Origin of the sequence: Brevundimonas sp. 357 (assembly GCF_003938605.1) — a bacterium.
Lineage (GTDB): Bacteria > Pseudomonadota > Alphaproteobacteria > Caulobacterales > Caulobacteraceae > Brevundimonas.
Window position 1 is genome coordinate 54868 of record NZ_RHWX01000002.1, and the last position, 111941, is coordinate 166808.

Below are 111941 nucleotides of genomic sequence, written 5' to 3' on the forward strand. Positions count from 1 at the left end.
TTCGATCTGGCCACTCACCGGGGCTATGACAGCGACCACCCGCGGGTGAAGGGCGACGTCGGCATGGCCGGCGTGGCCATCGACAGCATTCTGGACATGCGGACCCTGTTCGACGGCATTCCGCTGGACCAGATGTCGGTGTCCATGACGATGAACGGGGCGGTGCTGCCGATCCTGGCCCTCTATGTCGTGGCGGGCGAGGAGCAGGGCGTCGACCACGCCAAGCTGACCGGGACCATTCAGAACGACATTTTGAAGGAGTTCATGGTCCGCAACACCTACATCTATCCGCCCGCGCCCTCGATGCGGATCATCGCCGACATCTTCGAGTGGACGGCGAAGGAAACGCCTAAGTTCAACTCCATCTCCATCTCCGGCTATCACATGCAGGAGGCGGGGGCGTCGGCGGACATCGAGCTGGCCTACACCCTGTCGGACGGGATCGAATACCTGCGCGCGGGCAAGGCGGCGGGCATGGAGATCGACCGCTTCGCGCCGCGTCTGAGCTTCTTCTGGGCCATCGGCATGAACTACTTCATGGAGGTGGCCAAGATGCGCGCCGGCCGCCTGCTGTGGGCCGAAGCGGTCAAGCGTGAAGGCGGCGTCAATCCGAAGTCGCTGTCCTTGCGGACCCACTGCCAGACCTCGGGTTGGTCGCTGGCGGCGCAGGACGTGTTCAACAATGTGCCGCGCACCATGGTCGAGTGCATGGCGGCGGCGGGCGGCCAGACGCAGAGCCTGCACACCAATGCGCTGGACGAGGCGCTGGCCCTGCCGACCGACTTCTCGGCCCGGATCGCGCGCAACACCCAGATCCTGGCGCAGGCCGAGACGGGCCTGACGCGCGTCATCGACCCGTGGGGCGGCAGCTTCTACGTCGAGCGCCTGACGCAGGAACTGGCCACCAAGGCCCGCGCCCTGATGGAGGAGGTCGAGGCCTACGGCGGCATGGCCAAGGCCATCGAGGCGGGCATTCCCAAGCTGCGCATCGAAGAGTCCGCCGCCAAGACCCAGGCCCGCATCGACACCGGCCAGCAGACGGTCGTGGGCGTGAACAAATATCTGAACCCCGTGGTCGACGACATTCCGATGCTGAAGGTCGACAACGCCGAGGTGCGCGCCCGCCAGATCGAGAAGCTGCAACGCCTGAAGGCCGAGCGCGACGAGGCGGCGACGCAAGCCGCGCTCGACGCCCTGACCGAAGGCGCGCGCGGCAATGAGAACCTGATGGAGCTGGCGGTGCGGGCCGCCCGCGCCAAGGCCACCGTCGGCGAAATCTCCGACGCGCTGGAGGTCGCCTTCGGCCGCCACATCGCTACGGTGAAGACGGTCTCGGGCGTCTATGCGAAAGAGGCCGGGAACGATCCCAAGGTCGCCCGTGCTCGCGAAATGGTCGCCGCCTTCGTCGAGAACGACGGCGGCCCGCCGCGCATCCTGATCGCCAAGCTGGGGCAGGACGGCCACGACCGGGGTCAGAAGGTCGTCGCCACCGGATACGGCGACATCGGCTTCGACGTGACGGCCGGTTCCCTGTTCCAGACGCCTGCCGAGGCGGCCAAGGACGCGGTGGAGAAGAACGTCCATGCGGTCGGCGCCTCGTCGCTGGCGGCGGGGCACCTGACGCTGGTGCCCGAGCTGAAGGCCGAACTGGCCAAGCTGGGGCGCGAGGACATCATGATCGTGGTCGGCGGGGTCATTCCGCCGTCGGACGTGCAGCCCCTGCTGGATATGGGCGCGGCGGCCGTCTATCCGCCCGGCTCGGTGATCGCCGAGACGGCGGCGGACCTGATCGAGAAGCTGAACCAGCGCCTGGGCTATGCCCAGCCGACGCCTGTGGAGACGAAGAAGTGATCGGCAATCTGAACCACGTCGGCGTCGCCACGCCCTCCATCGCCGAGTCGATCAAGCTGTATCGCGACGTGCTGGGCGCGACGAAGATCGGCGAGCCGTTCGACCTGCCCGCGCAGGGGGTGAAGGTCTGCTTCATCGACACGCCGACGGCCCAGATCGAACTGATCGAGCCGTTCGACGAGACCAGCCCGATCACCGGCTTCCTGGCCAAGAACCCCAAGGGCGGACAGCACCACGTCTGTTTTGAAGTGGCGGATATTCACGCGGCCATCGCTGAAATGCGCGCCAAGGGCGTGACCATCCTGGGCACGGGCGAGCCTCGCATCGGGGCGCACGGGACGCCGGTGGTGTTCCTGCATCCCAAGGAGATGGGCGGGGTGCTGATCGAGCTGATGGAGACGCCGAAAGGCGATCACTAAAAGACAAAGGCCCGGTCTCGCGACCGGGCTTTTTTCATGATCATGGCTCTTCGTCATCCTCGGACTTGATCCGAGGATCGGGCCATCCGTCTGCGTGACGGCGGACAGGACGAGCGCGCCGGTCCCCTCGATCCTCGGATCAAGTCCGAGGATGACGGCGGAGGGGGCCGACTAGGCCGCCCTTCCTTCGTTAGCGGCGGTGGTGCGGCCGATCAGTACAGGATCTTCCGCAGGCTGATCCTGAACGTCCGGCCCAGCGGGTCGAGGTAGTCGGGCTGATAGGACAGCGGCGTCTCGCCCAGGCCGTCGCGGACCTTCAGGCGCTGGTCGAAGATGTTCTCGACGCCGACGCTGACGCGGGCGCCCTTCAGCCACGGGTAGCGCGACACCAGGCTCTCACGCGATGACAGGTCGGCGAACAGGTTCAGGTTCACCGTCGTCAGGTCCGAGAAGCTCAGGTCGTCGTCCGGCGACGAGCCGCCGTTGATCCGCGTGGACTCTTTCCAGTTGGCGTTCAGGAAGCCGCCCATGCCGCTCTTGAAGGCGCCCATCTGCAGCTGGACTTCATTGCGGGACTGGCCGCCGCGCGCGCCGATGGCGGCGCCGTCCAGCAGGTCGAGCACCGGCAGGCCGTCGCGGATCGTGATCTCATCCTGGATGCGATAGGTGTGATACAGCGAGACGTTGAACCGCCCCTGGCCCGGCATCATGCCGCCGCCACGGTTACGCCCGCCGCCGCCCTGCATTCGCATCCCGCCGCCAGGGGGCGGGCCGCCCGCGCTGTGACCTCCCGGAGGCGGGCCGCCCTCGACGCGCATGACAGTGGGCGCGCCGCCGCCCGGTCCGCGTTGGCCGCCGCCGCTGCGCGCGTTCATGCGCGCCATGGCCGCCGGATCCGGCTTGCCGAAGGCGGTCGAGAAGTTCAGACCCCAGCGGATTTCCTGCTGCTCGGCCTTCTGGAAGTTCAAGGGCCGGGCGTCGATCGACAGCAGATTGCCGTCCAGGTCGCGTGTGAAGCGCTCGGGCAGGGCGGCTTCCAGTTCGGGCGTGATGGTCGGGAAGGAGGCGATGGAGCCTTCCGTCTCGGTCCGGGTGTAGTTGGCCGTGAAGCGCAGATCCCTGTCCTTCAGCGGGGTCAGGTTGACGCCGAACTTCAGGACGCGCTTGGTCTCCTCGGACAGGTTGGGGTTGCCGCCCTCGATGCGGACGATGTTGACCGACTGGCCGGTGGCGAAGTCATAGACCGGCACGTTTGGGGTCGAGATCGTCGGGTCGTTCAACTGCGACATCGACGGGGCCTTCTGCTCGTCGGCCCAGCTGGCGGTGAAGTTGACCGGCTCCCACGGCGACCAGTTCAGCCCGACGGTATAGGCCGACAGGCCGCCGAAGTCGGACAGGTCTTCGTAGGCCAGGTTCAGGTTGGCCGACAGGTCGCCGAGCGCGCCCAGCACCTCGCGGTCGCGGCTGGCGATCGGCAGGTTGAAGTTGCCCGAGGCGCTGGTGCGGTCGCGCGACAGGGAGCGTTCGGAGAAGACGCTGGCCTGCTGTTCCTCGGAGAAGCGCAGGTTCTCCGAATCCAGCGACTGGCTGTCGAAGCCGACCTTGAAGGTCGAGGTCAGCGATCCGGCCGGGCCTTCCCAGGCCGTGCCGTTGATGACGCCCTCGACGCTGGTCTTGCTGGAGATGGAGCGCGCCGTGTCGAACGGATTGGTCGGCAGCTGGCCCAGGTCGCCGAACGGGTCGATGGTTCCCGCCGTCACGCCTGCCTGAAGGGCGTCGTCGTTGAGGCCGCGGCCGGTGCGGGTCTTGGTCTCGGTGCGGTCGTAGCCGCCGTTCACCGTCCAGCGCCAGTCGCCCAGATAGCCGTCGACCAGGAAACCCAGCTGGCCTGACATGGTGTCGGTCTGCCGCCCCAGCGCGCCGGGCGCATCGACATAGCGGTGCAGCAGCACGTCACTGGCGAAGGGCGAATAGGGGCTGGCCGAGGGCAGGGCCAGGCTGAGGCCCGGCAGGCCCAGGTAGGAGAAGCTGGAGGTGTCCTCCAGCTCGCCGCTGAGCGTCAGCGACATGGTCTGGTTCAGGTCGCGCACCAGGGAGCCGGAGATGGAGCTGTTCTCACGCTTGGGCGACAAGGTGCGATAGGCGGTCAGGTCGTCGGTGCGCGGTCCGACGCCGAAGTCGGACAGGGCGGCGCCGCCCGCCGCGCCCGCGCCGACCGAGGCGGTCGTCACGCCTTGGCCCAGCAGGGCCGACAGGGCGGGATCGATCTCGCCGCCGCCGGGCGCGGTGACATTGCCCATCAGGTCATAGGGAACGCCGTCGCGGGTGATGTTGCGCTCGGTCTCGAACAGGGGGGTGTCGCGTTCGTACTCCAGGTCCAGTGTCCAGCGCTGCTTGCCCGAGATGCGCAGGATGTTGCTTTCCAGGTCGGTCATGGTGCGGCCGCCCTGGTCGGGACGGCGGGCGCTGGCCTGCATGGTCACGGAGCGGAAGTCGGCCTTCAGTACGAAGTTCACGACCCGCTGGTCGGCGCTGTAGCCGTAGGACAGGGCGGTTTCCTCGGGCAGGATTTCGGTGCGCTCGATGGCCTCGGGCGGGATGCCGCGAATCTCGCGAAAACCGGAGATGCGCCGTCCGTTGACCAGGAAGACCGGCGAGCCGCCGCGCGAACTGCGCGTCACCGGCTCCAGCAGGGTCATCAGCTCTTCGATGCTGCTGGCGCCGTAAGCCTTGATCTGCTCCTCGTCGAGAGTCAGCTCGGGCTCATAGTCGCCCAGGGCCGCGCCGCGTCGGGCGGTGGTCACGGCCGCGAGCGTGCCCAGGTCATAGGCGCCGTCGTCCAGCTCCTCCTGCGGGACCGGGGTCGCGGTCTGGGCGGGGGTGGATTGAGGCGATGCAGCGGGCGCCGCCGTGTCGGCAGGGGACAGGGAGGCGAGGGCGAACAGCAAGGCGACTGGCGACATGTCGAGTCCTAAAGGCAACCACGAAAACAGGCATGCTCGCGACCGACGCCCTGTCTCGTCGATCGCATCGACTCGATTAAAGAACGATGTGCGCCGAAAGGGGGCGCGATCGCTCTCCTGGATTAAACTCCTGTAATGCGGGGCTTAGTCCTGTCCGAACCGACAAGACTCCAACGGACGAAGGGGCGGAATCCGTCGGACCCGCCCCTCCTTTTTTGCAGCGACGAAGAAGCCCTAGAAGCGGGCGCGCACGCCCACCGTCAGGTTGCGCCCGCGCAGGGGCGCCGTCTCGGCCAGGAAGGAGGCATGGTTGAACGCCGTCTCGTCCAGCAGATTGGTCCCGCGCAGGAAGATCTGCGAGCGCACCGGCCCCAGATCGACGTCATAGGCGACGGTGGCGTTGACCATGTCGTAGCCCGGCGTCTCATGCTCGAAGGCGGCGATGTCGGTCTGCTTGAAGGTGCGGCTGTATTCGACGTCGCCGGACCACGGCCCCTGGAAGGCGGCCAGGCGCACGCCCGCCCGCGCCGCCGGAATGCGCGGCAGGTTCCCGCCGTCGCCCTTCAGCTCGCCCTGGACGTAATCGCCGAACACCGTGCCCGACAGCCACGGGGTGAACTGTTGCGTCAGCTCGCCTTCGATGCCGGTGAAGGTCGCGTCGGCCTGGCTGTAGCGGATCAGGCGGAAGTCTTCGTACTGATCCAGCGTCCGGGCGAAGATGTAGTCGTCATAGATGTAGTGATAGGCGCTGACCGAGCCGGTCAGGGCGCCTTCGGTCTTGCGAAGGGTCAGCTCAATCGAATTGGCCGTCTCGACGTCCAGGTTGGCGTCGCCGATCTCATAGGTGTTGGTCGCCAGGTGAACGCCGTCGGCGTACAGTTCCTGGGCCGAAGGGGCGCGTTGCGAACGCGACAACGACACGGCGCCGGACCAGCCGGGGGTGAAGTGCCACACCGCCGCACCCGAGATGGAGAAGGGCTTGTGCTCGACATCGGGCAGGCCGATGGCTGAGGCCTCCTGCCATTCCTGACGCAGGGCGCCTTCCAGGTGCCACAGGCCGATCTCGTATTCCTCCATCACGAACAGGCCGGTGTTCTTGGTCGTGCTGGGGGCCAGGAAGCTTTCCTCGCCGACGGCGGCGAAGTCGCTCTTGCTCAGTTGCAGGCCGACCACGCCCTTGAAGCCGGCGATCTCGCGGTGCTGGGCCTCGATGCGACCGTCGTAGCCCTTGTTGGTGAAGGTGGTCGAGACGACGCCTTCCTCAAGCTCGCTGTGCTCGTAGTCGGTGTAGCCGGCGCGCAGGCGCACGTTCTCGATGCCCGGCAGCGGGTCGCGCAGTTCGCCGCGCAGATCGACACGGCGGCTCTTCAGGCGGACCTCGGGGGCGGCGTGGTCGTGATCGCCTTCATGCTCATGCCCGTGATCGTCGTCGCCGTGGCCATGATCGTCGTCGTGACCGTGGTCGTGGCCGCCGCCGCAGTGCAGGTGGTCGCCGTGCGGGTGGCAGCCCTCATATTCATGGCTGTGACCGGCCAGGCCATAGCGGCTGGTCTGTTCCGTATAGGCCGCGCCCAGATAGCCGCGCGACCCGATCCATGAGGCGCCCAGCGTCGCGGTCGAGGTCTCGTTGTAGGAACCGTCCAGGCGCGGCTCGTCCCAGCCGGGAACCTTGTAGTCGTCCGACTTTCGCGCGGCCGCCTCGACGCGGAAGGCGAAGTTGCCGGCGCCGACCGTCAGGCCGACCACGCCCGCTTCCTCGTCATCGACCGAGCCGCGACGGTATTCGGCCACGCCCTCGCCGCCGTTCGCCGGGATGCGGGTCGGGATCTTCTTGTCCAGCAGGTTGACCGCGCCGCCGATGGCGCCGCCGCCGTAGAGCAGGGCCGCCGGGCCGCGCAGTATCTCGACGCCTTCCAGCAGCAGGGGCTCGCCGCTGACCGCGTGGTCGGGCGAGACCTCGGAGGCGTCCATCAGGCCCGCGCCCTCGCTCAGCACCTTGACGCGGGGCGAGGTCTGGCCGCGCACCACCGGGCGGCTGGCGCCGCCGCCGAAGGTGTCGGAGTTGACGCCGGGAATGCTGTTCAGGGTGTCGCCCAGGGTCGACTGGCGCCGGTGGACCAGGTCGTCGCCGCTGAGAAGGGCGACGTGCGAGCCGACGTCGTCGCCTGCGCGGCCCAGGGGCAGGGCGCGCACCACGACCTCGTCCACCTCATAGGCCTCGGCGGCGCGGGGCGTGTGATCGTGCGGGTCGCCCTGGGACTGACGCTGCACGACGTCTTCGGCGAAAGCAGGCGCAGCGACGCCCAGGCTGGTCAGCGCCGCCGCCCCCGCGGCGGTCAGCAGGAAGGTCCGAAATCGCATGTCACGCATCCCCGTTACAATGATGGAAGGCTTGATATGTTATAGTATATCATTACGCAACCGTTCCCTGACGATTTCGTCCAAGCGGAGCCTTCACAAGCCTTCGACGTTGCAGCAGGGTCGCAGCAGCAAGGGGGCCGCCATGACCAGATCCGCCACGTTCCAGACCATCGCCGTGACCGCTGCGTTCGGGGTGCTGGCCGCCGGGTGTTCTAGGGAAAAGCCGGCTGAACCGACCTCGCCGATCGAGGCGCCGGCGGCTCAGAGCGCCGCCGCCGTCGGCTATGCCTGCGAAAGCGGCAAGACGATCGCCGTCGCCTATCCCGACGCTCAGACCGCCCGCGTGTCCTATGAAGGCAAGGATTACGTCCTGACCAACGTCGTCTCGGCCAGCGGCGCTCGATACGCGGGGCAGGGGCTGGAATGGCATACGGCCAGCCGGGGCGAGCTGGAGAGCGGCATGCTCAGCCGCGCTGGTCAGGGCGATCAGGCCGGCGGCGTCGTCATCGAGCGTTGCAGTCGTCCGGTCGCCGCCGTGGCCCCGCCGCCGTCGGGCGCGCCGTGCGCCGTTGAAAACCTCCGCCTGACGGTCGAGGGCGGCGACGCGGGCATGGGGCATCGCCTCACCACCCTGGCGTTGCGGAACGCCGGACCCAACGCCTGCACCGTGACCGGCTATCCCTCCGTCAGCCTGCTGGACGGCGAGGGCAAGCTGATGACCGGCGTTCGCGCGGTTCAGGCGCCGAGAAGCTATCTCGCCGAGGGCCGCGCGCCGGCGCCGGTGGAAATCCGCCCGCAACAGGCCGCCTGGTTCGACCTGGCCTGGACCGTCATTCCGCATGAAGACAAGGGCGAGACGACCTGCCCCTCGGCCAAGACGGTGCGCGTGACGGCGCCGGGCGCGGCGACGGCGATCGCCCTGCCGCTGGCCTTTACGCCTTGCGGCGGGCAGGTTGAGGTCAGTCCCCTGCGGCCTGTCGCCGAGGCCTCGTCTCAGCCGGCTTCGGCGTCCGCAAACTAGGGGTTCAAACCCGCCCGAATTCAGCGTAGCGGAGCACGCATGACCCAAGATACGAACCTGGCCTTCTACGACCGCGTCTCCGCCGAACTGGCTGACATCCACGCCCAGGGGCTGACCAAGCCTGAGCGCGTCATCGCCTCGCGTCAGGGGCCGGTGATCTCGGTCAACGGCCGCGACGTGCTGAACTTCTGCGCCAACAACTATCTGGGGCTGGCGGGCGACGAGCGCGTCACCCAGGCCGGGATCAAGGCGCAGCAAAAATGGGGGGCGGGGACGGCCTCGGTCCGCTTCATCTGCGGCACGCTGGAGATCCACAAGGAACTGGAGCGCGCGATCGCCGACTATCTCGGCTTTGAGGACGCTATCCTGTTCGCCGCCGCCTTCGACGCCAACGGCGGCATCTTCGAGCCGCTGTTCGGGGCCGAGGACGCCATCGTCTCGGACAGCCTGAACCACGCCTCCATCATCGACGGGGTGCGCCTGTCGAAGGCCCAGCGTTACCGTTTCGTCAACTCCGACATGGCCGATCTGGAGGCTAAGCTGAAGGAGGCGCGCGCCGCCGGCGCCCGCAACATCATCATCGCCACCGACGGCGCCTTCTCGATGGACGGCTACATCGGCAAGATCGACCAGATTCGCGCCCTGGCCGACCAGTATCAGGCCCTGATCATGGTCGACGACTGCCACGCGACCGGCTTCCTGGGCGACAAGGGCAAGGGCTCGTTTGCACACTGCGGGGTCGAGGTCGATTTCGTCACCGGCACCTTCGGCAAGGCGTTGGGCGGGGCCATGGGCGGCTTCATCTGCGCCCGGTCGAGCGTGGTGGAGCTGCTGAAGCAGCGGGCGCGCCCCTATCTGTTCTCCAACGCCCTGGCGCCCGCCGTCTGCGGCTCGTCGCTGGAGGCCATCCGCATCGCCGCCGGGGATGAGGGCGACAAGCTGCGCGCCCAGCTGTTCGCCAACGCGGCGCGGTTCCGTTCGGCCATGGCCGAGGCGGGCTTCGACCTGCTGCCGGGCGAGCATCCGATCATTCCGGTCATGCTGGGCGACGCCAAGCTGGCGCAGGACATGGCGGCGCGCCTGCTGGAGCTGGGCGTCTACGTCATCGGGTTCAGCTTCCCCGTGGTGCCGCGCGGCCAGGCCCGCATCCGCACCCAGATGTCGGCGGCCCACACCTTCGAGCAGATCGACGCCGCCGTCGCCGCCTTCACCCAGGCGGGCAAGGAACTGGGCGTCATCAAATAGGCGTTCGCCTGTATCGTCATGGCCGGGCGACCGGCCGTGCCGGAATTAAATAAGCGTTTGAGGAAACGACATGGCTGACATGATGAAGGCCCTGGCCAAGACCAAACCGGCCGAAGGGCTGGAGCTGATCGACGCCCCCATCCCCGTCGCGGGCGACGAGGACGTGCTGATCAAGGTGCACCGCACCGCCGTCTGCGGCACCGACATCCACATCTGGAACTGGGACGAGTGGTCCCAGAAGAACGTGCCCGTGCCGATGATCACCGGCCACGAGTTCGCCGGCGAGATCGTCGCCATCGGCAAGGACGTGGACCGTCGTCTGAAGGTCGGCCAGCGCGTCTCGGCCGAAGGGCACGTCATCGACCTGAACTCCGAAGCGGCCCGCGCCGGTCACTTCCACCTGGACCCCGACACCCGCGGCATCGGCGTGAACCGCCAGGGCGCCTTCGCCGAATACGTCGTGGCCCCGGCCTTCAACGTCATCGAGCTGCCGGACGACGTGCCCTATGAGATCGGCTCGATCCTGGACCCGTTCGGCAACGCCGTGCACACGGCCCAGCAGTTCGATCTGCTGGGCGAAGACGTGCTGGTCACGGGCGCCGGTCCCATCGGCATGATGGCCGCAGCCGTGGCGCGCCACGCGGGCGCTCGCACCGTGGTTCTGACCGATATCAATGACTTCCGCCTGGAACTTGCGCAGAAGGTTGCGCCGGGCGTGCGCACGGTGAACACCACCAAGGAAGACCTGCGCGATGTCATGCATGAGCTGGGCCTGAAGGTCGGCTTCGACGTGGCGCTGGAGATGTCGGGGTCGCCCGTCGCCTTCAAGCAGTGCGTCGACACCCTGATCATGGGCGGCGGCATGGCCCTGCTGGGCATTCCCAGCAAGCCGATGGAGACGGACTGGGGCGCGATCATCCTGAAGGCCCTGACCATCAAGGGCGTCTATGGCCGCGAGATGTTCACCACCTGGCGCAAGATGCTGGGCCTGCTGAAGGCCGGTCTGGACCTGACGCCGCTGATCACCCACCAGATGTCCTATCAGGACTTCGAGGCGGGCTTCGAGGCCATGAAGTCCGGCAAGTCGGGCAAGGTCGTCCTGAACTGGGCCGACTGAGCGGGCTTTAAATTCCGACTTCGCGAAGGCGGGCGCGCAGGCTGTTGATCCAGTCGTGCGCCTCGTCCCCGCCCCACAGGCGCCAGGCGATATAGCCCGCTGAGGGTTTAACCGGATCGGCCCAATAGCGGCCGTGCTTGTCCACCGCGTGACGGGCGAAATAGCTGTACATCGACTTGATGTCCCGATCGCTGAGCGGCGCGCGCGCCATCAGCTGTTCGGCGCGGCGCACCCCGACCTCGGTGCCGCCGCGTCCGTGCTGCTCGCGCAGGGCCAGGCCGTCCTCAGCCGTCTCGGCGATGGCGGCGGACGGAGTTCTGTCCTCGTCGGAGAGGATGGGGTGGTCGATCAGCATGGCGTATCCTGAAGCCGGGGCGTCGACCCCTCTTATACGACTTGACCTGATGACGTAGGCGGGAGACGAGCGGCCATGAATTATCGCCACAGCTTTCACGCCGGAAACTTCGCCGACCTGGTCAAGCACGCCCTGGTGCTGTGGCTGCTGAAGGAGCGTCAGGCCAGAGGGCCGGTGACGGTGCTGGACACCCACGCGGGTGCGGGGCTTTACGATCTGTCAGGCGACGGCGCGCGTTCTAAGGAAGCAGAAGCCGGGGTGGCGCGGCTGATGTCGTCCGCTGACCGTCCGCCGCTGATCGAAGCCCTGGCGGCCGAGGTCGCGGCCCTCAACCCGGACGGCGGCACGCGATTCTATCCCGGTTCGCCGATTCTGATCGCCCGCGCATTGAGATCTGGCGACGTCTATCGTGGTTTCGAGCTGAACCCGCCGGTCGAACTCATGCTGGCCGAAGCCCTGACCGGCTGGCCCAATGCGACAGGGCAGGGGGGCGACGGCTATGACGGCGCAGTCGCGGCGGCCAGAACTGAAACGGCTCCGTTGATCCTGATTGATCCGCCGTTCGAACGGCCCGATGACTACGTTCGTTCGGCCGAGACGGCCGCCGCCGTGGTCCGTCACGATCCGTCGGCCGTGGTGGCGATCTGGACGCCGCTGAAGGATATGGAGACGTTCGACGGCTTTATCCGGCGTCTGGAGCAGGCGAAGGCGGGGCGGATTCTGGTGGCGGAAGCGCGGTTGAGGCCTCTGAGCAACCCCATGAAGATGAACGGCTGCACCATGACGCTGGTCAATGCGCCTTCGGGCGCCGAGGCTGCCGCCGCCGAGATATGCGGGTGGGTCGCTGCGACATTGGGCGACGCGGGCGCTCGCGCGGAAGTCTGGCGCGCGGGCTAGGCGCGCGTCACCTCGCCGGGCTCATACAGGTGAGGTTCGAATGTGGCGATGGCCAGGATGGATCCCATGACCGCCACGACCTGAGGGTGTCGCGTCATGGCCTTCCAGTCCGTGGCGCTGGCCCAGACCGCATGATTGGCGGCCACCCGACCGTTCAAGCCGCGATGCAAGGTGGCCGAGATGAAGCCGGGCAGGGCGGCCTGCACGCGCGCCAGGGCGGTCAGGCGTTCGATCAACTGATCAAGGTGGCGCGGGTCGCACTTGAAGATGTTGATCAGCACGACCGGATCGTCGGTTGGGGCCATGACGGTTCGTCCCATTGCGTTCCTTTGGCTTCTACCCCAATCCAAGGGGCGACGCCTCCTCCCCATGTGTCTTCAGAAGTGAAAATCGAGCATGACCGTCATAGCCATTCTTGAGACCGGACGTCCGCCTGCGGATCTCGTCGCGGAACACGGCGACTATGTCGACCAGTTTCGCGCCCTGCTGGGCGAAGGCGTCGTCACGCGTCGCTTCGACGTCCAGGCGGGCGAGTTGCCGGATGATCCGACGGCCTTCGCCGGGGCCATCGTCACGGGCTCTGCGGCGGGCGTCTATGAAGACCTGCCTTGGATCGAGCCTTTGGCCGAGTGGTTGCGCGACGCGCGCGGCAAGACGCGATTGGTCGGCATCTGCTTCGGCCATCAGATACTGGCTCAGGCCTTCGGCGGGCGCGTCGAACAATCGGATCGCGGCTGGGGCGTAGGCCTGCACGCTTATGAAGTGACCGGCGACGAGGTCTGGATGCAACCGCCCGCCGTCGCCCTGTCCATTCCCGCCTCGCATCAGGATCAGGTAGTCGCTCTGGCCGATGACGCGCGCGTGATCGCGGCAAGCCCTTTTACGCCTCATGCGGGTCTGGCCTGGGGTGACGACGCCATCAGCTTCCAGTGCCATCCGGAGTTCGAGCCCGACTTCGCGGCGGCTTTGACTGAGGGGCGGCGCGGTCGCATCGCTGAACATGTCGTCGATGAGGCGCAGGCCAGCCTGCAACAGCCCAATGATCGGGCGATCCTCAGCGCCTGGATCCGAAACTATCTGGGCGTGTCGGGTACGGAAGAAAAAAATAAGGCGTGACTGCGGCGCGGCGATAAGCCTTGCTCAATCTCTCGTCCTCACTGTCGCGCTGATGTCGGGCGGGAGTAGGGATTTGGTGCGCCGTGGTCTGTTGAGCGGCTTCGCGCTGGTGATCGCCGCGGCGGCGTCGGTCGCCATCGCCCAAGCGCCGGCGTCTCAGGAAACGGCGCCTCCTGCGGCTGCGGTCGAACTGGCCCAGGCCGTCGAGATCCGCGCGATGCGCACGGATTTCAACACGCTGGAAGACTTTGGCCGCCAGGCCTTGTCCCGCCACGATCGCGAGGGGCTGAACCGCCTCTACCACGTCGCCTGGACCTTCCTGAATCAGGGCGATTTCGACCGGGCGGCCCTGTGGAACAGCCGTCTCGAAGCACGGGCGCGTGAGGAGCAAGATCCGCGCTACCTGGCGATCGCCCGCCTGAACGCCCTCACCATCCGGTACGACCGGGGGGATCTGTCGGTTACTGACGATATGGGGCGCACTGCGGAAACGGCGAAGGATTGGTTCGTCAGAGCGCACGCCGCCCGTCTGTACGCGCTGGCCTTGATGGATCAGGACCGCGTGGGAGAGGGGCTTCGACTGCTCACCGCCGTCGAGGCCGACATTCCCGTAGATGATCCCTTCGCCGACACCGCCCGCGCAGGCGTGTGGGAGATGACCGGCATGGGGCTGATGAAGCTCAATGACGTGGCGGGGGCCGCCGCCGCTTTTCGCCGGTTCGAAATCGACTACTCAAATCCGGCCTATCCGCGGCCGGACTTCGACAGCCTCTACAATCTGACGCGCATGTCGGTACAGGTCGGCGACCTAGTCCGGGCCCAGTATTACTATGCCGCGCATCATCGTCTGGCTGAGCGGTCCGGAATCCCGACCATCCTCGCCTATGACGCCGCACTGTGCGCCTTCGTGGCTGACCTGCGCCAGTCGCCGCAGAGCGTGCTGCACTGTCTGGAGCCGCATGAGGCCGTCATTGACCAAAAGGCTTTCCTGGCGCTGGACATCCTGCCGATCCGAGGCATGGCGCGTGCTCAACTGGGCGACCTGAGAGGCGCGCGGCAGGATCTGGAGCGTTTGCGCGAGTTGGCGCTAGACGGCGCTGCCGATCCACGCGAGCGTTTGGTCGAGGCTGAATTGCTGCAGGCCTCCGGTCGGTCGGCTGAAGCCTACGCCGTCCTTCGTGAGTACGAGCGTCAGCGCGGCATGCAGGTGGCCCAGCGTTTCAGCGCGGGCATACATCAGCTGACCGGCGACATGCAGGAACAGCTGGCCGAGCGCCGTCGCCAGTTGCAGACCGCCAGCGCCAACACTCAGCTTCAACGCGCTGTGATCCGTGGTCAGAACTGGATCATGGGCATCGGCCTTCTGTTCGTTCTATCGGCCCTGTTCGTGGTGATCTGGCAGCGACGCCAGTCCCGACGCCTGCGGGCCGCTCAATTGCGGGCCGAAGAAGCCAATCAGGCCAAGAGCGAGTTCTTGGCCAATATGAGCCATGAAATTCGCACGCCGTTGAATGGAGTCGTGGCCATGGCCGACGTTCTTTCGCGCCGTGACCTGGCGCCGAAGGATCGGGAACTGGTGGACATCATCCGCTCATCCGGCGTCACGCTGGAACGGCTGCTGTCCGATATTCTGGACACGGTGCGGATCGAGACCGGAGAGGTTCGTCTGGATGCGGCGCCGTTCCAACTGGGTCGAATGCTGCGCGAGATCGTGGCCTTGTGGACGCCCATGGCGATGCAGAAGGATGTCGAGCTTTCGCTGGACCTGCACCCAGCTCTGGACGCCGTCTTCATCGGCGACGTGGTGCGTCTGCGCCAGGTGCTGACGAATCTGGTGAGCAACGCTGTTAAATTCACCGAGGCGGGACGCGTGCGGATTGAGGTGACGCGCACTGCGGACGGCCGGGCGTCATTCGCCGTATGCGACAGCGGCATTGGCTTTGACGAGGACTTCAAGCAGCGCATGTTCCACCGCTTTCAACAGGCGGACGGTTCCATCACGCGTCGTTTCGGCGGCAGCGGCCTGGGGCTGGCGATTTCGGCAGACCTGGTTCGGTTGATGGGCGGGCGGCTCGATTGCGAATCTCCTTCGGATGAAGGCGCGCGGTTCTGGTTTGAACTGTCTTTGCCCCCTGCGCCTGAAGAAGAGGCTGAACCCGCCGTCACCTCTTCGCAGTCTGCGGCGGCTCCCGAACGTCTGCGTATCCTTCTGGCCGATGATCATCCGGCCAACCGCCTGGTTGTTCAGGTCATGCTGGAAGCCATGCCGGTTGATCTTGTCAGTGTCGAGAACGGCGTTGAAGCGCTGGAAGCCTTCAAGCAGGGCGGGTTCGATCTGGTGCTGATGGACATGCAGATGCCGGTGATGGACGGCCTGACGGCCACCTCCGGCATTCGCGAGCATGAGCGCCTCACGGGCGCGGCGCGTACGCCGGTTCTGATGCTCACCGCCAACGCCATGAGCGAGCATGTCGAGGCGGGGCGGGCGGCGGGATCGGACGGGCACTTGACCAAGCCCCTGACAGTCGCCGCCCTGACCCAAGCGATCCAGGCGGCGGTGATTGTCGAGACGGATCAGGTTTCAGCCTGAGCGGCGTGCGTGGTCAGGGCCACTTCGCCACGGGCGGCATGGAGCTGAGGATCGACTCGACGTTGCCGCCGGTCTTCAGCCCGAACATGGTGCCGCGGTCGTAGAGCAGGTTGAACTCGACGTAGCGGCCGCGACGGATCAACTGCTCCTCGCGCTCGTCGTCGGTCCAGGGCTCGTGCATCCTGCGGGCGACGATGTCCGAGTAGATCTTCAGGAAGGCCTCGCCGACCGCCTGGGTGAAGGCGAAGTCCCGCTCCCAGTCGCCGCTGTCGTGGTGGTCGTAGAAGATGCCGCCGGTGCCGCGCGGTTCATTGCGGTGGGGCAGGAAGAAATACTCGTCGCACCATTGCTTGTATTTGGCGTGCCAGGTCGGGTCGAAGGCGTCGCAGGCGCCCTTCATGGCGGCGTGGAAGTCGACGGTGTCGGGGTGGTCGTCGCGGCGGTCCGCAACCAGCACGGGCGTCAGGTCGCCGCCGCCGCCGAACCAGGTCTTGGTCGTAGAGATCAGGCGGGTGTTCATGTGGACGGCAGGCACGCGCGGGCTGACCGGATGGCAGATCAGGCTGATGCCGGTGGCGTAGAAGCGCGGGTCTTCCTCGGCGCCCGGCACGTTCTTGGCGTAGTCGGCGGGGAAGGTTCCGTGGACGGTCGAGCAGTGGACGCCGACCTTTTCGAACAGGCGGCCGTGCATCATGCCCATGACGCCGCCGCCGCCTTCCTTGCGGTCCCAGGGCGTGCGGACGAAGCGGCCGGGTTCGCCGGCGAACAGTTCGGCGGGGGCGGCGTCTTCCAGCGCCTCGAAACCGGCGTGGATCTTGTCGCGCAGGGTCTCGAACCAGACGCGGGCGCGCTCGCGGCGCTCAATCATCAGGGCGGGGTCAGCTTGGATCATGAGGGCTTCAACCATGACGCGGCCTTTCTGAACAGTCCGGCGGGGTGCGCGGATGCGAGCCTGATGCCGCAGCACGGGCGAGGGGGCCTTGATCCAGATCACAAGGCGCGACGCAAACGATGCCTACGGACGGTTCCCTCGACGGCGCGCATGTGCCAGCGTGCGGCGCCCGTAAAGCGGCGCCGTGGGGCGACCGGGCGGGTCTGTAGCTCAGAGGGGAAATCATGATCCGCATCGCCTTGCGCGCCAGCCTGCTGGCCGCCGCCTCCGTCGCCGTTCTGGCCGGACCGGTTCTGGCTCAAACGTCTCAGCCTCAAGAGGCGCGCGTGATGCAGATTCTGAAGCGCACGCCCCTGATCGACGGGCACAACGATTTGCCGTGGGCGCTGCGTCAGGGCTTCGGGAATGATCCGCACGGCGTTGATCTGAATGCGAATCTGTCGACGTCGACGCGCCTGCATACGGATATTCCGCGTCTGCGCGCCGGGGGCGTGGGCGGTCAGTTCTGGTCGGTCTATGTCCCCGCCAGCATGGCGCCGGTCGACGCCGCCAAGGCCACCTTCGAGCAGATCGACACGGTCAAGCGCATCGTCGCCGCCCACCCCGAGACCTTCGAGATCGCCACGACGGCCGACGACCTGGTTCGCATCCATCGCGCGGGCAAGATCGCCAGCCTGATCGGCATGGAGGGCGGCTATTCGATCGACGACTCCCTGGGCCTGCTGCGCGAGTTCTACGATTCGGGCGCGCGCTACATGACGCTGACCCATTCCAAGAGCACGACCTGGGCCGACAGCGGCACCGACGCGCCCAAGTGGAACGGGCTGAACGCCTTCGGCGAAGACGTGGTCCGCGAGATGAACCGTCTGGGCATGATGGTCGACCTGAGCCACGTGTCCGAGGACACCATGGTCGACGCCATCCGCGTGTCCGAGGCGCCGGTGATCTTCTCCCACTCCTCGGCGCGGGCGGTGACGGCCCATCCGCGCAATGTGCCCGACGCGGTGCTGCGCCAGATGGCGGGCAACGGCGGCATCGTCATGGTGACTTTCGTGCCGGGCTTCGTCAGCGAGGCCGTGCGGGCCTCGGGCGCGGCGCGCGGCGCGGAGATGACGCGGCTGACGGCCCTCAACCCCGGCGATCCCGCTGCGGTCAAGGCGGGCATGGACGCCTGGAACGCCGCCAATCCGGCGCCCAAGGCGACGATGGACGACGTCATCGCCCACATCCAGCACGTCCGCGACGTGGCGGGCATCGACCACGTGGGCCTGGGCGGCGACTATGACGGCGTGGACAGCCTGCCGGTCGGCCTGGAGGGCGTGGACGGCTATCCGCGCCTGCTGGCCGAACTGATGCGCCGCGGTTGGAGCGAGGCCGACATCCGCAAGATCTCGGGCGAGAACCTGCTGCGCGTCATGCGCGCGGTCGAGCGTGTGGCGGCGTCCAAGAGCGCCGAGCGGCCGAGCCTGGCCAAACTGCCGAACGACGGCGCGCCGGAGTAAGGCTCAGGCTAAGACAAGACGATCAGGCCGGCTCGTCGGCAGGCGTTCTACGCCGGACGAGCCGGTCGATTTCGAAGGTCAGCTCTTCAGGGGCATGCCCAGAGCGAATTTCCAGGAACTCGATACCGGCACGTCGGAGAGCTTCTCGTTTCACGGCGTCGCGGGCGGCGGCGGTGCCTTGATAGTGGCCTGAGCCCTGGTATTCGACCGCGGCGATCGGCAGACCGTCCCTGGCGATGATCAGCATGTCGACCCGCTTGCTGTTCACCGCCTGGAAAGCGCCCGTATCAGCGGAGCCTAGAACTTCGCCGAGCGAGACCTGGGCCATGACGCGCCAACCGAGTGCGTGCTTGGCCAGGCCGCGCTCCAAGGCATAGAAAATGCGTGCTTCTTCGCGCGACATCAGCCGCTTGGCGTGAAACTCAGCCTTCATCACCGTCGCCAACTGATCCGTGGCGGGGTTTCGAGACGCGGAAACGATCTTGATCGCAGGTGTCGATGGTTTGGCGCGGCGACGCCCATGGCGTTTCATCGCCTGCGCGGCGCTCCACCCGATCAGAAAACCTGCGAGAAGGGCGAACGCCAACAATAAAGGCAGTTGGTCCGGCGTGGTAAGCTTAAGCCACAGGGATTGCATCATGGTCTCCGCTATTGCGGATCGACGTTATGCGTGTGTGGGTTGGCGTGAACTGAACGGCTTTAGTTAATCGCTTATCGCGTCGGCAGGTCGTTCATCTGCCGCAACGCCTCATGCAGGCCGATTCCGGCGCTGACGGAGAGGTTCAGCGACCGGGTTTCCGGTCGTATCGGAATGTAGATTCGCGCATCCGCCGCCGCATGGACGTAGTCGGGCGAGCCTGCGCTCTCCTTGCCGAACAACAGAACGTCATCGGGCCGGAAAACGAAATCCGTCAGGGGCTCGGCCGCGCGCGTGGTGAACAGCACCAACCGGCCCGGCGCGCGGTCGCGCTGGAAGGCCTCCCAGTCCGCATGGCGCGTCATATGGGACAAAGGCCCGTAATCCAGGGCCGCCCGCTTCATCGCGCGATCGTCGAATTTGAAGCTCGTAGGCTCGATGACGTGCAATTCCACGCCGAAACAGGCGCTCAGTCGGATGCAGGCGCCGACATTATGGGGGATGTCAGGTTGAAAAAGGGCGAGACGCATTCTAAGGCCCTCATACGCGCGGGGCGGGGCCTTGTCGCGGCTTTTGTTGCGACTGTTTCGCAAATCGCTTCCGCGACTTGTCTGGAACCGTTGAAACCAAGGCCGGGCGGTCAGGGATTTGCCATCGCATGATAGGGTTCCATTCGGTTGACGTCCCATCTCGGGGCGGGCGACCGGCGATGCAGAGGTGAAACGCGTGGCCGAATCGGTCGTGAATGCTGACGGGCCTGACGGCCAACACGGGGGTGGCGAGGCCACTCGCCGCGACTTCATCCACATTGCTGCGGGCGCGGCTGCTGCCGGCGCCGGCGTGATGGTGGCCTGGCCGCTCATCAATCAGATGAACCCGGCGGCCGACACCCTGGCTCTGGCGTCGATCGAATTCGATCTGACCAAGGTCCAGGAAGGCCAGCAGGTCGTCATCAAGTGGCAGGGCAAGCCGGTCTTCGTGCGTTATCGCACCCCGGCCGAGCTGACCAAGGTCATCGACGAGGGCGCCGTGGGCAGCCCGCCGCAGACCGACGCCGAGCGCACCAAGGAAGGCCACGAGAAGTATCTCGTCGTCATCGGCTCGTGCACCCACCTGGGCTGCGTGCCGACCTTCAACGCCGGCGAGTACGGTGGTTGGTTCTGCCCGTGCCACGGTTCGCACTACGACGCCTCGGGTCGTATTCGTAAGGGCCCGGCGCCGCTGAACCTGATCGTGCCGAACTACGAATACATGTCCGACACCCGCGTGAAGATCGGCTGAGGACGGACAGAGGAACCATGAGCGATCACGAATCCACTTACGTCCCGAAAACCGCCGTTGAGCGGTGGATGGACACGCGCCTGCCGATCATCCGTTTCGGCATGGACTATGCGAACCTGCCGACCCCGAAGAACCTGAACTACTGGTGGACCTTCGGCGGCATCCTGGCGATCTGCCTGATGACTCAGATCATCACCGGCATCGTCCTGGCCATGCACTACACCCCGCACGTCGACATGGCCTTCGCCTCGGTCGAGCGCATCATGCGCGACGTGAACGGCGGCTGGCTGATCCGCTATGTGCACGCCAACGGCGCGTCGATGTTCTTCATCGCCGTCTATCTGCACATGCTGCGGGGTCTCTACTACGGCTCCTACAAGGCGCCGCGCGAGATGATCTGGATCGTCGGCTGCGTCATCTTCTTCCTGATGATCGCCACGGCCTTCCTGGGCTACGTCCTGCCGTGGGGCCAGATGTCCTTCTGGGGCGCTGAGGTCATCACCAACCTGATCGGCGCCATTCCGGTCGTCGGCGAGCCGATCCTGGTCTGGCTGCGCGGCGGCCCGGCGATCGACAACGCGACGCTGAACCGCTTCTTCTCGCTGCACTACCTGCTGCCGTTCGTCATCGCCGGCTGCGTGGTGCTGCACCTGTGGGCCCTGCACGCCGCCGGTCAGAACAACCCGGTCGGCATCCTGATCCCGAAGGACCGCGCCAAGAAGGACATGCTGCCCTTCCACCCGTACTTCACGGTCAAGGACGGCTTCGCGATCATCCTGTTCCTGATCCTGTTCGCAGTGTTCGTCTTCTACAACCCGGGCGCCCTGGGCCACGCCGACAACTACATTCCGGCCAACCCGCTGCAGACCCCGGCGCACATCGTGCCTGAGTGGTACATGCTGCCCTTCTACGCGATCCTGCGCGCCATCCCCGACAAGTTCGGCGGCGTGGTGGCCATGTTCGCTGCGATCGGCGTGCTGTTCGTGCTGCCGTGGCTGGATACGTCCAAGGTGCGCTCCATGCGCTACCGCCCGACGATGAAGACCTTCTTCATCATCTTCCTGTTCGTCTGCTTCGGCCTCGGCTGGTGCGGCGCTCAGCTGCCGGACGCGCCGGTTGTTCCGGGCATGCCCAGCTTCAACCTGATCGACGGCCAGCTGAACTCCTACCTGTGGCTGACGCGACTGCTGACGGCGTACTACTTCGTCTTCTTCCTGGTGCTGATGCCGGTCATCGGCCTGCGTGAGAAGCCGCTGCCGATCCCGGCGACGATCTCGGAGCCCGTGCTCCCGTCGACCGCAGCCGAGAAGGCCTGAGCGCGATGATGAGCAACGAGAAAAAGACCGTGTCCTTCCGCAAGATCCTCGTCTCCGTGACGGCCGCTGTCGGCTTGGTCGCCATCGCCGCTCCGGCGATGGCCGCCGGGGGCGCCAAGCATCCGCGCGACGGCGGCTTCAGCTTCGCCGGGCCGTTCGGCACCTTCGATCAGGGCCAGCTGCAGCGCGGCTACAAGGTCTATCGTGAGGTCTGCGCCTCCTGCCACGGCATGGATCTGGTGCACTTCCGGAACCTGGGCGACAAGCACGGGCCGTTCTGGAATCCGAAGTACCCGAACCCGAACGACAACCCGGTCGTGAAGGCTCTGGCCAAGGAGATCCAGGTCGCCGACATCGACTCGGAAACGGGTGAAGACCTGCGCCGCGACGCCACCACGGCGGACCGCTTCCCCAACCCCTATCCGAACCCGACGGCGGCCGCTGCGGCCAACGGCGGCGCCATGCCGCCGGACCTGTCGGTCATGGCCAAGGCCCGTCACGACGGCGCCAACTACATCTATTCGCTGCTGTCGGGCTATTCGACCCCGCCGGCGGGCCTGAAGATGGCGCCGGGCCAGCACTACAACCCCTATATGGCGGGCGACATGACCCCGTTCTGGGAAGGCAAGGGCCATGTGCCCGAGGGCGGCTTCATCGCCATGCCCGCGCCGCTGACCGCCGGTCAGGTCACCTATGACGACGGCACCGAGGCGACCGTGGATCAGATGTCCAAGGACGTCGCCGCCTTCATCGCCTGGACGTCCGAGCCTAAGATGGTCGAGCGCAAGCAGATGGGCTTCGGCGTGCTGATCTTCCTGGTGTTGTTCGCGGGCGTGACCTACGCCAGCTACCGCCGCATCTGGAAGGGCGTCGCCCACTAAGGCGCCTTCCAGTCGGAAAGAGATGACCCGCCGGAGCGATCCGGCGGGTTTTTTCATGCCCGCTTCGACGACCGTGGCCGTCGACATGGGCGGTTTCGCTCACTACGGTCCCGCCATCGAATTCTCCGAGGGGTGAGACTGTATGCGTATTTCATCTTCTGTCGCCGTTCTGGCGTTCGCTGCGGCCCTGGCCGGCGGCGCGGCTGCTCAGGCCCAGACTCAGGCCCAGACTGCGCCCGCCTTCGACGCTGCGCGCATTTCCCAGGACATCCGCGTCCTGTCGGACGACAGCTTCGAGGGGCGCGGCATCGCCACCCCGGCCGAGCAGAAGGTGATCGACTACCTGAGCCGTCAGTACGCGGCCGCAGGCTTCGCCCCGGGTGGCGAGAACGGCGGCTGGACGCAGGCCGTGGGGCTGAACCGCTTCACCGTCTCCAACATCTCGGGCCGGCTCAAGCTGGGCGATTGGAGCCAGCCGCTGACGCAGGGCCAGGAAGTCACCATGACCACGCGCCTGCCCGGCGCGGCGGTGGACCTGAAGGACAAGCCTCTGGTCTTCGTCGGCTATGGCGTCAATGCGCCTGAGCGTCAGTGGAACGACTTCAAGACCGACGTGCGCGGCAAGGTGATCGTCGTCCTGGTCAATGACGCCGACTTTGAAGACCCCTCGCTGAACACCTTCGGCGGCGAGGCCATGACCTACTACGGCCGTTGGACCTACAAGTACGAAGAGGCTGCGCGTCAGGGCGCGGCGGGCGTGCTGATCGTCCATGAGACCAAGCCCGCCTCCTATGGCTGGACGACGGTCGCCAACTCCTGGGGCGTGCCCCAGTTCGACATCGTACGCGCCAACCCCACGGCCGAGCGTGTTCCGATGGAGGCCTGGATACAGCGCGATCTGGCCGTCGATCTGTTCCGCCGCGCGGGCCTCGACTTCGAGCAGGAGAAGATCAAGGCGCGCAGCCGTGATTTCCAGCCCGTGGAACTGACCGGCGCCACCATCGACGCCAGCTTCGACGTGAAGACCGACCGCATCGTCACCCACAACATCGTCGCCAAGCTGGAAGGCGCGAGCCATCCGGACGAGACCATTCTCTACACCGGCCACTGGGATCACATCGGCATGGGCGAGCCGGACGCCAACGGCGACCGTATCTTCAACGGCGCCATCGACAACGCCTCGGGCACGGCGGGCCTGCTGGAGCTGGCGCGCGCCTACGCCGCCGGTCCGCGCCCCGAGCGCACCATCGTCATGATCGGGTTCACGGCCGAGGAAAGCGGCCTGTTGGGGTCGGAGTTCTACGCCGCCAATCCGCTGTATCCGCTGGAGAAGACCGTCGGCGGCTTCAATCTGGACTCGGCCGCCGTCTTTGGTCGGATGAACAAGCTGGGCGTGACCGGTTACGGCCATTCGGAACTGGACGAGCCGGTGATCGCGGCGGCGGCGGCGCAAGGGCGCGGCTTCGTCGGCGACGCCGGCGCAGCGGCGGGGATCTACTTCCGCTCGGACCACTTCCCGCTGGCGAAGAAGGGCGTGCCGATGGCCTATTTGTCCTCGACGGGGGATTTCATCGACGCTCCGATCGAACCGCGCCAGGCCAAGGCCGCCGACTATCGCGCCAATCGCTACCATCAGGCGGCGGACGAGTGGGAGGCCGACTGGGATTACGGCGGCATGCTTCAGGACCTGGAAGTGATCTTCAAGGTCGGTCAGGATCTGGCCAACAGCCGCGACTGGCCGGAATGGAAGCCGGGTTCCGAGTTCGGCGGCGAGCGGGCCAAGAGCGCCGATCAGCGCCGCTGATCCCAACTTTCGGCAATCATGACGAAAATGTAAGGGGCGGCCTCGCAAGAGGCCGCCCTATGACTATGCGGAACGGCCTCGTGGGGGAGGCTGAAGGGAATCGCCATGCATCATCGTTTCATTCGCGGCGTCGCCGCTGCGGCCCTGCTGCTCGTCGCAGGCGCCGCCTCGGCCCAGGATTTTTCGGCCCAGCGCCTGTCGGATGAAATCCGCACCATCAGCGCGGACGACTTCCAGGGGCGCTATCCGGGAACGGACGGCGAGAAGAAGACGCTGGACTGGCTTCAGGCCCAGTATGAGGCCATGGGGCTGGAACCGGGCGGGCGGAACGGCGAGTGGCTGCAGGTCATCGATCTGAAGCGCCTGACGCCCCAGGGCGCGCCGACCGTCGTCTGGACCGGGCCCGACGGCGCCCGGCACGATCTGACGCCGGGAACGGACGTGACCTTGCGGGCCATGAACGTGCGGGCCAAGGGATCGGTGGCGGATGCGGCCGTGGTCTTCGCCGGATATGGCGTCTATGCGCCCGAGCGGGGCTGGGACGATTACGGCGACCTGGACGTCCGGGGCAAGGTGGTGCTGGTCGTGGCGGGCGAGCCGGACGGCGACCTGTTCAACGGACCTTATTCGACGACCTATCAGTCGGGCGCCTACAAGGCGGACGAGGCCAAGCGTCGCGGCGCCCTGGCGGTACTGACCGTCGTTGACGCCGATCGCGCCTGGCAGCGTGAGACCGCTGGCGCGAGCCGTATTCGCACCCTGACGCCCGGCGCGGCGGACCTGGAGTTGACGGGGGCGGTCAACGGCGCGACGGCGCAGGCCCTGGGTCTGGACATGGGAGCGCTGAAGCCGCGTCTGGGGACGGGCGATTTCCGCGCCTTCGAATTGCCGGGCGTGCGCCTCAGCGCGGCGGCCGAGGAAAAGGTCGAGATACTGCGCACCCATAACCTGCTGGCGCGGATCACGGGGACCGAGCGGCCCAATGAGGTGATCGTCTATTCCGCTCACTGGGACCATGTCGGCGTCAACGAGCACGCGGCGGGCGACGACAAGATTTTCAACGGCGCCTGGGACAACGCCTCGGGCACCGTAGGCGTGGTCGAGATGGCCCGTCAGCTGAAGGCCGCCCCGGCGCCGAAGCGCACCATTGTCTTCGCCCATATGGCGGCCGAGGAAATGGGCCTGCTGGGCGCATACGCCTATGTGGCTGATCCGATCTATCCGCTGGAGACGACGGTGGCCGACATCAACATCGACATGCTGCCCCTCAGCGGGCCGACCCGCGACGTGCCGATCTTCGGCAAGGGGCAGAACAGTCTCGAGGACGACCTGCATGCCTTGGCGCAGAAGGAAGGCCGCTACGTCTCCGACGACGGTCAGCCGGAACAGAATTTCTACTACCGCTCCGACCACTTCCCCTTCGCCCGCGCTGGCGTGCCTGCCCTGATGCCATGGCACGGGGTGGATTGGGTCGAGGGCGGCCGTGAGGCGGGCCTGGCGGCCTGGAAGGCCAAGTTCGGCGCCGATTACCATCGCCCCAGTGACGAGTGGTCGGCCGACTGGGATCTGAGTTCGGCGGTCGAGAACCTGACCTTGCTGTACCGGCTGGGTCTGGATCTGGCCAATGGCGACCAGTGGCCGAGCTGGAAGCCGACTTCCGAGTTCGGCCAGGTCCGCGAGCGTAGCGCGGCGGCGCGGCGCTAGGCGGCAACGGGGATGATGTCAGGGCGTTGAAGACTTCATGAAGCCGCTTCTCGCCCTGTCTGTCCTGTGCCTGGCGGCCTGCGACCGGCCGGGCGCGGTCAATCCGCCGACCGAGCCGGCCCAGCCGGTGCAGGGGCCGATAGCCGCAGCGCCGCCGGCCCAGCGGCCGCCGGGCGCCGCGAGCATGTTGCCCGGCGCCGGTCCGGTCAGCTTCGTCGGCCGCTGGGCGGCCAAGGCCGAATGGTGCGCCCAGACCACCGGCGAGGGGCGCGCCATCGAGATCACCACCACGGAATTCAGCGGCTACGAAAACCGTTGCGCCATTGTCGGCATTGATGAGCAGCCGGACGGCTATCAGGCGACGCTGAGCTGCGACAGCGAAGGCGTGCGGACGCGCGAACGGGTCCGCTTCGTCGCCACCGCCGAGACGCTGAACCTGACCTGGCTGGATCGGGGAACGGATCAGCCGGTTCTGCTGATCCGCTGCACGAGTCTGGCGGGCTGAAGGTTCAGACGGCGGCCAGGGCCTGATCCAGATCGGCGATGAGGTCGTCAATGTGTTCTATGCCGACCGACAGGCGCACGGTGTCCTCGGTGACGCCCGCCTTCTTCAGTTCGTCAGGCGACAACTGGCGGTGGGTGGTCGAGGCCGGGTGGCAGACCAGAGACTTGGCGTCGCCGATGTTGACCAGACGGGTGAAGATCTTCACCGCGTCCTGGAAGCGGGCGCCCGCCTCGCGGCCGCCCCCCTTTTCAACGGATCTGACGCCGAAGGTCAGCAGGCCGGACGCCTTGCCGCCGAAATACTTCCTGATCAGCGGGTTGGACGGATGGTCTTCCAGCCCGGCGTAGTTGACCCATTCCACCTTGGGGTGGGCCTTCAGCCACTGGGCGACGGCGGTCGCGTTCTCGACGTGACGGTCCATCCGCAGGGCCAGCGTCTCAAGCCCCTGCAGAATCAGGAAGCTGTTGAACGGCGAGATGGCCGCGCCGGTGTTGCGCAGCAGAACCGTGCGCACCCGGCCGATGAAGGCCGCGGGTCCAAGCGCCTCGGTGTAGACGACGCCGTGGTAGCTGACCTCCGGCTCGTTCAGACGGCGGAAGCGCGCCTTGTGCTCGGCCCAGGGGAAGTTGCCGCTGTCCACGATGGCGCCGCCGATGCTGGTGCCGTGGCCGCCGATGTATTTGGTCAGGGAGTGGATGACGATGTCCGCCCCATGCTCGATCGGGCGGGTCAGGTAGGGCGTCGGCACGGTGTTGTCGACGATCAGCGGTAGGCCTTGCGCGTGCGCCGCGTCGGCCAGGGCGCCGAAGTCGACGACATTGCCCAGCGGGTTGCCGATGGACTCGCAGAAGACCGCCTTGGTGCGCTCGTCCGTATGGGCGGCGATGGCGGCCGGGTCGGAGGCGTCGATGAAGCGCACCGTGACGCCGTACTGCGGCAGGGTATGGGCGAACAGATTGTAGGTGCCGCCATACAGGGTCGAGGTGGCGATGATGTTGTCGCCCGCCTCGGCAATGGTCAGGATCGCATAGGTGATTGCCGCCTGACCCGAGGCCACCGTCAGCGCCGCGATGCCGCCCTCCAGCGCCGCGATGCGCTGTTCCAGCACGTCCGACGTCGGGTTCATGATGCGGGTGTAGATGTTGCCCGCCACCTTCAGGTCGAACAGATCCGCCCCGTGCTGGGTGTCGTCAAAGGCGTAGCTGGTGGTCTGATAGATGGGCACGGCGACCGATTTGGTGGTCGGATCGGGCGAATAGCCCGCATGCACGGCGAGGGTATCGAACTTCATGGCGTCCCTGGAGAATTTTCAGCGTCAGTCGGGCTGACTCATCCAGGGCTTTGGCGACACCTGCAAGGGTATGGAATTTCAGTAATTCTATCAGATCGGTCAGATTTTCTAACCGCCCTGAAAAACGACCCTAGTTGTTGAATAGGAAATGCATCACATCCCCGTCCTTGACGACATAGGCCTTGCCTTCGGCGCGCATCTTGCCCGCTTCCTTGGCGCCCGCTTCGCCCTTCAGCGCGACATAGTCGTCGAAGGCGATGGTTTCGCCGCGGATGAAGCCCTTTTCAAAGTCGGTGTGGATCACGCCCGCCGCCTGCGGCGCGGTGGCGCCGACGGGGATGGTCCAGGCGCGGGCTTCCTTCGGCCCGACGGTGAAATAGGTCTGCAGGCCCAGCAGCTTGTAGGCCTCGCGGATCAGGCGGTTCAGGCCGGGCTCTTCCAGACCCAGGGTTTCGAGGAACTCCTTCTGCTCCTCGTCGTCCAGGACGGCGATTTCCGACTCGATCTGGGCCGAGATGACCACCGAGTTGGCGTTGTCCTCGGCGGCGCGCTTGGCGACCAGATCGGACAGCTCATTGCCCTTGTCGGCCGAGCCTTCCTCGACGTTGGCGACATAGAGGGCGGGCAGGGCGGTCAGCAGCTGCAGCATGTCCCAGGCCTTCTTGTCCTCCTTGGACACCTCGGCCAGACGCGCGGGCTTGCCGTCGCGCAGCTTTTCGAGCGCGGCGTCGATTAGCTTCAGGTTCAGCTGGGATTCCTTGTCGCCGCCCTTGGCGCGCTTCTCGATCTGGACGCGACGACGCTCCAGGCTCTCGAGGTCGGCCAGCATCAGCTCGGTCTCGATGATCTCGAGGTCCGAGATGGGGTCGATGCGGTTCTCGACGTGGGTGATGTCGTCGTCGACGAAGCAGCGGGCGACGAAGGCGATGGCGTCGCAGTCGCGGATGTTGGCCAGGAACTGGTTGCCCAGGCCTTCGCCCTTGGAGGCGCCGCGCACCAGACCGGCGATGTCCACGAAGGTGATCCGCGACGGGATGATCTCCTTGGACCCGGCGATGCCGGCCAGGACGTTCAGGCGCGGTTCCGGCACGGCCACGTCGCCGGTGTTCGGCTCGATGGTGCAGAACGGATAGTTGGCCGCTTGGGCCGCCGCCGTCTTGGTCAGGGCGTTGAACAGGGTGGACTTGCCGACGTTGGGCAGGCCGACGATCGCGACTTTCAGGGCCATGGTATTCCTCGTGAGCGCGAGCCTTTAGCCGGTTCGGGCCGGTTTGTCAGGCTCGCGCCGTCAAGAGAGCTTCCTACTCTTCGGAATCCACCACCGGCGGCTGCCTGATGGCCGCGTGGACGCCGATGGGGCCGGCCTTCTCGAACGTCAGGGTGAAGGAGGCGACGCCGCCGTCGATCAGCGGATCACGCAGGCCCATCAGCATGATGTGATTGCCGCCGGGCTTCAGCTCGACCGGTGTTCCGGCGGGCAGGGGCAGGCCGTCGTGAAGGTGAGCCATGCTCATGACCCCGTTCTCCATCTTCATCTCATGCACCTCGGCCGACTGGGCCAGGGCGGTCGAGACGCTGAGCAGACGGTCGTCGGAGCCTGCCGTCAGGGTCAGGTAGCAGCCCCCGGCCTTGGCGCCGTTGGGCGTGGGGCGGCACCAGGCGTCGGCGACCTGAACCACGCCGGGGGCGACGGCCGCGTCCTTGGCGGCCTCAGCCGACTTTTCGGCGGGCTGGCCGCAGGCGGCGAGCGCGAGGGCGGCGGCCGACAGGGCGGCCAGGGCGAACAGACGTTTCATGTTGAAGCTCCTTCTCAAGAGGCTGCGACGGGCTTGGGCCCGGTGAACGCCCGCACCGCCCGGTCGAGCAGCAGGGCGGCCACGAGGCTCAGTCCCGTCAAGGGATAGAGGATGGACAGGGGGATGACGATGCACAGCACGGCGATTCGCGCGCGCGGGCCGGGCGGCGCGGGCGGGGCGCCGGTACGGCGGCGCGACAGGCTGGGCGGGCGGCGCTTCCACCACATGATCAGACCGCTGATCGCCAGCAGCCAGACGGCGATGCAGCCGATCAGCATGACGATGCGGTTGATCCAGCCGTACTGGATTCCCTGGTGGACGGCGATGCCCCATTCAAAGCCCTTGGCCATGACGCCGAACTGGCTCCAGCGCAGATCGGCCTTCACCGCCCCGCTGGTGCCGTCGACATAGAGGCTGCGGGCGTCCTGGGCCTTGCGGGTCTGGCGAGAGACGGTCCAGGCCAGATCTGGGGATTGGGGAATGCTGACTGTGAAGGGGCGGGGCAGGGCCTGCGCCTGCGCGGTTTCAAGAACGCGCGTCAGACTGGCGACGCCGTGCCCATGCCCGTGGTGTTGGGCGGGCAGGACGGCGTTCTCCAGCGTCCAGCCCACGCCCGCGGGGGCGTCGTGGGGCTTGGCGTGGCTCCAGGGGCTGGCGGCGGCAGGCGCGGGCGGACGGCCCAGACCCGTGCCGCGCATGACGTCCATGAACCGATCGCCCCAGACGGCCGACCAAGGCATCCCGGTGACGGCGAGGAAGATGACCACTCCGCCGACGTAGAAGCCGGTCAGGGCGTGAACGTCGCGCCAGAAGGGGCGGCGGCGGGCGTCGCTCTCGCTGGGTTTCAGCACGGCGCCCGCGCGGCGGCGCGGCCACCACAGATAAAGGCCGGTGGCGCACAGGATGACGGCCCAGCCCGCGACGATCTCGACCAGAATGTTCAGCGCCGTGCCGATGGGGCCGCCGAACAGGCTGAGGGAGTGCAGCTTCTTGATCGTCTCGGTCGCGCCGCCATAGGCGGTGACGCCGGTGACTTTGGCTGTGTGAGGGTCGACGAAGACGGTGCGCTGAGCGCCGTCAGGCCTGTCGACGCGGACGCGCACAGCCTGATCGGCGCGGGCGGGTATCAGGATATTCGCCGCACGGCCTTCGCCTGCGCGGGCGGCGGCGGCCAGCCACTGATCGGGATCGGCCTGCTGGGCGCTGGCCGGAACCTGGATCATGGAGCGATAGACGGCGTGGTCGATCTCGTCCTTGAACAGATAGAGGCCGCCCGTCAGCGTCAGCAGCATCAGGAAGGGCATCACCAAAACCCCGGCATAGAAGTGCCAGCGCCAGACGGCCCGATAGGCGCCGGACATCACGTCCGGCGCCTTGGTATTGAGAGAGGCGGTCATCAGTAGGCCCGCCGCAGGCCGACGAAGACCGAACGGCCCTCGCCGGGGAAGAAGACGGCGGTCTGCGCCTTGCTGGCGTCGGTCACGGCCGAGAACTCGCCGACATAGCGTTTGCCGGTCAGGTTGCGCGCGTCGATGTAGACCGAGGTGCGGGCGTTGATGTTGAAGCCCCCGGTCAGGCCCAGCACGGCGTAGTCCGGCGCCTTCATGGTGTTGGCGTAGTCGACGTAGGGGCTGGATATCCGCCATTCGACCGACGGGGTGACGAAGACGCCCGTCGGGTGGCGCCAAGTCAACTCGGCGCGATACTGATGCTGCGGCACGACCGGCAGGCGGTTGTCGCCCCAGCGCGCGTCGCCGTCGAAGCGGAAGTCGCTCCAGTTATAGACCTGACGCAGCATGAAGGATCCGTCCGCCAGTTCGAGCGGCAGGGTCCAGTCCAGCCCGGCCTCGATGCCCTGGTGGATGGTCTTCTTGGCGTTGAAGGTGGCGACGGGAATGTCGGGACTGGTGATGAAGTTCAGCATCTCGCCCTCGATCCGGCTGCGATAGGCGACCAGATCCCAGGCCAGAGGGGCATGACGGCCGCGCGTGCCGATCTCGCCGGTCCAGGCGTCCTGAACCTCGACCGGTGTGAAGCCGGTTAGCGGCGCCTGCACCAGGGCGCCATAGGTCGGCGGCTCGACCGAGCGGGTCAGATTGGCGAAGACCTGGGCGCCGCTTTCCGCTTCCCACAACAGGCCCAGACGCGGCGAGAACCACTCATAGTCCCGGCTGGCGTCATTGGCCGAGGTCATGCGGTCCAGATAGTCGCGCGTGGCGCGTCCCCATGAGCCGCCCGCGACCAGGGCCAGTTGGTCGGTGACGAACAGCCGCCCCTCGGCGAAGACGTCGAGGCCGGAGGCGTCCTGCCGCGCATCGGCGGTTTTGGCGCCGCGTCGGCCCGCCAAGTTCACATAGCGCAGGGCCTCGACCTCGCCCTCGCGCCACGAGAAGCCGTAGAAGGCGTCGGCGCGCAGGCCGCCGATCTGGCCGATCCAGTCGATGCGGGCGAAGGCGCCGCGCGTGGCGCTGTCCTGATCCAGCACCTGGAAGATCGGGTGATAGAGCGACTTCTCCCAGCCCCAGACGGCGCCCTCGAACAGGGTGGATTCATTGAAGCGCCAGCGGGTCTGGAGCGTCAGCCGCTTGACCGTCAGATCGCGGGCCTGATCGCCGGACAGGGCGCTGGCGGCGGCCTTGCGCGGCGTGTTCAGCGCCTCGTTCAGCGTCAGGGAGCCGGGCATGTCCTGCTTGATGTCGGCGGCCTGGGCGATCAGGCGCACCTCGCGGTCCTCGCCGAAGGAACGGCCCGCGTTGACCGTCAGGCGGCCTTGCGACTGCCGGCTGTGGTCGCGCCAGCCGTCGCCCTGCATGGCGGTGGCGGCGGCGTAGATATCCCAGTCGCCATAGGTTTCGGCCACGGCACCGTGGGCGCGCACGAAGCCGTTGCTGCCGCCCTCGATCTGCATCAGGGCGCGTTGGCGGGCCGTGCGGCCGGTCGGGGTGACGAGGTTGATCGCCCCGCCCAACTGGGCCCCGCCGAAGCGCAGGGTGTTGGCGCCCTTCCACACCTCGACATAGCGGGCGCTGAGGGAATCGACGCTCTGGAAGTCGGAAAAGCCGTCGGCGTCGGCGAAGGGCACGCCGTCCTGGGCGAACAGGACGCCGCGCTGGTGGAAGCCCTGGGCGATACCCGAGCCGCGAATGGACAGGCGGCTTTCCTCGCCGAACCGCTTTTGCGCCAGCACGCCGGGGACGTTGCGCAGGGTGTCGGAAAAGCCTTGGACGAAGCGATCGGAATAGCTTTCGGCCGACACCACGGCGACGGCGCCGGGGGTGCGGCTGAGCCGGTCGCGGGCCTCGGCCACGACGGTCGGGTCTTCGGCGTTGCGGCGGCCGGTGACGATGATGCTGTCGACGACGGCGGGGCTGTCAGCCTCCGACAGGTCGTAGGCATGGGCGAGGGACGGCGCCAGGCAGGCGCCGATCAGCAGGGCGCACGGCGCCGCAGCGGTCTTGAGGGACATGGAATTCGTATCCTGAAAACAGATGTGCGGCCGCGCAGGCCTTCAGCAGGCGCGCGGCGTCGATGGGTCTGGTTTTCAGGCGTGAGGCGGGGCGCGCGACGGCGGTCGCGGCGGGGCGCGGGCCGGGGGCGGGGGGCTGGCGATGAAAGGGGCGTAGACGACGGCCTGCGTCAGACGCACGACCGGCGCCGGTTCCGGCGGGGCGGGCGCAGGCAGGGCCGCCAGCAGCGGCATGACGCAGGCGGCGCACTTGGCCCCCATATGCTCCTTGGCCGGGCCGTCGACGCCGCCGGACTGGATGGTCTGGGGCCCGTCGGCCGAGCAGATGACGATGGGCTGGCCGGGCGTGGAGGCCGCCAGCGCCGCGAAGGGCATCAGGCTGCCGATCACGATGGCGAACGTCGCCGCCAGGAAGGCCAGCGAGCGCCAGGTCGACCAGTTTTCTGCCTGAGAGCGGGTCACGAGGCAGGGCTTAAACCTTCCCAGACGGGGAAGCTAGACCGGCGAGGGACGACACGGCGTCGCGCGCGGCCTCGACAAGATCGCTTTCGCAGTGCAGCGTGACGCTTGGACAGTCATCGAGGACACGCATGATCCGCGCCATCGGACCCTTCGCTCTCGCCCTGCTTCTTGCCGCGCCTGCGGCCGCGCAACAGGTGGAGGAGGGGCCGGGCGGTCCCGATCGCGTCTCCCTGACGGTCTACAACCAGAACATCGCCCTGGTGGAGGACGTGCGGAACCTGAACGTGCCCGCCGGGCGCTCGCGTCAGGAGTTCCCGGGCGTGTCCGCCAGCATTCGGCCCGAGACGGTCGGCCTGTCGGGGCGCGGCCTGTCGGTGGTCGAGCAGAACTTCGACTATGACCTGCTGACGCCGGGCAAGCTGATGGAAAGCGCTGTCGGCAATGAGATCGGCATCGTCCGCACCAACCCCGGCTCGGGCGCGCAATCGACCGAGCGCGCGCGGGTGCTGGCGGCGAATCAGGGCGTGGTCCTTCAGATCGGAAACCGCATCGAGGTGCTGCGCGACGACGGCGTGCCGACGCGCGTCATCTTCGACCGGGTGCCGCAGAACTTGCGCCCGCGCCCGACGCTCAGCGTCACCCTAGACGCCGAGGGGGCTGGTCGCCGTGAGACGACCCTGTCCTATCTGACCAGCGGTCTGACGTGGAAGGCGGACTATGTCGCCCGTTTCGACGAGAAGGCGGGCAAGCTGGACCTGACCGGCTGGGTGACGCTGACCAACAACTCGGGCGCGACCTTCAGCAACGCCCAGACGCGCGTGGTGGCGGGCGACGTCAATCTGATCAATCAGGGCGGCTATAATCCGCGCCCGCCGGTCCGTGCCAATACGCGCGGCAATGGAACCCAGTCGGGCGGTGAGGGCGCGCTGGCCGACGTCTATGTCTATCCGCTGCCCGAGGCCGTGACGGTCGCCAACAACCAGACCAAGCAGGTCGGCCTGATCGACGCGGCGGGCGTTCCCGCGACCAAGCGCTATCTGCGGGTGGTCGACGGTTTCTACAGCGCCGAGGAGCCGGCGGCGGCCGAGGTCGGGGTCATCTTCGCCAACGGGTCGGGGACTGCGGCGCGCGCCCTGCCTGCGGGCGTGATCCGCGTCTATGTGAAGGATGAGGCGGGCGAGCCGCGCTTCATCGGCGAAAGCCAGGTCGACCACTCGCCTGCCGGGTCCGAGATCGTGGTGACGACGGGCGACGCCTTTGATGTGACGGTGCAGCCGCGTCTGGTCTCGTCCGAGCGGGTGTCGAAGCGCCTGGTCGACTATTTCCGCACCCGTTATGCGATGGAATACACCGTCCGCAACGCCCGACCCGAGCCGGTGACGGTCGAGGTGCGCCAGCGCGGTCTGGGCCGCGACACCGAACTGACGGATCAGAGCATCACGGGCGAGATGCGTGACGCCCGCACCGTCGTCTGGCGCGTGCCCGTGCCAGCCAACGGCGAGACCAAGCTGACCGCGACCATCACCACGGGCGGCTGATCCCATGCGCCGCCTTCTGGCGATCACCACTGCGCTGAGCCTGCTGGCACCTGCGGTCTGGGCGCAGACGGAGAGCGTTTCCGCGCGTCCTGACGGGGCGACGGTGGTGATCTATCGCGACCGGCCGGTCGATACGGTCGCCCTGATGGAACAGTCGCGCCAGCCGTGGAGCCGGCTGGACCGTCAGGGGCTGGCCCTGATCGTCGAGACGCGCACGGTCGATCTTCCGGCGGGCGAGGCGATCATCCGTTTTCGGGGGCTGGCTACGGGCGTCGTGCCGCAGAGCGCGGTGCTGGAGGGCCTGCCCGCCCATGTGGTCGAGCGCAACGTCGACTTCGACCTGCTGTCGCCCGCCAGCCTGATGGAGAAGTCCGTCGGCGAGGTGGTGCGCGTCGTCCGCACCAATCCCGCGACCGGCGAACAGGTCGAGAAGGCTGCGGTCATCCGTGCGGGCGCTCAAGGCACGGTGTTGGAGATCGACGGCCGGTTCGAGGCGCTGGACTGCTCGGGCCAGACCGAGCGGGTCGTGTTCGACCGCGTGCCAGAGGGGCTGGGCGACCAGCCGACCCTGTCGGTTCGGACGCGCGCGGAGCGGGCGGGGCGGCATACGGTGACGCTGGCCTATCTGACCACGGGGCTGCAGTGGTCAGCCGACTATGTGGCGCGTCTGGACCCGACGGACGGGACGCTGGACCTGACCGGCTGGGTGACGCTGGCCAACTTCGGCGGCACGGGGTTCCCTGACGCGCCGGTGCAGGTGGTGGCGGGCACGCTGAGGAAGGACGCAGGCACCGTGCCGGTCGAGCCGCTGGTCCGCTATCAGCAGAACCAGTGCTGGCCGCAGGGGACGACGACGTTCGGTTCAGGGCAGTTCGCGGGCTATGGCGGCGCGCCGCCTCCGCCGCCGCCGCCCGCACCGCCGAGGCCAATGGCGATGGAGGCGGCGGATGTCGTCGTCACCGGCAGCCGCATGGCGCGCGCTCCGAAGCTGGCTGAACAGGGCGAACTGGGCGACTACAAGATCTACACCTTGCCTGAGCCGACGACGGTCGCCGCGCGCCAGACCAAGCAGGTGCGCTTTCTGGAACGCGAGGGCGTGTCCTATGAGCGGGTCTATCGCGCCGGAGTGCTGAACCCGGACGAGGAGGCGCAGCCTACGGCCATCGTCATGAAGCTGCGCAACGAGGAGGGCGCCGGGCTGGGCGTGGCCCTGCCCGGCGGCTCGGTGGCGGTGATGCAGCCGGACGGCGCGGGCGGCGTATTGTTGGCCGGTCAGGACCGGTTCGAGGACAAGGGCGTGGGCCTGCCGGTGCGGCTGACCTTCGGCGAATCGCCGGATGTGCGGGTGCAGACGCGGCTGGTGAAGTCCGGCAGCTCGACGCGCGGCGCGGTCACGACCGAGCGCACCGAGGTCGAGACCACAGTCACCAACGCTCGCTCAGAGTCGGTAACGGTCGAACTGGTCGCCGATGCGGCCGGACAGCGCGGTTTCCGTATCCGCAGCCAGTCGGTGCGCAGCCGGGTGGACGACACCGGCTATCCGGTCTGGACGATGAGCGTGCCGGCGAACGGTGCGGCGACGCTGACGGCCGCTTGGACGACGACGGATTGATCGACCCTCTCCCAGCGGGAGAGGGTCACTCCCCCTTCGCCGCCTGTCTGGGGCTGAATTTCGGCGCGGGGGCCAGGCGCATGACTTCGCCCTGATAGCGTTCGTCGTCGCCGTTCACCGCGAAGGGCAGGGCGTCGGCGCAGGCCTGCAGCATGGCGTCCAGCCACGGTTTATCCGCCTTGTGGAAGTCGCCCAGGACGTGGTGCATGACCAGTTGCGGCTCGCCGGGGTGGCCGACGCCCATGCGGGCGCGGCGGAAATCGGCGCCCAGGTGGCTGATCAGGCTGCGGACGCCGTTCTGACCCGCTGCGCCGCCGCCCTTTTTCATGCGGAAGCGGCCGGGGGCCAGGTCGATCTCGTCGTGGAAGACGATGACGTGTTCGGGCTTCACCTTGTAGAAGCGCGCCGCCTCGCCCACGGCGCGGCCGCTCTCGTTCATATAGGTCTGGGGCTTCATCAGCAGGATCTTGCTCCCCTCGACCTCGCCGTCGGCGACGATCGACTGGAACTTGGCGCGCGATGGGCCGAAGCGCCAGCGGCTGGCGATCTCGTCCACGGCCATGAAGCCGATGTTGTGGCGGTTCTTTTCGTATTTGGGGCCGGGATTGCCCAGGCCGGCGATGATGATCATGCGGTCCTCATGCCCCGTGCTTCAGACAAAGAAAAGCCCCGCCAGGCGAACCCGGCGGGGCTGTATCTTTCAGAGGCAGAAAGCCGATCAGGCTTCGGCTTCAGCTTCCGCCGTGGTGTCGCCGGCGTCCGACTGAGCGGCGGCCGAATTCTTGATCGCGGCGATCATGAAGTCGCGGTCGGTGATGGTCGCCGAGGCGCCTTCCGGCAGTTGGATGTCCGAGATGCGGATGTTCTCGCCGATCTCGCGGCCCTTCAGGTCGACGACCAGTTCAGCCGGGATACGGTCGGCGCGGACCAGGATCTCGACGGTGTGGCGAACCACTTCCAGCATGCCGCCCTGGCGGGTGTAGGGGGCTTCGTCAGCGTTGACGAAGGCGACCGGGATTTCGATCTTGATCTCTTCCTTGGCGCCGACGCGCATCAGGTCGAAGTGCAGCGGACGGTCGGAAACCGGATCGAACTGGATGTCCTTGGCGATGACCGGCTGGGTTTCCTTGCCGTACTTCAGGGTCACCAGGTGACCGATCAGCTTGCCGGTGTACAGCGACTTGCGGAACTCGCGCTCGTTCACGGAGATGGCCACCGGTGCCTTGTCGCCGCCGTACAGCACGCCGGGGACGGCGCCTTCGCGGCGCGCGGCGCGGGCGCCGCCGGTGCCCACGTTCTCGCGGACATCAACGTTCAGAATGATCTCAGCCATCGGGCTCGCCTTCAATACAAGTAAACGCCTGCGCAGAACCGTGTCCCGCGCGGCGGGGTCATGAACCCTTCGAATTCAAGAGCGCGGGCTATTACACGGAACACGGGGCGGACGCAACCGCCCCGGCTTCGCCCGCAGTGATATTCAGCCCTAGCCGTTAGGAGTTGCGGCGACTGCGGACTGGTTCTGCGCCTGGGCCATCGGCGTGGGCCCGCCCGCAGGCGGCACGGCCACGGTGATGGTCGGCATCGGTCCCGTGTACTGCGAGGTGCACTGGGCCAGGTCGCGAACGACGTGACGACCGGCGCAGAAAATGTCCTCATAGTTCGGCTTGGCCGCCGCCAGGCACTGGAACAGCATCAACTTCGACATGTTGAGGCAGAACTCATTGTTCGATTCGCTCGTCAGGGCGTCGGTGTTGGCCTTGGCGTCCTCGCCCGCCGCGCCGAGCGCCGCCAGGGCGGCGATGGCCAGGGAGTTGACGATGGCGGGCGTGAACGGCGCGCCGCGCTGGGCGGCGGTCAGGTTCAGGCCCGAACCGCTGTTGGCGGCGGCGAACAGGCGGGCGCTGTCCTCGGCCGAGGGCAGGCGCGGCACGGCCGACAGGGACTTGGCGCCTTCCAGACGGCCCACGCGGTCGGCGACGGGCTGGGTGGCCCAGCGACGGCGGGGATCACGGCGTTCCTGGATGGTGTAGGCGTCCGTTTCCACCGCCTCGGCGATGGCGGTCATGGTCGCTGCGTCCTGACCCATGGTGCTGGCGATCAGGCCGGCGGCGGCTTCCGCGCCGGGCAGGGTGGCGGCGTAGGCCGGGTCGGCGACGATTCGCGACACCATCTGCTGACGCTGGGCCGGGTCGGAGGCGAACTGGCGCACGCCGGCGACGTATTCAGGGGATTGCAGGGCCAGGATGGCGCCATAGGCGATCATGCCGCGCGACAACTGGCCGGCCTCGACGGCGGCGCCCTTGCGGACGGCGGCCTGAATGGATTCGGCGTCGGGGAAGCCGGCCTGGATCGACCCGACTTCGCGTACGAAGGCGACATAGACCGAGGCGGCCTCGGCCACGCTCTGGTTCAGCGCCAGTGCGGGCGGGGGCGGCGGGGGCGGCGCAGGGGGCGGCGCTTCCGGTTCAGGCGTCGAACAGCTGGCCAGGACGGCGGCGGCGGCGACAGCGGCGACGGAGAGGCCGCGGCGCAAGAAGGCCTGGGGCATCGGCGGTCTTCCCTTGTTCTAAGCGATACGCACTTGGACGGGCGTCGGAGGCGCAGAGCGCCTACCGAACTACAAGCCCTTATATCGCGGAGGGAATGGTTAGCCGAACCTTAATCGAACAGCTTTGAGACCGACTCTTCGTTGGCGATGCGCCGAATCGCCTCGCCCATCAGCGGAGCCACGGGCACGCGGCGGATCTTCGAGCAGTTCAAAACTTCGTCAGGCTGTTCGATGGAGTCGGTGATCACCAGCTCCTTCAGCGGGCCGTTGGCGACGCGGTCGACCGCCGGACCCGACAGGACGCCGTGGCTGATGTAGGCTGAAACCTCGGTTGCGCCGCGCTCGATCAGCGCCTTGGCCGCGTTCACCAGGGTGCCGCCCGAATCGACGATGTCGTCGAACAGGATGCAGCGGCGGCCTTCGACGTCGCCGATGATGTTCATGACTTCGCTCTCGCCCGCCTTGGGGCGGCGCTTGTCGACGATGGCGAGGTCCGCATTCAGGCGGCTGGCCAGAGAGCGGGCGCGCACCACGCCGCCGACGTCCGGCGAGACGATCATCAGGTCGTCGCCCTTCGGATAGTTGTCCTTGATGTCCTGGGCCAGGACGGGCGTCGCCACCAGATTATCGGTCGGGATGTCGAAGAAGCCCTGAATCTGGCCGGCGTGCAGGTCCATGGTCAGGACGCGGTCGGCGCCGGCGCGGGTGATCAGATTGGCGACCAGCTTGGCCGAGATCGGCGTGCGGCCGCCGGTTTTCCGGTCCTGTCGGGCGTAGCCGAAGTAGGGCATGACGGCCGTGATCCGCTTGGCCGAGGCGCGCACCAGCGCGTCGGTCATGATCAGCAATTCCATCAGATTGTCGTTGGCGGGATACGAGGTCGACTGGATGATGAAGACATCCTCGCCGCGCACGTTCTCCTCGACGACGGCGAACCCCTCATTGTCCGCGAAGCGCTTCACCTGAGCCTTGGTCAGCGGCATGTCCAGGTGAGCAGCGATGGCCTGGGCCAAGCTCCGGTTCGAATTGCCAGCAAGCAGCTTCATTGACCGGTCATCCTTTCGCCGTCATCGCTCCGCCAATAGTTGCGGGTGCGTTTCTGGACGCGCTCTCTAGGCGGCGAACGGTGCGGCGTCCAGCCGTGTTCCGGACGTATCTTCGATTTCGGCGGATTGGCTTGGGCGCGAGCGCTGTTATAGAGGGCACAACCTGCTACCGAGGGCGCGTGTCGCGTGTCCGCGTCCCGAAGGCATCTTGATGAGGTCGTCCTTGCTCGCTTCGAAATCTCGTTCCGGCATGATCCTGCTGACGGTCGCCGTGGCGGCACTGTCCGTCGCCGCGTGCTCGGGGACCAAGCCCCGCCAGCGTCTGGCTTATGAGGAGCGTCCGGTCGAGGCCCTGTACAACACGGGCTATCAGCGACTGCAGTCCAAGCGCTGGATGGACGCGGTGGACTACTTCCAGGAAGTCGAGCGTCAGCACCCCTATTCGGAGTGGGCCCGCCGCGCGATCCTGATGCAGATCTACGCCTATTATCAGAACAACAACTATCAGGACGCGATCGCAGCAGCTGACCGCTTCATCGCCCTGTTCCCCGGCAATCCGTCGGCGGGCTACGCCTTCTACATGAAGGCCGTCTGCAATTTCGAGCAGATCGTGGATGTGGGTCGGGATCAGGGCTATGCCGAGGCCGCCCTGGCGGGTCTGCGCGATGTGGCGCGTCGCTATCCGGACACGGCGTACGCCACTGACGCACGGGTCAAAATCGACATGGTCAATGACCAACTGGCGGGCAAGGAAATGGCTGTCGGTCGCTTCTACCAGCGCGCCAACCAGCCCCTGGGCGCATTGAATCGCTACAAGGCGGTGATCAACAATGAGGCCTTCCAGCGCACCTCGCACACGCCTGAGGCTCTGTATCGTCTGGTCGAGGTCAATCTGAGCCTGGGCCTGACCGAGGAGGCGACGCGTAACGCCGCCGTCCTGGGCCACAACTATCCGGGCAGCCCCTGGTACGCCGAGGCCTTCGCCCTGCTGCGCGAGCGTGGCGAGAACCCGACAGTCCAGCCTGAGGGCAAGCGCGAATCCTGGCTGCAACGCCTGATCCCTGGCGGCGCCTGATCCGGTCGCAGGGCAGTGACGCGGCGTGATTAAGGCGCTGCGTTCCTGTTCTGTTTCCGGCTAGGATGCGGCGAAACATCGAATCAGATCGCCCATGCTGACCACCCTCTCGATCCGCGACGTCGTCCTCGTCGACGCCCTTGACCTGGAGGTCGAGGACGGTCTGACCGTGCTGACCGGCGAGACGGGGGCGGGCAAGTCCATCATCCTCGACGCGCTGGGCCTGGCGCTGGGTGCGCGCTCAGACGCGGGGCTGGTGCGCAACGGGGCCAAGCAGGCGTCGGCCACGGCCGTTTTCACGGCGCCGGATGATGAGGCTCTGATCGCCTTGCTGTCCGAACGCGGGTTCGAGGTCGCGCCGGGCGAGGAGCTGATCCTGCGCCGGGTGGTCTCGGCCGACGGCCGCAGCCGCGCCTATGTCAACGACCAGCCCGCCGGGGTGACGGCCCTGCGCGAGATCGGCGCCCTGCTGGTCGAGGTGCACGGCCAGCATGAAACCGTCGGCCTGCTGGACTGGAAGACGCACCGGGCGCTGCTGGACAACTACGGCGGACTGCAACCGCAACTGGCGGGCGTGGCCGGGGCGGCCGAGCGTCTGAAAGCGGCGCAGGCCCATCTGGATGATCTGGTGGCGTCGGCCGCCGAGGCGGCGGCCAAGGCTGAGGAAATCGCGCAGAATCTGGCCGACCTTGACGCCCTTGATCCCAAGCCGGACGAAGAGACGGAACTGGCGGGCGAACGCGCCATCCTCGGCGCGGCGGAGAAGGCGGTGGCCGATCTGGCCGATGCGCGCAATCTGCTGGGCGGGGACAAGCTGAGCCAGCGTCTGGCCTCGGCACTGCGCGCGGTCGAACACGCGCGCCAGCGGGCGGTGCAGGCGGGCGCTGAGGGCGACAACCCCATCATCGTCAAACTGGCCTCGGCCGCCGAGGCGGTGGACCGCGCGCTTGTCGAGGCGACCGAAGCCGTGGCCTGTGTCGACGCTGCGGCGGACGCCTTCGACTTCGAGCCGGGCCGTCTGGACAAGGCGGAGGAGCGGCTGTTCGCCCTGCGCGCCGCCGCCCGCAAGCTGAACACCACGGTTGAGGCCCTGCCGGCGCTGCGCGTGCGTCTGCGCGAGCAGCTTCGCCTGATCGAGGACGGCGAGGAAGCCCTGACCAAGGCCCGTCGCGACGTCGCCGTGGCGATGGAGGCCTATGACGTGGCCGCCCTGCTGCTGACCTCGGCGCGCGAGGCGGCGGGGGACCGGCTGGTCGCCGCCGTCATGGACGAGCTTGGCCCGTTGAAGCTGGAGCGCGCCCGCTTCCGCGTGACGCTGGAGCCGATCGAAGGGCGTCGCGGCCCGCTGGGCGTCGAGACGGTGCGTTTCGAGGTGGCGACCAACGTGGGGACCGCTTTCGGCCCGCTGGACACGGTGGCGTCGGGCGGCGAGCTGGCGCGTTTCGCGCTGGCGATGAAGGCGGCGCTGGCCAGCCGCGAGGACCAGCGCCAGCCGGTCATGATCTTCGACGAGGTGGATCAGGGCGTCGGCGGCGCCGTGGCCGAGGCCGTCGGCGGGCGCCTGCAACGCCTGTCGCGCGGGGCGCAGGTGCTGGTCGTGACCCACAGCCCGCAGGTCGCCGCGCGCGGGCACGCCCACTGGAAGGTTCGTAAGGCGGACGTGGAGGGTCATACCCGCACCTCCATCGACGTGCTGGAGCAAGGCCCGCGTCAAGAAGAGATCGCGCGGATGCTGTCGGGCGCCGAGATCACCGATGAAGCGCGCGCGGCGGCGCGGGTGCTGATCGGCTGACCTCTTCCTTCTCCCCTTGAGGGGAGAAGGAAGACTTAGACCCCCAGGATCCAGCCTTCTTCACCCTCGACCTGGGCGATCAGGGCCTCGTCTGCGCTGGCTGGCGGGGCGAAGGCTTTCTGCAGGTCGCCGGCGTCGTCCATGCGGGCGAAGGCTTCGGCGGCGGCGCGGACCTGGGCCTGGGTCTTGTATTCCTTGACGCCCTCGGCGTTCACGCCGCGCTTGGCCTCGAACATCAGGGGCCAGACTTCGACGACGACGGCCGACAGGGGCTCGATATCTGCCTCGGTCAGTTCGCGCCAGCCGGTGCCGAAGGGCCAGACGGCGGCCGAGGCGCCCAGCGTATCCAGCAGGCGGCGCAGCATGGGCACGCCGACCAGGGTCAGACCGCCGATCGCGCCCGCGCCGTGCATCTGCCAGACGCTCTTGGGCGGCAGCTTGTCCTTGCGCGCGGCCAGTTCGGTGGCGCGGAACTCGGGGATGTCGGCGCCGGCGCCTTCGGGCGGCTTGGTCGTGGTCAGCCAGCGTTGAGCCTGGCTGGCGGGCGCGCCCCAGAAGGGCCAGGGCTCGTCCGTCATCAGGCGGTTCATCTTGGCCGCGACCTGATAGCGGTTGTTCGAATTGTCGGCCTTGTCGACGATGTTGGCGGCCAGGAACTTGCCCATGGCGTCCCACGGGCGGCCGTCCAGCTTCAGCCGCGCCGCCGTTCCGGCCGGGAAGCCGAAATCGAAGTCGAAGCCCACCAGCACGCGATCGCCGCGCTTGCGGTGTTCGGCCAGCAGGTCGCCGATCAGCTTCTCGCCCTCGGCGCGCGTGGCGACGTTATGCGTCTCGGCATAGAGGCGGAAGCGCACGTCGCGTTTGGCGACGCCGATCCACAGGGTCTGCTCGCCTAGCTTCTTGCCTTCGGCGGCGGTCCAGTTGGCGATGATGTAGGCGTCGAAAAGGCGGGCCACGGGGGCTCCTGAAGAAAGAAGCGAAGAACAGGAACGGGGGCTTCTAGCCGCCCTGACTCAAGCCGTGAAGGGCGATCAGCGTTGCATCAGGGCTTCGACGTGCGACAACCAGCGGCGCCCCAGCCGCAGACCCTCGCCGGGAGAGCGGGTTCCGGTCGCCGTCTCGGCCTCGGAGGCGGGGGCGGTGCGCGATCCGCTCCATAGGGCCAGCTCGAACTCGGCGTTGTGCGGGTCGGTGAAGATCAACCGCATCACGACCAGTTCGGCGTCGGGCGCGTCGAGGTCAATTTCCTTGCGGTGCTGGCCGCGCAGGACACGGGCGACCACATGGCCGTCGACGATGATCTCGGCGCCCAGCACTTCCTCGAAGGCGTATACCAGCCCCATCGCGCCGCGATTCCACAGGACCGCCAGCTGACCGCCATCAAGGTCCAGTCCGGCGGCGCGGCCTTCATGGGCGGACAGGGCCAGGGTGTCGGCCGGAGCGCCCAGCGCCTTCTTCATCGCCCGCCGCAGTCGCCGCTCGGACTCCATCCACCAGGAAAACAGCAGGACGCCGGTGGTCAGGAAGGCGGCGATCAGGGCGATCAGCAGAATGGCCCTGAACGTCTCGCCCATGGATCAGGCCTCCAGGTCCAGATCGACCACGACGGGAACGTGATCGCTGGGCTTTTCCATGTCGCGGGCCTCGCGGTGCGTCTCGATGGCGCGGAAGCGATCGGCGGCCTGGGGCGACAGCAGGGCGAAGTCGATGCGGATGCCGTGGTTTCGCTGCCAGGCGCCTGCCTGATAGTCCCAGAAGGTGAAGGTTCCGGCGGGCTCGCGGCCCAGTTCGTGGGAATCGGCCAGACCCAGCCATTTCAGCGCACGGAAGGCCTCGCGGCTTTCCGGCTGGAACAGGGCGTCTTCGGTCCAGGCGGCGGGGTTCTTGGCGTCCTCGGCCTCGGGGATGACGTTGTAGTCGCCGCACAGGGCCAGCGGCTCTTCCAGCGCCAGCAGCTCGCGTGCGTGGTTCTGCAACCGCTGGAACCACGCCAGCTTATAGGCGAATTTCTCGGTCCCCAGCGGATTGCCGTTGGGCAGGTAGATGGAGGCCACGCGGATCGGGCGGGGCGCCTCGATCAGGGCCTCCAGATAGCGAGCCTGTTCGTCTGTGTCGTCGCCGGGCAGGCCGCGCCGCACGTCCGACAGCGGGTATTTCGACAGCAGGGCGACGCCGTTGTAGCTCTTCTGGCCGTGGGTCTCGACGTTGTAGCCCAGGTCTTCGAAGGCCTCGCGCGGGAACTTCTCGTCCACGCATTTGATCTCCTGGAAGCAGGCGACGTCGGGGTTGGCGGCCTGAATCCACTCCAGCACCGTAGGCAGGCGGGCGTTGACCGAGTTGACGTTCCAGGTGGCGATGCGCATGGGACGCAAGGCTAAGGTGAGCCGCTTCGTTCGGGAAGAGGGGCGGGCAAAACAAAGACGCCGCCGGATCGCTCCGACGGCGTCTGATTTTCAGCCTGAACTGAGGATCAGCTGTTCGGCGCGGCGGCCGGAGCCGTGGTCGTCAGCTTGCAGCCGCCGCCGATCTGCGAGGCCGTGGCGCAGGGATAGATCTGTTGCACCACGTTTTCGGCGTTCAGGCGCGCAATGACGCCCTCGGCGCCGCTGCAGGCGGCTTCATAGAAGGCGCCGTTGGCGTTGCGGCCCATGTAGCGGGCTTGCGACACGTCGCACGAGGCGGCGTCCGAACCAGCGAGCAGGGCCTTTACGGTGGCGGCCTGTTCCTGCGGAGTGGTGAAGCGGCAGGTTGAGCCGGCCGAGGCCAGTTCCAGGCAGTTCGCGACTTCCCAGCCGTTGGCGCCCTTGTTGATCTGGGCGCCGTCCACGCCGACGCAGCCGATTTCATAGACGACGGCGCCGCCCGGCTTGGCGCCGATGATGCCGCCCTGGTCAACGGTGCAGGGCAGGCCGGCTTCCTTGGCGAAGGCGGTGAAGACGGCCATGGCGTTGTCATTGGCCGGCAAGGAGCACTGGGTGCCGACATCGGCGTTGGGATCGCGCGCTCGCGTTTGTTCGGCTGATGACGCCAACACCAAGCAGTCCATTGCCTGAGGCGGCGTGGAAGCAAGAATGATATAGCCAGGTCCGCTAGCGCAGGCCGCCTCGTAAATCTTTGTCTTGTCAGCCGTTTGGCCAAGCAACTTGGCCTCTGTGATTTGGCATTGCGTGCCCGTGGCTGCAAACAGCGTTTCCGCTTCAGCCTTGATTGTAGCGGGATCTACCGCTGCGGCTTCAGCTTGCGCGCGTGCGCGGGCGTCGGCCTGGGCGCGACGGTTTCCACGGACGCGGCTTGCACTGGTATCGCGCGTGCCCGCCACAGGATTGGGATCGACCGAGCTGCCCGGGGCCGCGCGTCCGCCGTGCTCAAGATTGCTGGATTGACCGAGCGAGGACTGTGCAAGCGATGTTTCCGACGCTGCCATGACGAGAACCATCGCGCCCGCGGCGGCGAGAGCAAGGCGAGATTTGAACATTTTGAGACTCCGAGGCTGCCGGAATTTTGAAGCGATAAGCCTTGGGCGGAGAGCTGCGTGCGGTCAAGTCTGCGATCGTCGGCGAAAGTCGGTTGGCATGTCGTTCTTTTGGGCATACGCAGTACAGTATTCAAAGGAGACTGACTTGGCGGATGGCGTTCCAGCGGCTGAACCTGACATAAGGCGCGGACTGACCTACCCCTTTGCGGCGGTTCCCGTGACGGGTGAGGCGGTTTCGGTTGCGCCCGGCGTGCTGTGGCTGCGTCTGCCGCTGCCGATGGCCCTTGATCATATCAATCTCTACGCCATTGAGGATGACGGGGGCTGGACGGTTATCGACGCCGGGCTGGCGACGAAGGTTTCGCGGGCGGGGTGGGACCAGGCTCTGGCAGGGGCCTTCGGCGGCCGCCCGATCACGCGCGTCGTCTGCACCCATATGCACCCTGATCACATCGGTCTGGCGGGCTGGCTGTGCGAACGGTTCGACGCGCCGTTGCTGATGTCGCGCACCGAATATGTGACGGCGCGGATGTTGATCGGCGACGAAGCCCTGGGGCCGCCGGCGGGGGCCGAGGCCTTCTATCGCGCGGCGGGCTGGTCGGACGCGCAGATCACGCACTGGCGCGCCGGTTATGGCGGCTTCAGCCGCATGGTTCAGGATTTCCCGCGTGATTATCGTCGGCTGCAGGACGACGATGTTCTGAGCATCGGCGGAGACGACTGGCGCGTGGTCATCGGCGAGGGACACAGTCCAGAACACGTCTGTCTGTGGCGCGAGAAGGACGGCGTCTTCATCGCGGGTGATCAGATCCTGCCGCGCATTTCCTCCAACATCTCGATCTGGCCGACGGAGCCGCAGGCCGATCCGCTGGGCGACTGGCTGCGCTCGCTGGCGGCGCTGAAGGAGCGCCTGCCGGGCGATTTGCTGGTACTGCCGTCGCACGGGGAGCCGTTCCACGGCGTAACCCTGCGGCTGGAGGCGCTGATGCGCGGGCATGAGGTGGCGCTGAAACGGCTGGAGAAGACGCTGCGGACGCCGTGCCGCGCCGTGGACGTGTTCGGCGCCCTGTTCGCGCGCCCGGTCGGCGACGCCGTGCTGGGCATGGCGACCGGCGAGGCGCTGGCGCATCTAAACTATCTTGAACGCCAGGGACGGGTCCGCCGCGCGCGGGACGAGGACGGCGTCGACTGGTGGAGCCTTTTGGAGACAGGCCAATGAGCGAACATATCCGGACCCAACTGGAAGGCGGCGTCCTGACGGTCGTCTTCGACCGCGCGGACAAGAAGAACGCCATCACCCAGGCCATGTACACGGCCCTGGCCGACGCGACGGAGAAGGCGAAGGCGGACGACGCCGTGCGCGTCATCCTGTTTCGCAGCGAGGGGGATTCCTTCTCGGCGGGCAATGACATCGCCGACTTCATTTCCCTGGGTCAGACGCCGGGCGATCTGGTCGAGATGGGGGTGTTCCGTTTCCTGAAGGCCTTGGCCGACCTGGACAAGCCCGCCGTCGCGGCTGTGCGCGGCCGGGCGGTGGGCATCGGCCTGACTCTGCTGTTGCACTGCGATATGGTGGTGGTGGCCGAGGACGCCCTGCTGTCCGTGCCCTTCGTCAACCTGGCCCTGGCCCCGGAAGCCGCGTCTTCGCTGCTGCTGGGCGCCAATATCGGCCACCAGCGCGCCTTTGAACTGTTCGCCCTGGGCGAGGCGATCGACGGCAGGACGGCGCTGGCCTGGGGCCTGGCCAACCGCGCGGTTCCGGCCGATCAGGTCGAGGCGACGGCGGCGGACCTGGCGGCCAAGCTGGCGGCGCGTGCGCCCAACTCCGTCCGCAAGACCAAGGCGTTGATGCGCAACGCGGAGCTGTTGTGGACGGTGATGCAGCGCGAGGCCGAGGCCTTTGGTTCGCAGATGCGCAGCCCCGAGGCGATGGAGGCCTTCATGGCCTTCAGCCAGAAGCGGGCGCCGGACTTCTCCAAGCAGGGCTGACTTCCCGCCATTTCGCCGAAAATCGCGATTGATTCGAGGGGCGCGGGGTACTAGGGGCCGCGCATGAACGCCGCGCCTGCCTCCGCCCCTGAAAACGACCCGCAGATCGCGGGGGCGATCACGCGTGAGACGACGGCTGATGCGGCCGCTGTCGACGCCCTGGTCATCGCCGCCTTCGGTCCCGGCCGTTTCGCCAAGACGGCCGAGCGTCTGCGCGAGCGCGCGCCGCTGGCGGCGGGGTTCTGCCTGTATGAAGGCGGTCGACTGATCGGCTCGGTGCGGCTGTGGTCGATCCTGACGGGCGAGGCGCGTTCGGTCTTCCTGGGGCCCATCGCCGTGGACAAGGCCAGCCGCAGCTCCGGGCTGGGCGGCGAACTGGTGCGGGCCTGTATCGAGGAGGCGAAGGCGCTGGGGCTGGACGGCGTCCTGCTGGTCGGTGATCCGCCTTATTTCTCGCGTTTCGGATTCACGCCTGCGCCCGACGCCGTGCTGCCGGGGCCGGTGGATCAGCGGCGAGTGATGTGGCTGCCCTTCACCGCAGCGGCGCCGGTCGGAGCGGTTCGCCCCGACGCCTGAGCCGGGCGCAGCCTTCCTTTGCGAGGCGACGCATCCCATAGTTCGGATATGACGAACCCACCGACATCCTCGGGTCTGACAGGCGTGGCCGAGGCTGCGCGACAGGCGCCGGGGCGTGGCCTGCCGCCGGTGCATCTGTGGCATCCTGAGCATTGCGGCGAGATCGACATCCTGATCCGCGCCGACGGCGTGTGGATGCATGAGGGCTCGCCCATCGGTCGGGCTGAACTGGTGCGGTTGTTCTCGACGGTGCTGAGGAATGACCCGGACGGCTATCATCTGGTCACGCCGGTCGAGAAGCTGAAGATCGCGGTCGAAGACCTGCCGTTCCGCGCTGTGGCGGTGCGCGAAGAAGACGACGCCCTGGTCTTCACCACGGATCAGGGCGACGAGGCCGCCGTTGGTCCCGAACACGCCATCGTCGTCGAGACGGACGCGACGACCGGCGAGCCTGCGCCGCGTGTCCATGTGCGGGGCGACCTGTGGGCGCGGATCGCGCGGCCGGTCTTCTATGAACTGGTCGAACGGGCGCAGGAGGCGGACGGGCGCTTGGCCGTGCGGTCGGGCGGGATGACGTTTCCGCTGGGGCCGGAAGGGGCGGGCCTGTGACATGCAACAGCTTGAAGGCGCGTCTTCAGGCGCGGCTGGACCCGGTGTCCGACTGGTCGCCCGAGCGTGTGGCGGTGCGGTCCGACTATGACCTTAACCCCGATTTCAGCCGCCCGAAGGTCAAGCTGAGGCCCGCGGCGGTGCTGATCCCCATCATCGAGCGTGACGATGGTCCCAGCGTGCTGCTGACGCGCCGATCCGACAGTCTGGCCAGCCATACGGGGCAGATCGCCTTTGCGGGCGGACGGCTCGATGCAGGCGAGACGGCGCTGGACGCGGCCCTGCGCGAAGCGTGGGAGGAGATCGCGCTGGACCCCGCCGTGGTTGAACCTCTGGGGCTGGGCGATCCCTATGAGACGGGCACCGGCTTTCTGGTGACGCCGGTGGTTGGCTGGCTGACGGCGCCGCCGGTCGTCACCGCCTCGCCCGCCGAGGTGGCCGAGGTGTTCGAGGCGCCGTGGGACTTCCTGATGGACCCGGTGAACCATCGACGCGACTATTACGATCAGGAGAACGGGCCGCGCCGTTGGTTCTGGGCCATGCCCTATCGCGAGCGCTACATCTGGGGCGCGACGGCGGGTATTCTGAAGGGGCTGTTCAACCGGCTCTATGGCGAAGAGGCTGCGCCGCATCAGGCCGCCGAGGCCGATGCGACCGAGAGCGTCGAATGAGCCGTGTCCTTGAGGGCCAGGACTGGCTGACCGCGAGCGCTACCCGCGCGGTGATGGCGGCGCTGGCGGCGGCGGGCGGGGCGGACTGCGCCCGCTTCGTCGGCGGCTGCGTGCGCAACGCCGTGCTGGGCGCGCCGATCGACGACGTGGACATCGCCACCGTGCTGACGCCCGAGGCGGTGGTCAGGGCGCTGAAGGCGGCGGGCCTGAAGAGCGTGCCGACCGGCATGGAGCACGGCACGGTGACGGCCATATCGGAGCGCCAGCCGTTCGAGATCACCACCCTGCGCCGGGACATCTCGACCGACGGTCGCCGCGCCACGGTCGCCTTCACCGACGACTGGGCCGAGGATGCGGCGCGACGGGATTTCCGCCTGAACGCCCTTTATGCCGATGCGCAGGGCGTGATCCTGGACCCCACGGGCGCGGGGTATGAGGATGCTCTGGCCGGGCGGATCGTCTTCGTCGGCGAGCCGGAGCAGCGCATCCGTGAGGACTATCTGCGCATCCTGCGCTTCTATCGCTTCTTCGCCTGGTATGGACGCGGCGCGCCGGATGCGGCGGCCGTGGCGGCCTGCGCGGCCCTGGCTAAGGGCGTAGAGCAGCTGTCGGCCGAGCGGGTGTCGAAGGAGCTTCTAAAGCTGCTGGCCGCGCCCGACCCGCGCGCGGCGGTGCGGCTGATGGATCAGGCGGGCGTGCTGGGGCGGTTGGCGCCGCAGCCCGAGAGTCTGGCGCTGTTCGAGGCGATGGCCGGAATCAGCGCGAACCCGGTTCTGCGTCTGTCGGCCCTGTTGCCGGATGACGCGGAGGCCGTGCGCGCAGCGGCGCTGAAGCTGCGGCTGTCGAACGCCCAGCGGGACCGACTGGTCGAGGCGGTCGCCGAACGCATTGACCCGGAAATGAGCGAAGTCGAGGCGCGCGCCGTCCTCTGGCGCGCCGGGCGTCAGGCGGTGGAGGATCGGCTTTATCGCGCCTGGGCCAAGGGCGCGGACTCCGGAGCGGTGCGACGTCTGCTGGCGCTGGCGGCGGACTGGACGCCGCCGAAGCTGCCGGTGGGGGGCAAGGATCTGGCGCGACTGGGCCTGGCGCCGGGGCCGCAGACGGGGCGGCTGCTGAAGGCCTTTGAAGAGAGCTGGATCGCTGATGATTTCCCCGACCACGGACATGAGGCGCGGCTGAAGGCCCTTATGGCTCGGCCCGACTGAGGCGCACGATCACCGGGCGGTGGTCCGAGCCCGTCTTCTGGCCCAGCCGCCGTTCGACCAACGCCAGATCGGGCGAGCGCCAGACGTGGTCGATGGTGATGCCGAGGAAGGCGGGCAGGGCCGAAGGCCAGGTGCCCGGCCGGGCGGGAGCGGGGATCAGGCCGGTTTGGGCCTTGATCTGACGACCGATGCGGCCGCTGGAGACGGTATTGAAATCGCCCGCCACGACGACCGGGCCTTCCAGCCCGGCGCGCAGTCCGGCCAGCCGCTGCGCCTGACTGATCTGGCCATAGGGATGCTGGAAAGGCCAGGGGCGCGTCATGTGGACGGCGATCAGGCTGATCGGTCCCAGTGGCGTCTCGGCCTGGGCGACCAGGGCGGCCAGCCCCTGACCGTCGGCGTCGCGCACACGGCGTAGGGGCAGACGCGAGGCGATCACTGAGCGCGCGGCGCCGCTGGGCCGGTCCTTGCGCGGCGTGCTGACCCGGTGTGGATAGGCGGCCAGGATGGCGTCCAGTTGCGCGGCGGGGGCGTCGCCCAGTTCGATCAGCATGACGACATCGGCGTCGGCCTGTTCGATGGAGCGGGCGATGGCCGCCACGTCTTCGTTTCTCGCCCATAGATTGGCGGAATAGACGCTCAGGGTGTCCGGCTCGGCCGCGCGGCCCCGATCCGGCGTCCACTGCGGCCAGACGGCCAGAAGCAGCAGTCCCGCCACGCCTGCGCCCAGCGCCGCCATGTCCCACAGGCGAAGCAGCAGGAAGAGGCCGCACAGCACGACGGTCGCAACCAGGGCGGGCGCTGTGAACTGGGTCAGCAGGTCGGGCAGGCGGTGGCCGATGCGGCTGAGCGCCGAGACGGCGACGAGGCCGGGCGGCGCCAGCAGGACCAGGGCGGCCAGCCTCATCAGGGCCTGGGTCAGGGTCATGCAGCGACCTTTGAAGAGAGCGTGTGGGCGCTCCGGTTAGCGCGTCGGCGCCGGGCCTGTCGAGCGGGGCGTCATGCGTCCAAATGCGCGGGCGGGGCGCGTGTCGATAGCGCGTCCGACGCGGCCAATCCCAGAAAATTCCCGGCTTTGGCGCTGTTTGGAGCGGATCGGCGCGCCGGGGTTCGGCGCCTGAGCAGACTGCGATCTCAACCTTTGGAGACCGCCATGAGCGATGACGCCAGCGCGCGGCTCGGCCTGCCTTATTTGGCGGCCGGACAGCTGCAGAAACACGTGACCCTGAACGAGGCCCTGACCCGTCTGGACGCCCTGATCCAGACGGCGGTGGTCAGCCGCACGGTCAGCGATCAGCCCGCCGATCCGGTCGAGGGCGCGCTCTACATCCTGCCGGAAGCGGCGACAGGCGCGGACTGGGCGACGCATCCGGCGGGCCGTCTGCTGCGGCATGAGCGGGGCGGCTGGCTGCCGGTTCCGGCGCCGGACGGTCTGCTGGCCGTGGTGCTGGACAGCGAGGAGATATTGGTCCGGCGCGAAGGCGTCTGGACGCCCCTGTCCTTCGGCCTGCCGCAGGAGATCCAGCAGATCACCCGTCTGGGCGTGAACACCACGGCGGATGCGACGAACGTCGTCGCCGTGCGGGCCAACAAGGCGCTGTGGACCGCGCTGGAAAGCGAGAGCGGCGGCGACGGCGATCTGCGCTTCACCTTCAACAAGCAGACGGCGGGCGACGTCCTTTCCCTGCTGTTCCAGAGCGGCTGGGGCGGGCGGGCCGAGCTGGGTCTGGTCGGGGACGACGACCTGCGGCTGAAGGTCAGCCCCGACGGCGGCGCCTGGCGCGAGGTGCTGATGGCCGATCGTCACACGGGCCGGGCCTGGTTCGCCAAAGGCGCGACGCGGCGCGAGACGACGACCCTGACGACGGGCGGCGCCTGGTCCCCGCCTGAATGGGCGCGGTGGGTCGAGGCGGTCTGCGTCGGCGGAGGAGGCGGCGGCGGCGCCGGTCTGGCCGGTGCGGCGGGAACCGTCCGCCACGGCGGCGGAGGTGGCGGCGCGGGCGGCGTGATGAGCGCCCTTTGGCCCGCCGAGGCCCTCGGCGTCGGGCTGACGGTCGTCGTCGGCGCGGGCGGCGGCGGCGGTCCCGACTCGGGCGCAGCGGGCGCGTCGGGCGCGGACAGCCGCATCGCCCTGGGCGGCGTGACGTTGCTGACCGGCGAGGGCGGGCGGGGCGGGGCGGGGGGCTCTGCGGCGTCCGGGCTCGGCGGGGCGGGCGGCGGGGGCCTGCCTCCATCAAACGCGGGCGGCGCATCCGCCGCCACGCTTGCGGGCGGCGGCGGACAGTCGGGCGCCCGCCCTGACGGCGCGGGCGGCGGCGGGGCCGGGGGCGGGCTCAGCGCGGCTAACGTCGCCCAGTCCGGGGGAGCGGGCGGTGATGGCGGCAGTCTGTCCGTGAAGGCGCTTGGCGGCGCGGCCGGCTCAGGCGTCGGCGCGGCGGGACAGGGCGCGCCTGTCGGCGACCTGCACTGGGCGGGCGGCGGCGGCTCCGGCGGCGGCGCGCAGGCCTCTGGCGCGGGAAGCGCGGGCGGCGACGGCGGTCTCTATGGCGCAGGCGGCGGCGGCGGCGGGGCCGGCGTCACCGTGGCGGGCGTCGGCGGGGCGGGCGCGGCCGGCGTAGTCCTGCTGACGGTGATCGGGTGATCCGATGACACGACGCCTGCACCGCATCTTTGAGGCCGTGGAGCCTTGGGAAGACGCCGCGTCCGCTCTGTCGGCACTACCGGAACTGCCGGACCAGGAGATCTGGTCCGCGCCTGACCGCCTCAGCGCCGACGACTGTTTCGACCACCTGGGCGCCGACTGGCGAGGACCGGTCCGTCCGCATGATCCAGAGGATGAGCAATGATGTCAGAACATCTCGACAAGCCCGCCCCCGCTGAAATGGCCGAGGGCCGCTGGCTGTGGCGCCGCCTCTATGTCTATGGCGCCAGTCTGGCGCTGTGGCTGCTGTTGCGCCTGGCCGTGAATCGGGCCGAGGCTGCGGACATGCCGCGCATCGCCGAGGGGCTGATGGGGCTGATCGCCCTGATGCTGCTGCTTTATCTGGTGGCGCCCAGCGCCCAGCAGATCGTCAATCTGGCGCGGCTGCGCGCGGGCGGGAAGCCATGAGCTTCCGTCTGTCGCAACGCTCGCGCGAGCGGTTGAAGGGCGTTCATCCCGATCTGGTCGCCGTGGTCGAGGCGGCGATCCGCCTGACGCCGGTGGACTTCATGATCACGGAAGGACTGCGCACGCCCGCGCGCCAGGCGGAACTGGTCCGCGCGGGGGCCAGCCGGACGCTGAACTCGCGCCACCTGACCGGGCACGCGGTCGATGTCGTCGCCTGGGTCGACGGCGACGTGCGCTGGGACTGGCCGCTGTATCCTCGTATCGCCGAGGCGTTCAAGGCGGCGGCGAAGGATCGGGATGTGGCTCTGATCTGGGGCGGCGACTGGCCGCGCCTGCGCGACGGACCGCATTTCGAGCTGGATCGGGGGGCCTATCCATGAGCGCGCGATTTCTGCGCGTGCTGACGCCTCTGGGGCGGCTGGTCGTGGCGGCTCTGGCGCTGGGCCTGATGTTGCTGATCGGCAAGGGGGCGGGGCTGAGTTGGGATCCGCTCGGTCTGCAGGCCCGGCGTCATGCCGAGACGGAGCGCCGCGTCGACCGGGCCGAACAGGACGCGGCCGCCCGCACGATCGAAGCGGAAGGGCGGGGGCGTCAGACCGATCGCCTCCGCGATTTTCACCAACAGAGCCGGGCTGTCGATCGCGCGACGATCACGGCCGAACAGAAGGCGAGGAGCGCCGATGACGCCGACACACCCCTGGATGACGCTGTCGCTCGGCGTCTTGATGATCATGACCGCGAGCTGTGCCGTCTCTCGCCCCGTCTCGGCGGTTGCGCCGCCTCGGCTGATGCTGCCGCCGGAAGCCGAGGCGCGGTGCGGCCTGGCGCGGTTGCCGCCCCAGGCGACGGCGGCTGATCTGGAGGCCGCCTATGTCCGGCGCGGCGCTCAGATCGCGGCCTGCGACGCGGCGCGACAGCTGGCGGTGGAAACGCTGAGGGACGAACGCGCCCTTATCGACGCCTGGTTGAAGTGCGTGGGGCGGCAAAAAATGCCTGTTAACTCGGTAAAAAATGCCGCCCATCGGTGCTGAAGGGAAGGAAGTGCCGAGTGTCTCGCGGGTCGAGACTGTTTGTTTTCAATAAGATACATGAAGCTAGGCGTTGGTGCGGTCTGGCCCGCGCCTTGCTGCGTAGGCGTCCGAGCAGAATGCTCCCGGCAGCCAAAACGGCGTCGGACATCGTCTGAAGACAAAGGACAGCCAAAATGGCTAACAGCATCAACACCAATGCTGGCGCTCTCATCGCCCTGCAAAACCTGAACGCGACGAATCGTGACCTGAACGTCGCGCAAAACCGCGTGAACACGGGTCTGAAGGTCTCCACGGCCAAGGACAACGGCGCCATCTTCGCCATCGCCACCGCACAGCGCGCCGAAATGGGCGCTCTGGATTCGGTGAAGCAATCGATCCAGCGCGGTCAGTCGATCGTCGACGTGGCCCTGGCCGCCGGCGAGACCATCACCAAGGCCCTGGAAGAACAGAAGAGCCTGGCGGTCGCCATCGCTTCGTCGACCGGCGCGGCTCAAACGGCTTACTTGGCTGACTACAACGCCCTGGGCGGTGAAATCACCAAGGCCCTGGCCGGCGCGACCTTCGACGGCGTGAACCTGTTCTCCAACACCACGCAGCAGTCGGTTCTGACCAGCACCTCGGGCGCGACCCAGAACATCGGCACGGGCGCGGCGATCACGGTCGCCACCACGGCTACCCTGTCGGCTCCGGCGGACGCCACGGCCGCTCAGGCTGCGATCACGGCCGTCGACACCGCCATCAGCGGCTTCACCGCCGAACTCGGCAAGCTGGGCACCCAGTCGAAGTCGATGGAGCGTCAACTGACCTTCGTCAGCAAGATGCAGGACTCGCTGGAAGTCGGCATCGGCAACCTGGTCGACGCCGACCTGGCCAAGGAAAGCGCTCGCCTGACGGCTCTGCAGACCAAGCAGCAGCTGGGCGTGCAGGCGCTGTCGATCGCGAACCAGTCCAGCTCGATCCTGCTGGGCCTGTTCCGTTAACACTGAAGGCGGCGGTTGAGGCCGCCGCCTGACCACCTCTCGCTACCGAGCAGAATGCTCACCGACGCCAAAACGGCGTCGGCCATCGTCTGAAGACAAAGGACAGCCAAAATGGCTAACAGCATCAACACCAATGCGGGCGCCCTCATCGCCCTGCAAAACCTGAACGCGACGAACCGCGACCTCAACGTCACGCAGAACCGCGTCAACACCGGCCTGAAGGTCTCCACGGCCAAGGACAACGGCGCCATCTTCGCCATCGCCACGTCGCAGCGCGCCGAAATGGGCGCTCTGGACTCGGTGAAGCAGTCGATCCAGCGCGGTCAGTCGATCGTCGATGTCGCCCTGGCCGCCGGCGAGATCGTCACCAAGGCTCTGGAAGAACAGAAGGGCCTGGCGGTCGCCATCGCTTCGTCGACCGGCGCGGCACAGACGGCTTACCTGGCCGACTTCAACGCCCTGGGCAATGAAATCACCAAGGCCCTGGGCGGCGCGAGCTTCGACGGCGTGAACCTGTTCAAGGCCAACGCTGCGGCTGTCGACGTCCGCACCGGCACTGGCGCGGCCGACACCTTCACCGTGAAGGCGATCGCGGCGGCGGATACCGCCGTCGCCACCGCCGGCGGCGCGGCGACCGTGGCCACCGCCACGACCGCTGCGGTCGAAGGCGCCATCACGGCCTTCACCGCCGTGCTGGGCGACCTGGGCACCAAGTCGAAGTCCATGGATCGTCAGCTGACCTTCGTCAGCAAGATGCAGGACTCGCTTGAAGTCGGCATCGGCAACCTGGTGGACGCCGACCTGGCCAAGGAAAGCGCCCGCCTGACGGCTCTGCAGACCAAGCAGCAGCTGGGCGTGCAGGCGCTGTCGATCGCGAACCAGTCCAGCTCGATCCTGCTGGGCCTGTTCCGCTAATCCGACGCGGTTAAGGAAGGGGCGGGCCGCTGGTTCGCCCCTTTCTCGCATCGTTGAGACGGGAGGCGCGGCAGGTCCGCGCAGAGGGATATGGCTGACAATGTCGCAGGAGTTTCCAGCGTAACCTATCTGGACCGCGAGCCGCAGGGTGTCGTGGTCGAGCCGAAACCCGCTGTTCAGGCGTCTCAGGACGCAGCCGATGACGCGGGCCGTTACCGACTGACGATCGAGCGCGAGTCGACGGGCTATGTCTACAAGACCCTGGACCGCGTGACCGGGGAGGTGATCCGCCAGTTCCCGCGCGAGGAAGTGCTGAAACTGCGCCAGAGCCCGGCCTACGACGTCGGGAAGATCATCAAGACCGAGGCCTGACCAGCCGCTCGTCCGAACTATGAAGCGCCCCTCGGCATGGCCGGGCGGCGTTAACAGGCGTTGCGATGGCGTTAACCATACGCTCAGGAATCAGCGTCACTAATGCTCGCCAGAATCGGACTGAGGCGAGAACAGCCATGAGCAACAGCGTAATCACCAATGCGTCGGCGCTTGTCGCGCTTCAGAACCTGAACGCCACCAACTCCAAGCTGGCGGCGACCCAGAGCCGGGTGAACACGGGCCTGAAGGTGCAGGGCGCGCGCGACAACGCCGCCACCTGGGCCGTCGCCCAGAACCAGCGCGCCGACATGAATGCGCTGGAATCGGTCAAGACCAGCCTGAACCGCGCCACCTCCATCGCCGATGTCGCCCTGGCGGCCGGTCAGCAGATCTCCGACATTCTGGTGGAGCTGCGCCAGAAGGCCACGGCGGCGGCTGATCCGTCGGCTTCCGATGCGACCCGCAAGGCCTACAACGACGAGTTCCAGTCGCTGCTGAAGTCGTTGCAGTCGTTCGCGGACAACGCCGCTTTCGACGGCGAGAATATTCTGAACGGCAAGGTTCCGGGCGTGACGCCGACACCGAACCCGCTGACGCCGTTGAATTTCCTGGCCAATGCGGATGCGTCCGAGACGATCACCATGAACCGTCAGGACATGACGCTGGAGGGGCTTGGCCTGAATAACGTTTTCGGCGGCACCCCCGGCAACGCCGGTCCGGATGGAATTCCGGGCAATGCGGATGACGTGGCGGCGGTGCCCGGAACGGCTGCGCCCAGCCTGCTGACGGAAGCGAATGCGACAGAGGTGCTGGCCGCCGTCGAGACCGCGCTGGCGACGGCCAACTCCAGGCTGGCCGAACTGGGCGCCCAGTCCAAGCAGATCGAGAAGCACACTCAGTTCGTCACCAAGCTGATGGACTCGCTGGAGGTCGGCGTTGGCAACCTGGTCGATGCGGACATGGCCCGTGAAAGCGCGCGACTGCAGGCCCTGCAGGTTCAGCAGCAACTGGGCGCTCAGGCGCTGTCGATCGCCAACCAGGCGCCGCAGATCATCCTGTCGCTGTTCAAGGGCTGATCGCGGCCCTAGCCCAGCCGCCGGTGCGCGCCGTGTCCTAGCGACAGGGGAGGCGGCCGACGGCGGGTCGGTCGGGGGATCAGGCCATAGAGGCTCATCAGCCTCATCAATATCCAGCGCACGCGTGACATGGGTGGTCTCACCTCGGCTGTGGCGAGGCGAAAACGACGCCGTCGGGCGCCGGTTCCTGGCGACGGTTAAACAGTTCGTTACCGCAGTGAGCGATGCTGACGGTCGGAGGTTTGCGTGGCGGCGATCAACAACGGCTATCTGCTCGGTCTTTTCGGCGCGGGGACGGGTCTCGGCGGCCTACCTTCGGCTGCGCCTGCGCCAAAGCCCAAGACTCAGCCGACCGCGCCCTGGACCCTGACTCCCAAGGAAAAGCCGAGCCAGTCGGACCTGCTGCGTTCGGCGCTGAGCGGGCGCAAACTCGTCAACGAAGAGAATGCGGTCCTTGATGTCAAAGGGGCCTCGTCCGGCGACTATCGCAAGATATTCGCCATGTATCAGGGGCTGACCATGCTGGAAGCCCTGACGACGCGGGCGGGCGAGCGGGGCGTGGGCAGGCTGGAGGCCGACCAGTTGTCGCGCCGTTTCGCCTCGGGCGTGGCCGAGATGACGGACTTCCTGGCCTCGGCTCAGTTCGACGGCGTGCGTATCGTACAGGGCGTTTCGGCCTCGCAGAGCCAGTCCACGGCGGCCGTCGCGCGCGACAATTCCAAATATCTGACCGGCCCGATCCATGACGGCGCCCTGACCGATCCGGTCGCCGCCTTTCAGGGCGACGTGCGCTTCGGCGTCACGGTGAAGACCCTGACGGGAACCCAGACGGTCAACATCGACCTGGCCGAGATGGGGGCGACGCCGCGCACCATGGATGCGGTGCTGGAGCACATCAACGGCAAGCTGGAAGCGGCGGGCGTGCAGACCCGCATCCACCGCCAGATGATCGAGGCCGAGCCGCGAACCGTGAAGGCGGGCGACAAGACCATCACCCTGCCGGCCGGGCCGACGCGCTGGGGGCTGACGGTCAGCGGAACTTCGGCGGAGACGATCAGCTTCGTTCCCGTAGAGGCGCGCGATTCGATCCAGGTGGTGCAGGGCGTCGGGACCAAGGGCGGTCACGAAGTGCTGAAGTTCGACCCGGACGGCAATCCGGTCGCCGGCGCGGGCGGCGAGAGTTTCTGGGTCGAGGGCCGCAGCGGCGTCTCCAACCTGCCGGACGGCGTCGAGACGGTGCGCGCCAGCGCCGCGGGGCCCGACGGCTCCATGTGGATCGTGGCCGACGTCAACGCCGGCTCCTCGACGCAGCCGATCAAGGGCCAGGCCGACGTCGTTCTGATGAAGCTGGATTCGGCGGGCAATGTGGTGGTCAGCCGGGCTCTGGGCGCGGCCTCTAAGGCCAGCGGCTACGCCATCGCCGTGGATGCGGACGGACGGGTGGCGGTGGCCGGCTCAGTGGTCGGCGCCTTGGTTCCTGGCGAGGCCGGAGTCTCGGCCACGACGGCGGACAGCTTCGTCACCGTCTTCGACGCCGAGGGCCGCGAACAGTGGACCCAGAGGCGCGGCGCCAGGGCCGAAGACGAGGCGACGGCGGTTTCCTTCGGCGCGGACGGTCGGGTCTATGTGGCGGGGCGCGCCAAGTCGGCCATGCCGGGAACCTCGGCCGTCGGCGGCTGGGACGGCTATGTCCAGGCCTTCAGCGAAAGCCAGATACACAGCCTGGCGCCGATCAAGGCGACGGCGACCGGCGCGGCCCAGTTCGGCACGGCGGGGGACGACAACGTCCAGGCCATGACCATCGACGGCGACAATCTCTATACGGCGGGCGTCGAGAACGGCGCCTTCGTGCTGCGTCACTTCCGCGTCGGCCCGACGGGCGCGCCTGAACTCTTGAGCGTGCGCGACCTGGGCGCGTCCTCGGGCGGCGAGATCGCCGGTCTGGCGGTGGCGGACGGGCGGCTGATCGTGTCGGGCGCGACGGGCAACGGCGCCCTCAATGCGGGTCAGGCGGTCAACGCGCATGCGGGAGGGCAGGACGCCTTCGTCGCCACCCTGTCCACGGACCTGGCCGCCTCGGGCGCGGATCGGCTGACCTATTACGGCGGCGAGGGCGACGACACGGCCGCCGACGTCAAGGTGCATGACGGCAAGGTCTGGCTGACCGGCGTTTCGGACCGCCCTCTCGGCGCCAAGAAGGATGATCCCACGCGCGGTTATCTGGCGCGACTGGACGCTCAGACCGGCCAGGTGGAATGGAGCCAGACCTGGACGGCGGCCGAGGGGCAGGCCAAGCCGCTGGCCCTGACGGTTTCGTCCGGCGGCGCCAGCGTTCTGGATCGCCTGGGGCTGCCGCAGGGCGAGATCGACCAGAGCGATTCCAAGGCTCTGGTGGACGCCACCGCCGTGCGCGCCGGCGATCGCTTCTATGTGCAGAACCCCGCGACCGGACGACAGACGGCTGTGACCATCGAGGCCAAGGACACGCTGCAATCCCTGGCGCGCAAGATCGAACTGGCCTCGGGCCGTCATCTCAAGGTTACGATCAAGACGGACCGGGACTATCTGACGGGCATGGACGGCGACACGCGCGTGACCAGCGGCGGCGTCCAGCGTCTGTCGATCACCAGCGCCGACGGGCGGGCCGGAGCCGTGCTGATCCCCGGCGAAGGGGGGCGCGACGCCCTGGCGGGGCTGGGCCTGACGCCCGGCTTCATCGGCAAGTCGGCGGACGACAAGAAGAAGACCTTCGGCGTCGACCTGTCGCCGCTGCTCAATCTGTCCAGCGCCGAGGCCATCGCCAAGTCAAAGGATCAGGTGCAACTGGCGATCAAGGCCATGCGCGACGCCTATCGCGCCCTGTCGCCCGAAGCGTCCAAGCCGCCGGTCACGGGACAGGCGCCGGCCTATCTGCAGGCTCAACTGGCCAACTATCAGGCCGCACTGGCGCGACTCACAGGCTAAGCCGGGGTGAACGGCGCTTTCGGTTGACGGCCGTGGGGCGGACGGGGTTAGTGGAGCCTTCGTTAGCGTTGAGAGCTGCATGGCCCTTTCCAAAGACAATCGCACGGTCCTGATCGTCGGCGCCGGCCTGGCCGTCGTCGGCGCGGTGGCGGCCGCCCTGGTCTTTAGCGGCGGGCGCGACGGACCTGTCGAGGCGCCGCCGGCGTCCAAGGGCGGACTGACCATTGATGTCGCCGAAGCCCCGACCCTGGAGCCGACGCGCGAGCTGCGTTGCTTCGTCAACGGACAGTTCGTCGGCCTGGCCACCCTGGCCGATTGCGCCCAGAAGAACGGCGTGGCCACCAGCGCCCTGGATGTCGGCCTGGACGCCTCCGGTTCCCTTGTCGCCGCTCCAACCGCGTCCTTTGCTCCGCCGCCTGAACTGCCTGCGGCCCCGATGGTCGAGCTCGCTCCCGCCGGTCAGCCTGGAACGGTTGAAGACACGCGCCCTGCGCCGGCGTCGTCAGGCTCGGCCTGTCTGCGCCACACCGGCTCGGAATGGCGACAGATTTCGGGCGACATGAGCCTGGCCGCCTGCGTGCAGGCCCTCTATTCCGGTACCTGCGTTTCACCAGGTGAGGCGCGTTATGGCCGTTGGGGCGACTCCACCCTGCGCTTGGTGCCGCGTCGCGTCGAGCAGTCGACGGACAACAACCGCTTCCGCACGCTGGCCCAGCAGGATCGCCAATGTCAGTTCCCGGAGTTGTGAGCATGTCGCGGTTTTCGATCGCGGCCATGGCCGTCGTGCTCGGCGGCGCGGGTCTCTCCGCTTGCGCCCAGAAGGTCGAGGCGCCGGCCGACAAGGGCGTCTGCTACCATGTGGGCGACGCCGACGACGGCGGCGCGCTTTTCAATGTAGTCGCTCGCGAGCAGCCGCAGATTGAGTTCTGCGCGGCGAGGCTTGAGGAGATGCGTCTGCGCTTCCTGCGTATGGGCGGGAGCAAGACTGAATTGGTGGGCGCTTACCAGGGACAGTTCATCTTTATCGATCGCGCGGGCGTCAAGTTCGGCAAGAGCCTGGACGGCCCTCGCTTCTTCGCTCTGGCGCGCACTGGCGACGGCCGGCTGGCTATTCCGGGCGCTATTCAACGCCAGATGGACGGTCGCCCCATCGCCGTCGCACCGAACTAATTTCGCCGTCCTTCGCGGCGTGAACAAAACTGGAACATTTCGTCGATCTCCGCTAGAGATCGACGCAACGATATATAAAGGACATCGGTCATGGCGGGCAGCGTCAACAAGGTCATTCTGGTCGGCAACCTGGGTCGCGACCCGGAAATCCGCTCGCTGAACAACGGCGATCGCGTCGCCAACCTGCGTATCGCCACCTCGGAAACCTGGCGCGACAAGGCGACGGGCGAGCGCAAGGAAAAGACCGAGTGGCACTCGGTCGTCATCTTCAACGACAACATCGTCAAGGTGGCCGAGAACTATCTGAAGAAGGGCTCGACCGTTTACGTCGAAGGCGCGCTGCAGACCCGCAAATGGACCGATCAGCAGGGCGTCGAGAAGTACTCGACCGAGATCGTCATCCAGCGTTTCAACGGCCAGCTGACCATGCTGGGCGGCCGCAGCGACAGCCAGGGCGGCGGCGGTGATCGCGGCGGCTACGGCGGCGGTCGCGACGACGACTATTCCTCGGGCTTCTCGACCGGCGGCGCCAACAAGCCCTCGGGTCCGAAGGAAAGCTACGACCTGAACGACGACATTCCGTTTTAAGGTTCGTTCAGCGGAACATGAAGGCCGCGCCTCTGCTGGGGGCGCGGCCTTTTTCAATGAAGGATCAGCGCGCGAAACGGCCCTTCTCGGCGGCTTCGGTCAGGGCCTGGCGGACGGCGGCGGTCAGTTCGTCCATGGTCTGCACCTGACGCACGCCATAGGCGCGGGCGGTGATGTCGACGTTGCCCTTGCGCCAGAAGCCCTCGGGGGCCAGCACGATCAGCTTTCCGCCGCGCGCGTGCAGGCCCATTTCCAGCAGGCTGATCGGGCTTTGCGTGCCGGGTGCGAAATACATGACGATGACGTCGGCGCTTTCCAGCGCGGCCAGCTCCCACTCGACCTGGCGGCGGAACTCCGGCTCGTCCGCCTCGGGTCGCCAGGCGGGGTTCCAGTCGGGGCGGCGCGGATTCAGCACCGTGACGTCCATGTCGCCCAGGGCTTGCGTCAGCGCCGCCTGCCAGTCGGGCGCGCCGCCCATGTCGATGCTGCCGCCCAGGAAGACGCGCGGACGGCTATTGTCGATCGGCAGGGGCTGGGGCGAGACGACGAGCGTCGGCTCGGCGGTTGCGGGCGCTGCGGCGATGCAGGCGGACACGACGGCGAGGGCGGACAGCAGGGCAGGGGTCTTCATGGCGGCCTCTATAGCCGACAGGGCGGGCGGTTGTGCAGGGTAACCTGCGGTCATGCTTCGTGAGAGGCCAATCGTCGCGCCCTGTGGCAAGCATGGGGGCGTGTCCAGTTCCTCCTCCTCCCCGCACGCGCTGACGCCGCTCGAGATCGCCGCCATCGTGGCCGTTCTGGTCATCTGGGGCGTCAATAACGCGGCCGCCAAGGTCGCCACCGAGGTGCTGCCGCCGCTGATGACGGGGGCGCTGCGCTTCGCCATCGCCGCGGCCTGCCTGGTCTGGTTCGTGCGGCCGCCGTTCCCGAACTGGAAGAGTCTGCTGATCATCGCCGTGGTGGGCGGGCCGATCCACTACGGCCTGATCTACCTGGCCTTCTGGCTGGCCAATGACGTCAGCCCAGTGACGGTGGCGACCCAGCTGTGGATTCCGCTGACGTCCCTGTTCGCCTTCCTGTTGCTGGGCGAGCGGATTTCGCGGATGGCGACGGCCGGCCTGGTGATCGCCTTCATGGGCGTCGCCTGGATGACGCTGGACCCCCACGCCTTGCAGGACTGGAAGGCCATTCTGGCAGGGGCGCTGGGCGCCTCGGCCTGGGCGCTGACGACGGTGATCGCGCGGCGCACGACCTCGATTCCGCCGCTGAAGATGCAGGGTCTGCTGGCGCTGATGGCGTTTCCGGCGCTGACTCTCGGCTCGGCCCTGTTCGAGACGGGACAGTGGGAGGCGGCCAAGGCGGCGACGCCGCTGGTGTGGGGCACGCTGGTCTGGGCGGGGGTGATCTCGTCCGTGTTCGCGACCAGTCTGATGTTCTGGCTGGTGCAGCGGCGCGAGGCCGGGCGGGTGACGCCCTATCTGCTGGGCTCGCCCCTGGTGTCGATCATGATCGGCGGCCTGTTCATGGGCGATGTGCTGACGCCGCAGATCCTGACCGGCGTGGCGATCGCCCTGGCGGGCGTGGTGACGGTGGCCCTGGGGGAGCGCGGCTTGCGCGCCGGGGCTCCCGCCAAGGTTTAGGCGGCTTACTGCGCCTTGATGACCGCGCAGGCCACGCGGTCGCCCGCGCCGCCGATCGGCTGGCTGGCGTGGTCGTCGGCGTTGGCGTGGATCACCAGGGCCGAGCCGTCGGCGTCTAGCAGCCACTGTCCGGGGCCGTTCTGCGACAGGCGGGCGTGGCTGGTGAAGACCTCGGCGTTCACGGCGCCGGCGGCGTCGGCGAAGACGTTGGGCAGGTCGCCGTCATCGGGGCCTTCAGCGTTCAGCAGGCCGTGGGGCTTCTTGGGATCGCCGTGGTTGATGTGAGCGCCGGCCGAGGTGAAGGGCGCCTCGCACTGGCCCGTGGCGTGGATGTGGATGCCGTGCCAGCCGGGCGTCAGGCCCGTGGCCTCGACCTTGATCAGCACGCCGGTCGAGCCCTGCGTCAGGGTGGCCTTGCCGATGTCGGTGCCCTGGCCGTTGATGATGGCGACCTGCGAGGTCTGGCCCGGCGCGGCGCGCATCATGGCCATGTGCGAGGCGTGCTGATCCGGCGTATGGCCTGCATGGCCCGCGTGCTGCTGCGCCGAGGCGGCGCCGGCGGCGAGAGCGATCGCCAGAACGCTGGGAGCGATGAAAGCGGCTGGGGTCAAACGCATGAATTTCCTGTCCTTTTATACGCGGGGATTTCAGCGGCGTTTCTTTGCCACCACGGCCCCCTGATGATAGAAACCTGAATAGCGGATCACGTTCCGATTCCGGCCATCTAAAGCCTGATTTCCTTGACCGACGACAGCTACCAAAACGCCGCCCCTTCGGCGCCGGGCGATATTTCGACCATCACCATCGAGGATGAGCTGAAACGCTCGTACCTCGACTACGCCATGAGCGTGATCGTCAGCCGCGCCCTGCCTGACGCGCGTGACGGTCTGAAGCCTGTTCACCGCCGCATCCTGTATTCGATGCACGACCTGAACATGACGCCCGAGCGGTCGTATTCGAAGTGCGCCCGCGTGGTCGGCGACGTGCTGGGCCGGTTCCACCCGCACGGCGACGCCTCGGTCTACATGGCCTTGGTCCGTATGGCCCAGGACTTCTCCATGGGGCTGATGCTGGTCGACGGTCAGGGCAACTTCGGCTCGGTCGACGGCGATATGCCCGCCTCCATGCGTTACACCGAGGCCAAGATGGCCCCGGCCGCCGTGGCCCTGCTGACCGACATCGAAAAAGACACCGTCGATTTCCAGCCGAACTACGACGAGAAGGAACTGGAGCCTGTCGTCTTGCCGGCGCGGATTCCGAACCTGCTGGTCAACGGCGCGGGCGGCATCGCCGTCGGCATGGCGACCAACATCCCGCCGCACAACCTGCGTGAAGTGATCGACGCTGCGGTCGCCCTGCTGGACGACCCGGACGTGTCGGACGACGCCCTGCTGGACATCGTGCCGGGACCGGACTTCCCCACGGGCGGCGAGATCATGGGCCGCACGGCCCCGCGTAACGCTCTGCGCGACGGGCGCGGCTCGGTCATCGTGCGCGGCAAGGCGTCGATCGAAGAGATCCGCAAGGATCGCGACGCCATCATCATCACCGAACTGCCGTTCCAGGTGAACAAGCAGACCCTGATCGAGCGCATCGCCGAAATGGTGCGCGAGAAGCGTCTGGAAGGCATAGCCGACGTTCGCGACGAGTCCGACCGTCTGGGCATGCGCATCGTCATCGAGCTGAAGCGCGACGCTTCGGGCGATGTGATCCTGAACCAGCTGTATCGCTATACGGCGCTGCAATCCTCGTTCGGCGTCAACATGCTGGCGCTGAACCACGGCCGTCCCGAGCAGATGGGCCTGCGCAAGCTGCTGGAGCTCTTCCTCGACTTCCGCGAGGAAGTGGTGGTCCGCCGGGTCAAGTTCGAACTGGCCAAGGCCCGTGATCGCGGCCACGTCCTGGTCGGTCTGGCCGTCGCCGTCGCCAACATCGACGAGGTGATCCACATCATCCGCAGCTCGGCCGATCCGGCCGAGGCGCGCGAGCGGCTGCAGGCCAAGGCCTGGCCGGTCGGGGACATGATGGCCCTGGTCGAGCTGATCGCCGACCCGCGCACCGTCCTGGTCGAGGGCGACAAGATCCGCCTGACGGACGAGCAGGCCCGCGCCATCCTGGCCCTGACGCTGTCGCGTCTGACGGGCCTGGGCCGCGACGACATCTTCGGCGAGGCGCGCGCCCTGGCCGACACCATCCAGGGCCACCTGACCATCCTGTCGGATCGCAAGAACGTCCTGGCCATCATCCGCGAAGACCTGTTGCTGGTGAAGGATCAGTTCGGCGTGGATCGCCGCACCCTCATCGGCGAAGGCGACGCCGAGATGGAGGACGAAGACCTGATCCCGCGCGAGGACATGGTCGTGACCGTGACCCACTCGGGCTACGTCAAGCGCGTGGCGCTGAACGCCTATCGGACCCAGCATCGCGGCGGCAAGGGCCGCAGCGGCATGGCGATGAAGGATGAGGACGTCGTCACCAGCGTCTTCAGCGCCTCGACCCACACGCCGGTCCTGTTCTTCGCCACCAACGGCAAGGCCTATAAGCTGAAGACCTGGCGCCTGCCGCTGGGCAATCCGCAGTCGCGCGGCAAGGCCTTCGTCAACCTGCTCCCGATCGAGCCGGGCGACAGCATCATGAACGTGCTGCCCCTGCCGGAAGACGAAACGACCTGGGGCGACTACGACATCATGTTCGCCACCCAGTCGGGCGACGTGCGCCGCAACAAGCTCAGCGACTTCGCCACGGTGAACCGTGCGGGCAAGATCGCCATGAAGCTGGAAGACGGCGACGGCATGGTCGGGGTCGGCCTGTGCACGGCCGAGGACGACGTGCTGCTGACGACCGCTCTGGGCCGGGCCATCCGCTTCAAGGCCGACGACGTGCGCGTGTTCAAGGGCCGCGACTCCACCGGCGTGCGGGGCATCCGCCTGCAGGACGGCGACACGGTCATCTCCATGGCCATCCTGGGCCGCGTGGATGCGACCCCGGAAGAGCGCGCCGCCTATGTCAAACACGCCAACGCCATGCGTAAGGCGCTGGCTGGCGCGGACGCGGAAGAGGATGTCGTCACGGTCGAGGCGGACGATGAAGAGGCCGGCGACGCCGCCCTGTCCGTCGAGCGCATTGCGGAACTGGGCGCGGCCGAGCAGTTCATCCTGACGGTCACGGAAACGGGCTTCGGCAAGCGGTCCTCGGCCTATGAGTATCGCCGCACCGGTCGCGGCGGCCAGGGGCTGACGGCGCACGGCCTGGGCGGTCGCGCGGGCACGCGCCTGGCCGCCGCCTTCCCGGTCGAGGAGTCGGACGATCTGATGCTGGTCACGGACGGCGGCCAGATGATCCGCACCCCGGTCAGCCAGGTCCGCATCGTCGGTCGCTCCAGCCAGGGCGTGACCATCTTCCGCACCGGCAAGGACGAGAAGGTCGTCTCGGTCGAGCGTCTGGCCGATACGGGCGGCGACGATGAAGACGGCGACACAGGCGACGCCCCGGCGGTCGAGGGCGGCGAGGGCTAGGTTTCTCGCTGCTTTACGTCATCCCCGGGCTTGTCCCGGGGATCCATAACCGCCAGCGCACGCCATGTGAGCGCAGCGCCTGAACCTTAGCCGTTGTGTCTATGGATTCCCGGCACAAGGCCGGGAATGACGGGAAGGAAAGGCTGGATGGCGGCTGAACTCTGGATCGACGGCCGTCCCGCCGGACTTGAAGACCTGGGTCATCAGGCCCTGATCAACTACGGCGCCCTGACCTCCTTCGGCGTGGAGGAGGGAGGCGTGCGCGGGCTGGACCGGCATCTGGAACGCCTGAAAGTCTCAGCGCTCGAACTGTTCGGCGAGGCTGTGGTCGAGGATCGCTTGCGCGATCAGATACGCATGGCGCTGGCAGGGCGTGGGGATGCGTGGCTGCGCATCAGCCTGTTTTCCCGCGAACTGTCGTTGCGCCAGCCGGACTGGATCGGCGCGCCGCAGGTGATGATCAGCGTTTCGGCCCCGCCGTCGCCCCTGCCGCAGGGCGTGCGCCTGCAAAGCCAAGCCTATGCGCGTGAAGCGCCGCATCTGAAGCACGTCGCCACGATGGGCCTGTTGCGGGCGCGACGCATGGCGCGGCTGGCGGGATTCGACGACGTCCTGTTCACCGACGCCGAGGGCCGGATTTCCGAGGGCTCGCTGTGGAATGTCGGCTTCATCGAGGGCGAGACGGTGGTCTGGCCTGAGGCGCCCATGCTAGACGGCGTGGCGCAGGCCCTGATCCGCGAGGCGCTGGACCGCGCCGGATCGCCGCAGCGGACCGAGGTCGTGCGGCTGCCGGACCTGTCGCGCTTTGACGGGGCTTTTCTGTGCAACAGCGCCACCCCTGCCGGTGAAATCGCCGCCGTCGACGGCCATGTTTTCACCGGCGCGACGGAGACGGTGCAACAGATAGGCACCCTTTGGCGATCACAGCCGCGTCAGAAAATCTAGGCCGTTCATTTCGCACCTGCTAAACGGACCCAAACGATGGGGAGGCCGCCGGCCATGCGTATCGGACTTTATCCGGGCACCTTCGATCCGGTCACCAACGGTCATCTCGATATCATCGGGCGGGCGGTCAAGCTGGTGGACCGGCTGGTCATCGGCGTCGCTCAGAACGACGACAAGGGCCCGCTGTTTTCGACCGCCGAGCGGGTCGAGATGCTCAAGGCCGAGGTGGCGCGCTTCAACGCCGACATTGAGGTGCGGCCCTTTTCCAGCCTGCTGATGCATTTCGCCGAGGAACTGGACGCCAGCGTCATCATACGCGGCCTGCGCGCCGTCGCCGATTTCGAGTATGAGTTCCAGATGACGGCGATGAATCAGCGCCTCAACAGCGACATAGAGACGGTGTTCCTGATGGCCGATCCGCGCCACCAGGCCATCGCCTCGCGGCTGGTGAAGGAAATCGCTCGGCTGGACGGCCGGATCGACAGCTTCGTCAGCCCCGCCGTTGCGGTGCAGGTGATGGACAAGGTCAAGAAGGGTTGAGGTCGGGTTTGAATATCAAGTCTGTGATGGCGCTGGCGGCGACCGCTGCCCTGTTGGCCGGCGGTGCGGCCGCTCAATCGAACGACTGGCGTACCGTGGCGCCTGAGAATTTGTGGGTGATCGACACGGCCAAGGGGCGTGTGCTGGTGGAGTTGGAGCCGCGCGCGGCGCCGAACCACATCGAGCGTATCCGCACCCTGACCAATCAGGGCTTCTATGACGGACTGAAATTCCACCGCGTCATTCCCGACTTCATGGCCCAGACCGGCGACCCCCAGGGCACCGGCGCGGGCGGCAGCGAACTGCCTGACTTGAAGGGCGAGTTCACCTTCCGGCGCGGCCGCGACAGCGGCTTCGCTCCGGTCGAGAACAGCGGACCGGGCCTGCGCGGGATCATGGGCTCCATTCCGGTGGTGACGCAGCCCGACGCCCAGATGTTCGTCACGGCGGACTTCAAGACATCGGCCCAAGGGTTGTTCTGCCCTGGCGTTGCGGGCATGGCGCGCGCCGGCTCGCCTGACAGCGCCAACAGCCAGTTCTTCCTGATGATGGGCCAGAACGACAATCTGAACGGCGGCTACACGGTCTTCGGCCGGGTGGTGCAGGGGATGGACGTGGTGCGCGCGCTCAAGGCTGGCAACGAAGCGCAGGACGGCGCCGTAGGGCCGGACGCCGATGTCATGACGCGCGCGCGGCTGGCCTCGGCCATGCCGGAAGCCGAGCGGCCGAAGATCCGCGTGGCTGTGCCCGGATCTGCGCCGTTCAACGCCGCCGTCGAGGCGACGCGAGCCGAAAAGGGCGCATCCTTCAATATCTGCGACGTCCAGCCGCCCGTTCAGGGGGGGTGATCGACGTCTTTCGACACGCCGGGGAGGGCGGAGGAATGAGGCAAGGACTTCTGGCGACGCAGGCCGCCTTGATCTTGGCGTCGGCGCTGGCGGCATGGCCCGTCATGGCGCAGGAATCGGCTCCGGTCGCCCCGGCGGTCACGGCTGCCGATTGGCGTGTTGTTCCAGCGGACAACCTTCTGGTGATCGACACCAGCAAGGGTCGTATCCTGGTCGAGATGGCGCCGGAGGTTGCTCCGGGACATGTCGCGCGCATCCGCATGCTGGCCAAGGCGGGTTTCTATGACGGCGTGCCGTGGCATCGTGTCATTGACGGCTTCATGGCTCAGACCGGCGACCCGCTGGGCACGGGCGAGGGTCAGAGCTGGCATCCCGACCTGAAGTCCGAGTTCACCTTCCGCCGCGACGCGCAGACGCCCTTCACCGCTGTCGCCGCGCCGGCGGGCGCCCAGGTCGGCTTCCTGCACTCCCTGCCGGTCCAGACTCAGCCTGACGCCGTCATGGCGACCACCGCGGATCGCAAGGTTCACGCCTGGGGCCTTTACTGCCCCGGTGTCGCAGGCATGGCGCGGGATGACGCTCCGGACAGCGCCAACAGTCAGTTCTTCCTGATGCGCCATCCCTACCCGGCGCTGGAAAAACGCTACACCGTGTGGGGTTCCGTGGTGTCAGGACTGGACGTCGTGCGCGCCCTGAAGTTCAGCCCCAACCCGGACGGCATTGTCAGCGAGCCTGACCGCATGACGCGCGTGCGCGTGGCGGGCGATCTGCCGGTCGCCGAACGGCCGACGGTGCGCGTCCTGAACACGACCTCGGCTGCTTTCCGCACCCTGGCGGACGGCGTGCGGGCGGCGCGTGGCGCGGACTTCTCGGCTTGCGATATCGCCTTGCCGGTCGAGGTGGACGCGCCAGGCGCCTAGGCCGTAACTGCGGCCCCGCCGTTGCGGCGGCGTCGGCGTTTCCGGCGGGGTTTCTGCTGGCGGTCCTCGCGCATTCTCTGCAGCAGAAGACCCTCGCGCAGGCCCCGGTCGGCGACGCGGACGCGCTCGCACGGCCAGGCGCGCTGGACGGCTTCCAGAATGGCCGCGCCGGCCAGGACCAGATCGGCCCGGTCCGGCCCGATGCAGTTTTCCGCCGCACGGCCGGCAGGGCCCAAGGTAATCAGGCGATCCGCCGCGCGTTCGCAATCGCTGCGCGTCATCCACAGCCCGTCGACCAGATCGCGCTGATAGCGCCGCAGGCCCAGATGGATGCCCGCCAGGCTGGTGATGGCGCCAGAGGTGCCGACCATGTGGCCGCGGCTGGTGCGGAACAGTTCAGCCAGGATCGGCGCGTCAGGCGCTCCGGCGGCAATGGCGGCGCCGAAGTCGGCGACCATGGCTTCGTACCATTCCGGCGGGCTGCCCTCGGGTTCCGGGTGGCGTTCGGCCAGGGTGACGACGCCCAGCGGCGCCGACATCCAGGCTACGGTGTCGAAACCGGACGCGCCCTTGGTCAGCCAGGACAGTTCGGTCGAACCGCCGCCCACATCGATCACCAGCACGGCCTCGGCGCGCGGGTCGAACAGGTTGAGACAGCCGGAAACCGACAGGGCCGCTTCCTCGGACGGGTCGATGATCCGCAACCGCAGGCCCGTACCGCGACGCACCCGCTCGACGAAGGCGGGGCCGTTCTCGGCCATGCGGCAGGCCTGGGTGGCGACGGCGGTCAGGCGCTGTGGATCCACGCCCTTGCGGGCCAGCCGTTCGGCACACAGGGCCAGGGCGGCATAGGCCCGGTCCATCGCACGGTCGTCCAGACGGCCCGTGCGCGACAGGCTTTCGCCCAGGCGCACGATGCGGCTGAAGGAATCCACCACGCGAAAGCCGTCACGCGCCGGACGCGCGATCAGCAGGCGGCAATTGTTGGTCCCCAGGTCGAGCGCGCCATAGAGAGGCGCATCTCGATCGACGCTCCCGCCGTTGCGGGAAGGTCGAGGCAGGGACCGCGAGTCGCGCCGTCCGGGCGCGCCAGGGGTCTCCGGCATGGGCCGAGCTTTCATGTGGGCGGTCCGAAGCGGCGCCCGTCCCGCATAAGTTAGACCGCGACTCCCTGACGCGCCAGTCGTCATTGTCGGTGGTGACGAATGAGCGACCTCGCGTCAGCGTTGCAACAGTCATGCGTGACGACGATGAAAGAGCGCGCTAATCTGCCCTGAAAGGCCATCAGAGCCGTGAGGAGCGTTCCCATGTCCGACTTCGAGCACGTTTTCGAGCAGCCGCCGGAAGGCGCCGCCGCCGACTGGACCATTCCTCAGAACTGGTCGGCCTATACCGAGGTCGAGCACCAGACCTGGAACACCCTGTACGAGCGGCAGATGAAGATTCTGCCCGGCCGCGCCAGCGAGGCCTTCCTGCGCGGGCTGGATGCGCTGGACCTGAACGCGGGCGGCATTCCCGACTTCGAGGTCATCAACCCCAAGCTTCAAGCCCTGACCGGCTGGACCGTGGTCTGCGTGCCGGGACTGGTGCCGGACGAGGTCTTCTTCGACCACCTGGCCAACCGCCGCTTCGTCTCGGGCCAGTTCATTCGCAAGCCGGATCAGTTGGACTACCTGCAGGAGCCGGACATCTTCCACGACGTGTTCGGCCATGTGCCGATGCTGACCGACCCCGACTTCGCCGCCTATATGGAGGCCTACGGCAAGGGCGGGCAGCGGGCGGCGTCGCTGGGGATGCTGCCGAATCTGGCGCGCCTGTACTGGTACACGGTCGAGTTCGGCCTGATGCAGGAAGCGGGCGAACTTCGCATCTATGGCGCGGGCATCGTGTCGTCGGCGACCGAGAGCGTCTTCAGCCTGGAAGACCCTTCGCCGAACCGCCTGGGCTTCGATCTGGAGCGGGTGATGAAGACTCTGTACCGCATCGACGACTTCCAGCAGGTCTATTTCGTTATCGACAGCATCGAGGCGCTGAAGACGGTGACGTTGCAGGACTTCGGCCCCGTCTATGAGCGGCTGAAGGGCGCCGAGGCGTTGCCGATCGAGGCCGTCCTGCCGACGGACAAGGTGTTCACGCACGGCACCCAGGCCTACGCCGCCAAGGGCGGGCGGTTCGCGGCATAGGCGGCGCATCGTCTCCCTCCCCATGAAGGGGAGGGAGAAAAAACAGAGTCTAATTCGTCTGAAACTCTCCTCTGCGGCGGCGCGGGGGAGGGATGATGACATGCGTCTGGGCGACGGTGTGAAAGCGCGGGTCTGCGAGCGCCGACGCCGGGATTTTCCTGCGTTTGGACGGTGAGGATGCGCTGACGTTCCTTTCTTTCCGTCACCCTCGGGCTTGTCCCGAGGGCCCAGGTTCCGTTCACGCTCCCGAGCACGGAGTCTAATCGCCGCGCCTAACAGCTAACCGTAGCGGGTGAGGCCCCGATGGGCCCTCGGGACAAGCCCGAGGGTGACGGTATGGGGGAAGGGCCTCAGACCCTGAACCGCTCCCACGGGCCGGTGACGGCCAGGGTCATGCCGGGCGAGTACAGGTTCACGAACATGGTCCGGCCGTTCGGGGACCAGCAGACGCCGGCGAACTCGGTGTTCGACTCATCGGCGTCGTGGCGCATGGCGTTGCGGGCGATGGCGTAGACGCGGCCGTCGGGGGTGACGCCCTTCACATGCTGGGTGCCGACCTGCTTGTCCTCGCAGCCGATGACGTGGCCGTTCGGGGCGATGGCGATGTTGTCGACATAGTCCAGCACGGCGCGGTCGCCCGCCTCGACGAACAGCTCCAGCATGCCTGGCTGGCTCGCCTCGTCCGACTGGCCCTCGCGCGGGCTGGGGACGTAGCGCATGATCTGGCCGTGGCGGCCGACGCCGCCGGAGGTGCAGGTGAAGTAGAGGTGATCGCCCGCCCAGTGGACGCCTTCGCCGCGCGCGAACAGGGCCGCGCCCGAGGCGTGGCCGCGCAGGGACAGGTCGCCGTCGGGGCTTTCGACGTGATCCAGATCGACCCAGCGCACGGCCAGGCGCTGGCCCTGGCGCCACAGGACGTCGTTCCAGTTGCGGGTGTCGCCGCGCGCCTGATCGAGCAGGGCCAGGGCCTGAAGGCGGCCGCCCGCCTGCAGACGGCGCGGGTCGGTCGGCAGGTAGCGGTAGAAGAGGCTCTCGGCCGTGTCCTCGGTCATGTAGACGACGCCGGTGCGCGGATCGATGCAGGCGGCCTCGTGCTTGAAGCGGCCCATGGCGCGGATCGGGGTCGGATCGACCAGGCCGGTGGCGCGCGACGGAACCTCGAACACCCAGCCGTGGTCCTGAGGCAGGCCGTCCTTGGTCCCGGCGACGATCTCCTCGCAGCTGAGCCACGAGCCCCAGGGGGTGACGCCCCCGGCGCAGTTGACCGCCGTGCCGCCCAGGCTGAGGTGCTGGCGCTCGGTGCGGCCGGTCCTGAGGTTGTAGACGACGGTGGTCGTGCCGCCGCCCAGCGGAGCGACCGCGCCGTTCTCATCGGGATAGACGCCATAGACGCGGGCGCGGTCCAGATCGCCGACCAGCCGATGGTTGGCGCCCCAGGCGCTGGCGTTGAACTCCAGCGGATTGACCTCGTGGTTGCGGACCAGGATCACCCGGTCCTCGTCCAGCCCGAAACAGCCCATGCCGTCGAACTTGTCGGGGGTCAGCAGGCCGTCGGCCATGGTCTCGCCCGCCTGGGACGCCACGCGGTAGGAGAAGCCCTCGGGCAGGTCCAGCAGGCCGTAGGGGTCGGCCTTCATCGGGCCGTAGCCGAACACCTCGTTGCGCGAGGGGCCGTCGACGAAGCCGCCCGGTTCGGCGGCGACGGCGTGGGCGCGTTTGGCGTAGCCCGACAGGGCGAGGGCGGCGGCGGAGGCCATGAAGGCGCGGCGTGAAGCGATCATGCGCCGTGCTTACGAGCGGTGCATTACGGTCCGATGACGGCGGCTTGACCGCAGCGTGACGAGGGCTGCGGCCGATGGTCCTGTCTGAGGGTCAGATCCGCTGGAACGGATAGAAGCCGCCGCCGAGGTTCAGGATCTGCGTCAGCTCGTCCAGCGCGCCGCGCGTCTCGTCCAGCAGGGCGGGATCGGCCAGGTCGTGCGCCGTCAGGCTGTCGCGATACCAGCGACGGCCCCAGTCGGACAGGCGGGCGTGCAGCGCGTCGGTCAGGCGCATGGCCGGGTTGGTCGCCGCCAGTTCGGCCTCGGTCAGGACGACCCTGAGACGGAGGCAGGCCGGGCCGCCGCCGTTGCGCATCGACTGACGAACGTCGACGTATTCGACATGGCCGATCGGGCCGTTGGAGGCGGCGAGCCCTTGCGCGACCGCATGGCTGCGCGGGTTGTCGCGCGTCTCGGTCGGGCAGATCAGGGTCAGGCGGTCCTGCCCCGGAACCCGGATCAGCATGGAGTTGAACAGATAGGAGCTGATGGCGTCGGCCAGCGGCAGGTCGGCGGCCGAGACCTCGACGAACTGCGGCTCGAATCCGTCGGCGGCGGCGCGGATGGCGGCCTTGGTCGCGTCCGTGTCCTCGAAGGCCAGCTCATGGAAGAAGAGGGTGTCCAGGGCCCCGACGCAGACCACGTCGTTGTGGAAGGTGCCGCCGGCGATGGCGGCCTTGCCCTGACGCGCCAGGACGGCGCCGGACGCTTCGTGGCGGCGCATGATCGCCTCGGACGCCTCGCGCGTCTGACGGGCGGGATAGGGACCGTCCCAATGCTCCCAGGCCTCGCGGCCCCAGACCATCAGATTGACGCCCGCCTCGCCGTGATCGCGGCACAGGCGGACGTGGTTGGCCGCCCCTTCGTCCGCCAGATGGGCGACCGAGGGCAGGGCGTCGTGGACGGCGAAACGGCTGGCGTCGGGGAAGAGGGCGTCCAGCGCGCGCTTCGTCTGATCGTGCTCAAGGCTGCGGTGCAGATTGGTGATCAGATTGGCGGGGGTGAAGTGGACGCGGCCGTCGCGGCTGTCGGCGCTGGGCGTCACCGTGGCGGCGTTGGCGGCCCACATGGGCGAGGCCGAACAGGCGGCGGCGGCGAAGGAGGGCGCATCCTTCCATGCGCGCTCCAGCACTTGGGCGTCGGAGCCCGAGAAGCCGAGGTCGCGCAGGAAGGGGATGTTCGGCCGCTCATGCGGAGGCAGGACGAACTGGGGCAGGCCCAGGTCGGCCAGGGTCTTCATCTTGTCGAGGCCCTGCAGCACGGCCGCGCGCGGGTTCGACGCCTCGCCCTTGTTCAGGCTGGACGCCAGATTGCCCGGCGACAGCCCGGCGTAGGAGTGGGTCGGCCCGATCAGGCCGTCGGCATTGGCCTCGACAGCAGAAGTCATGCGCGCAAGCCCTTGATCTCGTTTTCGATGTTCTTGACCGACCCCGCCTCGAAACTGGCGACCGGATAGGCGCAGTAGTCGGCGGCGTAATAGGCGCTGGGGCGGTGGTTGCCGCTGGCGCCCAGGCCGCCGAAGGGCATGTCGCCCGCCGCGCCCGTGGTCGGACGGTTGAAGTTCACCACGCCCGCGCGGATGCGGTTGATGAAGCGGTCCCAGTGCTTCGCATCGTCGCTGACCAGACCAGCGGACAGGCCGTATTTGGTGGCGTTGGCGGCGGCGATGGCGGCGTCGAAGATCGGGACGCGGATGATCTGCAGGAAGGGAGCGAACATCTCCTCATCCTCGACCGCGACGCCGGTGACGTCGATGATCGCAGGCTTGACGAAGGCGCCCGGCAGGTTGTCGACGGGGCCGGAGGCGCGGATCACGCGCGCGCCCGCGTCGATGCGCTGTTGCAGGGCGGCCAGCGCGTTGCCGGCGGCCTTCTCGGAGATCAGCGGCCCGGCGTAGGGTTCGGGGTCGCTGTCCCACGGGGCGAAGTTCAGGCGGTCCGACATGGCGGCCACGGCCTCGACGATGGCGTCGCCCTGCGCGCCTTCCGGCACGATCAGGCGGCGCGCGCAGGAGCAGCGCTGGCCGGTGGTGACGAAGGCGGACTGGACCACGATGCCCGCGACGGCTTCGGCGTCGGCGGCGTCCCAGACGACCAGGGGGTTATTGCCGCCCAGCTCCAGCGCCAGGATGACATGCGGGTCATCGGCGAACTTGCGCCGGAAATGCGCGCCCGCCGCGCCCGAGCCGGTGAACATCAGGGCGTCGATGGGCTGGTCCAGCAGGGCCGCGCCGGTCTCGCGCCCGCCTTGCACCATGTTGAACACGCCCTTGGGCAGGTCGGCGGCGTCCAGGCATTCGGCCATCAGCTGGCCGGTCAGGGGCGTTTCCTCGGACGGCTTGAACACCACGGTGTCGCCCGCCAGCAGGGCCGGGACGATGTGGCCGTTGGGCAGGTGGCCGGGGAAGTTGAACGGGCCAAGGACCGCCGAGACGCCGTGCGGGCGGTGACGCAGGGTCGCGCGACCGAAGGCGGTCTCGCTGCTGCGCTCGCCGGTGCGCTCGTCATAGGCGCGGATCGAGATGTCGACCTTGCCCGCCATCGAGGCCAGTTCGGTCTTGGTCTCCCACAGGGCCTTGCCAGTCTCGCGACTGATGGCTTCGGCCATTTCGGGGGCGCGGTCTTTCAGGATGGCCTGATAGCGTTTGACCGCGTCGATGCGGTCCTGGCGCGGGCGGTCGGCCCAGTCGGGGAAGGCGGCGCGGGCGGCCTCGACGGCGGCGCCGACCTGTTCGGTCGTGGCGGCTTCGCCTTCCCAGACGGTTTCGCCGGTGGCGGGGTTGGTGGAGATGAAACGGGTCATTTGAGTTCTCCCCTTCTCCCCTTGAGGGAGAAGGTGGTCGCGGCAGCGACCGGATGAAGGGTTGCGGCGACGTCTGACGGGGCGGTGCTGTAGTTAAGATAAGAGGCGGACGTCGCGGCGACACCCCTCATCCGACCTGCTTCGCAGGCCACCTTCTCCCACAAGGGGAGAAGGGCGTTTTTGTGCGCTACCGCCTTCGGCTGCTTGAGCGCGGGTATCACGACTTCACCCGCACCGTGGCGCCGTCCTTGATCTTCAGGGAGGCGGCGACGTCGGGGGTCATGTGAACGGTTTCGCCGTCCACCAGGACGCGGGCGCGCACGGCGCGGAAGGCCGAGACGCTGTCGGTCGAGACGAGGCTGGGCAGTTCGACCTCGACCTCCTTCTCGATGCGAGCGCTCAGGACGCGGGCGTCGCGGACGGTGCGGATGTTGTCGCGGCCGCAGGCCACGGTCGGACCGGCGTCGAAGATGTCGACCAGGCCGTTGGGGCGGAAGCCTTCGGATTCCAGCAGGGCCATGGCGGGCACGCCCTGCGGGTGGACCTTGCCGATCACGGCGCGGGCCGGTTCGGGCAGCAGGTCGATATAGATGGGGTGACGCGGCGCCAGGTCGAGAATGAACTGCTTGTCGGTCGACCCGCTCATGCGGTCGGCGTCGTCGAAGTCCATCGGGAAGAACTTGTGCGCCACATGGTCCCAGAAGGGGCAGTAGCCGTCGGGCGTGAAGACGCCGCGCAGTTCGGCCAGGACGTTGTCCGCGAACAGGTCCGGCTGGGCGCCGATCAGCATGTAGCGTGACTGGCTGAGCAGGCGCCCGGCGCCGCCCTTGCGACGATCGGCCTTGAGGAACAGGGAGCCGACCTCGGTCCAGCCGGTGCACTCGTTCACCAACACCAGGGTCTGATGGTTCAGCTTGATGCCCAGCGAAGGCGACTGGACCGTGTTGTTGACCACGCGGAAGCTGAAGAAGGGACGCTTCAGCCCCACCGTCGCCTTGACCGAGCCGACGCCGTCGATGTCGCCCGTGTCGCCGTCTTCCAGCATCAGGGTGTACCAGGCTTCTTGCGGCGGGATGCGGCTCTCGAAGCTGGCCTGGCTCAGTTCCAGGCGTTCGCTGAGGACGTCGGCGTCCTCGGGCAGGCTGGTGAAGCCGGGGCCGGACAGGATGGCCAGTTCGAGCAGGTGATGAAGGTCGGCGGGGCCGGCGGGGCGAACAACGAGCATGCGGTTACATCGTCTCCAGTCGGAGCTGTTTCAGTTCGAGGGCGTCGATCTCGCCCGAGGCGATCTTGCACAGGATCAGGGCGGACAACTGCGCCCGTTCGACGAAGCTGGCGGGCCAGGCGAACTCCTGATCCGAATGGATCTCGCCGCCGACGACGCCCAGGGTGTCGACGTTGGGCAGGCCTGAGGCGTGCAGGTTGTTGCCCTCGCAGACGCCGCCGGAGGGCTTCCAGGCGATGGTCTGGCCCAGCAGGTCGCCGGCGTCGCGCACGGCGTGGAAGAGGGCGGTCTGGCTGGCGTCCATCGGCTTGGGCGCGCGGGTCATGCCGCCGTGCAGGTCCAGCGTCAGGCCGGGGAAGGGCGGCTCGGCGGCGAGGGCGCGCACCGTCTCGTCGATCCAGGCGGCGCTTTGCGCGTCCGGCACGCGGACGTTGAAGCGGACCACGGCGTTGTCGGCCACGACGTTCAGGGGACCGCCGCCCGCGATCTTGGCCACGTTGACGGTGACGCCCTCGCGCTGGCCGTTCAGGCCGTGCAGGCGGGCGGCGATGATGGCGGCGCCCGCGACGGCGTTGGCGCCCTCGTGGAAGGCGCGGCCCGCGTGGGCGGCCTTGCCGGTGACGATCAGGTGGAAGTTGCCGCTGCCCTTGCGCTCGCCCGCCAGGGTTCCGTCGGAAAGGGCGGGTTCATAGGTCAGGCCGACGTGGCCGCGCGCGCCCAGTTCCGCCAGCAGGGGCGCCGAGGCGGGGGAGCCGATTTCTTCGTCGGGGGACAGCAGCACGGTCCAGCCGACGCGATGGCGGAGAGGGTGGGATTCGAACCCTTCCAGCGCGGCCAGCATGACGCTGATTCCGCCCTTCATGTCGGCGATGCCGGGGCCGTTCAGGGCGCCGTCGTCGCGCGTGACGACGCACTGGAAGGCGCTGTCGGCGGGGAAGACGGTGTCATAGTGGCCGGTCAGCACGACCTGAAGCGGCGCCTCGGGTCGGGCGGTGATCTTCAGGCAGTCGGCGTAACTCTCGGCGATCACCGCGCCGCTGTCGGCGACGGTGGTGGAGCCTTGGGTCGGCACGCGCACGATCGTCGCCTGGGCGAAGGCGGCGCGCGCCGTGGCGTCCAGAACATCGAGAACCCGCGCCAGGCCTTCGGCGTGGCGGCTGCCTGAGTTGATATTGGACCAGTCGACGGCGCGCTGGACAATGGCGTCGCCACGGGCCGCGACGTGATCGAGCACGGCCTGATCTTGAGGTTCGATCCGCATGGCGGCGACCCTAGACGGGCGGAGGTCAAAGGTGAAGGCGGGGCGATATCTCTCTCACGCACTTGGGATTTCGGCCTTGAGCAGGATAGTTTCGCCGCCTCAGTCAGGGAGTCGCGCATGAACCGTCGGATCGCACCGCCCCAACCCTTCGCCCGGGTCGATTCGACCGAGACGGCGACGGCGCTGGCGCGCGGCAGCGCCTGGGCCTTCTGGATCTGGGCGGCTGTGGGTCTGATGCAGGCCGGACTGGTCTGGTTCCTGGGCGCGCCCGAACAGGCGGAGTTCCGCGGGGCGACGACAGGCTTCGCCGTGGTCTTCTCGGGCGTGGCCGCCGTGCTGGGCTTGGTGCAGTGGCGCCGTCCTAACCGCATCCTGCCGGTCTTCGGCCTGGCCTGGGCGCTGTATGAACTGAGCGCGATGTCGGTCAGTCTGATGGTCGGGGCGTCGCCGGCCGCGCCGGGGCTGCCCGTCTGGAGCGTCGGCGTGGCGGGGGCCGGCATGGTGCTGTGCCTGCTGCTGCACATCGGCGGCCTGCGCGGGGCGACGGGCATGGCGCGCTTCACGTCGGCAAATAGAGCCTGAGCGCGCGACATAAGGGAGGTGAAGTGAACCAGAAGCTGAAACTCTGGCTGCGTGCAGCCAATCCGAGATGATGCAGGGCGGCGCCGTTCCGGCCCAGGATCAGGCGATGTTCGAGGGCGTCATGACCGCCATGACGCCGGTCATGATCGGGGGCGTCCTTGTCCTGTCGGCGGTCTATCCGGTGCTGGCCGTGGTGCAGTGGCGCAAGATGACCTGGCTGATTCCGGCCCTCATGCTGGCGTTGCTGGCCTACAGCCTGCTCAGCATGGTCAACGGTTTCGCCCTGCTGGGCGAAGAGGCCGGTCAGTTGTATGGGCCTCTCGCCGTCGTGCAGTGGATCATCATGCTGGCGACAGGTTTTCTATATGCAGCCGCCGTACGCGGCGGCCTGATGCTGAGCCGGCTGAAACGGAGCTTCTGATCATGAGCGTCACCCTATACCACAACCCGAAATGCTCGACCTCGCGCAAGGCGCTGGAGCTGCTGCGTGAACGCGGGATCGAGCCGACGGTGGTCGAGTATCTGAAGACCGGCTGGGACGCCGAAACGCTGAACCGTCTGGCGCGGGGGACGGGCGGCGGGCTGAAGGGCCTGCTGCGCAAGAAGGAGGCGAAAGTCGCCGAACTTCTGGCCGCCGATGTGAACGACTCGACGATTCTCGCCGCCATGATTGAGAGCCCGGTGCTGGTCGAACGCCCCATCGTCGAGACGCCCAAGGGCGCAGCGATCGGTCGGCCGCTCGAGGCCGTTCTGGACGTTCTTTAGGGGCTCTTGGTTTTCTGAGCTTCAGGTTTCTGCGCTCGAATATGGGCCTCAACGGCTTCGGCCGCCTCTGCGGGGACTTCGGCGCGAGCTTCAACAGATTGTTGAACGCCTGCGATCTTGCCCCCCTCAACAGGGGTCGTCACCTTTGCACTGACTTCATGACGGGGCTCGGAGCAGGCCGATATGAGCACCAGGGTCGTTAGGGCTGCTGCACGATTCATCTTCGCCTCCGCTTGATAACGTGACTCTTTCAGCAAGGCGTCGACCCGTCGAATGAAGTTTTCTTCATGAGGCTCGGAGGCGAAAATTGACGAGTGCGGGAGGTGATGCCAGACCCCAGCCGTCCGTCACGCTTGGAGTTCGCCCATGACCCGCACCCTGTATGGCATCAAGGCCTGCGACACGATGAAGAAGGCGCGCGTCTGGCTGGATCAGAACGGCGTGGCCTATGACTTCCATGACTACAAGGCGGCTGGGGCGAACCGCGCCGAGGTGGAACGCTGGGTCGCCGAACATGGCTGGGAGAAGGTGCTGAACCGGGCGGGCACGACCTTCCGCAAGCTGCCCGACGCCGACAAGGCCGATATCGACGCGGCCAAGGCGGTGGACCTGATGCTGGCCCAGCCGTCTATGATCAAGCGGCCGGTGCTGGATCTGGGCGACGGGCGGACGCTGCTGGGCTTCAAGCCGGACATCTACGCCGCCGCCCTGAAGGGCTGAGGGTCAGTCCTCGACGGCGGTGGTCGGGCGGTCGTGGCCGTCGGCGCGTTCGGTGATCCACTGGCCCGAAGCGTCTTCATACTCGATCCAGGCGGTGCGGTCCGGCACGCGTTGCTCGCGCGCTGCGGCCGTGGCCGCCGCCAGCGCCGCCGCGTGGTTGGGGAAGGTCTCGGAAAAGCTGTCGCCGAGCTTGTAGGCCCAGCCGCCGTCGTGCTGGACGATGCGATAGGTGATGTTCATGCGCGCCTCCGAAGGGTTGGCGGCACCGTTGAACGCGGTCCGGGGCGTGTCGAGTCACGCTGTGGTGACGCATTACGAAGAGTTCATGTGCGGGGCTGCATCCATAGGCGATCATCGCCGCCTCTTGTGATCAGAAGGCCGCCGCATCAGGCCCGGCCGAACAGGGGTCAAACTCATGGATGAAGTTTTCATTCCGCTGGCGTTCTTTGCAATGATCGCGGCCATCGTCGTCGTGCCGTCGTGGCTCAAGAGTCGTGAGCGCCGCGAGATGCAGGCCACGCTGAGGGCCTCCATTGAGAAAGGGCAGTCCCTTCCGCCGGAAGTGATCGAAGCCATCAGCAAGGAAAACACGAAGCCGCCGGCGACGGCGGCGCGCGACCTGCGAACGGGCGTGATCCTGCTGTCGGTGGCGATCGGCATCGCGCTGTTCGCCTATGCGGTCAGCTTCGCCGAGATAGACGCCTTCTATCCCATCGCGGGCGGGGCGGCGATTCCGGGCATGATCGGTCTGGCCTTCATTATTCTGAGCTTCTTCAACAAGAACAAGGACTAAGGCGGGTCGGAGCAGGGAAGCCGTCATGGCCCAAGCCTTACGTGATCTGCACGACGTCGAGCTGGCCGGGCTTGCGGCCGGCGGCGGCCGCCGCGAGTTCGGCGAGCTGGTCCGTCGGCACGGCTCGGCGGTGCGGGGCCTGCTGCGCCGCATGGGCGCCCAGCCGGCCCTGGCCGACGACCTGGCCCAGGACGCCTTTCTTCTGGCGTTCGAGAAGTGCGCCGAGTTCCGGGGCGAGGGCACCTTCGCCGCCTGGATCAAGCGTATCGCCGCCCGCATGTATCTGAAGCGCATCTCGAAGGAGGCGCGCTATGTGGCGGAAAGCGAAGCGGAAAACGTCGCGCCCGCCGTCGACAGCATCGGCCGCGTGGACTTGGACGAGGCCTTGAAGGGGCTCAGCGAGGTCGAACGCCTGTGCGTCTCCCTGTGTCATGGCGCCGGGCTGTCGCACCCGGAAATCGCCGCGGCCATGAATTTGCCGCTTGGAACGGTGAAATCTCATGTCAAGCGTGGTCTGGATAAACTTCGGGCCCGGCTCCAGCCGGGGCCGGTTGCAATCGGGAGCGCATCCCATGTCGGCTGACGAATTCGATCCCACGATTGAACGCCTGTTCGCGCAGGCTCCGCACTTTCCCGATTCGGCCTTCTTTGAAGCGGATGTGGCCGCGAGGCTGAACAAGGCCTCGCGCGTGCGGTCCATCGCCCTGTCGGCGGCGGGGCTGATCGGCGGGCTGATCGCGGTGCGTGAACTTCTGGGCGTCAACTTTCATCTGGGGGCGGACGGCTTCACCGCCCAGGCGGGCGGGGGCGGGCTTGATTCGGCCGGCTCCCAGGCCGGGATGCAGGGCGGACTGGCGGTTCAGTCCCTGCTGGAGCGGAGCGGACTGGGCGATGCGGCCCTCGGCGCCATGGGCTCCATGGGCGGCATGCAGATGTTCTGGGCCACGGCCGGGGTGCTGGTCGCCCTGCTGGCGGCGGGCGTGGTGAAGCTGTCGCAACAGATCTAAGCGCCGTTTTCCCGCCCCAGTCCCGGCTTAGGGCTGGAAAAAGCCGTTTCGCGCCCAACGCCTGCGTTGCGGCCGTGACGCCGAACCTCTAGGGTCGCGGCGTTTTTAATGATCGGCCTTGGCTGCATTTTTGGGGCGACGCTTCGTGGTTGATGTCTTCGAACAGGTCGAGGAGGAGCTTCGCTCCGAACGCTATAAGCGTATGGCCCGTACCTGGCTGCCCATTCTGGGCGGCGTTCTGGCGGTGGCCCTGGTCGCCGCCCTGACTTGGTGGGGCTGGCAGTCCTATGTGACGTCCCAGGCCGACAAGGCCTCGGCCGCCTATGAAAAGGGCGTCGAAGCCCTGCAGGGCGGAAAGACGGCGGAAGCTGACGCCGCCTTCGCCGAAGCCGTGAAGGCCGGCGGCGGATATAAGGTTTTGGCGCTGATGCAACAGGGCGGTCTGGCCCTAGCCGACAAGAAGACGACCGAAGCGGTCGCCCTGTTCGACGAAGCCTCCAAGGCGACGCGCGATCCGATTCTTTCAGACATGGCGGCGCTGAAGGCCGCCTTCCTGGTCATGGACACGGCGTCGCTGGAAGACGTGCAGAAGCGTCTGGAGCCGCTGACCGGCGACAAGCGTCCGCTGCAGGCTTTCGCCCAGGAAGCCCTGGCCATGGCTCAACTGCAACACGGCAAGACCGCCGAGGCGCGCCAGACTTTCGTTCAGCTGCAACTGGGCCAGGACGTGCCTGATCCGGTGCGCCAACGCGCCCAGGCCGGCGTGCAGGCTATCGACAACGGTACGGCCGCCAACCTGGCCGCCATCGTCAAGGCCGCCGCCGCTCTGCCGCCCCCGTCTCCGGCCGCTGCCCAGGCCGCCGCTGCGCCGGCCGCAACGGCCGAAGCTCCCGCCGCCCCCGCCGCTGCGCCGGCCGCGCTTTGACGCCTTCGGAACGACTCGCATGAACAAAACCCTGAAAGTCGCTCTGCTTTGCGGTTTGGCGATGACCGTCGCCTCCTGCGGCACCGTGCGCAACGCCCTGCCGTTCGGCCTAGGCGGCGACAAGGAGCCGGCGGCGACCGCCAGCGAAGGCGAGCGGATATCCATCCTCGAGTTCGAACAGCAGCTGGCGCCGTCGGCGGCTCTGTCGGGCCGTGATTTCTTCCTGCCGGGACCGCAAGCGGTCACCGCCTGGAGCCAGCCCGGCGGCAACGCCGAGAACGCTGTCGAACACGTCATCGCCGCGCCGGAGTTCACGGTCGCCTGGCGGCGTGACATCGGCGCCGGTTCCGGCGGCACCAATCAGGTGATGTCGCCGGTCGTCGCGGACGGCGGAAAGATCTTCGTGCTGGACGGCGAGGCGGGCGTGACCGCTGTCGATGCCGGCACCGGCCAGGTGGTTTGGAAGGCAAGCGTCAAGGTCGAGGAAGCGGATCGCGGTCGTCGCATCCTGGGCATCGGTCTCGGCGGCGGTTCGGGCGGCGGCGGTTTCGGCGGCGGCGTCACTGTCGGCGGCGGCAAGGTCTTCGTCGCGTCCGGTTATCGCGTCATGACGGCCTTTGACGCCAATACGGGCGCCGAGTTGTGGCGCTCGACGGTCGACCTGCCGATCCACGGCGCGCCGACGGTGGCGGGGCAACGCGTCTATGTCGTCGACGTGGACAACCAGTTGATCGCCTTCAACGTCAACACTGGCCAGCAGGACTGGTCCTATCGCGGCATCACCGAGCCGGCTCGTATCATGCGCGCCTCCAGCCCGGCGGTCAGCGGCGACACGGTGCTGGCGCCCTTCTCATCGGGTCAGATCGTGGCTCTGCGCGCCTCGAACGGTCAACCGGTGTGGGAGCAGGTGCTGTCGCGCACCAGCCGCACCAGCGCTTTGTCGGAACTGCGCGACATCGCCGGTCGTCCGGTCGTCAGCCGCGGTCAGGTTTACGCCATCAGCCAGTCTGGCGTGATGCAGGCGATGGACCTTCGCAGCGGCCAGCCGAAATGGTCTCTGCCCGTTGCGGGCGTGAACGCGCCCCTGCCAGTCGGCGACGTGGTCTACGTGGTGTCTCAGTCTGGCGAACTGACGGTGGTCAACCGCGAGACGGGCCAGGTCTATTGGTCGCGCGATCTGAACGAGGGTCGCGTCCGCAAGGAAGGCGGCTTCCTGGGCTTCGGCAAGCGCACCGTGCGTCCGGTCTGGTCGGGGCCGATCCTGGCGTCCAACCGTCTGGTCCTGGTCAATTCGGACGGCGAGGCCGTGGCCTTCGATCCGAAGACCGGCGCGCAGACCGGCAGCCTGAAGCTGGGTTCGGCCGCCTATATCGCCCCGGCCGCCTACAACGGCGCCCTCTATGTCCTGACCGACAAGGGCCAACTGGTCAGCATCCGCTGACCTTTTCACCGATTTAAGCTAGAAGGCCGACATGGCTCTGAAGGTCGCCATCGTCGGCCGCCCCAATGTGGGCAAGTCGACACTGTTCAATCGCCTCGTCGGCAAGCGCCTTGCGCTGGTCGATGATCGCCCCGGCGTGACCCGCGACCGCCGCTACGCCGACGGCGTGATCGGCGACATGGATCTGACCCTGATCGACACCGCAGGGTATGAGGACGTCACCGACGAAAGCCTGGAAGCCCGGATGCGCGAGCAGACCGAGGCGGCGATCGAGGACGCGGATCTGATCATGTTCATGATGGACGCGCGCGAAGGCGTGACGTCGCTGGACCGCATCTTCGCCGATCGCCTGCGCAAGGTGCACAAGCCCATCGTCCTGCTGGCCAACAAGTCGGAAAGCCGCGAAAGCGGCGGCGGCGTGGGCGAGGCGCACGGCCTGGGCTTCGGCGAGCCGGTGCCGATCTCGGCCGAGCACGGCGAGGGCATGGCCGATCTGTATCAGGCCCTTCTGGCTGCGTCGGAAGACATCTTCATCGAAGAGATCGACGAGCCGGAAAAACCGATCCGCATCGCGGTCATCGGTCGCCCGAACGCGGGTAAGTCCACCCTGATCAACCGCCTGATCGGCGACGACCGCCTGTTGACCGGCCCGGAAGCCGGCATCACCCGCGACTCCATCTCGGTGGACTGGGTCTACGAAGACAAGAACATCCGTCTGGTCGACACCGCCGGGATGCGCCGCAAGGCCCGCGTCCAGGAAAAACTGGAAAAGCTGTCGGTCGCCGACACCATCCGCGCCATCACCTTCGCCGAGGTGGTGATCATGGTGATGGACAAGGACGACGCCTTCGACACCCAAGACCTGCAGCTGGCCGATCTGGTCGAGCGGGAAGGGCGGGCGCTGGTCTATGTCGCGTCCAAATGGGATCTGGAAGAAGAACCTCAGGCGCGTCTGGCCGAACTGAAGCGTCTGGCCGACGACAAGCTGCCGCAACTACGCGGCTCGCCCTTTGTGGCCCTGTCGTCGTTCAACGGGCGCGGCGTCGAGCGGCTGATGCCCGCCGTGCTTCAGGCCTATGACACCTGGTCGGTCAAGGTGAAGACCAAGGATCTGAACGACTGGCTGTCCCTGGCGACCCAGAGACACCCGCCGCCCGCCGTGGACGGCAAGCGCATCAAGCCGAAATACATGGCCCAGACCAAGGCGCGTCCTCCGACGTTCGTGCTGATGGCCAGCCGGGCTGAGGCCATGCCGGAGCACTACAAGCGCTATCTGGTCAACTCTCTGCGCGAGAGCTTCGACCTGCCGGGCACGCCGATCCGCCTGAACGTCAAGTCAGGCTCAGCCAACCCTTATGCGGATGGCGGAGCCAAGTCGGGTCCGGAACGCTTCAAGGGCGACGCCAAGACCGCGCCGCGCCGGGTGATCAAGGCCGAGAAGGCCGAGAAGCTGTCCAACCTGCCCGGCAAGGCGCTGGAGCAGAAGGCCAAGGCCGGCATCAAGCCCAAGGTGAAGCCCCTGGGCGGACTGAAGGCCAGCGCGTCCAAGAAGGCGGGCTCCAACGCCTTCGTCGGCAAGGGCGCACGCGGCGGTGCGCGTCAGGTGTCCCGCTCGGGCCGCGTCCGTACGGGCCAGAAGGGCGGCGCCAAGCGCTGATTCACATCAGACCTGCCCGGTCGCGTTTCTCTTGAGGCGCGGCCGGGATGGGGCTTTCGGCTCGTCGCCCAGTGTCAGTTTCAGCGTCAGCGCCACGACGATCACCCAACGCAGTTCATGCCAGTTCATGGCGATGCTCTCGGTCAGCATCGTCACGGTGAAAGACGCGATCAGCGGCAGGGCCAGCCAGCCGCCGGGGCTGGTGTAGGCCGCCCACAGGGACTGCGCCCATATCTGGGTCAGGAACAGGGCGAACAGGATGACGCCGCCCAGGCCCAGGGCGATGTACAGCTCCAGCCAGCCGCTGTGCGCATCGGCGGGCATGAAGTGCGCCTGATAGCCGATCCAGGCCTTGGGGCCGGTGAAGCTGGGATCGTCCCATACGGCGCCGTAGCCGAAGCCTTTCCAGGGGTGCTCGGCCATCTGCTGCATGATGCCTGACCAGATTTCGGTTCGCCCTGTCAGGGTCGCGTCCTTACCGAGCAGGGCGAAGAAGGTGTCGGTTTCCATCGCGATCAGCAGACCCGCGCCTATGACGAAGACGACGGCCAGCCAGGTGGCGACGACCGCACGCAGCGGTCCAGACTTGACCACGGCGACAAAGCCCATGGACGCCAGAGACAGGACCAGGACGACCAGGGCGGTCTTCGACGTCGACAGCAGGATCAGCAAGACGGGGACGATGGCGAGACCGAACCACAGCTTGCGCCGCTCGGGAGCCATCACCCCGGCCGCCAGCAGGAAGACGGTCGTCTTGACCATGACGTTGCCCATGGAGTTCTTCTCCAGCCACAGGCCGCGCCAGGCGCCGGGGAATATCTCCTCCATCCTGCCCATGTGAGGCAGCAGGGCTCCTACCAGGAAGGAGAGGATCGCCAGGACCGCCAGGGTTCCTGCGACGATTTCCGTCAGGCTGCGCCAGCTCCACCGCGAGGCCAGCGCGACGCCCGCCAGGGTGGTGAAGGCCAGGGCGGGTATGCGCCGCGCGGTCAGCTCCGGCATGATCGACCAGAAGTAGGTCGCCGCCGTCAGCAGCAGGAGCGCGATCAGAAGCGGCGATCGTATCAGGCCTTTGAGCGCGCGCTCAGGCCGCAGGCAGACCAGGATCAGCGCCAGCAGATAGGCCGGGTAGTAGAAGTTGCGCAGGAAGTCCGCGGACCTTGCGCCGTAGCCGGTCAGCGGCGCGCTCCAGAAACCGACGTAGGTGAGGATCAGCCCGACCGAAGCGACCACAGCGACGATGTCGGCGAGGGGGGCGGCGCGCACAAGTGGAAGCGAGGGGCGTTTCGCCGCCGGGTTCGCTAGCGACCGTGCGCCCGGATCCAGCCCCTCGATCACGCGCAGATCAGACCAGTGCGTTCGCCGACAGGCCTTGCTTCCATTCCTTGAAGCTGACCGTCAGCGGCGGGGTGAGATCGGGGCGGGCCAGTTCGATGATCAGGGGACCGATCTCCGAGGGATGCGGCAGAACGCTGGGATCTTCACCCGGAAACGCTTGGGCGCGCAACTGCGTCCGCATCCGGCCCGGATCGACGATGCAGGCGCGGACGGGCGTGCTCTCGATCTCGTCGGCCCAGCATTTGACCAAGGCCTCGGCGCCCGCCTTGGTCGCGGCGTACATGCCCCAGAAGGCGCGCGGCTGGCTGGCGACGCTGCTGGTCAGGTGGATGGCGCGCCCGGCGTCCGAGGCGCGCAGCAGCGGCTCCAGCGAGCGGATCAGGCGATAGACGCCGGTGAAGTTGATCTTCTCGACCTTGGCGAACTCGCGCGGTTCGGCGTGGGCGACCGGGGTCAGGCCCGACGGGCCCATGGTGGCCGCCGCCTGAACCCAGATGTCGAGCTTGCCGAAGCGCTGGAACAGGGCGCCGCCCAGCCGGTCGATGGAGCCGCCGTCCACCAGGTCGAACGGGACCAGGCTGGCGTGTTGGCCGGTGGCGGCGAAGATCTCGTCGTCCAGCTCCTCCAGGGCGCCCTGGGTGCGCGCGGCGGCGATGACGTGGGCGCCGGCCTTGGCCAGGGCCAGGGCGGATTCGCGGCCGATGCCGCGCGAGGCGCCGACGACCAGGGCGACGCGGTTGGCGAGGGGGAGGGAGGCGTGTTCGGACATGGGGCCGCTGATAGCGCGGCCGGACGCCGGGCGAAAGGCTCAGTAGCCCGGTGCTGCCTGCCACAGGCTGAAGCTGACGCCCTGGTCGTCGCTGACGATGACGGACAGGCCGGACGGACTCTCGGCCGGCACGGCGGCGCGGCCGCCCAGCTCGGTCACGCGGGCGCAGGCGGCGTGGATGTCGTCCACGCGGAAATAGAGATTGGGGAAGGCCTTGTGCTCGCCCTTGGTGAGGCCGAAGGCGGGATCGGACCCGGCCACATGGGCGTAGGTCGGGCTGGACGAGGCCTCGTCGAAGCGCCAGCCGAACAGGCCCGCGTAGAAGGCGCGGGCCTTGTCGACGTCAGGGGTGTCGAGCGTGAAGTAGCCGAGCTGGATCATCCAGCCTTAAGCGGTCACCAGCAGAGAAAGTTGCTTCCCGCGCGGATCGCGGCCGCCTTCCTCGATCTCACGGTCCAGCAGTCGGGTCGGATAATCGCCGGTGAAGTAGTGGTCGGTATACTGCGGGCTGGCGGCGTTGCGCGGTCCGGCGCCCAGGGCGTCGTACAGGCCGTCGATCGACAGGAAGCCGAGAGAATCGACCTCCAGCACCGCGCGCATTTCTTCCATGCTGTGGGTGGCGGCCATCAGTTGCGACCGCTCGGGCATGTCGATGCCGTAGAAGTCGGGGAAGAGGATCTGCGGGCTGGCCGAGCGCAGGTGGACCTCCTTGGCGCCCGCCGCGCGCACGGCGCGGACCAGCTTCAGCGAGGTGGTGCCGCGCACGATGGAATCGTCGATCAGCACGACGCGCTTGCCTTCCAGGGCGGCGCGGTTGGGGCTGTGCTTCATCCGCACGCCCTTCTGACGGGCGCCCTGGCTGGGCTGGATGAAGGTGCGACCGAGGTAGTGGCTGCGGATGATGCCCATTTCATAGGGCAGGCCGCTTTCCTGGGCGTAGCCGAGGGCGGCGGGAACGCCCGAGTCGGGCACCGGCACCACGATGTCGGCCTCGACCTTGTGCTCGCGCGCCAGGCGACGGCCCATTTCCTTGCGGACGTCATAGACCGACAGGCCGTTCACGACGGAATCGGGACGGGCGAAGTAGACGTATTCGAACAGGCACGGACGGGCGGCCCGCGCGGCGAAGGGCTTGATCGAGGTCAGGCCTTCCTCGTCGATGACCACGACCTCGCCGTGTTCGACGTCGCGCACGAAGGTGGCGCCGATGGTGTCGAGGGCGCAGGTCTCGGACGCCAGCACCCAGGCCTCGCCGACCTTGCCCAGCACCAGCGGGCGGATGCCCAGTGGGTCGCGCGCGCCGATCATCTTGAACCGGGTCTGGGCCACCAGGGCGTAGCCGCCTTCGATCCGGCTCAGGGCGTCGATGAAGCGGTCGACGATCTTGGCCTTACGGCTGCGGGCGATCAGGTGAAGGATGGCCTCGGAGTCCGAAGTGGACTGGAAGATCGCGCCTTCCGAGACAAGTTGCGCATGCAGGTATTTGAAATTGGTCAGGTTGCCGTTGTGGGCGATGGCGATGCCGCCCTGGTCCAGATCGGCGAACATCGGCTGGATGTTGCGCAGGAAGCTGCCGCCGGCGGTGGAGTAGCGGGTGTGGCCGATGGAGGCCTGGCCCGGCAGGCGTTTCGTCAGTTCGGCGTTGCCGAAGGCGTCGCCGACGAGGCCCTGGTGCCGTTCGGTGTAGAAGCGGTCGTCGTGGACGCTGGCGATGCCGCAGGCTTCCTGGCCGCGATGCTGCAGGGCGTGCAGGCCCAGGGCGACGATGGAGGACGCCTCGTTCTCGGGCGCGCCCCAGACGCCGCAGACGCCGCATTCGAGGCGCAGCTGATCGTCTTCCGGCTCACGCCAATGCTCACGGTGAACGACGGGTTCGGCGATATGGTGGCGCATCGTCAGGCTCCGATGACCGGGGAAGGATAACTCAAAGGGCGGCGCCGCGCACGTAAGCCGCCCAGGCGTCCGGGGCAAGCCTCATTGGTCGGAAAACCCTTCGCGGACGGAAGAACCGACGACGGGGGTCAGGGCGTCGGCGCCCTTTCCAAGCGTGGGCAGCACGATCTGGATGGCGCGCGCGGCGCCTTCGCTGACCGGGGCGGTGGCGGCGTCGGACAGCCAACGCGGCGGGTTGTCCTGCATGGCGCCCATGATGATCAGGTGCACCGCGCCGATCAGGCCCAGGGCGCGGACCAGGCCCACCAGCAGACCCAGCGTCTGGTCCAGCACGCCCAGCGCATGGCCGCGCGCGCCCTGCGAAATGGCTGAACCGATAAAACGCAGGCCGAAATAGAGGATGACGAACACCAGCCCCACCGCCAGCACCGATCCGGCCCAGTCCGGATCGACCAGATTACGCCCGACCGGCGCGGTCCACGGCAGGGTGATCAGGGCCAGCAGGGCCGCCAGCAGGAAGCTGAGCAGGGCCGTGAGCTCGCGCATGCCGCCCCGGAACCATCCGGCGGCGCCCGAGGCCAGCAGGGCCAGGATCACGAAGACGTCGTAGCCGGTCACGCGCTCTGCGGCCTCAAGGGATAGGGAACGCGCCTTAGTAGCGGTTCTGGGAGATTCGCTCGACCGCGTCGGTCAGGCGGGTGACGACGGTCAGGGCGACATCGCCCTTCTTCACCTTGCCATTGGCTTGTGGCGGCGCGAGGGCGCGCTCGAAGCCTAGCTTTTTGGCCTCGCGCAGGCGGGCCTCGGCGCGGCCGACGGCGCGGACCTCGCCCGACAGGCCGATCTCGCCGAAGACGACGCAGCCCTGGGGCAGGGGCATGTCCAGCGCCGAGGAGATCAGGGCGGCGGCGGCGGCCAGATCGGCGGCGGGCTCATTGATCCGCATTCCGCCCGCGACGTTCAGATAGACGTCCTTGTCGCCGAACCCGAGGCCGCAGCGCGCCTCCAGCACCGCCAGCAGCATGGCGAGACGGCCGGAGTCCCAGCCGACGACCGCGCGTCTTGGCGTGCCGTATGCGGAAGGCGCGACAAGGGCCTGAATTTCCACCAGAACGGGGCGCGATCCCTCGATCCCGGCGAAGACGGCGGCGCCGGGCGCCCGGTCCTTGCCTTCGCCCAGGAACAGGGCCGAAGGGTTGGGCACTTCGCGCAGGCCTGCATCGCCCATCTCGAACACGCCGATCTCGTCGGTGGCGCCGAAACGGTTCTTGCCCGCGCGCAGGATGCGGAAGGGATAGCCGCGCTCGCCCTCGAAGCTGAGGACGGCGTCGACCATGTGTTCGACTACGCGCGGCCCGGCGATCTGGCCGTCCTTGGTGACGTGGCCGACCAGGACGATGGCCGGACCGCCGTTCTTGGCCAGCCGCACCAGTTCCGCAGCGCAGGCGCGCACCTGGGTGATGGAGCCGGGACCGGCGTCGTGCGCGTCGCTCCACAGGGTCTGGATGGAGTCGATGATGACGATGTCGAACGGATCGCGCTTCAGCGTCGTCAGGATGTCGCGCAGGGCGGTGGCGGAGGCCAGCGACACGTCGGCGTCGGCCACGCCCATGCGTTTGGCGCGGGCGCGGATCTGCTCGATCGCCTCTTCGCCCGAGATATAGGCGACCTTGGCGCCGTTGCGGGCGGCCTTGGCCGTGACCTCCAGCAGCAGGGTCGACTTGCCGACGCCGGGGTCGCCGCCCAGCAGGATGGCCGAACCCGGCACCACGCCGCCGCCGCAGACGCGGTCGAACTCGGTCACGCCGGTGACGATGCGCGGCGGCTCGGGCGTGTCGGACTGAAGCGTCTCGAACTGCACCCCGCGCCCGCGCGCGGTCGAGGCGGGCTTCATGGCGCCGGGCGGGGCCGCCTTGGATTCCTCGACCAGGGCGTTCCACTCGCCGCAGGCCGAGCATTGCCCGGCCCATTTGGAATGAACCGCCCCGCAGGATTTGCAGACGAAGAGAAGAGAGTCGCGCGCCATGTGTCAGACCTAGCAGATCAGACGGGAGAGGGCAGGCGGGTCGGAACGGCTTACGTCCGAAATTGTCATAGCGAGACTGCGGGGTTGCGCCCGCATCCACACAGCCGTCATTCTGACATGATAAGGCCGTGATCCGACTCAACCGCCCAGAAGGCTACCGAATGACCCTGGAAAACCCCCCCGCCGTCGATCCCTCGCTCGTCTCGCGGGTCAAATACATCCTGACACGGCCCAAGTTCGAATGGCCGGTCATCGACGCCGAGAGCGCCAGCATCAAGGGGCTGTTCACCAACTACGCCGTCATCCTGGCGGCCATTCCGGCGGTGGCGACTGTCGTGGGCCAGATCGCCTTCGGTCATCGCGGCCTGGTCGGGCCGGTGCTGGCGGGCGCGCTCAGCTATGTGCTGAGCCTGGTCAGCGTCTATGTGCTGGGCCTGATCATCGACGCCCTGGCCCCGACCTTCGGCGGGACCAAGAACCCGGTGAAGGCGATGCAGGTCGCCGTCTATTCCATGACCGCCGCCTGGGTGGCGGGCGTGCTGAACGTCCTGCCGATGCTGGCCTGGCTGGCGGGCCTGCTGGGCCTGTACGGCTTCTATCTGATGTACCTGGGCCTGCCGACGCTGATGAAGACCGCCGCCGACAAGGCGCTGGGCTACACCATCGTGGTGGTGGTCGCGGCGATCATCCTGAACGCCATCGTCTTCGCCATCGTCGGCGCGGTGATCGCCAGCTTCGTCATCGTCGGTGCGGGCGCCACGGCGTTCGCCCTTAGCTAAGCCTGAAGAGAAGGGCTGGGGCCTTGCGCCTCAGCCCTTTGCTGTTCAGCCCTGGTAGACGCGCGGCACGCGCGGCGTGATCGAGGTCAGCAGCTCATAGCTGATGGTGCCCGCCGCCGCCGCCGCGTCGTCGATCAGGCGGTTGGCGCCGAAGATCTCGACCGGATCGCCCGCCTTGACGTCCAGGCCGGTCACGTCGACCGCCAGCACGTCCATCGACACCCGGCCGATGATCGGCCGCATCTCACCCGCGATGAAAACCTGCCCCTTGGGGCTGTAGCTACGCAGCACGCCGTCGGCGTAGCCCGCGCCGCAGGTGGCCACGCGCATCGGGCGCTCCGCCTTATACCCTTGCGAATAGCCGACGGTTTCGCCCGCGGGCACGTCGCGCACCTGCACCGCCTGAGCGATCAGGCTGGCGACGGGGGCGATCTTCTCGTGCGGGCGGCCTTCAGGTCCGCCGCCGTAGAGGCAGATGCCCGGCCGCACCACGTCGAAGGCGAAATCCGGCCCTAGGAAGCAGCCGCCCGAGTTGGCGAAGGAGCGCGTCACGCCTGGATAGCACTGGACCGCCGCCGCATAGGCGTCGCGCTGGGCGCGGTTCATCGGGTTCGACGGTTCGTCGGCGCAGGCCAGATGGGTCATCACCAGTTCGAGGCCCTCGAACGGCTCGGGCGCGTCCTCGACGCGGAATCCCAGCCGGTTCATGCCGGTGTCGATCTGAAGCCCGCAAGCGCCGCCGCCCGCCGCCTGCCAGGTCTGAAGCTGGGTCGGGTGGTTGATGACGGGCCGCAGGTTCGAGGCCTTGAGCATGGCCGCTCCGTCGCCGTGGCAGCCGTCCAGAATGTAGATGACCGGCTCAGGCCCGATCGCCTCGCGCAGGCGCACGCCCTCGGCCGCGCGGGCGACGAAGAAGGTGCGCGCGCCTTCGGCCATCAGGCGCCGGGTCACGGCGGCGGCGCCCAGGCCGTAGCCGTCGGCCTTCACGACCGGATTGACCGGCGCGCCGCTGACGGCGCCCAGGGTGCGATAGTTGCGAGCAAGCGCGTCCAGATCGACGTTGAGGACGGCGGGAGCGAGGACGGGGGAGGTCATGGCGACGGTTATAATCCGCAGTTCAGGCGGCGCTACCGGCTTTTGTGTCTTGGGCGGCGCACACGCCACATCCGCCGTCATCCTCGGGCTTGACCCGAGGATCGAGCGTAGGACGAACTCATCCCTGCTGACGTCATGAAGACGGATGATCCGATCCTCGGGTCAAGCCCGAGGATGACGGAGAATGAGGAGCGAGGATGGCGAGAGTGGTGAGGGCGACACCTCGCCCTACTCCGGAATATCCGCATAGGCGCCGCCGTAGCGGCCGTCGTGGGCCAGATTGCCGAAGCGGGTGGTGTTGGAATCGAACGCCAGCTTGACGATGCCGATGGGGCCGTGGCGCTGCTTGCCGATGACGACCTCGGCCTGGTGCTGCAGGCGGTCCATGTCTTCCTGCCACTTGAGGTGTTCTTCGGTGCCTTCGCGCGGCTCGGCGCGGCCCAGGTAGTAGCTTTCGCGATAGACGAACATGACGCAGTCGGCGTCCTGCTCGATCGAGCCGGATTCACGCAGGTCGGACAACTGGGGCCGCTTGTCCTCGCGCTGCTCGACCTGACGCGACAGCTGCGACAGGGCGATGATGGGGACGTTCAGCTCCTTGGCCAGGGCCTTCAGGCCGCCGGTGATCTCGGACACTTCCTGCACCCGGTTCTTCTGGCTGTTGTCGCCGGTCGTCACGAGCTGGAGGTAGTCGACCACGATCAGGTCCAGGCCGTTCTCCATCCGCTTCAGGCGTCGCGCGCGCGCCGCCAGCTTGGAGATGGACAGGCCGCCGGTGGCGTCAATGTAGAGCGGGCTTTCGCCGATCTCGATGGCGGCGTCGCGGATCTTGCCGAAATCCGAGGCGTCAATCTCGCCCTTTCTCAGCTTGTCCGAGGACACGCCCGACGCATCGGCCAGGATACGCATGGCCAGCTGTTCGGCGCTCATTTCCAGCGAGTAGAAGGCGACGACGCCGCCGTCGACGGTCTTGCGCCCGCCTTCCGGCGTCGGCTCCCAGCGATAGTTGCGCGCCACGTTGAAGGCGATGTTGGTCGCCAGCGCCGTCTTGCCCATCGACGGACGGCCCGCGAGGATCAGAAGGTCCGACGGGTGCAGACCGCCCAGCTTCTGGTCCAGATCATCCAGGCGGGTGGCCAGACCAGCCAGCTTGCCCTCGCGCTGATAGGCCTCGCCCGCCATTTCGACTGCGCCGGACAGGGCGTGGGAGAAGCTGACGAAGCCCGACGACGGCTTGCCCGTCTCGGCCAGTGAATACAGGGTCTGCTCGGCCTGTTCGATCTGTTCGTCGGCGGGCGTCTCGGGGTTGGGCGCCTCCTTGATGATCTCGCCGCCGATGCGGATCAGGTCGCGGCGCAGGGCCAGGTCATAGACGACGCGGGCGTAGTCCGGGGCGTTGGCGGCGGGCGGCGCCCGGTCCACCAGATCGGCCAGATAGCGCAGGCCGCCGAATTCCTGGAAGGCCGGATCCTGCTTGAACCGCTCCATCAGGATGGTCGGCTCGGCCAGCAGGCCCTGACGAATGTGGTCCTCGATGGCGTCGAACAGGCGCTGGTGGAAGGGCTCGTAAAAATGGCTGCCGCGCAGCCGGTCCGACAGGCGCTCGAACACGGCGTTGTCGAACATCAGCGAACCCAGCAGGGCCTGCTCCGCCTCCAGGTTGTGGGGCATGGACGACACCTGCACGGGGTCGTTGGCGGAATCGTAGGGCATCGGGGCGAAGGCGTTCATCGACATCATCAATACGCATAGGCGCGCCCTACGTCAGACGCGGGCGGGGTCGTGGTCGTGGACAGTCGCCGACGCCTGTGGACGGGCCGGAAAACCGCTGTCGGATCAGTAGGAGGTCGTCAGGCGCGGCAGGGGTAGCGCTCGACCATCCAGTCGCGCACGGCCTGGGTCACGGTGATGCGGCGACGCGATTCCGGCATGGTCTCGAAGCGCGCGACCAGGGCCTCGGGCGTGATGCCCGTGCCGGAGGCGGGGATGCAGTGCGCCGGCGTGCGGCCCGCCGAGACGGCCGAGGCCTGCTCGGCCTTCACCGTGCTGACGGCCCCGGTGACGACGCGGATCAGGCGGCGGGTGTCCGGGCGCATCATGGCCACGGCGCGGTTGCGCGGGATGTTCTGGCCGATCGTCAGAAACTGCTGGACGGTCATGTCGGACGACTGGGCCTGGGCCGCGGGCGCGGAGGCGAGCAGCGTCAGGGCGCCTAGCGACGCGGCGAATAGGATGTGAACGGAACGCGACATGGGGGCTAGATGCGCTCGCCTGCGCTGCGATTCAAGTCTCAGGCGGCGCTCAGGCGGGGCAGGGGTAGTCCTCAGCCATCCATTCGCGGACGGCCTGGTTGACGCTGATGTTGCGCCGCTGGGCCGGGATGGCGTTGAAGCGATTCAGGATCATGTCGGGCGACAGGCTGATCTTGGCGCCTTCGGGGATGCAGGTCGCGGAGCGCCGTCCTGCGGCCTTGGCGGCGGCCTGATCGTCGCGCACCGCTTTGAAGGCCCCGTTCATCTCATTCATCAGCCGCCGCGTGTCCGACCGCAGCAGCGCCGTGGGATTGCGGGGGATGCGATTGGCGGAGGTCAGAAACTCCTGCACCGTCATGGCGGCGGCCGCGCCGGGCAGGGCGGACAGCGCCAGGGCGGCGACGACGGCGAACGCAGCGGCTTTCATGGGTTTCCCTCCCGCGAGACAGGGAAGTCTAGCGTGTGGTTCGCGACCGAACCATGACCGGCGAACGTCGTATCACATTAAGTTTTCGTCAGACGCGGCGGCTCGCCGCGGGCCGCCGCGTCTGACGAGGGAGGCGCGCTCAAAGGACAGGGAGGAAGCCCCGATGCGCGCGCTCCAAGCCGATCACCACTTCACGTTCAGGCGGGCGTAGCCGTAACGGCCGTTGAACCCGAACGGCGAGTAGTAGGGGAAGCCCAGCACGCCGTTGTTGTTCAGGTTGGCGGGCACGAAGTCGGGGTACTCGTCGAAGACGTTGTCCACGCCGATGGCCAGGCCGACCCGGTCGGTGATCTGGAAGCGGCCTTCCAGGTCGATGGTGGTCTTGTCGCCGGTCGAATAGTCGTTGGCAGACGTCGAGCCGGGCTGCAGAACGCTGGCGTAGTAGGTCGCCCGCGCCGTCGCGCCCCAACGGCCCTGGCTCCAGTCGGCGGAGGCGGCGATCTTGGTGTCCGGCGTGCCTTCCTCGATAGTCAGGATGCGCTGGCGCGCGAACAGGGTCGGGACCGGGTTCAGCACCGAGGAGGAGGTCGGGATCTTGGTCACGCTGACGTCGTTGACGTTGGCGGCGACGGTGAAGTCCCAGTCGCCCGCCGTCTCGCTGCGCAGGCGATAGCGGCCGACGATGTCGACGCCCTCGGTCTCGGTCGACACCCCGTTGAGGAAGAAGCGCGCGGCCTGGACGCCCAGCGGGTCCAGCAGGCCGGCGACCTGGGGCGAGAAGCTGCGGTTGATCAGTTCCGACAGGACGATCTGGTTCTCGATCTCAATGCGATAGGCGTCGATGGTCAGGTCGAAATTCCCCAGACGGATCACGGCGCCGAGCGTGTAGTTGGTCGAGGTCTCGGCCTTCAGCGGGCGGGCGCCCAGGACCGAGGCGACCTCGCTGGTGGCGGGGAAGGTGCCGGTTTCGACGAAGCCGCCGTTCTGGACGACCGAGGAGGTCGAGGTGAAGAAGCTCTGCTGCAGCGACGGGGCGCGGAAGCCGGTGGACACCGAGCCGCGCAGGGCGAAGTTCGGGTTGAAGTCGTAGCGGGCGGCGAACTTGCCCGTCTGGGCGTCGCCGAAGTCGGAATAGTCCTCGACGCGCAGCGCGCCCTCGACCGTCAGTTTTTCGGTCAGCGGGATTTCGACGTCGGCGTACAGGGCCACGGCGTCGCGATCCTCATCGACCGCGTTTGATGGCTGGAAGCCGGGGAAGCCCTGGGCGCCGCCGGCCAGGGCGGTGTTCGACCCCAGCGGGCCGCGGTTCCACGATTCCGGCTGACCGGCGTCGATCTTGTAGTTCTCCTTGCGGGCCTCCAGACCCCAGGCGAAGTTCAACGGGCCGCCGTCCAGGCCGATCTCGAACTGACGCGTGAAGTCCGCGCCGAAGACCAACTGGTCATAGGTCAGGCCGCCGGAATCAAAGCTGGTCGGGGAGGCGGCGCCATAGGTGGCGTTCAGCGAATTCTCGGTGCGGAAGTCCAGAGCGTTGCGGCCGTAGACCAGGCTGAAGTCCGCGTCCCATCCGGCCAGCGTCCCGCGCACGCCGCCGGCGGCGGAAACGTCCTGGGAGTTGATGGCGATCTTGGGCAGGAAGCCGTTCGGATAGATGGACGGCACGTTGTTGGGGTTGTTCGACAGGCGCGGGAAGGCGGCGGATGAGCTGTCGCGTTCCTGATAGCCGGCCCAGCCATAGGCTTCCCAGTCGGCGTTCAGCGGCTTGCCTGCATTGGCGAAGACGCTCCACTGCTCGACCTTGGGATCGCCGAAGCGGGCGGTGATCGCGCCGTTGGCGGCGGCGCGCGGGTCGTAGTCCGAACGGTTGGTCGGGTCGCGGTCGGAATATTCCGCCGACAGGGTCAGGAAGCCGTCCGAGCCCAGTCCGAAGCCCTGCCAGGCCGAGACGGTGACGGCGCGGCCGTCCTCTTCATCCCGCTCGCCGCGCGCGGTCTCCACGCTGGTGAAGTACTGGCCGTAGGTGACGCTGGCGCCGCCGCCCTCGCGGGCTTCCTTGAGGCGCAGGTTGACGACACCGGCGATGGCGTCCGAGCCGTATTGCGCCGATGCGCCGTCACGCAACACCTCGACCCGGTCCAGGGCGCCGCTGGGGATGGCGTTCAGGTCGACGGCGGCCGAGCCGCGCCCGACCGTGCCGTTGACGTTGACCAGGGCCGAGGCGTGGCGGCGCGTGCCGTTGACCAGCACCAGGGTCTGGTCCGGCGACAGGCCGCGCAGGGTGGCGGGACGGATCGAGTCCGTGCCGTCGTTGGCCGAGGGCCGCTGGAAGGTCAGGGACGGCACCGTCTGGGCCAGGGCGGCGGCGAATTCGGTCGTGCCGCGGTTCTGCAGGGTCTCGGCCGTCACCACATCGACGGGGGCCAGGGTGTCCAGGCGCGAGCGGGCCGGGGCGCGGGTGCCGGTCACCACGATGTCGTCGACTGAGGTGGCGTCGTCAGGAATGGTTTGGGCCGAGGCGGCGCCGGCGATCAGCAGGGCGGCGCCGGATACGGCGGCCAGAAGGGCGGGGCGGCGGGGGAAGCGGGAGGTCATATCGAGAGGTCGTCTTTTCTGATTGGACGCGCGTCAGGGCTCGCCGTCGCGGGAGGGCGAACGCCGGCTGCGTCTGGAAACGGAAGTCTGGAAGCGGATGGAAACCACGGACCGGCGGCGGACCGGTCGGAGGGGGGCTTCAGGGTCGCTGGCACGGACATCGCGCCGGTCGGATCACCGGGCGATGCAGTCGGGCGTAAAGGCCGGGGCGCATCGTCATCTCCTGCCCGTCAACGGTGACGAGCCATGGCGATATTGCGGTGCGAAAGCGGCGACGCCTATCGAGATTATGTGTGGGGATGTTTAGGGAAGCTAAAGCATGAGCGGAGCAGGGGGGCGTCCGGCCTAAGAAAAAGGGGCGCTTCCTTGCGGAAGCGCCCCTCGATCATCTCGCCGAAGCGACAGGATCAGGCTTCGTCGCCGAAGCCTTCCTGTTGGCCGGCGCCGCCTTCCAGCAGCTCCTGAGCGGCCTGGTCGGCGGCGTTACGCTCGTCGTCGAACTGAGCGCGGATCACGTCCTCGCCCTTCGCTTGACGCTCGGCTTCGTCGGCCGAACGGGCGATGTTGATCTTGACGGTGGCCGAGACCTCGGGGTGCAGGCGAACCAGCACTTCGTGGACGCCCAGCGTCTTGATCGCCGTGTTCAGGACGACCTGCGAGCGCTCGACCTTGCCGCCTTCGGCGCGAACGGCCTCAGCGACGTCGCGGCCGGCGACCGAACCGTACAGCTGGCCGGTTTCACCGGCCTGACGGATCATGACGTAGCTCTGACCGTCGATCTTGTCGGCGATCTTCTGAGCTTCAGCCTTGTTCTTGTCGTTGCGGGCCTCAATGGCGACGCGCTCGATTTCGAAGGCTTTCAGATTGGCTTCCGTGGCCCGACGCGCCTTGTCGCGCGGCAGGAGGAAGTTACGGGCGAAGCCGTCCTTGACGGTGACGACGTCGCCGATGGCGCCGAGGTTCTCGACGCGTTCCAGCAGAACGACCTTCATCTTACTTCACCACGTACGGCAGGAGGGCCAGGTAGCGGGCGCGCTTGATGGCCTTGGCCAGTTCGCGTTGCTTCTTGGCGGAAACGGCGGTGATGCGCGAAGGCACGATCTTGCCGCGTTCGGAGACGTAACGCTGCAGCAGCTTCACGTCCTTGTAGTCGATCTTCGGCGCGTTGGCGCCCGAGAACGGGCAGACCTTGCGGCGACGATAGAAGGGGCGACGGGCCGGGCCGGAGCCGGCCGGAGCGCCCGGGATGGGGGCAGTCGTATCGGTCATGATCCGGTTCCTTATTCCGAAGCCGCGGCGTCGTCGGTGCGCGGGCCGGTGCGGTCACGTTCGCGTTCGCGACGAGCCAGCAGGGGCGACAGCTCCAGGTCGAGTTCCTCGACGCGGATGGTCAGCCAGCGCAGCACGTCTTCGTTGATCGACAGCTGACGCTCGACTTCGGCCATGGCGGCCGGCGGGCAATCAACGGCCATCAGCGAATAGTGAGCCTTGCGGTTCTTCTTGACCCGGTAGGTCAGGTTGCGCAGACCCCAGTACTCGATCTTGGCGACGGAGCCGCCGCCTTCTTCGATCAGAGCCTTGATGGTGTCGTTCAGCGCTTCGGCCTGTTGCGCCGAGATATCCTGGCGCGTCATGACCGTGTGCTCGTAAAGAGCCATGCGGCATTCTCCCTTGGCGGACATCGGCGCGGGCGAACCGGGTAGTTCGTCCACGATGGCTCCTGACACGGCGGACGGGAGTTTCCCGACCCTTTGACATTCCGCAGCAGGACCGAAGCCCTGGAAAGGGCGCGCCTATACGGGAAAAACCCCGGCAGGGCAAGGCGCGGGGGCCCTTGCGCCGGCGATTGGCAGAGGCGGCGAAGCGCGGCACGGTTGGGGATCACGCAACCGGAGCCTTCAGCATGACGCAAACGCCGACGCCGAGGAACCGCTGGTCGCTGATCGGGCCGGGAATCGTGGTGGCCGCGACCGGGGTGGGGGCGGGCGATCTGGTCGCCACCCTGATCGCCGGATCGCGCTTCGGCTACGCCCTGCTGTGGGCCGCCGTCATCGGGACCGTGCTGAAGATCGCCCTGGCCGAGGCCGTGGGGCGGTGGACCCTGTCCAGCGAGCGGACGATGTTCGAAGGCTGGTCCAGCCTGGGAGGCGGCTGGCTGGACGGGCGGTTGAACTGGGCCGGGCTCTATTTCGGCGTCTATGTGGTGGTGTGGGGCTTCGTCTATGGGGCGGCGGCCATGACCTCGACGGCCCTGCCGCTGGCGGCGCTGTTCCCCGCGCTGGACCTCAAGGCCTGGGGGATGCTGAGCGGGGTCGCCGGGCTGATCTTCGTCTGGTTCGGCGGCTACGGCCTGTTCGAGAAGGTGATGACGGCCTGCGTCGGTGTGATGTTCGTCACCGTCGTCGGCCTGGCCGTGATCGTCACGCCGAACCTGCCCGAACTGCTGACCGGCCTGTGGCCGAGCCTGCCGGAAGGGTCGGCCTTCTACACCCTGGGCCTGATCGGCGGGGTGGGCGGCACCATCACCATGGCGGCCTACGGCTACTGGCTGAACGCTAAGGGCTGGAAGGGGCCGGGCTGGATGGCGGTCATGCGGCTGGACAATCGGGTGGCCTATGTCGTCACCGGCGTCTTCGTGGTCGCCATGCTGATCGTCGGGGCCGAGCTGCTCTATAGCGCGGGCATCGCTTTGCAGGGCGGGGACCGGGGCTTGCTGGACTTGGACCAGGTGCTGCGCGAGCGGTTCGGGCGGCCGATCTCCATCCTGTTCCTGGTCGGCTTCTGGGCCACCAGCTTCTCCAGCCTGCTGGGCGTGTGGCAGGGCGTCAGCCTGATGTTCGCCGACTTCACCGCCCATGTGCGCGGCCGCTCCGACGATCCCAAGGCGCGCGGCGACAAGAGCCGGGCGTTCCGCGCCTACGCCCTGTGGCTGACCTTCCCGCCGATGCTGCTGCTGTTCATGGATCGGCCGTTCGGGCTGATTGTCGCATATGGGGTGTTGGGCAGCCTGTTCATGCCCTTCCTGGCGGGGACGCTTCTGTGGCTGTTGAACAGCGCCCGGACGCCGCAGGAATGGCGCAGCGGCTGGATTTCCAACCTGTTACTGGGGGCGGCGGCCCTGCTGTTCGCGGTGCTGGCGGGCAAGGAGCTGCTGGGCCTGATCCCGTCGTAGGCGGCCTATTCCTCGCAGGAGTTTCACAAAAGCCCCGGCGAACCGTCGCATTGGGCCGTTAGGCCTCGCCCTCGACCATATCGGTTCGGGGAAAATCGTCATGAAGCTGTCCGTCGCTTGTCTGGCTGCATCCGTCCTGCTGGCCGCCGCGCCTTCGATGGCCCAGGTCGTCGCGCCGCCGGACCCCGATCCGCTCCCGCCGCCGCTGCACGCGCCGAACGGCCGCTGGGCCGCCAAGGGCTGGGCCGACCGCATCGTGCTGAGCCCGGCCGCCGACGCCGCCCGCGGCGCCGCCGTCGCCTGGCGCACCGATGCGCGCCAGACCGCCGCCGAGGCCCAGATCGCCGAGGAGATCGACGGCCCCCTGCTGGGCTTCGCCGCCCGCACCGTGGCCGGGACCACGGCGCCGATCGAGAACGAGAACGGCCGCGCCTTCTATCATCAGGCGCGCTTTGACGGGTTGAAGCCGGACACGCGCTATGTCTATCGCGTGCGCGCCGCCGACGGCTGGAGCGAGTGGCTGCCGTTCCGCACGGCCAAGGCCGAGTTCGCGCCCTTCCGCTTCATCTATCTGGGCGACACGCAGAACGACATTCTGGAGATCGGTTCGCGCGTGATCCGCTCGGCCTTCAAGGAGGCGGGACCGGCGGCCCTGGTCGTCCATGCGGGCGATCTGGTGGCCCAGCGCGAGGTCAAGGTTCACGACGACGAGTGGGGCGAATGGACCGAGGCCGGCGGCCGCGCCTTCGCCATGACGCCGCAGCTGCCCGCCAGCGGCAACCACGAATACGTCGACCACATCCTGCCGAACGGCGAGGAATCGCGCGTCCTGGGGCCGCACTGGCCGCTGCAGTTCGCCCTGCCGGACAACGGGGCAGAGGGGGCGAAGGCGACCAGCTATTACGTCGATTATCAGGGCGTGCGCTTTATCGTGCTGGACGGCACGGCGGCGATCGATCTGGGCTCCGGGGACAGCCAGACGCGCTGGCTGGACCGCGTGCTGGCCGAAAGCCCGGCGCGCTGGAACGTCGCCCTATTCCACCAGCCGATCTACACCTGCGCCCGACCCGAAGACACCGAAGAGCTGAAGGCCGCCTGGAAGCCGATCTTCGACGCCCGCAACATCGATCTGGTGCTGCAGGGGCATGACCACTGCTACGGCCGTGTCTCCAACCCCGCCGGGGCTGAAGCCTCGCGCGCCGACAGCGCGGCGGGCCGTCCGCAGGGGCCGGTCTATGTCGTCTCCGTCACAGGCTCGAAGATGTACGGGCTGAATGACCGGGCGAACACGCAGCCGGTGCGCGCGGCCGAGAATACAGAGCTGTATCAGCTGATCGACGTCGATGCGGATCGTCTGTCGTTCCGCGCCTTTACGGCGACGGGCGGACTGTACGACGCCTTCACGCTGGAGCGGCAGGCCGATGGGACGAAGCGATTGGTCGAGGCGCAGGGCACCCTGCTGGCCCTGCGTCGTTGCGACGGCGCGGCGGGGCCGGACGACCGCCCTTGCACGGCGGAAATCAAGGACTGAGGACGGGCGCGAGACCTGTCCGCTGTCGCGTTCTTCTTGCCGTAGGGGAGGGATTCGCCTACCCCTCGCGGCTTGATTCAACGGATGACGGACGATCCCGGATGAGCCTCGCGCTTCTCTTTCCCGGTCAGGGCAGCCAGTCGGTCGGCATGGGCGTCGCCCTGTCGGACGCCTTCGCCAGCGCGCGCGAAGTCTTCGCCGAGGTGGACGACGCCCTGAACCAGAAGCTGTTCGAGCTGATGCGCGAAGGGCCGGAAGATCAGCTGACCCTGACCGAGAACGCCCAACCGGCCCTGATGGCCGTCTCGGTCGCCACGGCGCGGGTGCTGAAGATCGAGTTCGGCGTCGATGTGGCGCGCGCGGCTTTCGTCGCCGGTCACTCGCTGGGCGAATATTCGGCCCTGGCGGCGGCGGGCGCGATCAGCCTGTCGGACACTGCGCGCCTGCTGAAGCTGCGCGGTCAGGCCATGCAGCGCGCCGTGCCGGTGGGCAGGGGGGCGATGGCCTCGCTGATCGGCCCCAAGACCGATCTGGCGCTGGCTGAAGAGGCCGCCAGGGCCGGTTCGGCGGCGGGCGTCTGCGTCGTCGCCAACGACAACAACAAGGGCAACGTCGTCATCTCGGGCGACAAGGCCGCCGTGGATCTGGCTATCGAGAAGGCCAAGGAGCTGGGCGCGCGCGCCATTCCGCTGAACGTCTCGGCGCCCTTCCATTGCCCGCTGATGCAGCCTGCCGCGGACGAGATGGCTGCCGCTTTGGCTGACGCCAAGATCATCGCGCCCGTCGTGCCGGTGGTCGCCAACGTCACCGCCCGCCCGGAAACCGACGCCGAGGTCATCCGCCGCCTGCTGGTCGAGCAGGTCACGGGCCGCGTGCGCTGGCGCGAGAGCATGGAGTGGATGGCTTCTGAAGGCGGCGTGACCCGCTTCGTCGAGATCGGCTCGGGCAAGGTGCTGACCGGCATGGCCAAGCGCATCGCCCCCGACGCCGAGGCCCTGGCGCTGAATACGGCCGAAGAGCTGGAAGCCTTCGCCAAGTCGCTCTGAACAGACAGGAAGAAACCATGTTCAACCTTACCGGCAAGACCGCCCTCGTGACCGGCGCCACCGGCGGCATCGGCGGGGCCATCGCCCGCGCTCTGCACGCGCAGGGGGCTACTGTCGTCCTGTCCGGCACGCGTGAAGCCGTGCTGGCCGATCTGGCCAAGGAGTTGGGCGAGCGCGCCCATTTCGCGACCGCCAACCTGTCGGACCCGGAATCGGTCGACAATCTGGTCAATGCGGCCGAGACGGCGGCGGGCGCGCCGTTGGACATCCTGGTCGCCAACGCGGGCATCACCAAGGACGGCCTGCTGATGCGGATGAAGGACGAGGACTTCCAGTCGGTCATCCAGATCAACCTGGAAAGCTATTTCCGACTGACCCGCGCGGCGGTGAAGGGGATGATGAAGCGCCGTTCGGGCCGCATCATCGGCATCACCTCGGTGGTCGGCGTCACGGGCAACCCCGGCCAGACCAACTATTCCGCCTCCAAGGCCGGGATGATCGGCTTCTCCAAGTCGCTGGCCCAGGAAGTCGGCTCGCGCGGGATCACGGTCAACTGCATCGCGCCGGGCTTCATCGCCTCGCCGATGACCGACGTGCTGAACGACCAGCAGCGCGAGGCCATCCTGTCGAAGATTCCGGCCGGGCGCCTGGGCGCGGGCGACGAAATCGCCTCGGCCGCCGTCTATCTGTCGTCGGATGAAGCGGCCTACGTCACCGGCCAGACCCTGCACGTCAACGGCGGCATGGCGATGATCTGAACCCGTTGCGCGGCGTCATCACGACACGCAACAGACTATTTCCACGCCGTCACCCTGTGCTAAAGGGCACGGACGTCTTTCGGGGGTGAGTCTCATTGAGGCTTGATCCCGACAGGCAGCCGTGACACGGCGAAACAACCCAAGACCCGCCATCACGGCGATTTCAAACAGGCAGAGAGACACTCATGTCCGACACCCTCGAACGCGTCCGCAAGATCGTGATCGACCACCTGGACGCCGATCCGGACAAGGTCACCGAGAAGGCTTCCTTCATCGACGACCTGGGCGCTGACTCGCTCGACAACGTCGAACTGGTCATGGCCTTCGAAGAAGAATTCGACGTCGAAATCCCGGATGACGCCGCCGAGCACATCCAGACCGTCGGCGACGCGGTGAAGTTCATCGACGAGAAGCTGGCCGCCTGATCCGGCTGCGATTCGTCGCACTTACCAGCTGATGGCCGCCGTGACGGACCCCTAGCGGGACCGTCCGGCGGCCATTAGTGTTTCTGGTTACGATTCTGACCAAGAAGGAGCGCGAACCATGCGCCGCGTCGTCATCACGGGCCTCGGCCTGGTTACGCCTCTGGGCACGGGCGTCGAGCACGTCTGGAAGGGCATTCTGGAAGGCCGCTCGGGCATCCGTCCGATCACCGCCTTTGACACCGAAGGCTACGGCTGCACCATCGCGGGCGAAGTCCCCAGCGTCGACGGACGCGGCGGCGGCGAGGCCGGTCAACCGGGCGTCTTCGATCCCGATCAGGTGATGTCGGCCAAGGACCGCAAGCGCGTCGACGACTTCATCCTGTACGCCATCGCGGCGGCGGACGAGGCGCTGGCGGACGCGAACTGGAAGCCGGAATCGGAAGACGACAAGGAAGCCACTGGAGTCATGGTCGGCTCCGGCATCGGCGGCCTGGGCCCCATCGCCGACACGGCCATCGTGCTGAAGGAACAGGGCGTCCGCCGGGTCAGCCCCTTCTTCATCCCCTCGGCCCTGATCAACCTGGCGTCGGGCCAGATCTCGATCCGCCACGGCCTGAAGGGGCCGAACCACTCGGTGGTCACGGCCTGCGCCACGGGCGCCCACGCCATCGGCGATGCTGCCCGGATGATCGCCCTGGGCGACGCCGACGTCATGGTGGCGGGCGGCGCCGAAAGCTCGGTCGTGCCGATCGGCATCGCGGGTTTCCTGGCCTGCAAGGCCCTGTGCACCGCCTATAACGACACGCCCGAGAAGGCCTCGCGCCCCTATGACCGCGGCCATGCGGGCTTCGTCATGGGCGAGGGCGCCGGGATCATGGTTCTGGAAGAATACGAACACGCCAAGGCGCGCGGCACCAAGATCTACGCCGAGGTCGTCGGCTACGGCATGAGCGGCGACGCCTATCACATCACCGCTCCGTCGGAAGACGGCGACGGCGGTCTGCGGGCCATGAAGGCGGCGCTGAAGCGCGCCGGGATGCAGCCGTCGGACCTCGATTACGTCAACACCCACGGCACTTCGACCATGGCCGACTGGATCGAGCTGAAGGCGGTCGAACGGCTGGTCGGCGACCACGCCAAGGATCTGGCCGTGTCGTCCACCAAGTCGATGACGGGACACCTGCTGGGCGCCGCCGGGGCGATCGAGAGCATCTTCTCGGTTCTGGCCATCCGCGACCAGATGGCGCCGCCGACCATCAATCTGGACGACCCGGAGATGGAGACGCCGATCGACCTGATCCCGCACAAGGGCAAGGCCAAGAAGATCGATGTCGCCATGTCCAACAGCTTCGGCTTCGGCGGCACCAATGCGGCCGTGATCTTCAAGAAGGTCGACTGACTTGGCCAAGGCTCCGTCCCCCCGCACCCCCAAGGTTCGCATTCCCAAGTCGCGCGTTCCGAAAAAGGGCGGCGGGGGCGGAGGCGCTAAAACCGGCCTCGGCGTCGGCCTGATCACCGCCGCCGGGACGCTGGGCCTGTTTCTGGTCGCCGCTCTGGTGGCGTTCTGGGCGATCTACTGGGGACCGGGGCCGAAGGCGGCGGAAGGGGAGGCGACCATCGTCACCCTGCCGTCCGGGGCGGGCGTTCCGGCCATCGCGGCCAATCTGAAATCGGCGGGGGTGATCCGCTCGACCGATCTGTTCCGCGCGGCGATCAGCCTGACGGGCGCGGACCGCAAGATCCGCGCGGGCGAGTATGAGGTGCCGTCGGGCGCCTCTCTGGCGACGGTGGTGGGCCTGCTGGTCGACGGCAAGGCGGTGCGCCACTACGTGACCCTGCCCGAGGGCTGGTCCAGCGCCCAGGCGGTGGACATCCTGATGAAGCAGCCGGTCCTGACCGGCGAGGTCGAGGTTCCGCCCGAGGGCAGCCTGTGGCCCGAAACCTATGAGGTCACGCGCGGCGAGACCCGCGCCGCTGTCGTCGCCCGTATGCAGCGCGCCGCCAAGACCAAGCTGGAGACGCTGTGGGCCGCCCGCTCGCCCGCCACGGTGGTCGCGACGCCGGAAGAGGCGGTCATCCTGGCCTCCATCGTCGAGAAGGAGACGGGCATCGCCTCCGAACGGCCCGAGGTGGCGGCCGTCTTCACCAATCGGCTGCGTCTGGGGATGCGGCTGGAGAGCGACCCGACCATCGTCTACGGCGTGACCAAGGGGCGGCCGCTGGGGCGCGGCATCCTGTTGTCGGAACTGCGCAATCCGACGCCGTGGAACACCTATCTGATCGACGGCCTGCCGCCGACGCCCATCGCCAATCCGGGCGAGGAGGCGATCAAGGCCGTGCTGAACCCGCCGCGCTCGGAATACGTCTTCTTCGTCGCCGACGGCACGGGCGGCCACGTCTTCGCCCGCACCTATCAGGAGCATCTGCTGAACGTGG

General features: G+C 67.7%; 108 protein-coding genes and 1 pseudogene (2 of these 109 only partly in view). 63 read left to right on the forward strand and 46 right to left on the reverse strand.

The window, feature by feature from the left end; genetic code table 11:
- Positions 1-1851: the 3' portion of a methylmalonyl-CoA mutase gene (gene scpA / locus EGK63_RS01990; protein ID WP_125899676.1), read on the forward strand. The gene continues 309 nt to the left of window position 1, outside the view; 1851 of the gene's 2160 nt are visible here — the last part of the coding sequence; the start codon falls outside the window, past its left edge; it ends in the stop codon at positions 1849-1851.
- Positions 1848-2270: a methylmalonyl-CoA epimerase gene (mce, locus tag EGK63_RS01995; RefSeq protein WP_119411722.1), complete on the forward strand. Its 423-nt coding sequence runs from the start codon at positions 1848-1850 to the stop codon at positions 2268-2270. The genes scpA and mce overlap by 4 nt, the downstream gene beginning before the upstream one ends.
- A 212-nt stretch (positions 2271-2482) precedes the next feature.
- Here the strand turns inward: mce and EGK63_RS02000 are convergent, their stop codons facing one another.
- Together EGK63_RS02000 and EGK63_RS02005 are read right to left on the reverse strand one after the other, a co-directional pair.
- Positions 2483-5233: a TonB-dependent receptor gene (locus EGK63_RS02000; RefSeq protein WP_125899677.1), complete on the reverse strand. Its 2751-nt coding sequence runs from the start codon at positions 5231-5233 to the stop codon at positions 2483-2485.
- Positions 5234-5467: 234 nt separating this feature from the next.
- A complete protein-coding gene (locus EGK63_RS02005) occupies positions 5468-7594 on the reverse strand; it encodes a TonB-dependent receptor domain-containing protein (protein ID WP_243637531.1) in 2127 nt (708 codons plus the stop codon).
- A gap of 142 nt (positions 7595-7736) precedes the next feature.
- On the opposite strand from EGK63_RS02005, the gene EGK63_RS02010 reads away from it, so the two are divergent.
- The 3 genes from EGK63_RS02010 (at position 7737) to tdh (ending at position 10977) form a co-directional block, all read left to right on the forward strand.
- Positions 7737-8615: a DUF4232 domain-containing protein gene (locus EGK63_RS02010; RefSeq protein WP_125899679.1), complete on the forward strand. Its 879-nt coding sequence runs from the start codon at positions 7737-7739 to the stop codon at positions 8613-8615.
- Between the two features lie 39 nt (positions 8616-8654).
- Positions 8655-9860 (forward strand): glycine C-acetyltransferase, encoded by a 1206-nt coding sequence (locus EGK63_RS02015; RefSeq protein ID WP_125899680.1) that lies wholly within the window; start codon positions 8655-8657, stop codon positions 9858-9860.
- Between the two features lie 82 nt (positions 9861-9942).
- Positions 9943-10977 (forward strand): L-threonine 3-dehydrogenase, encoded by a 1035-nt coding sequence (gene tdh, locus EGK63_RS02020; protein ID WP_200165808.1) that lies wholly within the window; start codon positions 9943-9945, stop codon positions 10975-10977.
- A 7-nt stretch (positions 10978-10984) separates the two neighbouring features.
- Here tdh and EGK63_RS02025 read toward each other — a convergent pair whose 3' ends face one another.
- Positions 10985-11332: a hypothetical protein gene (locus tag EGK63_RS02025; RefSeq protein WP_125899682.1), complete on the reverse strand. Its 348-nt coding sequence runs from the start codon at positions 11330-11332 to the stop codon at positions 10985-10987.
- Positions 11333-11407: 75 nt separating this feature from the next.
- Between EGK63_RS02025 and rlmJ the strand changes: the two genes are divergently transcribed.
- Complete coding sequence (rlmJ, locus tag EGK63_RS02030) at positions 11408-12229, forward strand: 23S rRNA (adenine(2030)-N(6))-methyltransferase RlmJ (RefSeq protein ID WP_125899683.1); 822 nt, start codon at positions 11408-11410, stop codon at positions 12227-12229.
- Here the strand turns inward: rlmJ and EGK63_RS02035 are convergent.
- The gene (locus EGK63_RS02035; RefSeq protein ID WP_125899684.1) at positions 12226-12534 is read right to left on the reverse strand and encodes an antibiotic biosynthesis monooxygenase; all 309 of its coding nucleotides are present in this window, start codon (positions 12532-12534) and stop codon (positions 12226-12228) included. The two genes, rlmJ and EGK63_RS02035, sit on opposite strands and share 4 nt — an antisense overlap.
- 91 nt (positions 12535-12625) lie before the next feature.
- Between EGK63_RS02035 and EGK63_RS02040 the strand changes: the two genes are divergently transcribed.
- A complete protein-coding gene (locus EGK63_RS02040; RefSeq protein WP_125899685.1) occupies positions 12626-13345 on the forward strand; it encodes a type 1 glutamine amidotransferase in 720 nt (239 codons plus the stop codon).
- A 76-nt stretch (positions 13346-13421) separates the two neighbouring features.
- Positions 13422-15935, forward strand: coding sequence for an ATP-binding protein (locus EGK63_RS02045; RefSeq protein ID WP_243637532.1), 2514 nt, complete (start codon positions 13422-13424; stop codon positions 15933-15935).
- A 13-nt stretch (positions 15936-15948) separates the two neighbouring features.
- On the opposite strand, the gene hemF is transcribed toward EGK63_RS02045, so the two are convergent.
- On the reverse strand, positions 15949-16803 hold the full coding sequence (gene hemF, locus EGK63_RS02050) for an oxygen-dependent coproporphyrinogen oxidase (RefSeq protein ID WP_125899907.1): 855 nt from the start codon (positions 16801-16803) through the stop codon (positions 15949-15951).
- 248 nt (positions 16804-17051) lie between these two features.
- Between hemF and EGK63_RS02055 the strand changes: the two genes are divergently transcribed.
- A complete protein-coding gene (locus tag EGK63_RS02055) occupies positions 17052-18329 on the forward strand; it encodes a dipeptidase (protein WP_125899687.1) in 1278 nt (425 codons plus the stop codon).
- 22 nt (positions 18330-18351) lie between these two features.
- Here the strand turns inward: EGK63_RS02055 and EGK63_RS02060 are convergent, their stop codons facing one another.
- Together EGK63_RS02060 and EGK63_RS02065 are read right to left on the reverse strand one after the other, a co-directional pair.
- Complete coding sequence (locus EGK63_RS02060) at positions 18352-18969, reverse strand: DUF2726 domain-containing protein (RefSeq protein ID WP_125899688.1); 618 nt, start codon at positions 18967-18969, stop codon at positions 18352-18354.
- Positions 18970-19040: 71 nt separating this feature from the next.
- The gene (locus EGK63_RS02065) at positions 19041-19496 is read right to left on the reverse strand and encodes a tRNA (cytidine(34)-2'-O)-methyltransferase (protein WP_125899689.1); all 456 of its coding nucleotides are present in this window, start codon (positions 19494-19496) and stop codon (positions 19041-19043) included.
- Between the two features lie 196 nt (positions 19497-19692).
- Here EGK63_RS02065 and petA point away from each other — a divergent pair, with 196 nt between their 5' ends.
- The 6 genes from petA to EGK63_RS02095 all read left to right on the forward strand — a co-directional run bounded on the left by petA (position 19693) and on the right by EGK63_RS02095 (position 26457).
- Positions 19693-20247 carry a ubiquinol-cytochrome c reductase iron-sulfur subunit gene (petA, locus tag EGK63_RS02070; RefSeq protein ID WP_125899690.1) on the forward strand — a complete coding sequence of 185 codons (555 nt, stop codon included), beginning with the start codon at positions 19693-19695 and terminating at the stop codon, positions 20245-20247.
- A 17-nt stretch (positions 20248-20264) separates the two neighbouring features.
- Positions 20265-21563, forward strand: a complete 1299-nt coding sequence (locus EGK63_RS02075) for a cytochrome b/b6 (protein ID WP_087140205.1) — start codon at positions 20265-20267, stop codon at positions 21561-21563.
- A gap of 5 nt (positions 21564-21568) precedes the next feature.
- Positions 21569-22444, forward strand: a complete 876-nt coding sequence (locus EGK63_RS02080) for a cytochrome c1 (RefSeq protein ID WP_125899691.1) — start codon at positions 21569-21571, stop codon at positions 22442-22444.
- A gap of 142 nt (positions 22445-22586) precedes the next feature.
- Positions 22587-24248 carry a M28 family metallopeptidase gene (locus EGK63_RS02085; RefSeq protein ID WP_125899692.1) on the forward strand — a complete coding sequence of 554 codons (1662 nt, stop codon included), beginning with the start codon at positions 22587-22589 and terminating at the stop codon, positions 24246-24248.
- Between the two features lie 105 nt (positions 24249-24353).
- Complete coding sequence (locus EGK63_RS02090; protein WP_125899693.1) at positions 24354-25952, forward strand: M28 family peptidase; 1599 nt, start codon at positions 24354-24356, stop codon at positions 25950-25952.
- Between the two features lie 37 nt (positions 25953-25989).
- Positions 25990-26457 carry a hypothetical protein gene (locus EGK63_RS02095; protein ID WP_125899694.1) on the forward strand — a complete coding sequence of 156 codons (468 nt, stop codon included), beginning with the start codon at positions 25990-25992 and terminating at the stop codon, positions 26455-26457.
- A gap of 4 nt (positions 26458-26461) precedes the next feature.
- On the opposite strand, the gene EGK63_RS02100 is transcribed toward EGK63_RS02095, so the two are convergent.
- The 6 genes from EGK63_RS02100 to EGK63_RS02125 form a co-directional block, all read right to left on the reverse strand.
- Positions 26462-27748 (reverse strand): O-acetylhomoserine aminocarboxypropyltransferase/cysteine synthase family protein, encoded by a 1287-nt coding sequence (locus EGK63_RS02100; protein WP_125899695.1) that lies wholly within the window; start codon positions 27746-27748, stop codon positions 26462-26464.
- A 130-nt stretch (positions 27749-27878) separates the two neighbouring features.
- On the reverse strand, positions 27879-28976 hold the full coding sequence (gene ychF / locus EGK63_RS02105) for a redox-regulated ATPase YchF (RefSeq protein ID WP_003165559.1): 1098 nt from the start codon (positions 28974-28976) through the stop codon (positions 27879-27881).
- A gap of 73 nt (positions 28977-29049) precedes the next feature.
- A complete protein-coding gene (locus EGK63_RS02110) occupies positions 29050-29544 on the reverse strand; it encodes a copper chaperone PCu(A)C (protein WP_125899696.1) in 495 nt (164 codons plus the stop codon).
- Between the two features lie 14 nt (positions 29545-29558).
- Positions 29559-30941, reverse strand: a complete 1383-nt coding sequence (locus tag EGK63_RS02115; protein ID WP_125899697.1) for a PepSY domain-containing protein — start codon at positions 30939-30941, stop codon at positions 29559-29561.
- On the reverse strand, positions 30941-33010 hold the full coding sequence (locus tag EGK63_RS02120) for a TonB-dependent receptor domain-containing protein (protein WP_125899698.1): 2070 nt from the start codon (positions 33008-33010) through the stop codon (positions 30941-30943). The genes EGK63_RS02115 and EGK63_RS02120 overlap by 1 nt, the downstream gene beginning before the upstream one ends.
- A 75-nt stretch (positions 33011-33085) precedes the next feature.
- The gene (locus EGK63_RS02125) at positions 33086-33472 is read right to left on the reverse strand and encodes a DUF2946 family protein (protein ID WP_125899699.1); all 387 of its coding nucleotides are present in this window, start codon (positions 33470-33472) and stop codon (positions 33086-33088) included.
- Positions 33473-33600: 128 nt separating this feature from the next.
- Between EGK63_RS02125 and EGK63_RS02130 the strand changes: the two genes are divergently transcribed.
- Both EGK63_RS02130 and EGK63_RS02135 read left to right on the forward strand, forming a co-directional pair.
- The gene (locus EGK63_RS02130; protein ID WP_125899700.1) at positions 33601-35010 is read left to right on the forward strand and encodes a DUF4139 domain-containing protein; all 1410 of its coding nucleotides are present in this window, start codon (positions 33601-33603) and stop codon (positions 35008-35010) included.
- Between the two features lie 4 nt (positions 35011-35014).
- Positions 35015-36622 (forward strand): DUF4139 domain-containing protein, encoded by a 1608-nt coding sequence (locus EGK63_RS02135; RefSeq protein ID WP_125899701.1) that lies wholly within the window; start codon positions 35015-35017, stop codon positions 36620-36622.
- A gap of 25 nt (positions 36623-36647) precedes the next feature.
- Here EGK63_RS02135 and pth read toward each other — a convergent pair whose 3' ends face one another.
- The 4 genes from pth to EGK63_RS02155 all read right to left on the reverse strand — a co-directional run bounded on the left by pth (position 36648) and on the right by EGK63_RS02155 (position 40216).
- Positions 36648-37253 carry an aminoacyl-tRNA hydrolase gene (gene pth, locus EGK63_RS02140; RefSeq protein ID WP_125899702.1) on the reverse strand — a complete coding sequence of 202 codons (606 nt, stop codon included), beginning with the start codon at positions 37251-37253 and terminating at the stop codon, positions 36648-36650.
- 87 nt (positions 37254-37340) lie between these two features.
- Positions 37341-37955: a 50S ribosomal protein L25/general stress protein Ctc gene (locus EGK63_RS02145; protein WP_125899703.1), complete on the reverse strand. Its 615-nt coding sequence runs from the start codon at positions 37953-37955 to the stop codon at positions 37341-37343.
- Positions 37956-38105: 150 nt separating this feature from the next.
- A complete protein-coding gene (locus EGK63_RS02150; protein WP_125899704.1) occupies positions 38106-39170 on the reverse strand; it encodes a hypothetical protein in 1065 nt (354 codons plus the stop codon).
- A gap of 110 nt (positions 39171-39280) precedes the next feature.
- Positions 39281-40216, reverse strand: a complete 936-nt coding sequence (locus tag EGK63_RS02155; protein WP_125899705.1) for a ribose-phosphate pyrophosphokinase — start codon at positions 40214-40216, stop codon at positions 39281-39283.
- Between the two features lie 211 nt (positions 40217-40427).
- Here EGK63_RS02155 and EGK63_RS02160 point away from each other — a divergent pair, with 211 nt between their 5' ends.
- Together EGK63_RS02160 and recN are read left to right on the forward strand one after the other, a co-directional pair.
- Complete coding sequence (locus EGK63_RS02160; protein WP_125899706.1) at positions 40428-41291, forward strand: outer membrane protein assembly factor BamD; 864 nt, start codon at positions 40428-40430, stop codon at positions 41289-41291.
- 94 nt (positions 41292-41385) lie between these two features.
- Positions 41386-43083 carry a DNA repair protein RecN gene (recN, locus tag EGK63_RS02165; protein ID WP_125899707.1) on the forward strand — a complete coding sequence of 566 codons (1698 nt, stop codon included), beginning with the start codon at positions 41386-41388 and terminating at the stop codon, positions 43081-43083.
- Positions 43084-43118: 35 nt separating this feature from the next.
- Here recN and EGK63_RS02170 read toward each other — a convergent pair whose 3' ends face one another.
- The 4 genes from EGK63_RS02170 to EGK63_RS02185 form a co-directional block, all read right to left on the reverse strand.
- The gene (locus tag EGK63_RS02170; protein WP_125899708.1) at positions 43119-44039 is read right to left on the reverse strand and encodes a cobalamin biosynthesis protein CbiG; all 921 of its coding nucleotides are present in this window, start codon (positions 44037-44039) and stop codon (positions 43119-43121) included.
- 75 nt (positions 44040-44114) lie between these two features.
- Entirely contained in the window at positions 44115-44657 is a 543-nt protein-coding gene (locus tag EGK63_RS02175) for a hypothetical protein (protein WP_125899709.1), read from the reverse strand.
- 3 nt (positions 44658-44660) lie between these two features.
- Positions 44661-45446: an exodeoxyribonuclease III gene (gene xth / locus EGK63_RS02180; RefSeq protein WP_125899710.1), complete on the reverse strand. Its 786-nt coding sequence runs from the start codon at positions 45444-45446 to the stop codon at positions 44661-44663.
- Positions 45447-45553: 107 nt separating this feature from the next.
- Positions 45554-46558 (reverse strand): hypothetical protein, encoded by a 1005-nt coding sequence (locus tag EGK63_RS02185; RefSeq protein ID WP_243637533.1) that lies wholly within the window; start codon positions 46556-46558, stop codon positions 45554-45556.
- Positions 46559-46703: 145 nt separating this feature from the next.
- On the opposite strand from EGK63_RS02185, the gene EGK63_RS02190 reads away from it, so the two are divergent.
- The 6 genes from EGK63_RS02190 (at position 46704) to EGK63_RS02215 (ending at position 51608) form a co-directional block, all read left to right on the forward strand.
- A complete protein-coding gene (locus EGK63_RS02190; protein ID WP_243637534.1) occupies positions 46704-47777 on the forward strand; it encodes an MBL fold metallo-hydrolase in 1074 nt (357 codons plus the stop codon).
- Positions 47774-48547: an enoyl-CoA hydratase gene (locus EGK63_RS02195; protein ID WP_125899712.1), complete on the forward strand. Its 774-nt coding sequence runs from the start codon at positions 47774-47776 to the stop codon at positions 48545-48547. The genes EGK63_RS02190 and EGK63_RS02195 overlap by 4 nt, the downstream gene beginning before the upstream one ends.
- A 63-nt stretch (positions 48548-48610) precedes the next feature.
- The gene (locus tag EGK63_RS02200; protein ID WP_125899713.1) at positions 48611-49123 is read left to right on the forward strand and encodes a GNAT family N-acetyltransferase; all 513 of its coding nucleotides are present in this window, start codon (positions 48611-48613) and stop codon (positions 49121-49123) included.
- A 48-nt stretch (positions 49124-49171) separates the two neighbouring features.
- Positions 49172-49732 (forward strand): DUF1285 domain-containing protein, encoded by a 561-nt coding sequence (locus tag EGK63_RS02205; RefSeq protein ID WP_207896324.1) that lies wholly within the window; start codon positions 49172-49174, stop codon positions 49730-49732.
- On the forward strand, positions 49729-50403 hold the full coding sequence (locus tag EGK63_RS02210; protein WP_125899714.1) for a CoA pyrophosphatase: 675 nt from the start codon (positions 49729-49731) through the stop codon (positions 50401-50403). Before EGK63_RS02205 ends, EGK63_RS02210 begins: the two co-directional genes overlap by 4 nt.
- Positions 50400-51608 carry a CCA tRNA nucleotidyltransferase gene (locus EGK63_RS02215; protein WP_125899715.1) on the forward strand — a complete coding sequence of 403 codons (1209 nt, stop codon included), beginning with the start codon at positions 50400-50402 and terminating at the stop codon, positions 51606-51608. Before EGK63_RS02210 ends, EGK63_RS02215 begins: the two co-directional genes overlap by 4 nt.
- Here EGK63_RS02215 and EGK63_RS02220 read toward each other — a convergent pair.
- Positions 51589-52536, reverse strand: a complete 948-nt coding sequence (locus EGK63_RS02220; protein WP_125899716.1) for an endonuclease/exonuclease/phosphatase family protein — start codon at positions 52534-52536, stop codon at positions 51589-51591. The two genes, EGK63_RS02215 and EGK63_RS02220, sit on opposite strands and share 20 nt — an antisense overlap.
- A 225-nt stretch (positions 52537-52761) precedes the next feature.
- Here EGK63_RS02220 and EGK63_RS16875 point away from each other — a divergent pair, with 225 nt between their 5' ends.
- The 4 genes from EGK63_RS16875 to EGK63_RS02240 are packed head-to-tail and all read left to right on the forward strand — an operon-like array spanning position 52762 to position 55097.
- Positions 52762-54249 carry a DUF2793 domain-containing protein gene (locus EGK63_RS16875; RefSeq protein ID WP_125899717.1) on the forward strand — a complete coding sequence of 496 codons (1488 nt, stop codon included), beginning with the start codon at positions 52762-52764 and terminating at the stop codon, positions 54247-54249.
- Positions 54250-54253: 4 nt separating this feature from the next.
- Positions 54254-54454, forward strand: a complete 201-nt coding sequence (locus EGK63_RS02230) for a hypothetical protein (RefSeq protein WP_125899718.1) — start codon at positions 54254-54256, stop codon at positions 54452-54454.
- Positions 54451-54717: a hypothetical protein gene (locus EGK63_RS02235; protein ID WP_125899719.1), complete on the forward strand. Its 267-nt coding sequence runs from the start codon at positions 54451-54453 to the stop codon at positions 54715-54717. The genes EGK63_RS02230 and EGK63_RS02235 overlap by 4 nt, the downstream gene beginning before the upstream one ends.
- The gene (locus tag EGK63_RS02240) at positions 54714-55097 is read left to right on the forward strand and encodes a M15 family metallopeptidase (RefSeq protein ID WP_125899720.1); all 384 of its coding nucleotides are present in this window, start codon (positions 54714-54716) and stop codon (positions 55095-55097) included. Before EGK63_RS02235 ends, EGK63_RS02240 begins: the two co-directional genes overlap by 4 nt.
- Here EGK63_RS02240 and EGK63_RS16425 read toward each other — a convergent pair.
- A complete protein-coding gene (locus EGK63_RS16425; RefSeq protein ID WP_165906509.1) occupies positions 55088-55450 on the reverse strand; it encodes a hypothetical protein in 363 nt (120 codons plus the stop codon). The two genes, EGK63_RS02240 and EGK63_RS16425, sit on opposite strands and share 10 nt — an antisense overlap.
- Here EGK63_RS16425 and EGK63_RS02250 point away from each other — a divergent pair.
- The 9 genes from EGK63_RS02250 (at position 55449) to ssb (ending at position 63813) form a co-directional block, all read left to right on the forward strand.
- Positions 55449-55748, forward strand: coding sequence for a hypothetical protein (locus tag EGK63_RS02250; protein WP_243637535.1), 300 nt, complete (start codon positions 55449-55451; stop codon positions 55746-55748). The genes EGK63_RS16425 and EGK63_RS02250 overlap by 2 nt on opposite strands.
- A 173-nt stretch (positions 55749-55921) precedes the next feature.
- A complete protein-coding gene (locus EGK63_RS02255) occupies positions 55922-56728 on the forward strand; it encodes a flagellin (RefSeq protein WP_125899723.1) in 807 nt (268 codons plus the stop codon).
- A 111-nt stretch (positions 56729-56839) separates the two neighbouring features.
- On the forward strand, positions 56840-57643 hold the full coding sequence (locus EGK63_RS02260; RefSeq protein WP_087140798.1) for a flagellin: 804 nt from the start codon (positions 56840-56842) through the stop codon (positions 57641-57643).
- A gap of 90 nt (positions 57644-57733) precedes the next feature.
- A complete protein-coding gene (locus EGK63_RS02265) occupies positions 57734-58015 on the forward strand; it encodes a flagellar protein FlaG (RefSeq protein ID WP_125899724.1) in 282 nt (93 codons plus the stop codon).
- 137 nt (positions 58016-58152) lie between these two features.
- On the forward strand, positions 58153-59091 hold the full coding sequence (locus EGK63_RS02270) for a flagellin (RefSeq protein ID WP_125899725.1): 939 nt from the start codon (positions 58153-58155) through the stop codon (positions 59089-59091).
- 246 nt (positions 59092-59337) lie between these two features.
- On the forward strand, positions 59338-62055 hold the full coding sequence (locus tag EGK63_RS02275) for a transcriptional regulator (RefSeq protein WP_125899726.1): 2718 nt from the start codon (positions 59338-59340) through the stop codon (positions 62053-62055).
- 79 nt (positions 62056-62134) lie between these two features.
- Positions 62135-62803, forward strand: coding sequence for a hypothetical protein (locus EGK63_RS02280; RefSeq protein ID WP_125899727.1), 669 nt, complete (start codon positions 62135-62137; stop codon positions 62801-62803).
- A gap of 26 nt (positions 62804-62829) precedes the next feature.
- Positions 62830-63225 carry a hypothetical protein gene (locus tag EGK63_RS02285; protein WP_243637536.1) on the forward strand — a complete coding sequence of 132 codons (396 nt, stop codon included), beginning with the start codon at positions 62830-62832 and terminating at the stop codon, positions 63223-63225.
- A 90-nt stretch (positions 63226-63315) separates the two neighbouring features.
- The gene (gene ssb, locus EGK63_RS02290) at positions 63316-63813 is read left to right on the forward strand and encodes a single-stranded DNA-binding protein (RefSeq protein ID WP_125899729.1); all 498 of its coding nucleotides are present in this window, start codon (positions 63316-63318) and stop codon (positions 63811-63813) included.
- Between the two features lie 64 nt (positions 63814-63877).
- On the opposite strand, the gene EGK63_RS02295 is transcribed toward ssb, so the two are convergent.
- Positions 63878-64444, reverse strand: a complete 567-nt coding sequence (locus EGK63_RS02295; RefSeq protein ID WP_125899730.1) for a nucleoside 2-deoxyribosyltransferase domain-containing protein — start codon at positions 64442-64444, stop codon at positions 63878-63880.
- Between the two features lie 52 nt (positions 64445-64496).
- Here EGK63_RS02295 and EGK63_RS02300 point away from each other — a divergent pair, with 52 nt between their 5' ends.
- The gene (locus EGK63_RS02300; protein WP_125899731.1) at positions 64497-65453 is read left to right on the forward strand and encodes a DMT family transporter; all 957 of its coding nucleotides are present in this window, start codon (positions 64497-64499) and stop codon (positions 65451-65453) included.
- 5 nt (positions 65454-65458) lie between these two features.
- Here EGK63_RS02300 and EGK63_RS02305 read toward each other — a convergent pair whose 3' ends face one another.
- Positions 65459-65944 carry a superoxide dismutase family protein gene (locus EGK63_RS02305; RefSeq protein WP_243637549.1) on the reverse strand — a complete coding sequence of 162 codons (486 nt, stop codon included), beginning with the start codon at positions 65942-65944 and terminating at the stop codon, positions 65459-65461.
- A gap of 249 nt (positions 65945-66193) precedes the next feature.
- On the opposite strand from EGK63_RS02305, the gene gyrA reads away from it, so the two are divergent.
- The 5 genes from gyrA (at position 66194) to EGK63_RS02330 (ending at position 72221) form a co-directional block, all read left to right on the forward strand.
- Positions 66194-68968: a DNA gyrase subunit A gene (gyrA, locus tag EGK63_RS02310; protein ID WP_125899733.1), complete on the forward strand. Its 2775-nt coding sequence runs from the start codon at positions 66194-66196 to the stop codon at positions 68966-68968.
- A 147-nt stretch (positions 68969-69115) separates the two neighbouring features.
- Entirely contained in the window at positions 69116-69913 is a 798-nt protein-coding gene (locus EGK63_RS02315; RefSeq protein WP_125899734.1) for an aminotransferase class IV, read from the forward strand.
- A 54-nt stretch (positions 69914-69967) separates the two neighbouring features.
- On the forward strand, positions 69968-70453 hold the full coding sequence (coaD, locus tag EGK63_RS02320; protein WP_125899735.1) for a pantetheine-phosphate adenylyltransferase: 486 nt from the start codon (positions 69968-69970) through the stop codon (positions 70451-70453).
- 26 nt (positions 70454-70479) lie between these two features.
- On the forward strand, positions 70480-71301 hold the full coding sequence (locus EGK63_RS02325; protein WP_165906517.1) for a peptidylprolyl isomerase: 822 nt from the start codon (positions 70480-70482) through the stop codon (positions 71299-71301).
- A 35-nt stretch (positions 71302-71336) separates the two neighbouring features.
- Positions 71337-72221: a peptidylprolyl isomerase gene (locus tag EGK63_RS02330; RefSeq protein ID WP_125899737.1), complete on the forward strand. Its 885-nt coding sequence runs from the start codon at positions 71337-71339 to the stop codon at positions 72219-72221.
- On the opposite strand, the gene EGK63_RS02335 is transcribed toward EGK63_RS02330, so the two are convergent.
- The gene (locus EGK63_RS02335; RefSeq protein ID WP_125899738.1) at positions 72218-73327 is read right to left on the reverse strand and encodes a Ppx/GppA phosphatase family protein; all 1110 of its coding nucleotides are present in this window, start codon (positions 73325-73327) and stop codon (positions 72218-72220) included. The genes EGK63_RS02330 and EGK63_RS02335 overlap by 4 nt on opposite strands.
- A 201-nt stretch (positions 73328-73528) precedes the next feature.
- On the opposite strand from EGK63_RS02335, the gene phhA reads away from it, so the two are divergent.
- Positions 73529-74404, forward strand: a complete 876-nt coding sequence (phhA, locus tag EGK63_RS02340; protein WP_125899739.1) for a phenylalanine 4-monooxygenase — start codon at positions 73529-73531, stop codon at positions 74402-74404.
- 350 nt (positions 74405-74754) lie between these two features.
- On the opposite strand, the gene EGK63_RS02345 is transcribed toward phhA, so the two are convergent.
- From EGK63_RS02345 to EGK63_RS02365, 5 genes and pseudogenes are all read right to left on the reverse strand, one after another.
- Entirely contained in the window at positions 74755-76185 is a 1431-nt protein-coding gene (locus tag EGK63_RS02345; RefSeq protein WP_125899740.1) for an alkaline phosphatase PhoX, read from the reverse strand.
- A 91-nt stretch (positions 76186-76276) separates the two neighbouring features.
- The gene (astB, locus tag EGK63_RS02350) at positions 76277-77611 is read right to left on the reverse strand and encodes an N-succinylarginine dihydrolase (protein WP_125899741.1); all 1335 of its coding nucleotides are present in this window, start codon (positions 77609-77611) and stop codon (positions 76277-76279) included.
- Positions 77608-79035, reverse strand: a pseudogene (gene astD, locus EGK63_RS02355) (succinylglutamate-semialdehyde dehydrogenase); the annotation flags it as partial. The pseudogene astD and the gene astB, both read right to left, overlap by 4 nt.
- 208 nt (positions 79036-79243) lie before the next feature.
- On the reverse strand, positions 79244-80251 hold the full coding sequence (locus tag EGK63_RS02360; RefSeq protein ID WP_125899743.1) for an arginine N-succinyltransferase: 1008 nt from the start codon (positions 80249-80251) through the stop codon (positions 79244-79246).
- A 4-nt stretch (positions 80252-80255) separates the two neighbouring features.
- Entirely contained in the window at positions 80256-81512 is a 1257-nt protein-coding gene (locus EGK63_RS02365; protein WP_125899744.1) for a hydrolase, read from the reverse strand.
- Between the two features lie 117 nt (positions 81513-81629).
- Here EGK63_RS02365 and EGK63_RS02370 point away from each other — a divergent pair, with 117 nt between their 5' ends.
- From EGK63_RS02370 to EGK63_RS02385, 4 genes are all read left to right on the forward strand, one after another.
- A complete protein-coding gene (locus EGK63_RS02370; protein ID WP_125899745.1) occupies positions 81630-82094 on the forward strand; it encodes a hypothetical protein in 465 nt (154 codons plus the stop codon).
- A gap of 67 nt (positions 82095-82161) precedes the next feature.
- Positions 82162-82515 carry a hypothetical protein gene (locus EGK63_RS02375; RefSeq protein ID WP_125899746.1) on the forward strand — a complete coding sequence of 118 codons (354 nt, stop codon included), beginning with the start codon at positions 82162-82164 and terminating at the stop codon, positions 82513-82515.
- 2 nt (positions 82516-82517) lie between these two features.
- Positions 82518-82859 (forward strand): arsenate reductase (glutaredoxin), encoded by a 342-nt coding sequence (arsC, locus tag EGK63_RS02380; protein WP_125899747.1) that lies wholly within the window; start codon positions 82518-82520, stop codon positions 82857-82859.
- Between the two features lie 366 nt (positions 82860-83225).
- Positions 83226-83579 carry an ArsC family reductase gene (locus tag EGK63_RS02385; protein ID WP_125899748.1) on the forward strand — a complete coding sequence of 118 codons (354 nt, stop codon included), beginning with the start codon at positions 83226-83228 and terminating at the stop codon, positions 83577-83579.
- A gap of 3 nt (positions 83580-83582) precedes the next feature.
- Here the strand turns inward: EGK63_RS02385 and EGK63_RS02390 are convergent, their stop codons facing one another.
- Complete coding sequence (locus tag EGK63_RS02390; RefSeq protein WP_125899749.1) at positions 83583-83819, reverse strand: DUF2188 domain-containing protein; 237 nt, start codon at positions 83817-83819, stop codon at positions 83583-83585.
- Between the two features lie 175 nt (positions 83820-83994).
- Between EGK63_RS02390 and EGK63_RS02395 the strand changes: the two genes are divergently transcribed.
- The 6 genes from EGK63_RS02395 (at position 83995) to der (ending at position 89402) form a co-directional block, all read left to right on the forward strand.
- Positions 83995-84372 (forward strand): DUF6249 domain-containing protein, encoded by a 378-nt coding sequence (locus EGK63_RS02395; RefSeq protein ID WP_125899750.1) that lies wholly within the window; start codon positions 83995-83997, stop codon positions 84370-84372.
- Positions 84373-84397: 25 nt separating this feature from the next.
- Positions 84398-84955 (forward strand): RNA polymerase sigma factor, encoded by a 558-nt coding sequence (locus EGK63_RS02400; protein WP_125899751.1) that lies wholly within the window; start codon positions 84398-84400, stop codon positions 84953-84955.
- Positions 84945-85379: a hypothetical protein gene (locus tag EGK63_RS02405; protein WP_125899752.1), complete on the forward strand. Its 435-nt coding sequence runs from the start codon at positions 84945-84947 to the stop codon at positions 85377-85379. Before EGK63_RS02400 ends, EGK63_RS02405 begins: the two co-directional genes overlap by 11 nt.
- A 118-nt stretch (positions 85380-85497) precedes the next feature.
- Positions 85498-86304 (forward strand): tetratricopeptide repeat protein, encoded by an 807-nt coding sequence (locus EGK63_RS02410; protein ID WP_315025077.1) that lies wholly within the window; start codon positions 85498-85500, stop codon positions 86302-86304.
- A 19-nt stretch (positions 86305-86323) separates the two neighbouring features.
- Positions 86324-87745 (forward strand): PQQ-like beta-propeller repeat protein, encoded by a 1422-nt coding sequence (locus tag EGK63_RS02415; protein WP_125899753.1) that lies wholly within the window; start codon positions 86324-86326, stop codon positions 87743-87745.
- Between the two features lie 31 nt (positions 87746-87776).
- Positions 87777-89402: a ribosome biogenesis GTPase Der gene (gene der / locus EGK63_RS02420; RefSeq protein WP_125899754.1), complete on the forward strand. Its 1626-nt coding sequence runs from the start codon at positions 87777-87779 to the stop codon at positions 89400-89402.
- A gap of 6 nt (positions 89403-89408) precedes the next feature.
- On the opposite strand, the gene EGK63_RS02425 is transcribed toward der, so the two are convergent.
- The 6 genes from EGK63_RS02425 to radA all read right to left on the reverse strand — a co-directional run bounded on the left by EGK63_RS02425 (position 89409) and on the right by radA (position 95428).
- Positions 89409-90740, reverse strand: a complete 1332-nt coding sequence (locus EGK63_RS02425) for an O-antigen ligase (protein ID WP_125899755.1) — start codon at positions 90738-90740, stop codon at positions 89409-89411.
- A gap of 7 nt (positions 90741-90747) precedes the next feature.
- Positions 90748-91509 carry an SDR family NAD(P)-dependent oxidoreductase gene (locus EGK63_RS02430; protein WP_125899756.1) on the reverse strand — a complete coding sequence of 254 codons (762 nt, stop codon included), beginning with the start codon at positions 91507-91509 and terminating at the stop codon, positions 90748-90750.
- A 39-nt stretch (positions 91510-91548) separates the two neighbouring features.
- Positions 91549-91890, reverse strand: coding sequence for a VOC family protein (locus EGK63_RS02435; protein ID WP_125899757.1), 342 nt, complete (start codon positions 91888-91890; stop codon positions 91549-91551).
- 6 nt (positions 91891-91896) lie between these two features.
- Positions 91897-93402 (reverse strand): amidophosphoribosyltransferase, encoded by a 1506-nt coding sequence (gene purF, locus EGK63_RS02440; protein WP_088409925.1) that lies wholly within the window; start codon positions 93400-93402, stop codon positions 91897-91899.
- An 81-nt stretch (positions 93403-93483) separates the two neighbouring features.
- Positions 93484-94020 carry a CvpA family protein gene (locus EGK63_RS02445; RefSeq protein ID WP_125899758.1) on the reverse strand — a complete coding sequence of 179 codons (537 nt, stop codon included), beginning with the start codon at positions 94018-94020 and terminating at the stop codon, positions 93484-93486.
- A gap of 34 nt (positions 94021-94054) precedes the next feature.
- Positions 94055-95428, reverse strand: coding sequence for a DNA repair protein RadA (radA, locus tag EGK63_RS02450; RefSeq protein ID WP_087139226.1), 1374 nt, complete (start codon positions 95426-95428; stop codon positions 94055-94057).
- A 161-nt stretch (positions 95429-95589) separates the two neighbouring features.
- Here radA and EGK63_RS02455 point away from each other — a divergent pair, with 161 nt between their 5' ends.
- Entirely contained in the window at positions 95590-96207 is a 618-nt protein-coding gene (locus EGK63_RS02455; protein WP_125899759.1) for a Yip1 family protein, read from the forward strand.
- A 45-nt stretch (positions 96208-96252) separates the two neighbouring features.
- On the opposite strand, the gene alr is transcribed toward EGK63_RS02455, so the two are convergent.
- The 8 genes from alr to rpsF form a co-directional block, all read right to left on the reverse strand.
- Positions 96253-97302, reverse strand: coding sequence for an alanine racemase (alr, locus tag EGK63_RS02460; protein WP_125899760.1), 1050 nt, complete (start codon positions 97300-97302; stop codon positions 96253-96255).
- Positions 97303-97530: 228 nt separating this feature from the next.
- The gene (locus tag EGK63_RS02465) at positions 97531-99033 is read right to left on the reverse strand and encodes a replicative DNA helicase (RefSeq protein WP_125899761.1); all 1503 of its coding nucleotides are present in this window, start codon (positions 99031-99033) and stop codon (positions 97531-97533) included.
- Between the two features lie 119 nt (positions 99034-99152).
- The gene (locus EGK63_RS02470) at positions 99153-99554 is read right to left on the reverse strand and encodes a hypothetical protein (protein ID WP_125899762.1); all 402 of its coding nucleotides are present in this window, start codon (positions 99552-99554) and stop codon (positions 99153-99155) included.
- A 49-nt stretch (positions 99555-99603) separates the two neighbouring features.
- Positions 99604-99981 (reverse strand): hypothetical protein, encoded by a 378-nt coding sequence (locus EGK63_RS02475; protein ID WP_125899763.1) that lies wholly within the window; start codon positions 99979-99981, stop codon positions 99604-99606.
- Between the two features lie 183 nt (positions 99982-100164).
- A complete protein-coding gene (locus EGK63_RS02480) occupies positions 100165-102573 on the reverse strand; it encodes a TonB-dependent siderophore receptor (protein ID WP_125899764.1) in 2409 nt (802 codons plus the stop codon).
- 407 nt (positions 102574-102980) lie between these two features.
- The gene (gene rplI / locus EGK63_RS02485; RefSeq protein WP_125899765.1) at positions 102981-103565 is read right to left on the reverse strand and encodes a 50S ribosomal protein L9; all 585 of its coding nucleotides are present in this window, start codon (positions 103563-103565) and stop codon (positions 102981-102983) included.
- Position 103566: 1 nt separating this feature from the next.
- Positions 103567-103842 (reverse strand): 30S ribosomal protein S18, encoded by a 276-nt coding sequence (gene rpsR, locus EGK63_RS02490; protein WP_003167100.1) that lies wholly within the window; start codon positions 103840-103842, stop codon positions 103567-103569.
- Positions 103843-103853: 11 nt separating this feature from the next.
- On the reverse strand, positions 103854-104231 hold the full coding sequence (gene rpsF / locus EGK63_RS02495) for a 30S ribosomal protein S6 (protein ID WP_125899911.1): 378 nt from the start codon (positions 104229-104231) through the stop codon (positions 103854-103856).
- Positions 104232-104476: 245 nt separating this feature from the next.
- Between rpsF and EGK63_RS02500 the strand changes: the two genes are divergently transcribed.
- The 7 genes from EGK63_RS02500 to mltG form a co-directional block, all read left to right on the forward strand.
- Positions 104477-105745 carry an Nramp family divalent metal transporter gene (locus EGK63_RS02500; RefSeq protein ID WP_165906511.1) on the forward strand — a complete coding sequence of 423 codons (1269 nt, stop codon included), beginning with the start codon at positions 104477-104479 and terminating at the stop codon, positions 105743-105745.
- 100 nt (positions 105746-105845) lie between these two features.
- Positions 105846-107276, forward strand: a complete 1431-nt coding sequence (locus tag EGK63_RS02505; RefSeq protein WP_207896325.1) for a metallophosphoesterase family protein — start codon at positions 105846-105848, stop codon at positions 107274-107276.
- Positions 107277-107377: 101 nt separating this feature from the next.
- Complete coding sequence (gene fabD, locus EGK63_RS02510; RefSeq protein WP_125899766.1) at positions 107378-108322, forward strand: ACP S-malonyltransferase; 945 nt, start codon at positions 107378-107380, stop codon at positions 108320-108322.
- A gap of 17 nt (positions 108323-108339) precedes the next feature.
- Positions 108340-109080 (forward strand): 3-oxoacyl-[acyl-carrier-protein] reductase, encoded by a 741-nt coding sequence (gene fabG, locus EGK63_RS02515; RefSeq protein WP_046654273.1) that lies wholly within the window; start codon positions 108340-108342, stop codon positions 109078-109080.
- Positions 109081-109265: 185 nt separating this feature from the next.
- On the forward strand, positions 109266-109505 hold the full coding sequence (locus EGK63_RS02520; protein ID WP_003165440.1) for an acyl carrier protein: 240 nt from the start codon (positions 109266-109268) through the stop codon (positions 109503-109505).
- A 118-nt stretch (positions 109506-109623) separates the two neighbouring features.
- The gene (gene fabF / locus EGK63_RS02525; protein WP_125899767.1) at positions 109624-110904 is read left to right on the forward strand and encodes a beta-ketoacyl-ACP synthase II; all 1281 of its coding nucleotides are present in this window, start codon (positions 109624-109626) and stop codon (positions 110902-110904) included.
- A gap of 1 nt (position 110905) precedes the next feature.
- Positions 110906-111941, forward strand: the 5' portion of a protein-coding gene (gene mltG, locus EGK63_RS02530) for an endolytic transglycosylase MltG (protein ID WP_125899768.1). 161 nt of this gene lie beyond the right edge of the window; the window shows 1036 of its 1197 coding nt (coding positions 1-1036); it begins with the start codon at positions 110906-110908; its stop codon lies beyond the right edge, outside the window.

Coding starts and splice junctions, on each gene's coding strand:
- EGK63_RS02360 (WP_125899743.1), bottom strand. CDS start 80,251: ATGCTCGTTGTTCGCCCCGCCGGCCCCGCCGACCTTCATCACCTGCTC.
- EGK63_RS02465 (WP_125899761.1), bottom strand. CDS start 99,033: ATGAACGCCTTCGCCCCGATGCCCTACGATTCCGCCAACGACCCCGTG.
- EGK63_RS02265 (WP_125899724.1), top strand. CDS start 57,734: ATGGCTGACAATGTCGCAGGAGTTTCCAGCGTAACCTATCTGGACCGC.
- alr (WP_125899760.1), bottom strand. CDS start 97,302: ATGACCTCCCCCGTCCTCGCTCCCGCCGTCCTCAACGTCGATCTGGAC.
- xth (WP_125899710.1), bottom strand. CDS start 45,446: ATGCGCATCGCCACCTGGAACGTCAACTCGGTCAACGCCCGCCTGCCT.
- EGK63_RS02470 (WP_125899762.1), bottom strand. CDS start 99,554: ATGTCGCGTTCCGTTCACATCCTATTCGCCGCGTCGCTAGGCGCCCTG.
- EGK63_RS02520 (WP_003165440.1), top strand. CDS start 109,266: ATGTCCGACACCCTCGAACGCGTCCGCAAGATCGTGATCGACCACCTG.
- ychF (WP_003165559.1), bottom strand. CDS start 28,976: ATGGCCCTGAAAGTCGCGATCGTCGGCCTGCCCAACGTCGGCAAGTCC.
- ssb (WP_125899729.1), top strand. CDS start 63,316: ATGGCGGGCAGCGTCAACAAGGTCATTCTGGTCGGCAACCTGGGTCGC.
- EGK63_RS02505 (WP_207896325.1), top strand. CDS start 105,846: ATGAAGCTGTCCGTCGCTTGTCTGGCTGCATCCGTCCTGCTGGCCGCC.
- EGK63_RS02080 (WP_125899691.1), top strand. CDS start 21,569: ATGATGAGCAACGAGAAAAAGACCGTGTCCTTCCGCAAGATCCTCGTC.
- EGK63_RS02255 (WP_125899723.1), top strand. CDS start 55,922: ATGGCTAACAGCATCAACACCAATGCTGGCGCTCTCATCGCCCTGCAA.
- EGK63_RS02195 (WP_125899712.1), top strand. CDS start 47,774: ATGAGCGAACATATCCGGACCCAACTGGAAGGCGGCGTCCTGACGGTC.
- EGK63_RS02075 (WP_087140205.1), top strand. CDS start 20,265: ATGAGCGATCACGAATCCACTTACGTCCCGAAAACCGCCGTTGAGCGG.
- EGK63_RS02175 (WP_125899709.1), bottom strand. CDS start 44,657: ATGGGCGAGACGTTCAGGGCCATTCTGCTGATCGCCCTGATCGCCGCC.
- EGK63_RS02315 (WP_125899734.1), top strand. CDS start 69,116: ATGGCGGCTGAACTCTGGATCGACGGCCGTCCCGCCGGACTTGAAGAC.
- arsC (WP_125899747.1), top strand. CDS start 82,518: ATGAGCGTCACCCTATACCACAACCCGAAATGCTCGACCTCGCGCAAG.
- EGK63_RS02060 (WP_125899688.1), bottom strand. CDS start 18,969: ATGATGCAATCCCTGTGGCTTAAGCTTACCACGCCGGACCAACTGCCT.
- EGK63_RS02230 (WP_125899718.1), top strand. CDS start 54,254: ATGACACGACGCCTGCACCGCATCTTTGAGGCCGTGGAGCCTTGGGAA.
- EGK63_RS02115 (WP_125899697.1), bottom strand. CDS start 30,941: ATGACCGCCTCTCTCAATACCAAGGCGCCGGACGTGATGTCCGGCGCC.
- rpsF (WP_125899911.1), bottom strand. CDS start 104,231: ATGGCTCTTTACGAGCACACGGTCATGACGCGCCAGGATATCTCGGCG.
- EGK63_RS02285 (WP_243637536.1), top strand. CDS start 62,830: ATGGCCGTCGTGCTCGGCGGCGCGGGTCTCTCCGCTTGCGCCCAGAAG.
- EGK63_RS02475 (WP_125899763.1), bottom strand. CDS start 99,981: ATGAAAGCCGCTGCGTTCGCCGTCGTCGCCGCCCTGGCGCTGTCCGCC.
- fabF (WP_125899767.1), top strand. CDS start 109,624: ATGCGCCGCGTCGTCATCACGGGCCTCGGCCTGGTTACGCCTCTGGGC.
- radA (WP_087139226.1), bottom strand. CDS start 95,428: ATGGCGCGCGACTCTCTTCTCTTCGTCTGCAAATCCTGCGGGGCGGTT.
- phhA (WP_125899739.1), top strand. CDS start 73,529: ATGTCCGACTTCGAGCACGTTTTCGAGCAGCCGCCGGAAGGCGCCGCC.
- EGK63_RS02325 (WP_165906517.1), top strand. CDS start 70,480: ATGGCGCTGGCGGCGACCGCTGCCCTGTTGGCCGGCGGTGCGGCCGCT.
- EGK63_RS02415 (WP_125899753.1), top strand. CDS start 86,324: ATGAACAAAACCCTGAAAGTCGCTCTGCTTTGCGGTTTGGCGATGACC.
- EGK63_RS02480 (WP_125899764.1), bottom strand. CDS start 102,573: ATGACCTCCCGCTTCCCCCGCCGCCCCGCCCTTCTGGCCGCCGTATCC.
- EGK63_RS02040 (WP_125899685.1), top strand. CDS start 12,626: ATGACCGTCATAGCCATTCTTGAGACCGGACGTCCGCCTGCGGATCTC.
- EGK63_RS02215 (WP_125899715.1), top strand. CDS start 50,400: ATGAGCCGTGTCCTTGAGGGCCAGGACTGGCTGACCGCGAGCGCTACC.
- purF (WP_088409925.1), bottom strand. CDS start 93,402: ATGCGCCACCATATCGCCGAACCCGTCGTTCACCGTGAGCATTGGCGT.
- EGK63_RS16875 (WP_125899717.1), top strand. CDS start 52,762: ATGAGCGATGACGCCAGCGCGCGGCTCGGCCTGCCTTATTTGGCGGCC.
- EGK63_RS02335 (WP_125899738.1), bottom strand. CDS start 73,327: ATGCCGGAGACCCCTGGCGCGCCCGGACGGCGCGACTCGCGGTCCCTG.
- EGK63_RS02395 (WP_125899750.1), top strand. CDS start 83,995: ATGGATGAAGTTTTCATTCCGCTGGCGTTCTTTGCAATGATCGCGGCC.
- EGK63_RS02015 (WP_125899680.1), top strand. CDS start 8,655: ATGACCCAAGATACGAACCTGGCCTTCTACGACCGCGTCTCCGCCGAA.
- EGK63_RS02055 (WP_125899687.1), top strand. CDS start 17,052: ATGATCCGCATCGCCTTGCGCGCCAGCCTGCTGGCCGCCGCCTCCGTC.
- EGK63_RS02330 (WP_125899737.1), top strand. CDS start 71,337: ATGAGGCAAGGACTTCTGGCGACGCAGGCCGCCTTGATCTTGGCGTCG.
- EGK63_RS02500 (WP_165906511.1), top strand. CDS start 104,477: ATGACGCAAACGCCGACGCCGAGGAACCGCTGGTCGCTGATCGGGCCG.
- EGK63_RS02455 (WP_125899759.1), top strand. CDS start 95,590: ATGACCCTGGAAAACCCCCCCGCCGTCGATCCCTCGCTCGTCTCGCGG.
- EGK63_RS16425 (WP_165906509.1), bottom strand. CDS start 55,450: ATGATCATCAAGACGCCGAGCGACAGCGTCATCCAGGGGTGTGTCGGC.
- EGK63_RS02385 (WP_125899748.1), top strand. CDS start 83,226: ATGACCCGCACCCTGTATGGCATCAAGGCCTGCGACACGATGAAGAAG.
- EGK63_RS02100 (WP_125899695.1), bottom strand. CDS start 27,748: ATGAAGTTCGATACCCTCGCCGTGCATGCGGGCTATTCGCCCGATCCG.
- EGK63_RS02435 (WP_125899757.1), bottom strand. CDS start 91,890: ATGATCCAGCTCGGCTACTTCACGCTCGACACCCCTGACGTCGACAAG.
- EGK63_RS02305 (WP_243637549.1), bottom strand. CDS start 65,944: ATGGCCATGATGCGCGCCGCGCCGGGCCAGACCTCGCAGGTCGCCATC.
- EGK63_RS02155 (WP_125899705.1), bottom strand. CDS start 40,216: ATGAAGCTGCTTGCTGGCAATTCGAACCGGAGCTTGGCCCAGGCCATC.
- EGK63_RS02345 (WP_125899740.1), bottom strand. CDS start 76,185: ATGATCGCTTCACGCCGCGCCTTCATGGCCTCCGCCGCCGCCCTCGCC.
- EGK63_RS02240 (WP_125899720.1), top strand. CDS start 54,714: ATGAGCTTCCGTCTGTCGCAACGCTCGCGCGAGCGGTTGAAGGGCGTT.
- EGK63_RS02220 (WP_125899716.1), bottom strand. CDS start 52,536: ATGACCCTGACCCAGGCCCTGATGAGGCTGGCCGCCCTGGTCCTGCTG.
- fabG (WP_046654273.1), top strand. CDS start 108,340: ATGTTCAACCTTACCGGCAAGACCGCCCTCGTGACCGGCGCCACCGGC.
- EGK63_RS02405 (WP_125899752.1), top strand. CDS start 84,945: ATGTCGGCTGACGAATTCGATCCCACGATTGAACGCCTGTTCGCGCAG.
- EGK63_RS02145 (WP_125899703.1), bottom strand. CDS start 37,955: ATGGCTGAGATCATTCTGAACGTTGATGTCCGCGAGAACGTGGGCACC.
- EGK63_RS02430 (WP_125899756.1), bottom strand. CDS start 91,509: ATGTCCGAACACGCCTCCCTCCCCCTCGCCAACCGCGTCGCCCTGGTC.
- EGK63_RS02375 (WP_125899746.1), top strand. CDS start 82,162: ATGATGCAGGGCGGCGCCGTTCCGGCCCAGGATCAGGCGATGTTCGAG.
- EGK63_RS02365 (WP_125899744.1), bottom strand. CDS start 81,512: ATGCGGATCGAACCTCAAGATCAGGCCGTGCTCGATCACGTCGCGGCC.
- EGK63_RS02160 (WP_125899706.1), top strand. CDS start 40,428: ATGAGGTCGTCCTTGCTCGCTTCGAAATCTCGTTCCGGCATGATCCTG.
- EGK63_RS02000 (WP_125899677.1), bottom strand. CDS start 5,233: ATGTCGCCAGTCGCCTTGCTGTTCGCCCTCGCCTCCCTGTCCCCTGCC.
- EGK63_RS02110 (WP_125899696.1), bottom strand. CDS start 29,544: ATGAAACGTCTGTTCGCCCTGGCCGCCCTGTCGGCCGCCGCCCTCGCG.
- EGK63_RS02260 (WP_087140798.1), top strand. CDS start 56,840: ATGGCTAACAGCATCAACACCAATGCGGGCGCCCTCATCGCCCTGCAA.
- EGK63_RS02095 (WP_125899694.1), top strand. CDS start 25,990: ATGAAGCCGCTTCTCGCCCTGTCTGTCCTGTGCCTGGCGGCCTGCGAC.
- EGK63_RS02090 (WP_125899693.1), top strand. CDS start 24,354: ATGCATCATCGTTTCATTCGCGGCGTCGCCGCTGCGGCCCTGCTGCTC.
- recN (WP_125899707.1), top strand. CDS start 41,386: ATGCTGACCACCCTCTCGATCCGCGACGTCGTCCTCGTCGACGCCCTT.
- EGK63_RS02250 (WP_243637535.1), top strand. CDS start 55,449: ATGACCGCGAGCTGTGCCGTCTCTCGCCCCGTCTCGGCGGTTGCGCCG.
- EGK63_RS02200 (WP_125899713.1), top strand. CDS start 48,611: ATGAACGCCGCGCCTGCCTCCGCCCCTGAAAACGACCCGCAGATCGCG.
- EGK63_RS02300 (WP_125899731.1), top strand. CDS start 64,497: ATGCTTCGTGAGAGGCCAATCGTCGCGCCCTGTGGCAAGCATGGGGGC.
- EGK63_RS02150 (WP_125899704.1), bottom strand. CDS start 39,170: ATGCCCCAGGCCTTCTTGCGCCGCGGCCTCTCCGTCGCCGCTGTCGCC.
- EGK63_RS02270 (WP_125899725.1), top strand. CDS start 58,153: ATGAGCAACAGCGTAATCACCAATGCGTCGGCGCTTGTCGCGCTTCAG.
- EGK63_RS02120 (WP_125899698.1), bottom strand. CDS start 33,010: ATGTCCCTCAAGACCGCTGCGGCGCCGTGCGCCCTGCTGATCGGCGCC.
- EGK63_RS02205 (WP_207896324.1), top strand. CDS start 49,172: ATGACGAACCCACCGACATCCTCGGGTCTGACAGGCGTGGCCGAGGCT.
- EGK63_RS02025 (WP_125899682.1), bottom strand. CDS start 11,332: ATGCTGATCGACCACCCCATCCTCTCCGACGAGGACAGAACTCCGTCC.
- der (WP_125899754.1), top strand. CDS start 87,777: ATGGCTCTGAAGGTCGCCATCGTCGGCCGCCCCAATGTGGGCAAGTCG.
- EGK63_RS02005 (WP_243637531.1), bottom strand. CDS start 7,594: ATGCGATTTCGGACCTTCCTGCTGACCGCCGCGGGGGCGGCGGCGCTG.
- EGK63_RS02400 (WP_125899751.1), top strand. CDS start 84,398: ATGGCCCAAGCCTTACGTGATCTGCACGACGTCGAGCTGGCCGGGCTT.
- EGK63_RS02280 (WP_125899727.1), top strand. CDS start 62,135: ATGGCCCTTTCCAAAGACAATCGCACGGTCCTGATCGTCGGCGCCGGC.
- pth (WP_125899702.1), bottom strand. CDS start 37,253: ATGATCATCATCGCCGGCCTGGGCAATCCCGGCCCCAAATACGAAAAG.
- rlmJ (WP_125899683.1), top strand. CDS start 11,408: ATGAATTATCGCCACAGCTTTCACGCCGGAAACTTCGCCGACCTGGTC.
- EGK63_RS02295 (WP_125899730.1), bottom strand. CDS start 64,444: ATGAAGACCCCTGCCCTGCTGTCCGCCCTCGCCGTCGTGTCCGCCTGC.
- EGK63_RS02370 (WP_125899745.1), top strand. CDS start 81,630: ATGAACCGTCGGATCGCACCGCCCCAACCCTTCGCCCGGGTCGATTCG.
- EGK63_RS02065 (WP_125899689.1), bottom strand. CDS start 19,496: ATGCGTCTCGCCCTTTTTCAACCTGACATCCCCCATAATGTCGGCGCC.
- astB (WP_125899741.1), bottom strand. CDS start 77,611: ATGACTTCTGCTGTCGAGGCCAATGCCGACGGCCTGATCGGGCCGACC.
- EGK63_RS02185 (WP_243637533.1), bottom strand. CDS start 46,558: ATGTTCAAATCTCGCCTTGCTCTCGCCGCCGCGGGCGCGATGGTTCTC.
- EGK63_RS02235 (WP_125899719.1), top strand. CDS start 54,451: ATGATGTCAGAACATCTCGACAAGCCCGCCCCCGCTGAAATGGCCGAG.
- EGK63_RS02130 (WP_125899700.1), top strand. CDS start 33,601: ATGATCCGCGCCATCGGACCCTTCGCTCTCGCCCTGCTTCTTGCCGCG.
- EGK63_RS02035 (WP_125899684.1), bottom strand. CDS start 12,534: ATGGCCCCAACCGACGATCCGGTCGTGCTGATCAACATCTTCAAGTGC.
- hemF (WP_125899907.1), bottom strand. CDS start 16,803: ATGATTGAGCGCCGCGAGCGCGCCCGCGTCTGGTTCGAGACCCTGCGC.
- tdh (WP_200165808.1), top strand. CDS start 9,943: ATGAAGGCCCTGGCCAAGACCAAACCGGCCGAAGGGCTGGAGCTGATC.
- rplI (WP_125899765.1), bottom strand. CDS start 103,565: ATGAAGGTCGTTCTGCTGGAACGCGTCGAGAACCTCGGCGCCATCGGC.
- EGK63_RS02085 (WP_125899692.1), top strand. CDS start 22,587: ATGCGTATTTCATCTTCTGTCGCCGTTCTGGCGTTCGCTGCGGCCCTG.
- EGK63_RS02390 (WP_125899749.1), bottom strand. CDS start 83,819: ATGAACATCACCTATCGCATCGTCCAGCACGACGGCGGCTGGGCCTAC.
- fabD (WP_125899766.1), top strand. CDS start 107,378: ATGAGCCTCGCGCTTCTCTTTCCCGGTCAGGGCAGCCAGTCGGTCGGC.
- EGK63_RS02010 (WP_125899679.1), top strand. CDS start 7,737: ATGACCAGATCCGCCACGTTCCAGACCATCGCCGTGACCGCTGCGTTC.
- rpsR (WP_003167100.1), bottom strand. CDS start 103,842: ATGACCGATACGACTGCCCCCATCCCGGGCGCTCCGGCCGGCTCCGGC.
- EGK63_RS02135 (WP_125899701.1), top strand. CDS start 35,015: ATGCGCCGCCTTCTGGCGATCACCACTGCGCTGAGCCTGCTGGCACCT.
- coaD (WP_125899735.1), top strand. CDS start 69,968: ATGCGTATCGGACTTTATCCGGGCACCTTCGATCCGGTCACCAACGGT.